Raw genomic sequence first — 106466 nt, 5'->3', positions numbered from 1 at the left:
AGCATCCAGAACGATGGTCAAAAGAAGAGCGAAACTGGCAGCCAATAGGTGCTGTGGAGTTAAATCCAGAGCAACACAAAGAAGCTGCTTAACCATTTAGGCGACAACTGTCTTGAAAAACACCGAAAGCTGTTATATAAATTTTTAGGCGATAATGGTTATGAAAAAAATAAAGCTAAAGAATTATTAACCGATACAAGATGTTTTGATCATTTGGCTGTCGTTGAATCATTATCCTACCTTTACCAAAACAATGTTCCTGTAGAAATAATAGCCCCTTTATTTAATAAAACGGTAGCAATGATTCGGTCAAAACTTGTGTTGATGCGTTTGTATAAAGCATCAACACACACAAGAGAAGATAGCAGTAGGCCCAAACGAAAATTAGACTATGTGGATGAAATATCTTATTTACTTAAAATTGGTAACCTTTCAACTTTTGAAAAAATGGACAAGCGGTTTTTATGCGTACTCACGGAAAGAGTTAATGATTGTATTAAAGGTTCTTTCAAACCGAATAAAAGTGAAATATATTTATTTCAACAGCAATATGAAAAGCCTGAAATAAGAAAGAAAACATTAATAGAAGTTATAGCAAAAATTCTAGGTATGGAAAATTCTGAACACTTATATACTATGGAAAAGGCAGAAAAATCACAGTTGTTAGATTTTTGTGATGCAATTACAACACACTTGAAATAAAAGATATTAGGAAAAAAATGAAATTTATTTATCCAGATAAAACTGAAAGAGAATTAAATAGCGATACCTTGATTGATATTACTGTTTCACATTTTATAAAAGGTGTAGAGCATAAACTTTCTTATCAGCGAGGTTTTGTTCAAAGAGTAAACTATGAATTATTACTTGCTGACATTGCTTATCAACTCGGTTTTAAGGGGGCTTTTTATATGATGGATCCCCCTTTTGTTAAACAAGAGCTGGGTGGTGTTGATTATTTTAAAGCACAAACAGAGAAAGACTTTTTAGTGTTGTACCAAGATGGACAATTTGAATTTTGTTTGTGTTTAGAGGATTGTGATCTACCCGTGGTAGGTGTAGAGCCAAAAAGTGTGGTTCAACTTGTTAACAATATTAGAAACGCTTACTACCCAATTTTTGACCCTGATTTTGAACCCATTCTATATAAGCGCCATATAACGCGAACTCAGCTTGCAAAAATGAAAGGTGCTTTAGAATCAGACCTAGAGAGCTATGCTGATGATCATTACCGTTACCAATGGGCATTAGACAATTTAAAAGTAGTTGAACAGCTTGAAGAATATGTTGGCCAAACTGTTTTGATATCACTGAACAGAGATTATGATGATGGGACTCTAGAAATAATGGGTACAGACAGCTTTGATGATATCAGTGAAGATGAATGGTTTTTAGATATGTGTATGTATATTGATTAATAGGGTAAGTTTTTAATTGTCAAATAAAACAGAACTAGTAACTGTGCTTATAGGACCACCTTGCACAGGTAAAACTACATATTTGAAAAATTTCAAATATGACTTTGTTATCTCATCTGACGCGATTGTGGACATTTTATGTAGAAGAGCAGGCATGAAATACCACGAGTACTTTCACTTACCATTGAGTAGTTCGATTAAAGCTAGTCATAATGAAATATTCAAGCAATTGATTATTGAGTCTAGCGATTTTTCTCATGTTGTTTGGGATCTGACCAACTTAACAAAGCAAGCCCGAAAGAAAATATTTGAGCATCACCCTAAAGCAACATTTGAAGCGGTGGTATTTGATTTTATTGGCTTAGAAAAAAGAGTGTTAAAGCTTAATAAACAACGATATCAACAACAGGGTAAGTGGGTTAATGAAGGGGTTATGCAAAACATGTTTGAAAGGTTTGAGCCAGTTCAGGCAAGTGAAGGTTTTAGTGATATAGAAATTGTTAAAATAAGCGAATGGCTAAAATGAAACTTCTTCTTGCTGTAAGTAATGCTTTAAACAAATGGCTTAAAAGTGATTTACCTAGGTTAGAGAGTGTCGCAGGTCAGCAAGTTGGTGTTAACCCACTAAGTAGTAATAAGCAGGTATTTAGCTGGCAACTTCACATTATAGATAATTATTATCGCTCTTTTGAAAAAACCATTATAGCGACCGAAGCCTATAGTCGTTTTACTTGTTTCATTCCGGTGACCTCTTTATTCACTCTCGAAGCGTTAGAGGATCGTTTGTTGTTGGAATGGCAAATGGTGCTAGCTGAAACAACAGAATGCACTGGAGGCTTAGCTAGTAGCGATATAGCATACTTATTATATGAGTTAGAGCAAATGAACTTTAACGTGGAGTGGGTTAAAAATACTAATTTAAGCATTAATGGCCACATAACCGACGCTGGCTTATGGGTAACACAAACGCTTAAAGACAAAAATATTGAATGCCTGCCTGAAGAATTAGCAATAGATGTGGCAGTATATTTAAACAGCCAAACCAAAAGAATAAATAGTAGAAAAGAAAAGTTTGTACCGATCGAACGCATGCTTACATATTGTCGTCAATTGCCCCCCGAGCAGGGTGGTGTTGATGATGAGTATTTGCAGCCTATTCCGAACAATGTCGTGCAATTTAAAAGAATAAATAGGTAACTTTAATTACTTGTTGGTAATTTTTGTTATGTTACTTAGTTTTTGTTTGTAGCTATTTTATTGAAAATAAAGAGTTATTTGTTTTGGCCTGTTTTTCGCTATAACTGGTGTGTATCCATTTTATTTTAAGGTGTCACACATGACTGAACTAATGCTCCAAACTCTACTCTTTTCTTCTATTACATTAATTGCAGGTGTAGTTTTTTTTAAGGTAATCAATAAGCAGCAAACATTAACACCAGTACCAGATCAAACAGAGCGCTGTGATGAACTACTTGAGAACGTTGCTCTCCTCGAAACACAAATTTATCAACATGTTGATGAAAAAACCTCTCTTAAAGAACAGCTTGCGGGCAAATCCGTAGCCATTGAACATTTAACAAAAGTAGCTGATGAACTTGATAGTCAAAAACAGAGTAATTCAACGCAAGCTCAAGTATTAACTGAATTAAAAACTGACCAAAGTAAACTTTCTACGCAAGTCGATGAAAAAAACATTCAATTACAACAGTTGAGGCAGTCGTTAAGTGCAGAGCAAAGCAAAACTGAACATAACCAAGTGACACTTCAAAAACTAAGTAATGCGAATGCCGAACAATTCGAAAAATTAAATCAACTTGAAGTGTTACGTAAAGAACTTGAAAACTATAAAACCGCTGTAGCAAGTAAAGATCTGCAGATCAGTGAATTAAAGGTAACCTTATCAGCAGATAAAGAGGCTAAAAAAGCACAACAAGAGAAGCTTGAATTACTTGAGCGCTCAGAACAGCGATTAGTAAAAGAGTTTGAGAATACGGCGAATAAAATTTTTAAAGAAAAAACAGGTGAGATGACTACCCAGAACAAAACATCTTTAGATGCCTTGTTAACACCGCTTAAAAATCAAATTGGTGATTTTAGCAAAAAAGTAACAGATGTTTACACTGAAGAAGCTAAAGAACGCCATGCCCTTAAGCAAGAAGTTCATAGCTTAAAAGCGTTAAATGAACAAATGGGTAAAGAGGCAACGGCATTAACCAAAGCTCTTAAAGGTGACAATAAAAAACAAGGAACTTGGGGGGAGGTAGTACTTGAGCGAGTTCTACAAAGTTCTGGTTTACGTAAAAATCATGAGTACGACACGCAAGTTGACTTAAAAGATATCGAAGGAGCCTCATTCAAGCCTGATGTGATCGTTCATCTTCCTGGCGATAAAGATGTTGTTATAGATTCTAAAATGGCGCTAACCGCTTATGAGCGTTATTACAATGAGGATGATGAAATTGCCTGCCAACAAGCATTGAAAGAACACATTAGTTCAATTAAAAATCATATCAAACAATTAACAAGTAAAAACTATCAAGATTTACATGGCATTAAAACATTGGATTACGTTCTGATGTTTATTCCGGTAGAGCCTGCATTTAATGCCGCTATTGAACATGATAGTGAGTTAATTCAGTTGGCGTTAGAAAACAATATTATGCTTGTTAGCCCAACCAACTTGATGGTGGCGTTGAAAACCATTAACAATATGTGGCGCGTAGAATATCAAAACCAAAATGCACAAGATATTGCCATTAAAGCAGGCGCAATTTACGACAAACTCGTCGGCTTTGTTGATGACATGAAAAAGCTTGGCAACCACCTTGAACGTGCAGAAGGAAGCTACGGTGATGCTATGAAAAAGCTTAGCGAAGGAAGAGGCAATTTAATTAGAAAAGCTGAAGACATGAAAGGATTAAGGATTTCAAATAATAAATCATTGCCTGTTGAGTTGGTTGAAAAGTCTGAGATTAAAAACCTTGTTGCTAACGGTTAAGGTTGATCTTAATTCGTATTTATCTTTAAAAGGTAACATTATGATTTTTAATTTGATATTAATTAATGTAGATTATGAAGCAGTACAAATAACCAATTTTTTTCAAGGTTATATTCGAATGAGGATTTGTTCGAATTTAAATTATCTGCATTTAATAAATGCATAAAAGGAAGTATGTGTTTATGAACTTTACAACCCCACTTCAATGGTTAATCCAGCTTTACCTATCCAATCAAGAAATCTAATTAATATTTGTTATGTAGAGGTAGTCTCTAGTCTTGAGCAAACATAACTTCACTGTTTGAAATAATAATAATTAAGATAAAATATTAGAAATGGAATTAATATGGAAATCAAAGAAAAAAAAGCAAAGGCAGCTATAGCAAACTCAAACTCCCCATATATTGGATTGATGGACCAAACTTTAAATGATGCAGAATACAAATTTCTAACCAATGCGCTATTCAAAGCTGGAGGTAAATTTAGTAACTTAGAACGGGGATTGAAGCAATACCCTGCTCTGTTTGTTAGCCATATAGTAAGAGCAGTTCAAAGTAATTTTGGTGGTTCAGGGAGTTCTGCTGTATATGGTTGTTTAAATTTAGCGATTGGAAAACCCACAGATACCGTTAGTAAAGGTCCAGATAGAGAAAAACTTTGGAAAGCATTTCGCCGAGCATGCAGTCGATTAGATTTACCTGTTTCAAATAGGCTTTTTGGCAGCAATTACATGGTAGATGCTTACTTAGAGCAAGTTGGTGTAGCTGACGCATTTAAAGATCAAGTAAGAGCTCGTATGGAGCGTTTTGCAACTCAAAATGGTTTACCTGATGAATATGATATTGATTCGCAAAAAGCTTGGTACTCACAGTTTTGTGCCAGTATTAACACCTCTTTATCCACAAGAGTAAAACGGGCATTAGAAAATGATATTGTTGGTTTTTACCTCAATGAATTTCTAAATGAAGTTGCTCAAGAAAACAACCTAACCTTAAATAGCATATATAAACAATCAATAATGCCATTGTTAAAATTTGATGGTGAGTGTCTACTTCTTTCTGTATTTCCAGAAAACTCTAAAGATCAACGATGGTCCATTAATTTAGATAATGAAAACCAACAAATCGATGTATATACAGAACAATGTGATATTTTCATTGATTCGTTTTCAATAAAAAACATATCAGCAGAATTAGTTGAACAATCTGAAAGTAAAATTAACTTTTCATTATGGAAAGATGATAAAAATAATCAGCTAGCCATTTTTGATGCCGAATCTAACCGATTTTTAAGTAGTCATTCTTTAGTTGAAGATGGCGTTGTTTTAAGTCCTGGTCGGTATTTTGTTTTAAGCAGATTTGAAATAAATGAAGAATGGCTTACGACAATGGAGACTTTGCAAGATGGCTTTTATTGTGGTGAATTAGTTTTAACTGCGGGTGCAAGTTATGTGCTGAAAAGAGGACCCATCAGTTTTAAAATAAATGTACACAGTCAGGCACTCATTGAATTTATTGGAAAAGTAAATATCCCTTATTCAGGACCTTCATTTTATAGTCCAATGGATCTTAGTATATCAGCAGATTTACCAAAAGAGTGGGACGCGGGTGATTATGAAGTTGAAATATCTTCAGCAGGCAAAGAGTATTCACACACTATCGAAGTGTCTTCTAGTAGCGATGTGAGAATTGAATTAAATATTTTTGAGATTATAAAAGATTGGGCTTCTGGGCTTTATCGAATTTCAGTAGTACTAAAAAGAAAGGGTCAAAATAGAATTTTAGCTAAAAATACTACTTTAGTTTGGTGTGGTTTACATAATATTAAAAACAACTATCAGCCTATTCTTCAAAGTCTGCCGTCAAATTTTATTAAAGATCGTTCTGAAAATGTTCGCTTTGATGAGAATGAAAACAGGGTAGTGATAAAAGATCATGGCATCCCTTTTGTAACACTAGCGTTTAAGTTATACGGAAATAGAGACGTTTTAATAAAGTTTGCTTTGCCTGGTACTTATATTTATATAGATGATTTGAGTGCTGAAATACGAAAGGAAACGTTATTAAAATCTGGAAGTACAATATCAGCGTCATTTAGTGATAAAAAAATAATTCGAATATACTCAACTGAATCTGGAACTTTACAGATTGGTAATAGGATGTTGCACGATGATTTTAAGAAAAAACCTTGGGTTAAATACAGTACGGCTGCACTTTTTGATCATATTGATAGTGTTAGTAATACGCTAAGTTTTCATACTGAAAATTATACTGAAGTTTTACTTAACTTAGTTTCTCCTCATTTTATTAAAGATTGGCAAGCTAGCTCAAAACAAGATTCAATTGAAGTTGATTTTACTTCATTTACACCATTATCATCCTTAGCTATTTCAGCTGTCGAACTTGTGAGTGATACGCAACAAAAAAAAGTATTTGATGTTAATGCTGGGCTGTTAACGCCAGTGTTAGGTGAGCTAGGTGGTATGTTAATAGTTGAAGATGGCTTAATTAAAAATAAACATAAACTACAGCTTCATACTGAAAATCTAACTGATGGTGCATGGGTATTGACATTAGACTGTAAAATGACAGGACGTTGGGGACGATTAACCAACGAAAGAGGAGATCAATTTGTAATAGGAGTTATTGTTGTAAATGGGCGTATTGAAGAATATGGATTTAATATTGAACGAAGGTTAAAGTATTTAAATCAACTTGAAAAAACTAAAATACTAAATAGAGTCAATAATCAACTATCTACTTGCTTTGAACTTAGTTGCTGGCAATCAGTATCTTGGCTTAAGACATTATGGTTGTCATTAATTAATGATGGCGAGTTAATGTCTAGTGATAATTTGAGTAATATATTGCCGTTGATTGAAAGAAAACTCGACGAAAACTCTGCTCTATCATGGGTTCCTCAACTACATATTGGTGGGTACAAACCAGATATCTATGCAAGACATACATCCGCGTATCGTCGAACAGATGCTAGCAGGAGTGTTAATTTACGCTGTTTTAAAGGGATGTATGAATCTCATAAAAGTTTAGTTGAAGCGGTCCAAAATGAATTGCTAGCAGATGCTTTGGTTGTTGGCTTTAGTAATACAAAAGCCATTATTAACAGTGATGAACGTCCTAAAAATTTAAATACTATTCAAGTTGCTGCAATGTTTCCATACACATTTACAACGGCAAATTGGGAAAAAATGCAACGGGAAGATAAAGAACCGGCTTTAGGCGATTTGCTGGGTTCATTTCATTTAGCATATGTGCAGCGTGAGTGCTTATACAATTGCAGAAGAACAGAAGTGGGCAATGACTTTTTAAGACCTGCAATGAATCGATTAGCTTTTAAATATCAAGATTCAACATTACATAAAATGCCAAATTTAATACCAGTTGATTTCTTTGTGAGTGAGCAAGAGCAAGAATTATTAATTAGTTTAGAAACGCTTGCCTCTGGAATTGCAAAAGCATGTAGAGCAGAAAGCCGTAATGAATACAAATTAGCCCCATTGATGGCGACATTAGAGACCGAATTATTACAAGGGTCAACTAACTTAGCACCAGTGCTAAGTTTCTTCTTTTCTATAGCTGGAGGTTTGTTTCATTATTACTTGCTGTTATGGGAATTATATTTCGAATCAAGAGAGTCATAATGTCTGAAGCTAATCCATTAAAGCTTGCGCAAACATTGCAAGAAACATTAACACGTTATATTACAACGACTGTGCCTATACACTCACGTTATCCAAAACTTAAAGAAGATTTTTGGAATATTTTAGAATCAGAACAGCTAGTTAAAGGTCCTTATATTGAATCAGTACCTGATTTTGAAAAAGGTAAAACTTTAAGATCATTATTGCAAAAAAATGGTGGTTTTATGCATGATGGCCTTGGCTTAATAGAACCTGATATTTTAGATAGAAAATTACACTTACACCAAGACATAGCAATAACTCAGGCTTGTAAAGAAGACAAGAATTTAGTTGTGGCAACGGGAACAGGTTCAGGTAAAACTGAAACGTTTCTTTATCCAATAGTAAATAAATTACTTAAAGATAAAGATTTTAACAAACCAGGTGTACGGATCATTCTGGTTTATCCAATGAATGCACTAGCTAATGATCAATTATATTATCGAATTGCACCATTATTAGGCCAAACGTTAAAAGAGTACGACATAACATTTGGTCGCTATACTGGACAAACTAAGCGAGGGGTTGAACGTAAACGTGTAGTTGAGGAAATGCTTGAGAATAGCAAGATATCTGATATTTTTTCAGATGACGGTATACCGAGTAATTGGTTAGTTACTCGGGAAGAAATGTTGGCTAATCCCCCAAAAGTGTTGGTAACCAATTATGCAATGTTAGAGCATTTATTGTTATTGCCTGCAAATTCAAGTTTGTTTTCAACAACGGCACTTCAAGCATTGGTTTTAGATGAAGTTCATACATATGCTGGAGCTCAAGCGACAGAAGTCGCATTTTTATTACGTAAGCTTAAAAATCGTTTAGGCGTAGATTATCCATTACAGTATTTTGCTACCAGTGCAAGTTTAGGTAATAGCCCTGAATCAGATGAAAAACTAAAAACTTTTGCTGCTAATCTTTTTGGTGAAAATAAACCTGTAGTTGTGCGTGGAAATAGAGAAGCACATGCTGAACTTTCTGTTGGTCAAAATGATAATTTTAACCTTACGGATAAAGAATGGATTGGTGTTGCCGATAGCTTTAAATTATTTCTTGATAGTAATCCTAATGAAAATGATCAAACTTATTGGAATTTAGAAGAATGTTTGGAAGCATCTGATTTAAACCTCAGATATTTTCAAGAACCTGATAAAGATAATTATAAAAAACTATCAGATAGTTTATTTGATGTATTTACTTCCAATAATGAAATAGCAAATGCTGCCAAAATTTTACAAGCAGGAATTATTGATTTTATTGAGTTAGCGATAAATATTTTTCCACTGAGTACTAAAGAAAATGCAGCTTTAGCCCTTACCGGCGTTATTCAACTTGGAATGTTTGCCAAGTCACCGATTAATGGTTTTCCTCTATTGCCATGTCGACATCATATTATAGCGGGTGCTATTGAAGGTTTATGTGTACTTCCCTCAAATATAAATGAAGGATACTCGGCTATAAAACTTGCTAAGAGTCATAGTGATGAAAGGGGTGTGTATTATCCAATGCTTACGTGTCGTCAATGTGGTCAACCCTATTTTGAAGGCTTTCAGCACAAGGGAAAACTATTAAATCAACGTCCTTCAGTTAAAACAGCTGTAAGGCGTCGAATATTCTGGTTAGGGCATACAGCTAATTCGACAACGTTTGATGAAGATGATGAAAGTGAACTTAAAGTAAATGATTGGAAAAAATTAAGGATTTCTCCTAATACAGGTGAGATAGTTTCTGATGATACAGGGATTTTACTTTATGAAGTTGCAACAGAAGAAGATCAACAAGAAAAAACTAATTATTTAACTAAATGTGTGTCTTGTAACGCTAAAGCTACTGGTGCAACAGCTGAAATAATTACACGTTTCTATCCAGGTAACGAATCCCTCTCAAGTGTTATTACACAAAAAGTGTTAGAAGCGTTACCACCCAAATCAACTGATAATTTACCAATGGCAGGTCGAAAGCTTTTAACTTTTTCGGATAACCGTCAAGATGCCGCTTTTTTTGCCCCATATTTTCAAAGAACAGCTAATGACTTTGCCCATCGTTCAGCCATTTTAAATGCGTTAAAGGATACAGACGAACCCATTAAATTTGATACTTTGGCAAGGATGGTAAGGGCATATTGGGATGATAATAACAGTTTTGCCTATCCAAATCGTGATGGTGGTTTTAGTAGTTATTTTGAAGATATAAAAGATATCTTAACAGGGCGTTTGGTTGCAGAATTTTGTACTCCTCCAGGGAGAAGAATATCTATAGAGTCATTAGGTCTTGTAGAAGTAAGTTATGAGAAAAGAACATTTTCGAAAATTGTAAACAAATTAACTGAAGAATTTAGTAAATTTGCTAATCACGAACAAATTAAAAATCTGGTATTGATATTTTTAGAACATATTCGTCGAAGTAAATCGATTACCAATATACCAAATAAACCGGATCTTGAAGATGGATTAATTTGGGGAGAGAATTACCGAGGGCAACGATGTTTTGAATTTGAAAGGACATCTAAAAGTGCAACTTTTGCTTGGATAAGTAAAATTGGGACTAAACGTTATAATCGACGCACTTGGTATTTGACTAAGCAATTAGGTTGGAAAGACGACGTTTCACATGACTTTTTGGTTAAGTTATGGGAGTACTTAGAGCAATCTAAGTTACTCATACGTGCTGGTACAGGTCGAGCACTTGATGCTTCGGCAATATATATTAGCAAGGCCAAACCTGATTCATTACATGAATGTCAAAGCTGTGGTTTGAAACAGTTTTATTTTGTAAATGATAAATGTACTGCTTTTGGATGTTTAGGAGATCTAATTAAATCTGATGATATTCAATTATCTATTGAACGTAATCATTATTTAAACTCATATATTCAAAGTAAGCCTTTGCTGGTATGTGCTAATGAGCATACAGCATCACTTTCAACCGAACTTAGAGAAAAAATAGAATCTAGGTTTCATGAGAAAAAAGTTAATGTATTAAGTTGTACTACTACAATGGAAGTGGGGGTTGATTTAGGGGAGCTTGAAGCAGTTGTAAATTTAAACGTTCCTCCTAGTGTCGCCAGCTACCAGCAACGCACCGGCCGTGCTGGTCGTAGAGCACAAGCTGCTCCATTTTGTGTGACAATTGCTCGGAATTCACATTACGATCGTGTTGTATTTGCTGACTTTGAAAGTTACCTTAAAAAGTCTCCTAGCGATCCTTTAGTTCATTTGACGAATGCGACAATTTTTCAGCGTCATCAACTCTCAATTTTATTGTCTAACTATTTGAATTCAAAGTTAGATCCTAAAGTTTTAAAAGCACCCACTTTAATTGATCTTTTTTCTGGTGATCTCGACGATGGTTATCAAAAATTTTTCCGTAAAAATATCTTATTATGGTTAGAATCACCACAAGGTATTCAAGCGGTTACTGAAGCTAATTTATTAATAGAATCAATCCCCGAAGAATTTCGCGGGACTTTGGTAGCAAGGCTAAAAAATGTATCAGTGTTACTTGTTGATGAATTGGAAAAATTTGCCGCAATAGTTTCTGATCGCTGGCAACGTTATGCGCAAAAAATAACAGAAGCAAAAAAACTAGTTGCTAAGGACGATGCATCTGGTGCAAGTCTGATTACAAGGTGGGATTCACAACGTAAAAAATTTATGGGTCAATATCTAGTTAATCAACTATCCGAAAAAGGATTGATACCAACTTATAGTTTTCCAGTTCATTCACTCACGCTGGAAGTAACAAAAGAAAAAAAGCATATGAAAATCAGTGGTTAAGTAGTGATATTTCACTGGTGCGTGATGCATCTATGGGGATAACTGAGTATGCACCAGGCGCTGAAGTTATAGCTAATGGTCGGATTTGGCGCAGTGCTGGTTTAGCTTATTCTCCCAAAGACTTTATGCCAACAGAGTATGTTGTTGTATGCCGTTATTGCTCACATTCAAATATTGAGGATGATCTTAACGATGTTCCAAAAAATTGTAAAAATTGTAATCAACCTATTAATGAAAGAGCACTACCTTTTGTTAAACCAAAAGGGTTCATAACTGCTTTAAAGGATTCAAAAGGGAAAGACCCTTATATGGTTCGTAAGAGAGCAAATCCAGCTGATGAAGCTAAGTTAATTGCTGTTCCTCCAAAAGAAAAATATGAAAAAACAGAACATGGTCTAATTAAAAAAGTGTTTATGGCCAGTTATTCTGAAAATGAACTTAGTGGACGGTTATTTGTATTAAATCGTGGTCTAGGGAAAAAAGGCTATTTCCGATGTAATTATTGTAATTTTATGGAGCCAGTTCCATCTGATAATCCTAAAACGCCTAAAACACATGAGAATCCAGAGACGGGACGAAAATGTAATTCTACTATAGGTAAACCGATAGCGTTAGCTCATGAGTTTTTTACTGATGTATTAATTTTTAAGATATCAAAGGATATCGAGATTCCTAATGAAATACCTAAGGATGAAGTTAATGATTATAAGGATGCTATAGGCGTTACATTAGCTGAATCATTCCGTATTGCCATCATATCATTACTAGAAATTCCGCCATCCGAAATACGTTGTATACATAGGTTTGATGGGGCTAATTTTGAAATAATTGCATTTGATGGTGTACCTGGTGGCGCAGGATACGTTCACAATATATATAAAAGTATAAATATTAAGCTGTTGATTGATAAGGCATTGAATGCATTACTTTGCCTTAAAGACTGTGACAAAGCATGCATACATTGTTTGCAAGATTATTCAAATCAGCGACATTGGATTGATTTTAATCGTAAACCTTCAATAATATTTTTAAATGAATTAATTAATGATATTTCAATTAAACACCCGATTCAAAAATTAGGTGGGGTATTAGATGTACAATCCAGTAATTCTTCTTTATTGGAAGATTGGCAAAAATTTGAAGAATTGATGTTTGTAGTTTCAAAATTATCGGAAGAGCACCTAAATATAGACGATATTTCTTGGTTGTTAAAACTCCTTACTAATAATAAGAAAGTAACAATTATTGTTACTAGTGCATTACCCGTTAAGTTTGACAATACCTCAACTGGAATGAGAGATTGTATAAGATATTTAACGGGCTATATAAATAGCGGCTTATTAACCATAGCAACAGTAAAAGATATTCCTGAATCGGAACGATGTAATGTTCCATTTGCTATAGGAAGGTCAGGAAAGTCAGGGCAATTGTGGTTTACCAACGAGGTATTATCATCAATAACCAATTTTGATATTTCAGGTGATATATTCACGCTTCCTGAAGTTGAGTATTTTACGGTAGTAAATACTTTAATATCAGAATCTGAAAAAAACATCTATTCAGAAGATTACTTTGAACAACGTCAACCTGTGAAAATCTTGAAATTTAAAGCTGGTGATAAAAGAGATTTAAATGATGTGTTTAGTGATTTGAAGGGGAAATTTATAAACAAATTACATGTGCGTGATCCATACTGCGCTTCATACAACTCCAAGCCACATCTTAAAAATATTGTCGACAGTATTAGCTTTCTGTCATCAGAAATAGAAACAGTTCAAATAGATTGTCGATTAGAGAATAAAGACGATGATTATCGAACTTATGAAGCAGACTTGAAAATATTACTACAAGGTTTTTCAAAGTGGATGTCCCCAAAAGTTTATGACTATATTAATAAACGTGACTTTCATGATAGACGAATTTTAGTCGAATACTTTGAGGATGATGGTAGTTCAGGATCTCTTGTTTACGAATTGAGTGGTGGGGTTTCTAATTTGGCAAATAATCAATATGAATCATTTGTAACTATATATAAACCAGATGATTTTAGTAAATAAGCTGGTCTCAATTAAAAAGTTAAGACTCATCATCTGCTCTGTTAGTTCGACAGTGAAATATGAATGATGATTTTTAGTTAGCCGTAGTTAGATCTATTTACTACAAAAAAAATAATGCCACAACGAAGTTTGATTTTTTGAACTGTTGTAAACACTTAATAATGTATGTAATTAAATTTACTAATTTGTTTTATAAATTACTGTTTTAAATTTTTGTAAAACAGTTTTTTATCTAAGTTGTTGTTTTTTAATTCTATATACTTATTGGCTTATGTTTTGCACTATTATGGTTATCTAATCATATGAGGAAAACGTTATGGCTTTTATTTTAAAATAAAATGATCGACTTTATGTAGTACCTGGTCTGACAATTAGTCAACATGCACAGATGAGAGAAGGGTAAAGAGGTATATCACAAAAACAAGTGATACTTGTTTTTCAATATGGCCGAGTAATTCATGCAAGATGGGCCATTTATCATGTGGTTGGAAATAAAGAAATTGAAAAATATGGTTCATTAGAACCAGAATTAAAAGTAATGAATGGAATTCAACTAATTACGTCATCACATGGAACTGTGTTAACCGCATTCCGTAATAAAGACCTAAGAAAAGTTCATCCATTCAAGCATAGTCACAAACACTTACATTAATTGAAGTTTGAGTGGCATAAAGTTAATCAAAAATTAAAGGATTAAAATGAGTTTAAAAAAATTTACTGTAGCAAAAGCAAGGGCATTACCCGTAATAATACTAGCCGATACCAGTGGAAGTATGTCAGTAGATGGAAAAATTTCATCTTTAAATGAAGCCATTCAGAATATGGTTGCTACTTTTAAGCAAGAATCTGCAAGACAAGCTGAAATTCAAGTTGGCTTAATTACATTTGGTGGTAATGAGGCTGAGATGCATTTTCCACTAGTAAGAGCGGCAGATATTGAAGCAATGCAGCCTCTTCAAGCCACAGGTAGAACGCCTATGGGACATGCTTTTGAGCTAGCTACTAAGGTGCTTGAAGATAAAGAACTAATCACTTCTCGTGATTATCGTCCCGTTGTTATTCTGTTATCTGATGGTATTCCAACAGATAACTGGAAATCTGGCCTTGAAAGCTTGTGTAATAGTGAACGAGGTCATAAAGCTAGCCGTTTTGCTATGGCTATTGGCGTGGAAGCTAATATTGATGTGTTAGAAGCGTTTAATAATGACCTTGAAGCACCAGTATTTAAAGCGCACGAAGCGAGGGATATTCACCGATTTTTTAGAGCGGTAACAATGAGTGTGACAGCACGTTCGCAAAGTCAAACACCTAATGATTTAACACCGATTAATTTTGATGACTTAGAAAATGGTGATGATGATTTAGGCCTAGATTTAGAAGGCCAATGGTAAACATTCAACAGACAAGTGTTTCTGTTATAGGGCCTGGGCATTTATTTAATGGTCAGCCTAATCAAGACGCAGTGCTGGTCAAATCTGTTCCTTCGGGTTGGCTCGCAGTCGTTTGTGATGGTATGGGATCAAAACCTCATGCTGATTTAGGCTCAAAAATCGCCTGTCGTTCGGTATTTAACATTATTAAGAATGTTCAGTTCACTGTTGAGAGTAAAGAGCTTATCACCTTAATTTATCAACAATGGTTGAGTTCACTCGGTAATGTAAAAGCCAATGATGCAGTAACTACCTGCTTGATTTGCTGGTTATCGCATCAAGGTGAATTACGGACGTTTCAATTAGGTGATGGTTTGATTATAAACTCAAAAAAAGAGCTAGAACATAGTGATTCAAATGACTTTGGCAATATAACTACGGGCTTAGGAAAGTCTAAAAAGTTCTCTGATTGGCAGGTTACACAACAACAGATGGGTAAAGGTGATGTTATTGCGCTAATGACAGACGGTATTAGTGAAGATATTAACCAAGGTGCTGAAATGGAGTTTGTAAATGCAATTGCTAAAAGTATTAAGGCAAAAAGCATTAGACAAGCAAAAACCTGGTTAAAAAATGAATTTAAGACTTGGGCTACGCCGAACCATACGGATGATAAAAGCCTCGCATTATTGGTTATAAATAAATGACAAATAAAAAAGTTAAAAAAAGAATCGTTACCGATGAGTTTGGTCAAGATTTTGAGTTAACTCAAAAGTTAGGACAAGGCGGGCAAGGCGTTGTCTGTGCAACCCAATTTGATAAAGTACTGGTAAAAATGAGTACCCAGCAAGATCCAGATAAAAAGAAAAGTTGGCTGGAACATATTCGTTGGTTAATGCGCCAACCACTGGAGCAGTTAAATATAGCTAAACCTTTTTCACGTATTGCGATGAAGGGCAACAATTTTGGCTACGCAATGGAATTGATGGATGATTTGATGCCATTACAAACTTTGATGGATAACACCGAGCAAGCCATAATTGATACCCAAGGCAGCCCAGAGAAATATCTAACTTCAGGGGGGATTAAACGTAGGTTGAACTTATTGGCAAATTTAGCTCGAAGCATGGCTGACTTGCATGCTAGAGGTTTAGCTTATGGTGATTTATCTCCGGCAAACATATTTATCTCTGAAAGTATTGAACATGCTCAAGTGTGGTTAATAGACTGCGATAATATTTGCATTAATCAGCGAGAGAGTTTTGATTCAACAGAAGTTGAAGGCAAAGCGGGTCGAGTTTTTAGTCCTGGTTATGGAGCACCTGAAGTTGTTAACGGTGATAAGTGTGTTTCTTCTTTAACCGATTCATGGAGTTTTGCTGTTATTGCAATGAGGCTACTAACCACCAATCATCCTTTTATCGGAGAGTTTGTTGACAATGGCACACCTGAAGATGAAGAAAAAGCATTTGCAGGTGAGCTTCCTTGGATCTACCACCCAAGTGACTCTTCAAATGAGGTATTTAAAGGCTTACCTTTAGAGTTAGTCGCCCTCAAGCCTTTAAAAACACTATTTGAACGTTGTTTTAATAGCGGAAAAGAAGAGCCTTTAAGCCGTCCCAGCTTAAGTGAGTGGGCAGAAGTATTAGAAAAACTGTCGCACTTGTTAGTTAGTTGTCAAAACCATGAATGTAATGCTTCGTTTAATTTTTTATTAGATGAAGGCAAACTTATTTGTCCTTTCTGTGAAAGTGAAATGAACAATAAACAGGTTTTATACATCCGTAATAACTTGCAAGACCTGTCAATTTTGGAACTCCCCAACACTAGTCTGAACGATACATATATTGATACAGGCTTTCATCAAACGCTAAACCTAGGTGAAAAAATAATCATTAAGAATTCACCACCAGGCTCGGTACATTGGGCTGAGTCAGAAGAGTTGCTTTCCATTTTTTTCACCAAGAAGGGGGTAGAAATAACACCTAGCAGTGCTAAATCTTTTGAAATGGGCATAGGTCAAAATAAATTAAAGCGCTTTAATTCAAAGACTGAATTATCTGTAGATACAAGAAAGAATAAGTGGTTGATTATAAAACCAGTTGTTGATTCACAAGAACCACAGATTGATAGCTTATATAGGTTGAGGTGGTAGGCTCATGAAGTTAAAAGATCTAAAGCACTTAACCCAAGAGCAGATTATTGAATTATCGTTTAATGATGAAATCATTGATTCAATAAGTTGTGATAAAGATATTTCAATTCACCAAGTTGATGGAGAATTACTTTTAAAGCAAGAACAGCTACTTTTTTCTGTTGATAACCCTGAAGCGTTGGATAACTACGGTGAAATTGAGCACTTTCTCTGGTTACCCATTGCTGTTAAGAAAAATACATTATTACTACAGACCATTCCATGTATGCCTAATGCTATGGACCTTGAAACGCTGCAAGCTTCAATTGATGAAAAGATAATTGAGCAGGTTTCAAAACAAGCAAACATTGCCAATGCTAACGTAGAGCAGGTAGCAAGTTGGTTGCAGGAAGAGTTCATCTTAAAGGTAAATAACACGGCTAAGCTATTATTTTCTACAAATAACAGTGACAAGCTTAGTGGGAATATATTTACCCTTGTTGGGAAAACTAGTTTATTACAAATTGAGTTTACGAAAGATGACAAAGTATGGGTAAAGTCTATACAAACTAGGCCTCGTAATAATAAGCTCAATTTAACCGTATTAGAAACAGATCTAACGTTTGTTGACTATACCGTTGCAGCAAGAATTCAAGATCCTTTAATGAGAGCAAAGCTGGAAGAGCTGAACAAAGACAACTCAACCTATATCAACCTTTGGAACCAATACAATTTAAAGGTGAAGGAGAAAGCAGTTGCCCTTGCTACAAAAGCAGGTTTTGTTCGTTATATAAAAGTTGATAAAGAGAACTCAGTTGATGGCATAAAGTGGAAGTTCTATTTTAAAGAAAAAGACCTTGAAAAAGTAAAGATGTTAAAAGCTGTATTACAAGAGGAAATCGGACAGGCTTTAGAGATTAATAAAATATTACCTAGTTGGTTAGAAAATAATATAGGTGATATATCGCTAGAAAAAGATGAAAAAGTTCCGAGTATTAGTGCACAACTTGTAAATAGTACTAGTCAGTTTATTACCTTGAATTTAACTTCTGAGGGCAGACCTGAAGATAAAGGGGTTATTTATTTATCGATAAGTGGTTCGATAGTTCAAATGCAGAGAAGAGAGCAGGCTAGGGATGCTATAACTAAACTCACCAACCCTATGAAGGATTTACGTTTTTTAATTGAAGATCGCGACATTACAATTTCTACACAACGACAAAACAATAAGACACTAACACCTTTAACAGCATCAGCTAGAAATTCTTTCAAAGGTAAGCCAACAGCTAAACAAGTTGAAGCTTTGGATGTTGCGCTAAATACACCTGATATTGCTTTAATTCTAGGGCCTCCTGGTACAGGTAAAACTCAAGTGATCAGTGCTTTGCAAAATCGCCTTGCGGAAGAGCATAAAAGCAATATGACAGGCCAAATATTATTAACTAGTTTTCAAAATGATGCTGTTGATAATGTGGTCGCTAGATCTGAAGCTTTTGGCATACCTGCTATTCGAGCTGATGACAATATCCGTGCACCATTTCTTTTAGAGCAATGGAGTAAGAAGCAATCTAGTCAGTTAAACGAGGTGGCTAGTAACTTATCTAAAACAGAAGGAAGCTATAAGATTGTTAAAAATCTTCGTCAGGACATTGCCGCGCTTCTTGATACTCGTGTAGCTAAAGAACAAAAAAAAGAAAGAGTTAAAAGCTTACTTGAAGATATTGAACACCTAAGAATTCATCATGGTTTTGATATACCTCAAGCACTTAAGATAAAAATTGAACAGCACTTTATTGGGCAACGTGCTGATACAAAAATTATTAGTAACGTTAGTTTAATTAAGCAAGTTAAGGGGTTAAGGGTAACACCAACGTCCTATTCTGATGATGGCTTTGAGCAGACATTTTCTTGTTTATCAGCACTTAAACGTACACAAAAGTACTTAGCTGATGTTGAATTTTTAGAGCGGGTTTCTAATCAAATAGAGCTTAGTAAAGCTGACTTTTCTAAATTGAAAGTATTAAAAAATAAATTGCTTGATGAGCTGATTCCAGACTATCGCCCTAAAATTTTACAGGTAGAACTTTCTAAAGAAGATATTTCAATTTTGCACCAGTTAGAGCAGGCAATATCAGCACATGCTTCTAAGTGTTTAGCCGGAATACCTGATGTCATTGAGGAATATCTAGATGTAATTAAGTATCAACCAGAATACCTGGCTCAAAGTGTTAAACAATATACTACGTCAGTAGGTGCATCATGCCAGCGCTCGGCAGGAGATAGGGTTGTAAGGTACAAATCTCAAGTCAATTCTGCGTTGAATGAGGTAACGAGCGAGTTTTCATTTGATACAGTGATCGTTGATGAAGCGGCGAGAGCAAATCCACTAGATTTGTTTATACCTATGGCACTAGCCTCAAAACGCATCGTACTGGTTGGAGATCATTTTCAGTTACCACAAATGTTAGAGCCTGATATTGAAAAGGAAATGATAGATGCCGGAGAGCTTGAGTTTGAAACATCAAATGCTATCAAAATGAGTTTATTTGAGCGTTTGTATACTCAGTTAAAAGAACGTGAGGCTAAGGATGGCATCCAAAGAACGGTAATGCTTGATACACAATTTAGGATGCATCAAGACATTGGTGACTTTATCAGTCGATCATTTTATGAATCTGAAGGTGAACCAAGACTAATGGCTGGCCTTGGAGATGAAAAATTTGATTTAGGTATTCCAAAATACAAAGGTAAAGTTGCTGAGTGGGTTGATTTACCTTTGTCTAGTGGACGAGAGAAGCGTTCAGGGACAAGTTGGAAGCGAGAGTGTGAGGCGCTAAAGGTTGTTGAAGAAGTGCGTTCTTTATTCGAAGAAAAGCCAAATCTGAGCATTGGTGTTATTACTTTCTTCGCTGCTCAAAGAGATTTGATTTTAGATAAGCTCTCACAAGTTGGGGCTTGTCATAAATCTAACGACGGTTGGGAGTATTTACCAGGTTATAAAACAACGGAAGAAGGTGAAGAGAAACTGCGGGTTGGCTCTGTTGATGCTTTCCAAGGTAAGGAGTTTGACGTAGTTGTATTGTCAACGGTTAGATCTAATGATCTCGGTTGCTCTGATGAAAACTCTTACCGGAAAAAATATGGCTTTATTCGAACACCAAACCGATTAAATGTTGCTTTTAGCCGAGCTAAAAGTTTAATAAAAGTTGTAGGCGACAAAAATATGTTTGCTGGAGAGCATGCTAAAAAAGCAATCCCGCAAGTTTGGTCTTTTATCCACGAATTATGTGAGGTGAAGTAAATGATTTCGCATAAAAACATCCAAAACGTATGTTATTTAAAAAGCAGTAGTAATAACCAGGCTTATTACGATATACAACGCCATATTTTTTGGCCGTTTCATTTGTGGCGTGTTACTGCGCCTAAAGAGAAAGCGCCTTTAAACATTTTTCAAATGTTATTACTCAAACTTGTTAAAGCTGGTTGTACAGCTAATGATAAATTATGTCTTTATAGCAATTTAGATAAGGAATTAGTTAAATATATTCTTGCGCAGTTAACCAGTAATGGATTTTTAGATAGTTGGACTATTACGGACAAAGCAGTATCACTGCTTGAAGGTAAACAGATAAAAAATCAAGAAATTAGCAGTTATTACCTCATTCAAGATGCGACCACTGGAAAATTAATGCCAAGAGTTCTATCTAGTTTACCTCATATAGAGAAAATGGACTTTAGTGCTAAGTTTCCTGCTTTTGTAGTGAGTAAAGGCTCAGGTAAGACTGTTAGTCCCTTAATGGTAAATAACATTCAGCGAGCAGTGCAACCTACAGCAGAGCAAATGAATGTATGTTTAAGAGAACACCGTAGGGTTTTAAATCAACTCAAACAAGCTGATTTGTATGTTGCTGATGCTGACTCTGAAGTTAATTACTCAATAGATTTCATTGAACAAGAGCCTATTGCAGCCTTTATGCATACTAGGTTGTTCTCAACGATTACAGGCGAGCGTTCATGGTATTTGTCAGATCCCGCAGGACTAACTGAAACATTACCAGAATTGAACGAAGTCGCTGAAAAAATCATCGAATCAAATAAGAATTTTGCTTCAAGAGTTAATGATGTCATGGGCATTGCTGAAAAAGAGCATATGACTAGTTATCAAGAGCAAATGCTTCAATTTGAAAAGCAAGCTAAAGTTGAGTTACTTTCAAAATACCCTTGGGTACAAAAATACTCTCTAATTGATAAACATTTACTCGGTATGCTACGCCTTAAAAAGCAAGTTGAATTTGAGTCAAACCCACGGTTCGAACTGCTTGATGGCTTATTAAGTGAATTACAAAGAGTATTAGAGGCTTGGTTGAAAGAAGCTATTGAGCCAAAAAAAACAAATATAGAATGGGAGGTTTTTGTTGTTGAGTGGGATGGTAGCTGGCCTAAATTCCAGATAGATAAAAGAATTAGGGAGCAAGTTTTTTATCGGGTTAATGGTGTTAGTAAAGACGTTAGCTACCAACTATCTACTGTACAGCCTAGTGCAATCCGAAGTGCTTTAACTTATGGCAATCAGTCTTTAAAGCCATTAGTGGCAGGTATGTTGTTAAAAAACCCTGAGATGGTTGAAGTGATAAATAGCCAGTACCCTACATGGTTAGACTTGATTATACCTTTGGCAAATGACCGAAATAAATTCGCCTCTCACGCTGGTGGTAAAAGCATATCAAAAGAAAATGTTATGGAGCACCTTAGCTCTGTAGATGAATTATTAATAGTTTTAGAAGAATTTCTAGGAAGTAAGTAATGGCAAAGCGAAATAAAGTAAAGAAAACACAAGTGGCTGTTTCTAATTCAGTTAAATCTACTCCGAGCGATAAAGTAAGCATTGCATTATCGGCGGTTGATAATTTAATCGACAATGAGAACACATCAATGCTTAGTGCGATGGCAGACAAGCTTAAGTCAGCTAAAAGCTCACATGATGCAGCAGATGAAGTACAAAAACAGAAAGTATCAGCTTCTCTAGAGGATGATATTCAAGCGCTTGTTGGTGAATTGAAGAAAAGCTTAGAGACGAACAAAAAGCTAGAATTAGAAAACAGGCAAAGCGTATTAAGAAGTAAACAGTTAGAAGATTCTGTTGAAGAACTAAAAAAGAAAACTGAAGCGGATAAGAAAGATCATGAGAAAAACTCGAAAGAATTAGCGGTAAGCCAAAAGAAACAATCAGATGAAAAAGCTGACATTGCTAACCGATTAACAAGCCTTAAAGAGCAAGAGTTAGATGCTGAAAATGGTTTCTCACAAAAGCATATAGAGCTGCTTGATAAATATGAAGATGACAAAGAAAAATTACTAGATGGTTATAATGATAGAAAGGCAAGCCTTGAAGTTCAGATTAAAGAGCTAAGAACTTCTAGAGAGTCTTTATCTGAAGAGGAGAGTAATCTGCTTGATGAGAAATTAAAAGAACTGTTAAAAAAAGAGGAAGTTCTAGCGGATAAAGAGTTTGAATTAAAACAAGAAAAGAGGCTCAATGATCGAAAGTTAAAGCAGTCTCAACTAACTAGTGAAGAAGCTGTTAGGTATAAAATAGCATTGCGTGATGAAGTTGAAACTGAATATGTTTATCAAGTATCTACGTTAGAGAACCAGAAGGAAAATCTTGAGCAGCAAATATCAAGCTATCAAGATAGTGAAAGCCAATTATTGTCTCAGCTAAGTTCATTTAGTGATATTAAACGACAGTTCGGTGATTCAACACCGGACCAAGTATTAGCTGAATTGAGTAGACTTAAAGCTGAGGTTAATGACTTGATCTTGCAGCTTGATAAAAAACCAAGTGAGCAAATAGAAGCTCAATTTAAAGGGCTAAAGAAAGCACATGAAGCGCTTGAACAAGAGTATAAAAACACTCAAAGTGAATTGCAAAAAAATAAAACACAGCTCAATAAAAATAGAATGTCTGTTATTGAGCTTGAGCAGGTAGAGAAACAAAAACAAGTGCTTAAGAAACATAATGAACTGTTGAAAGGTGCATTAGATCAACTAAGTGCGGATGTAGATGATTTAGTTAACAAACAGCAAAGTAAAACAGCATTCCCAGCTTTACTAGAGCTTGATAATAAATTACGTGCAACTGGATTGACAGAGAATGTACCTTTACTTAATGTTTTTGCTAAAGAGCTTCAACAGCGTATTGCATGGGACGCAAGAGAAAATAAGGCTTTGTATTACAGACTGGAAGATATCCAACTGTTTATTGCTGGTTTATCTATGAGCCGTCTGCATATTCTTCAAGGTATTAGTGGAACGGGTAAAACAAGTTTAGCTAAAGCTTTTGCTAGGGCTGTTGGTGGTGGTTGTATGACTATTTCTGTACAGGCTGGTTGGCGAGATAAAGGTGATTTGGTTGGGCATTTTAATGCGTTTGAAAAGAAATTTTATGAGCAAGAAACACTACAAGGGCTATATGAAGCACAGTGTCCAGCGTATTCAGACCGCCCATATATAGTTTTGCTAGATGAGATGAACCTTTCAAGGCCAGAGCAATACTTTGCTGAGTTCTTATCTGCTTTAGAGTTAGATCCAAAAGATAGAGTCTTACCTTTGATGACAACAGGGCAAATAAACGGCCCAGAATTATTGATAGATGGTAGGAAAATAAAAATACCAGAAAATGTATGGTTTATTGGTACTGCTAACCATGATGAAACTACATATGAGTTCGCTGATAAAACTTATGATCGCGCACATGTAATGGAGCTTCCTAGACATACAGATAAATTTGAAATTAATAAGAATTTAGATTCTGTTACTTATAGTTTCTCTTCTCTTGAAAAAGCTTTTGAGTCGGCTTCAATTAAGCATAAAGATAAAGTAAGTGAACTCATTAAAGCAATGGATGAGTCAATGTTCTCTGACTGCTTAGAGCAAGACTTTAACGTAAGCTGGGGTAATAGATTAGAAAGGCACTTAGTTAGGTTTATACCCGTAATGCTAGAGTGTGGCAGTGATGTAGGCTTCGCTTTAGATCATATGCTAGCTACAAAAGTTTTAAGGGCTGGTAAAGCTACAGGGCGCTATGACACTGAACACGAAGATATTTCGAATCTTATTGATGCCCTAGATGATTTTTGGGCTAGTCAAAACTTTCAAAGTAAGCCTGAGGCATGCATGAAGCTATTGAAAAATGAATTGAAGAAGAAGAGTAACATTTAATGGCTATGTGGTATGACAGAGTTACAGGGGAGCTTATTAAACAGCTTCCTGATACTGTTATTTCAGGAAGGTATATAGTAGATGATACCTACTCCTTTAATGGTCATACAACTATTGAAAAAGGAGGTTTACTTGTAAATGATGGTACAGATAAGTTTCATGTAGGTCATCAACTTGGCTCTTTTACTAAGGCAGTAAAAGCAGAACAAGACACAACAGAATTTGGCATTATTGAGAGTGCCATTCTAGCTTATCAAGAGGCTATTGATTCAGGAAATAAAGGCTCCTTTTTAATTCCTGATAAACTACTCGCACGTTGTGAGCTGTCGAAGTTTGAAGAGCTTCTTTTTGATGTGCTAAAAAAAGGGCATTTACAAGAAATAGCTAGACGCCCCAGAATGGAACTTATTTATCAAGAGTACTTAGTTCCAGTCTCTAGAGCTAAGAAAATAGCTGCTTCTGCGAATATTCACCTAGCATCTCATTCTGAATGTTGGCAAACAAGAACACTTACAGGCGTAATACCCAAACAAGTATTGGCTTTAGAAAGCGAAGATCAACTGAATATTTATGAAAATAGAGTATATGTAAAGCTACTATCATATATCGAAAGTTATTTACTGAAGAGAGTTTTAGAGGTACAAAGGCTCGAGGAGCTTTTTAAAGAAGCTATGGATTTTCAAGGTGCTGAAGATATTTATTTTGAATTGAGAGAAAGTATCTTTAAGTTATGGGGGGAAGGTTTTTCTGATAATCATCAGGCTGGTGACGCTGCCTCTAGTGGTGTTACAACACTCTATGAATTAGCTTTGATGTTAAAAAAAGTTCGAGTGTTAAAAAATTCTAAGTTATGCAGGTCTTTGGCTAAAAACTTACATGTTCCGCTTAAATTAAATATGACGAACGTTCTAGCACATGATCAGCACTATCGTCATGTTGCGAGGTTATGGAACGGTTGGTTAGAAACACAACAAGCAAATAATATAGCTCCTTCAAGTATATATAGTCGTAATCACAACCTTACAATTATATATGTTGATTATTGTGTAGATATTATTAAGAGGACTTTATTCGAATTAAACTTTATTGAACAAGAAAGTAATAACTTTGTGAGAAGCGGCTCAACTACTGTTAAAATATTAACTACAAAGCAATCAGAGATTATCCTATCTCTAAATGGTGAAAAATTATGCTTTGTACCTTGCTTTACTGACAGTGCAATAAAAACTGACATTAAAGAAAATCAAAGGATATTACTAACATCATGTCGGGAAAATAATATCGATAATAACGTGCTTTGTATTTCACCAACAAATTTCTATTCTTTGGAGCTCTTAGCTGCATTAATCTCAAAATGGTTAATTAAATCTGTCTATAAATCAAAAAATTATTCAGTGAATAATATTCCATCCCGATTTATAAAAGAATTAGAGAATATCAATAACAATCACTGGGTGGTTAAGAAAAATAGTCTTTTGATGTTAAAGCCATCAATGACATTACTTCCTAAAATTTATAATCTTCTAGAAATAAATGAAATAAATGAAATAAATTCGACGTTAGCTAATATAGGGAAAAATTTTGTAAAGGTAATTAAAAATTCTGAAAATTTGATATGTTGCCCTTGTTGTGGAGTGAAAGCTGACGAAAGTCAGTGGATACTAAGAGATAACAATTGTTTTTCGATAAGTCGCTCAAACTGTAATCATAACTGGGAAGTAAACCCTCAACCTGACGGTAATAGGGACTTTGTAATAAAACCAGCTAAACATCCTTCTAAGTTCCGCCATAATCAGTTTAAAGAATTCGGGCGATTTTTAATAACAGTAAAATTATAGTCAATCGTACTTTACGCTGATATTACTTAGCAAATTAATCATAGCCCCTATAAAAAAATTGGTTTCAGGGGCTTATTTTTAAATCTTAAGCGCTACTAAACACAAATATTTTAGTAACTTGCTGTATTTACGTTTGCTGAGCCTCCTTTATAATTGGAAAAAAACGAGTTATGTTCGGAGGTTTGATCCGCCGCTTTTATTAAATCTTCTTTCAAAGCAGATGAATAGCGGGTTGTGGTCCTAATGTCGGCATGGTGCAATGCTTCTTTAGTTGTTTGTAAATTTTTATAAACTTTAGTGATTAAGGTCGCAAATGTATGACGTGTTTCATACATAACCAAATCTAAGCCATATTCTTTTCTAAAAGTTGTGAATGTTGTTTTATAGGAAGTTAGATGGAGACTATTATTTTGCGGTGACGGGAAAACCCAATTTCCAGTTCTATTATGTATTGTGTGTTTTTTCCATTCAGCTAGCACCAATGCTAGTTCATTGGTCAATTTACATGCCTGGTGCTTCTTAATTTTTCCTTGTGTTGGTCGGATATTTATAATGTTTTCTTTAAAATCTATATCTGACCATTTAAGCGAGAGTGCGTACATTGGCCTTAGGCCGGTTTCTAAAAGTAATAGCATAAGTGGGGTTAGATAATCTGAAAACATACATTCAGTATTTTTGTTTTTCAGCTTCGAGTCGTCGCGTTTTTTTAAACTGATGATCAAGTGCGATAAAGTGTCGTCATTTATATATCTAGGTTTAATTTCACTACCTCTAAACTTTAACGCTTTACAGTATAACGTTTTGCATGGTGTAAATAAGTTTGCGTATACTGATGCGGCTTCAATAGCCACCCTGATTGTGCAAATCCATTCTTTCAATGTTGAGTGTTTAACTACAAATTGGCTCTCATTATTTTGTATTTCAATGGCGGTTCTACTGCGCTGCTGAGATGTAACAAAATCTATCAAATCTCCAGATGTTATTAGATCCATTCGATAGTCTAGAAAAGGTTCAAATTTTCCTTTTAATAAATTTATAATTTTATGAACAGTTTTAGGGTTTTTGTTACGAAGAATATTTTCATATATTGGTAAGAAATTCCTTAAAGTCGGGATCTCGCTCACGTCATTATATTTTTTGACTAATAGTTTGTGCATATTTAAATGTGAAATTAATGTCTTTTGTATGTTTTTATGTAAATAGCCCACAAGCACTTCTTTTGCGTGAGATCTACCAGGTAATCTCGCTCGGTGATAAATTGCAATTCCTTCAGGCGAATCACACTTAAGTTTCTGATCTTTAAAACAAAACTTTGCTCTATATATATTGATGTATAGCCCTCTAACACTTTTAACTTTAAATTTCAGCATTGGTATCATTGAATCTGACTCATCAAAAACAAAGTTCGACAGCAACGCTTTGACCTTTTCTATATCGTTATTATCAACTTTTAAAAGCTCTAAACTAGTCAGTGCTCCTAAGATTTCTTCGTCATTGGTTTTAAATTTTCCGAATGCTAGTTCAATAAGATTTGATGCTGTTTCGATTTCATGCATTATATTCATTTTTAATAGTACCTGCTGTTATGTAAATTACAGGCGAACTATATTCGAAAATTAAAAAATCAAAAAAAAGTGATTATGCTGAAATAATAATTTTTTTATAAAAATGTTAATATTTCAGCATAATCCTGAAAATCGATAATTTAGCTTTTCATTGTTTAATAGCCTCATATTCAATTTGAGAGCATTACAATGGAAAATCTTTTATACACAGAAACAGAAGCAGCGAAACTTTTAGCAATATCTACGAGTACTCTACAAAAAAGCCGTACAAAGACTTCAACAGCGATAGCAAACGGACTACTGCCGCCATTTGTAAAGCTCAAAGGGTCTGTTCGCTACACTAAACAGGATCTAATTGATTTTGTTAGCAATTTAGGTGATAAACCAACGCCAAAAAAATCAAAACACGTAGTAAATATTGTCGAGGAGCCAGAAATCCCTGCTGGTTTAAAAGGTTTGTGTGGTTTTCTTAATTAAAACTTTTAAACAAGGGGGCACTTGTGACCCGAGATATTAGCGTTGATGAGATATCTGCATCATACATCTCTTTAAACGTATCAACGATTTCTCTGGTTGTCATGCCTTTGGCATACAGGTACAAGATTTTACCGTCCATTAGCGTGAATCTTGTTTGATTTTTTTTAACTAGCTGCGGCTAAAAACTGCATTCTCTGTCGCGTCGCGTTTCAAGGTTAACTTGCCCGTCTTCGGTGCGAATAGATTTGAGGAGTAGCCATTTCGGCTGTTGTTGGTATTAAATTGCTGATGAAGTGCGTAACCAAGGTGTTCTTCAAGCTATGTGTCTAAGGTGGCTTCAACGGTTATCTTGGTTAATATTTTACGAAAATCAATTAAGTCTTGCTCTGACTTAATACCTTTACCCGTTTGCTTACCAAACGCTTAAAGTGCTTTCTTATTCATAGTCTGCCTATCCTTAACCTTACATGGGTATTAATAATTGGCAGTTACACAGGTTTTGTTACAGGGTCGGTGATGAATTTGCTTTTTAATATTACTATTGAGTTTATAGCATTAATTTTAATTAGGTGATCCGCAAAGTAGAATTAACTGCTACTTAGTATTACCCTCCAAATCCTATTACGTCAAATGGCCGATTTATTATCACTTATTATTTTCATATCTTTTCTATTATTTTTACTTTTAAAAGTAGGTTATGCGTTTACAAAAACGTAAAATTTATTAATAATATATTTGCTCATTTTTGCATATCTTTGCATGCATAAATGCGATATAGGTGCGATGGAATTGTTTTGGGTTGCAGGTTATAGGTCTGGTATAAAGTTAGGCAATAAAAAAGCCTTGTAAAAACAAGGCTTTAATTATTTATTGTGTGGTCGGAGTAGCAAGATTCGAACTTGCGACCTCACGTCCCCCAGACGCGCGCGCTACCAAGCTGCGCTATACCCCGATTGATAAGCTTAATGGGGATAAAAGCTTATGTGGGCTATCTTAATGATTTATCGCTCGAATGCAATTAAAAAACATCATCAATTGAGCTAAGCGTCTAATTATTGTACGTTATTCAATTATTTATCCACTTGTTCATCGAATTGTTTACTAAATTGCTTAATAAAGTGAACGCCATCAATCATTAATGGAAAATCAGGCTTTGCCGTAATAGGGGCGGCCAGTTGAAAAGAATAACTTTGAAAGTTTCCATTTTGGTCAACAAACATGGATTTATCTTTATTAAACACCACAATGCCGTTGTCCATGGTATTAGCAATAATACGGTCATTATTTAATTTTTTGATATCAGTACCGTTGCTATAGCGGGTTGCTTTAATATCGCAGTTTAGCCAGTTTTTAATCAGCGTAGGTTGCATATCCATATGACTAGTGAGTTTATTAATCGCTCTATTTTTACTTGCCGGTAAAACCAGTAGAGCAGGTTTAATCGATAAACTTGTTTCTGTTGTGCTATTACCAATAGAGCTGATCCAAAGGATATCCTTAAGTTGTTTATCGCCTGGTTGGTTGTTTTGCACCGACATTAACGCGTCTAAAAACAGTTCAAACTGATAGCTATTGTTACCTTTAAAATAAAATACGTGTAAACCTGGGGCGTAACTATTGAGTTTATCCGCAAATATCAAACTCGATATATCGGCTAGTTTTGTTACTGTTGGAAATAGTTTATCGGTCAGGCTTAACAAACCATGGGTATTAATGACTGAGGCTTCATTGTGATCTTCACCGACAATAGTCAGTGATGTGGCTAAATTTTTCTGAGCCATAATTTGAAATAGTAGCGGTTGTGCTTGCTGTTCGAACAAGGCTTTTTGGTAAATACTTGGCAAGCTATAAAACAAGTTAAACCAAGCTTCTTTTGGTGACGCGTTATCAATATGATTGTCTAGCGATAGTACACCTTGCTTAGTTCTTTGTTTTATTTTATCTCGTTGTTGAGTTTGCAATATTTGGTCTGTAATCACCATGAAAACCGATTGTTTTAATTCGGTGTCATTGAGACATTGGCCTTGATAAAGCGGGTACTGAGGTACGGCATCTGTAAAGGCAAGCGGGCTAGTGCGACGGGCAATATAATCGACTTGATCGAACATACCATATTTGGTTAATAAGGTTTTGGCGGTTGATGGATAAGACAAGGGCAATACTGTGTCTTGGCGTAATACGTCATATTCAAGGTTGGCATCAGCCCAAATATGAATAATATGACTAAAAAAGAAAAAGCTCACCAGAGGAATAACGATAAAGCGCGCAAAAATAGTTTTTTGTAATTCTTTTAGGTGTTTCCAAGCATAATTTGACGCTATCAGTTCAAATGATAATATCACCATGGTCAATACTAGACTAACAAACCAGAACGCTCGGCTATTTTGTTGTATTTCGTTATTAATAAGGTCAAGTATGGGCGCACTTGATGAAATATTTAAATGATAGCCTAAGCGGGTATAGATAAATGCGTCGAGCAGCAAAAGCAATAACTGGGCACTAAAAATGATAGAAGCGACCACCCGAATAAATCGGGTTCGAGGAAACAACAGGGTGATTGGAAACAAAATGAGCACAAAACTCATAAAAGTTAAGAAAGCTATATGGCTTAACCAAGTGGTGACTAAGTAGGTTTGCCCTAACAAAGTGTCAGGCATTGCTTCACTAAATACATAAATTGACGATAATAAGATCGCCGCAATAATATTAAAAAAAGTGAACCAGTGACTCCAGCTAATTAACTGTAATAGGCGCTTACTATAGGGTTTTGATTCAAATGAAACCATTGCGTCGTTTAATTCTCTTATTATTGTTTATGAATGTCGCTGATTATTTATACGTTTTATTTAGAATTTTGTATAGATTGTTTTAATGCCTGGGTAAAATTGTTTACTATTGCCTCTCGTTCCTTTTTCGGCACATTATTTGTAATAATTTCTGTTAGGGTATTTCCTAGGCACATTAGCGCTAGATCAGGGGTTGCAGACTCGTTAACGAGTACATCAAGCAAATCTTTAATAATTTTTTCTACACGTTCGTTGGAATACTTGGATACAATGGGCATCTTATACACTTAATGGTAATTTAATAAACAGACATAAGTTTATCAAATGCCCGAACAATATAATACTGACCTTTATCTATGAGCTTAATAATTTCGAATATTGCACTGCATTTTTTAACAAAAAAAGAAGAAACTGGCGAAGTTGTACTCAGGTTAGGTCCTGAGAATGTTGCAGCTAGCAGCAAAATTGAAAGTTTTGTTGATGCACTACATAAAATTTACAACAGCAAGGGCAGTAAGGCCTACGGACATTTTTCTGCTATGCCAGCCCAAGGCGACAAAGCCCGATTTGTTGATATTATGGAAAGCTATTTAGGTGATTCACAAAGTTTTCATCAATTTAGTAGCCAAGCGGGAAATTTACTTAAAAATGAATTAGAAAAATATGACCTGGCAGAAACCGGTTATTTAATTGTTTGTCATTACGAGTATATGGGCGGACGCTACTTACTGGCGGCGATAATTCCTATTTCTGAACATTATTCCGTTGACGGTGATTTACATATTTCAGCTGATCAACACCTTGATACCAATAAGCTTCAGTTAGCGGCTCGCATCGATTTATTCGATTATCAGAATAATGCCCAAGGTAACCGTTATATTTCTTTTATTAAAGGTCGTGCGGGCAGAAAAGTGTCTGACTTTTTCTTAGATTTTTTAAGCTGTGAAGAAGGCTTAAACTCAAAAGAGCAAACCCAAACATTAGTGCAAGCGGTTGAAGATTATGTTGCGGTTAATCAATTTGACGCCAATGAAAAACAACACAGTCGTAAAGAACTCTTAAGTTACTGCAAAGAGCAAAAAGAGTCGGCGCAAGATGTTTCATTGCAAGAAATAAGTGATGTGATTAAAACTGAAGAGAGCGGGCAAGACTTTTATAAATTTTGCCAAGAGCAATCATACCCCATTGAGGAATCGTTTCCTCATGATCAAACCGTAGTGAATAAAGTCACTAAGTATGCGGGTTATGGTAACGGTATCAGTTTAAGCTTCGAGCGTAGTCATTTTGGCCAAGATGTGGTTTATAATCTAGCCAATGAAAGTATTACCATATATAAAGTACCGCCAAATTTAAAAGATCAACTACTAGCCTTAATAGAAAGTAATGCTAACCAGAGCGCGAGCCAAGGCATAACGTCAGGGCTAAGCACAGAAAGTTCAGAAAGCTCAGAAGACGAATACTAGTATTAGCTCAAGCTAAGCTAATAAGTGATAAAACATATTGCCTACACACGGCAGTAGCAGATGAATAGATGACATTAGGAAAGAAAATGACCACATTAACCATTACTCGACCAGACGACTGGCATGTACATTTGCGCGATGGCGCCAGCTTAAATAACACAGTTGCTGATATTAGCCGCTATTTTGGCCGCGCTATTATTATGCCAAACCTAGTACCACCGGTAACCAATGCTGAATTAGCGCGTCAATATCATCAGCGTATTATGGCGGCAAAGCCGAGTGCACAGTTCCAACCGCTAATGGTGTTGTATTTAACCGATCAAACCAGCGCAGAAGATATTAAAGCGGCAAAAGCCTCAGGTATTGTTTATGCGGCCAAGCTTTACCCCGCAGGAGCCACAACAAATTCTTCATCTGGCGTAACTAACATCGACAATCTTGCCCCCGTATTTGCGGCGATGGAAGCCGAGAACATGCCGTTGTTGGTGCATGGCGAAGTCACCAGTCACGATATTGATATTTTTGACCGTGAAGCGGTCTTTATCGATACTATATTGCGGCCACTAGTGGCAAAGCATCCGACATTAAAAATAGTGTTAGAGCATATCACCACCAAAAATGCGGTTGATTTTGTTAAAGCCGCGGGTGACAACGTAGCCGCCACCATTACCGTTCATCATTTATTATTTAATCGTAACCACATGTTAGTGGGCGGTATTCGTCCACATTATTATTGTTTGCCAATATTAAAACGTAATATTCATCAAGACGCCTTAGTTGCCGCGGCGACCAGTGGCAGTGATAAATTTTTCCTTGGTACAGATTCTGCGCCGCATTCACAACATGCAAAAGAGAATGCCTGTGGTTGTGCCGGTGCTTACACCGCACATGCTGCTATCGAGTTATATGCTGAAGCATTTGAACAAGCCGGTGCGCTTGATAAGCTTGAAGGTTTTGCTAGTTTACATGGTCCTAAATTTTATAACTTACCGGTAAACACGGACAAAATAACCCTAGTTAAAGCCGCATGGACTGTACCGGCCACCATGGCTTTTGGTAACGACGAAGTGGTGCCTATTCGTGCGAATGAAACCATTGCTTGGCAAGTTAAGTTGTAGGAGAGTTATTAAATGCAGTTATTTGTAAATGATTTAACCGTTATCGACTTCTCGTACTGTTGTGCTGAACGTGGCATTGTGGGCGAAAGTTGGATTGTTGATGTTTTGCTTGAGGGTAGTTTAAATGAAATGAGTATGGTGCTTGATTTTGCTGTGGTTAAAAAGCAAATTAAGGCCATTATAGATGATGCGGTTGATCATAAGTTATTATTGCCCATGCAAAATAACGCCGTTAGTATGGAAGTTTCCTCCTATCGAGCAGGTCATGAATTTGTCAACTTCAGTGCTAAGCAGAGTAGCTACTATTTACAATCACCGAGCTGTGCATTTGCCAAAATAGATACTAAGCAAATAGACATCGCGGCGGTGACTCATTACTTAACCGATATAATTTTGAGTCATTTACCAAAAAATGTCCAAGGTTTGACATTAAATCTACGGCCAGAAAATATTGATGGTGCGTATTATCACTATACCCATGGTTTGAAATTGCATGACGGTAATTGTCAGCGTATCGCCCATGGTCATCGTTCAAAAATTCATATCTATAAAAATGGTCAACGCTCAGCAGCGCTTGAAGCGGCTTGGAGTTCACGTTGGCAAGATATATATCTTGCGAGTGAAGCTGACCGCATGGCGTTAAGTGAGATAGAATTGTCAGCTACAGCTATGGCTAATTTGACGCCCGATCACCAATTGTTTTCTTACTTTGCGCCACAAGGTCGATTTGATATTGCCGTGACAAGTAACATTTTAGATGTGGTTGATTGCGACTCAACGGTTGAGCTATTGGCTGACTTTATTGTCCGCCAACTTAAAAAGCAAGCACCGAACGATGAATTTAAAGTGGTTGCTTTTGAAGGTGTTGCTAAAGGAGCTATTGCTGATGGCTAAACAGTATTCATTATTATTAACACTGACCTTTATCGCTAGCTTAGTTGCCACACAAGCAGTGTCAGCAAAAACATCAACTCAAACACAGCTGAGTGAGCAGTTTTTTCAAGGGGCGTTAATTGTGGGTAAAACAGCGCCAGAAAATAAAGTTATGCTTAATGGTAAAGTGATTAAAGTCTCTTTAAACGGCGACTATGCCTTAGGTTTCAGTCGAGATGAAAAAAATAATAGTGAACTCATCATCACTAGCCCAAGTGGCGTAATTGAAAAGCAGATATTAAAACCGCTAAAACGTGAATACAATATTCAACGGGTTGAAGGTATTGCTAAAAGCATTATGAACCCTAACAAAAAGGCCAATATCCGTGTTAAGGAAGATAATAAAAAGATTAAAGCCGCTCGAAAAATTGACAGTAACTTAATCGCGTTTGCTCAGGGATTTATTGCCCCTATTGAAGGGGTAATTACTGGTGTTTATGGTAGTCAACGTTATTATAACGGTGTGCCTAAATGGCCACATTATGGTTTAGATTATGCAGGTGATACAGGCGACGCTGTTAAAGCGCCTGCCGATGGTACTGTGCTTATGTTTGTCTCTGATATGTTTTACTCAGGTGGCACAATGATCATAGATCATGGTCATGGTGTTAGCTCAACATTTTTGCATTTAAGCGCTTCATATGTCAGTGTTGGCGAGAAAGTAAGCAAAGGGCAACTAGTCGCTGCTGTTGGCGCGAGTGGTCGAGCGACAGGCCCACACTTAGATTGGCGCATAAATTGGTTTAATATGCGCTTAGACCCAGCATTAGTCTTAAAGCTCAAGCCGTTGAAATAAAAATAAAAATAAAAATAATTTAGCTAAGGTTATAAATCAGGTTGCTATGAAAAAATTCCTTCTCTTAGTTTGTTTAATGGTAAATTTTACTAGTGATGCCAAAAATTTCTATGTTGGCTGGGAGCTTTGGTTTCCTTACCAATATCGTAATAGCCAGCAAGAGCTTGTAGGTTTAGATTTTGAAATTTTCAACACAATATTTGCCAAAGTTGGTTATACAACAGAATATACTGAATTACCCTGGAAGCGACATTTACACTATATAAAAACCGGTGATATGGATGTTGCTATGGGCGCGTCATTAAGCGAAGAAAGACAGCGTTATGCTATTTTTAGTGAAGCTTATAGGCAAGAGACCGTGAATTTATTTGTTAGAAATGGCCAAGCTAATAGTATTAAGTTAGGTGGTTTATCAGACTTAACCAACAGCAATTATATGATTGGTATCGAAAGCGGTTATTATTACGGTGATGAATATCAAGCATTAATGAAAACGGTTGAATTTCAAGAACATATTGTTGAAGTCGTTGATATTGAAGAGAATGTAACATTACTATTAGCTGGGCACATTGATGGTTTTTTGGTTGATCCGGCCACCATGAAAGCCTTCTCTGACAAGTACAAAATGGCTGGAGAGTTTGAAAAGCATGCTTTAAGTATTTACCAGGCAGACATTCATATTATTTTCAGCAAAAAATCGGTTAAACCTGACGTGGTTACAGCGATTAATCAGGCCATTGGTGATTTAAAAAAATCTGGTGAGTTAGATAAAATAATTAATAAATGGAGTCATCCTAATTAAGGGTAAAATGACTTTTCAATACTGAGTTTCAATACTGATGAATAAATGTAAAGCCACACTTGTTGGCTGTTAAGTTAGACCGAATCCAGTAAAAATAATATAAACATCTTATCTGAGCTTTAAAGCTGACTTCTCCGAGTCGGTGTTAACTGCTTTAAATCTAGTCTGTCTTAGGCCAACTAACCCAATAGATTAAATTTCAATATTAACATTAATGTTAATATTATTTTTCTTGTTAATACCAATTTCACTAATTATCTGATCATTTTTGCTGGTTAAAATAACTCACTACTGCGTTATTTAATAATTAGAACAACTCGTTATTAAATAAATGCCTTGTGTTTGGTCATTTTTCCTGCGTATAAAGTAGACCACCTAATTAATGAAATGGGTATAAGTTCATTGCCGCGATTGTTTTCGGTAAAGTGTTTTCAGTTAAGTGTTTTCGATTAAGTAGTTTGGTCATTAAGGGTTGAACTTGTCGATGTAGTTTGAATAATTTGATTTCTTAACCATTTATTGGCAGGGTCAAAATCGACATTACTGTGCCAATATAAATGCACGTCAATATCGTGCAAACTCACGGGCAAGGCAAATACCCGCAAATCAAGCAGCTGGCTGTACATTTTCGCTGTTGTTTCGGTCAGTGTAAGCAACATGTTGTTGTCAGCAATGACTTGGCAGGCAGAAAAGGCATGCTGACACCTCAAGCCAATTTTTCGTTGTAGTCCTAATCGTCCTAACTCAAAATCTTCAATACTTAATCCTACTGTGCGAGATGAAACCAGTACATGTTCTTGTGAGAGGTAGGTCGCTAAATCAAGTGTCGATTTTACAATAGGGTGGTTTTCGCGTGCCAGTACCACCAATTTGCTTTGATCTAATTGGGTATGCAAAATATTGTCACTAACCGGCAATAAGGTGTCTATCGCTAAATCAATATCACCACTGGCCAATTTGTTTTCCAATTCATGGCGATTGACTCGGCGACTACTTTGTAAATTAATTAAAGGCGCTTCTTTTCTGATGCGTTGCATTAAAGGGGGTAAGTATGAGGCTTCTAAAGCGCCATGTAACGAGACATTGAAGTTATTACGCGAGACTAAAGGTTCAAACTGTCTAGACTGCGCCAAGCAAACTTTTAATTGCTGTAAGGCTTCACGCACATCGGCAATAACATTATTGGCAACCGGTGTTGGCCGCATCTGATTACCTTGACGAATAAATAAAGCATCATCAAAATTATGCCGAAGTTTACTTAATGAATGACTCACGGCAGGTTGCGATAAGTTAAGGGCTGAAGCCGCTTTGGTAATATTTCCTTCACAGTAAATCGCTTCAAACACCACAAATAGATTTAAATCTACTTTCATACTTTCTCCATTTAATTTAGCAATCATTAAGCCACTATGGGTCATGTTATTATTTTAATATCAGTTCATTTTTGGCTACTAGTTAGCTAGATTACAAGTAATCCTACTTATTATCTATTCATAATTTGAATAGTAAGTCATAAGAACTATTCATTTGCATAATTTTATGTAGGCACTTAGCATAGATTAATCGCGTTAAGCTGATATTTTAATCATGACAATGGTGAGCAATAAAATGGCAAGTAATAAAGTGGTGAGCAATAAGATGATCATAAAAGAATATTTCAATCTAATGCAAAACCAATACGTTATGGCAGTAGCCTAGTTTTATGGCCGCTATTTATCTTATTCGCCATGGCCAAGCCTCATTTGGTAAAGCTGATTATGATCAGTTATCTAAAAAAGGGGCAATGCAATCTCAGTTATTGGGTAAGTATTGGCAGTCATTACCGGCACCCGAGCACATTTTTTCGGGCGATTTACTGCGCCATGAACAAACCCTTGAAAATTTTTTATTAGGGTATCAGGGTGGTAAACCCACAAGGATTTTACATTCAGGTTTTAATGAATTTAACCATGTAGAAGTGCTAACAGGTTACGACGGCCAATGGAGAAATTTTGCTGATAAGGTAGAAAAAACCAATCAGTTAGCCAACGCCAATCAGGTTTTTCAAGCAGAATTTTCACTGGCCATTAAACGCTGGGTTGGTGGCGCATACGACAGTGATTATATTGAGAGCTGGCCACAATTTAAAAAACGTTGTATCACAGCTTTGCAAGACGTTATTAACCAAGCATTAATGATTAAAAAATCCTTAATTAATACCGAGCGGTCAAACGATATATGTATTTTTACCTCGGGCGGTACAATCTCTGTGCTTGTTCAACATATATTAGGTTTATCAGATCAAAATACACTGGCAATCATTCAACAGTTACGTAATACCGGTGTGACCAAATTACTCTTTTCAAAAAAAAACTTAAGCATTGATTATGTTAATAATTATAGTCATCTAACCCAAGCGGGTGCTGACTGGGTCACGTTTAGGTGAGATAAGCGTTAAGAGACAAGTGAAAATAAAGACAAAATTTATAACAAGGAATGAAGATATGAGTACCAATTTGTTTGATTTAACAGGAAAAATTGCTTTAGTTACCGGTGCAAGCAGAGGCATTGGCGAGCATATCGCTAAACTGCTCGCAGAAAACGGCGCTCATGTTATTGTCTCGAGTCGTAAAATAGCTGGTTGCCAAGCCGTTGTTGAGCAAATTATTGCCGCGGGTGGCAGTGCACAAGCCATTGCTTGTCATATTGGTGAAATGGAGCAGATAGAAGCCATATTTGCTCAAATTTCAGCAGAGCACGGTAAGCTAGATATATTAGTGAACAATGCCGCGACAAATCCATACTTTGGCCATGTATTAGATACTGATTTAGCGGTGTTTCAAAAAACAGTTGACGTTAATATTCGGGGCTATTTTTTCATGTCAACGATTGGCGCTAAATTGATGAAAGAAAATAACGGTGGGGCGATTGTTAACGTGGCCTCTATTAATGGTGTTATACCGGGTGATTATCAAGGTATATATTCTATTACTAAAGCCGCGGTTATTTCGATGACCAAAACGTTCGCGAAAGAATGTGCTCAATTTAACATTCGTGTTAATGCCATATTACCCGGCGGCACAGACACTAAGTTTGCCTCTACCTTAGTTAATAATCCAAAAATATTAGCACAAATGTTGCATCACGTGCCGATGAAGCGAGTGGCTCAGCCTGAAGAAATGGCGGGTACTGTCTTGTACTTGGTTTCCAACGCTTCAAGCTACACCACAGGTACGGCGATTAATGTTGATGGTGGCTATTTGATTGGCTAGGTAATAGCCTTTAAAATTTATATAACAAGCGTAAATTAGTGGTGGCTCAGGCTTTTAGACTTATTGTCGCCGCTTTAGTTAATTTACTCAGAGCAAATAAAAAATGAAAAAGTTTAGGGAATAAGATGAGTAGCATTGACGCAGAAACAAGTGCAGAGAAAAAATCTGAAAATAAGGGCGAAACTAACACCTTAACTAAAGCCGTAACTAACACGGTAACTAGTGCCGCTAAACTATTTCAATCCTTCTCTATTGGTGGTTTAACCTTAAAAAATCGTACTGTCATGGCACCGATGACCCGGACATTTTCGCCAAACTATATCCCAACCGACGAGGTAGCTCAATATTATCGTCGCAGAGCCGAAGGTAACGTTGGCTTAATTATTACCGAAGGCACTTTTATCTCACATAAAGCCGCCAACGGTTATGAGCGTGTGCCGGCTATTTTTGGTAAAGAAGCCTTAGCGGGCTGGAAACATGTGGTTGATGAAGTTCATGCCGCCGGCGGAAAAATTGCCCCGCAGTTATGGCATGTCGGCTCAGTACGTAAAGAAGGCATAGGCCCAGATAAAACCATACCGGCTTATAGCCCCTCAGGTTTGTATAAGCCGGGCACACCCAACGGTATTGCCATGAGCCAAGCAGATATTGATGAAGTGGTTAGCGCATTTGCTCAAGCGGCTGCTGATGCTAAGGCTATTGGTTTTGACGCGATTGAAGTGCATGGCGCGCATGGTTATTTAGTTGACCAATTTTTTTGGCAAGGCACCAATCAACGCAACGATAAGTATGGCGGCACATTAGAAAATAGAGCACGTTTCGCTGTTGAAATAGTGCAAGCCATTCGCCTTGCTGTTGGTGAAGACTTTCCAATAATTTTTAGATTTTCTCAATGGAAGCAACAAGATTACAAGGCTAAGCTTTGTCAAACACCTGAAGAGTTAACAAGATTTCTATTGTTACTCAGCAATGCCAGTGTTGATATTTTTCACGCTAGCACGCGTCGCTTTTGGCTACCTGAATTTGAAGGTTCAGCCCTTAATCTTGCCGGTTGGACAAAAAAAATCACTAATAAACCGGTTATCACTGTCGGTAGTGTGGGTTTAGATAGTGATTTTACCGGTGAAGGCAGTGTCGACCTTGGGGGGACATCAAACCCAACCAGTATCGATGGTTTGTTGGCGCGTTTAAATAATGATGAATTTGATCTGGTCGCTATCGGCCGAGCATTGCTAGTTGATCCACAGTGGGTCAATAAAATTAAAGACAATAAAGCCGATGAAATCGCACCATTTAATAAAGCCGCGCTGATGAAATTAAGTTAATCGCCATCGCAGAAGTGTTCGCGAGAATGTGAATTTAAGACTGCAGAGGGTTAATGGCGCTAAAACGACATAAATAACAGCCAGATATTACAAAATAATAAGGATCACCCATGGATTTTGAATACAGCGACAAAGTTAAAGCATTAATGGTACGTGTCAGCACATTTATGGACAGCCATGTTTATCCTGTTGAAGCACAAATGCATGAGCAAGTAGCTCAGGATCAATGGTCAACCCCGCCCTTAATGGAAGCACTTAAAGCCAAGGCGAAAGCCCAAGGCTTATGGAATTTATTTTTACCGGTAAGTTACGGTAAATATAGTGCCGGGCTAACTAACTTAGAATATGCTCCCCTTGCCGAAATTATGGGCAAAGTGATGTGGGCACCAGAAGTGTTTAACTGTGCGGCACCTGATACTGGCAATATGGAAGTATTGGCTAAATATGGTAATGAAGCGCAGAAAAAACAATGGTTAGAGCCGCTACTTGAAGGAAAAATTCGTTCAGCATTTGCTATGACCGAGCCAGAAGTTGCCTCAAGTGATGCGACCAACATTGCACTTCGCATAGAACGTGAAGGTGATGAATATGTTATCAATGGTCGCAAATTTTATATCAGTGGCGCCTGTCGCAAACAATGTGAAATTATGATCGTGATGGGAAAAACGGATCCTGACAATAGCAACCGCTATATTCAGCAGTCTCAAGTGCTAGTGCCGATGAAAACACCGGGCGTCACTATGGTACGTCCAATGCAAGTGTTCGGTTATAACGACGCCCCCGAAGGGCATGCTGAAATCACCTTTGACAATGTCCGCGTACCGGTTGAAAACATTATTGTGGGTGAAGGCAAAGGTTTTGAAATTGCCCAGGGTCGTTTAGGCCCAGGTCGCATTCATCATTGCATGCGCTCTATTGGCGTAGCACAACGTGCGCTTGATTTAATGTGTCATCGGGTTAACGAGCGCATTGTTTTTGGTCGCCCCATGATCAAACAGCAATCAGTGCGTGAAGACATTGCTATTTCTGCTTGTCAGATTGAACAAGCACGCTTGATGACCTTAAAAGCGGCGCAAAAAATGGACACTGACGGCAATAAAGCCGCTAAAGATATTATCGCTATGATTAAAATTGTCGCGCCAAGTATGGCACTTGATGTACTTGACCGTGCTATTCAATGCCATGGCGCCGTTGGTGTCAGCCAAGATACCTTTTTGGCCCATGCCTTTGCTGGCCAAAGAACTTTGCGTTTAGCGGATGGACCAGATCAAGTGCACATGATGCAACTTGGCCGCGATTTAGTGAAAAAGACAACCTCAGGCCAATTGCTGTAAACATTGAGCAGGTTAAATCAATAAAAGAGATAAACAGATGACAGCAAGCTTTGCTTTTGATCTAGAAAAATTAACTCAATACCTTGAGTCTCATGTCGCAGGTTTTATTGGCCCTATCACATTAAGCAAGTTTAGCGGTGGGCAGTCAAATCCTACTTTTAAAGTCACGGCTGAATCGGGTTTGTATGTATTGCGCAGCCAACCACCGGGCAAATTGTTAAAATCTGCCCATGCCGTTGATCGAGAATTTGAAGTACTTAATGCCCTTAAAGATACAGACGTACCTGTTGCTCAGGTTTATCACCTTTGTCGCGATACCAGTATTATTGGCGCTATGTTTTACTTGATGGAGTTTTGTGATGGTAGCGTTTACTGGAGTCCGGCATTAGCTGAAATTTCAACCAATGCTTATCGCAGCCAACTATATGATGCGATGAATAAAACCTTAGTCGCTCTACACAGCGTTGATATTGACCTAGTAGGTTTAGCTGATTATGGCAAAGCAGGTAACTACTTTGAACGACAATTTGCTCGTTGGTCTTCGCAATATCGTACGACAGAATTACAGCAAATTTTGGCTATGGACCAGCTGATACTTTGGCTTGAAAAACACCTGCCTGAAGACGATGGCCGAGTTTGCTTAGTACATGGTGATTTTCGCTTAGACAATATGATGTTTGCCAAAGACAAGCCTGAAGTCATGGCTGTACTGGATTGGGAATTATCGACGTTAGGACATCCTTTTTCTGATTTAGCTTATCAATGTATGCAGCTGCGTATGCCACAAGGGATGGGCTCAATCGATGGCCTGCAAGGTGTTGATAGGGTGAGTTTAGGCATACCCACAGAAGCCGAATATGTTGCAAGTTACTGTCAACGTATGGGCATTGACCGTATCGACAATTGGACCTTCTACTTAGCATTTAGCTTTTTTAGATTAGCGGCAATAGTGCAAGGCGTGGCAAAACGCGCGTCAGAGGGCAACGCATCAAATAAACAGGCCGATAAAGTGGGGGCCTTTGTTGAACCTTTAGCGCAAATGGCTTTAAGTATTATCGAGCAGGAAGGCGAACAGGCAGCCGAAAAAACAGACGAACAAACAACAGATAAGTAATGTCAAAGGTAAGTTTTGAATAAAATATAGCCATGTAAATTGAGTGATAACGGCGCGTTATAACAAAAAATTCATCAACAATATTTGAAATGTAAGGGAAATACCATGGATGCACTATTAGATTTTACAGGAAAAGTAGCTGTTATTACCGGCGCAGCGCAAGGCTTTGGTCAGCTGTTAGCACAAGAGTTGGCTAAGCGTGGTGCCAAGTTAGTGATCAGTGATATTAACGAGTCTGGTGTGTTAAAAGTGGCTGAAGATATAGCATCAACCGGCGCTGAGGTTATTGCACTGGCCTGTGATGTTTCAAAAAATGATGACTGTAAAGCTATGGTCGACACCGCGATTAAACACTTTGGCCGTGTTGATATAGGGGTAAATAATGCCGGTGTCGCCCACGAATTTATGCCACTACATGAGATAGACGAAGCCATAATGGACAGTCAATTTGCCATTAATGTTAAAGGTGTTCAATTTGGCATGCGCCATCAAATACAACAAATGTTGCAACAAGGTGAAGGTAGCATTCTCAATGTGAGTTCTATGGCTGGCCTAAGTGGTGCCGCCAGAGGTAGTGCTTATGCGATGGCTAAACATGCGGTGATTGGTTTAACCAAATCGGGTGCGGTTGAATATGGTCGCCACAATATTCGTATCAATGCCATTTGTCCCTTTTTTACCTTAACGCCTATGGTGACTAATTTTGCAGACCAAGAACAACAACAGAAAATGGCTAGAGGCGCTCCGATGAATCGCTTAGGCGAACCTAAAGAAATTGTTGCCATGATGCTGATGATGTTATCTCCAGCGAATACCTACATGACAGGGCAATGTATCGCCATAGATGGCGGTGTTTCAGCGCAATAAGTTAATAACCATGTAATCACTTGCACTAACTCGCTGTTATTTAGCTAAGTCAAAAGATGAGAAGATAATTTTATGTCGGCAACATTAATGAATGAACGTGATCTTGAATTTATGCTTTATGAGCTTTTTGATAGTGAATCACTGATCAAACGAGCACGCTATCAAGACCATGACCGTCAAACTTTCAATGAGGTCATCAATACGGCTAAAGCCATAGCTGAGAAATACTTCTTACCTATTCGACAAAAACTTGATACGCATCAGCCTACTTTTGACGGTAAAAACGTCAGCCTTATCCCTGAGTTAAAACCGGCTATTGAAGCGGTAATAGCCTCGGGTATTGCTTCAGCTAGTGCAGATTTCGCCTCAAATGGCATGCAATTACCGGCCATTATTGCAAGCGCGGCTAACACCTATCTAACCGCCGCAGGGGGTGTTGGCTTAGGTTACAACATGTTGACCACGGCTAATGCAAATTTACTGCAAGCCCATGGTAGCAAAGCCCTGATTGAAAAATGGGTTAAACCCATGCGCTCAGGACGATTCATGGGCACCATGGCGATGACCGAGCCAGGCAGCGGCTCAGGGCTTGGCGATTTAATCACCAAGGCGGTTAAGTCAGCAGATGATACTTATCGCATTAGCGGTAATAAAATCTATATTTCTGGTGGCGATCATGACTTAAGTGAAAATATTGTCCATCTAGTACTTGCGCGAGTAAAAGGCGCAGTGAAAGGTATTAAAGGTATTTCATTATTTGTCGTGCCAAAATTTTTAGTGAACCATGACGGCACTTTGGGTGAGGATAATGAGGTGGCGCTAGCGGGTTTGTTTCACAAAATGGGTGGTCGCGCTCACACCTCAACAGCCTTAAGCTTTGGTGAAAAAAATGGCTCAGTGGGCTACTTAGTGGGTGAAGAGAATCAAGGGCTTAAGTACATGTTTCATATGATGAATGAGGCACGTATTATGGTAGGTACTAGCGCTGCAACACTCGCGGTTGCCGGTTATCAATATTCACTTGATTACGCAAAAAACCGTCCACAAGGGCGCTTGCCATCATGCAAAGATCCACTTTCCCCCATGGTTAATATTATTGAACACGCCGATGTTCGCCGTATGTTACTTGCGCAAAAAGCCTATGCTGAAGGCGCACTTGCACTGGTGCTTTATGGCTCACAACTGAGTGACGACGAAAAAACAGCGCCCACAATTGAAGCACGACAAGATGCACAAGTGTTATTAGACTTTTTAACGCCAATTATAAAAACCTGGCCGTCAGAATACGGTACTAAAGCTAACGACTTAGCTATTCAAGTATTGGGTGGACATGGTTATATTAACGAGCATCCTGTTGAATTGTTTTATCGTGACAATCGTTTAAATGCTATTCATGAAGGCACCACAGGTATTCAGTCGTTAGATTTATTAACCCGAAAAGTACCGATGAATAAAATGGCCGGCTACACAGCAACCCTAGCCGAAATTTATAAAACCATTGAACAAGCAAAATCCTATAAAAATTTAGCTGAATTTTCTAGCCAACTCAGTGCCGCTGTTGAAACCTTAAAACAAACCACTCAAGTGCTATTAGGTGCAATGTCGACCCGTAATATCGATTTGGCTTTAGCTAACTCAGTAAAATACCTTGAATTTTTTGGTCAGGTTATTGTCGCCTGGTTATGGTTAAAACAAGGCATAGTGGCTAGCGAAGCACTGAGCAAACAACCGCATCAAAGCGATGAGGATTTTTATCACGGAAAGCTGCAAGCATTACAGTATTTTTATCGCTTTGAGTTACCAAAAATAGCGCTATGGTCGAGTATTTTAGTTAATGCAGACAGTACAACCTATGACATGAAAGTAGACTGGTTTTAAAGCTTAACTGGCCTTAAATAACTATGTACTTAAATAACCAGGGTCTTAAATAATCATGCGCTTAAAAGGAAATTTACTATGCCAACCATAATAACAAAAGATCAATTAGCCAACTACATTGGTTTTGAAGCTGAGCCAACCCCTTGGCACCAAATAACGCAGGCGCAAATTAATCAATTTGCGGATTGCACCCTAGATCATCAATTTATTCATATTGATGAAGAAAAGGCAAAAGCAACGCCATTTGGCGCAACCATAGCCCATGGCTTTTTATCTTTATCAATGCTTTCTCATTTTGCGGAAGACTTCAGTGTCATTATTGAGGGTTGCTATATGGGCTTAAACGCGGGCTTTGACAAAGTCAGGTTCTTGCAGCCGGTTAAGGTAAATAGTCGTGTTAGAGCACATGCTAAAACGCTAGCGATTGAAGAGAAAAAACCAGGACAATATCGTTTATCTACACAAGTGACGGTTGAAATTGAAGGTTGCGACACGCCGGCATTAGTGGCGGAATGGCTTTCAGTGCAAATGGTGAAATAACGCTATCTATCGTCTAAATGTGGATTATCTAAATGTGGGTAATTAATAAACAACTAATTAAAGCCTGTTAAGGAAGTATTATGCCAATAAGTTTTGAAGGTAAGGTCGCCATTGTTACGGGCGCGGGTAATGGTTTAGGCCGTTCACACGCCTTAGCACTTGCCGCACTTGGTGCAAAAGTGGTGGTTAATGACTTAGGTGGTGCGCGCGATGGTAGCGGTGCATCGTCACAAGCCTCCGAAGAAGTGGTGCGTTTAATTACAGAAAATGGCGGTGAAGCTATCAGTCACGGTGCTAACGTTGCCAATTTTGATCAAGTACAAGACATGGTGAATCAAGCCATGGAAAAATGGGGTCGTGTTGATATCTTGATTAATAATGCCGGTATTTTACGTGATAAATCTTTTGCTAAAATGAGCTTAGATGACTTCAAACTAGTGATGGATGTTCATGTTATGGGCTCAGTTAATTGCACTAAAGCGGTTTGGGACATCATGCGCGAACAAAACTATGGCCGTATCGTGATGACCACCTCTTCAAGCGGTATGTACGGTAATTTCGGTCAAGCAAATTACGGCGCGGCAAAAATGGCGGTGTTAGGTTTAATGAATACCTTAGTGCTTGAAGGTGCAAAAAATAACATTCGCGTCAATGCCCTAGCGCCAACTGCAGGCACACGTATGACGGAAGATTTAATGCCGGCAGAAATTGTCCAAGCTTTTGCACCTGAAGCGGTGACGGCCGGCCTGTTAACACTGTGTGATGACGATGCCCCTAATCGCTTTATTTTATGTGCTGGCGCAGGCGGCTATTCAAGTGCCAGTATCTTTGAAACCCAGGGTTGTTTTATTGCCGGGAAAAACCAAAATCCTGAAACTGTGCGTGAACAATGGCCTGAGTTAACTAATCAAACTGGCCAAGCGGCATTAGCCTCAGGAGCCAAACAAGGTGAAAAGTTTGTTTTAAAAGCCATGGCTTTTATGAAAGCACAACAAAACAGTCACGCGTAACTATTTGGCTAAAGAATTCGCGAATAATTTTGATGATGAAATTGTGCCGGTTACAGCAACAAAATTAGTGATGGACAAAGCAACAGATGCTATTAGTAAAGTAGAAGTTTTATATTGTGCTCAAAAGCTGGGTATTCCAGAAGATCGTCTGAATGTAAATGGTGGTGCTATTTCAATTGGTCATCCATACGGCATGATTGGCACACGTATGGTTATGCATGGGTTAATTGAAGGGTACCGACGCGGTGTGAAATATGTGGTGATCAGCATGTGCATTGGTGGGCAGGGTGCAGCAGGTTTATTTGAAGTACCTTAAACATTAAGGCAATGTAGCACGGCAGCAAAAATAATATTAAGATCACTTATTAAATGCCACTTTTTAAATATCAGATAGTAAGTGCCGCTGATTAAAAGTCTCTTAGTAAAGTTACTTAAAAAATGAATAATTGGGGAGAGAATAAAATGGAAAGAATTTGGCTTGAAAAAAGTTACCCAAAGGGTCTAGCATTTGAAATAGATCCAGACAAATATAACTCTTTGGCAGATTTATTTTTAAAATACACCAAACTTTATAAAAACAATACCGCATTTATTAATATGGGTGCTAGCATTTCTTATCAAGAACTTGCACAACAAGCTAACGACTTTGCTGCTTATTTGCAACAAGATTTAGGATTAGTTAAAGGCGATAAATTTGCCATTATGATCCCAAATACCCTGCAATATCCTATCGCATTATTTGGCGCATTGATTGCGGGACTAACCGTGGTTAATGTCAACCCGCTTTATACCGCGCGTGAATTACAACACCAATTAAAAGACTCGGGCGCAAAAGGCATTCTTATTCTCGAAAACTTTGCTCATGTACTTGCCGCCGTTATTGATAAAACTGACGTAGAGCAGGTTATTATTACCGGTGTTGGTGACAGGTTGAGTAAAATTAAAGGCGCTATCATTAATGGCGTACTAAAGTATGTTAAGAAACAAGTACCTGCGTACCATTTACCTCAAGCAGTAAAATTTAATCGGGCAATGGCAAAAGGCGCGGCGCTTAATTTTATGCCGGTTGAGGTGGTGGGAACTGATTTAGCTTTCTTACAATATACTGGCGGCACAACCGGACCTTCAAAAGGCGCAATGTTAACCCACCGTAATATGGTTGCTAACCTCGAGCAATCTAATGCCGCGACTAAAAATGTTTACGAGGTTGGCAAAGAAATTATGGTTACCGCGTTACCGCTTTATCATGTTTATGCCTTAACCTCTAACTGTCTGTGTTTTATCCCCTTTGGTGGCACTAATCTATTAATTACTAATCCTAGAGATATGGCCGGTTTTGTTAAAGAATTAGCTAAATATCCTTTTACCGTCATAACCGGTGTAAACACTTTATTTAATGGTTTATTACATACCCCAGGTTTTGACAAACTTGACTTTAGTCCACTGAAACTTGGTTTTGGTGGTGGTATGTCTGTGCAACGTCCTGTCGCAGAACTTTGGGAAAAGATCACTGGCACACGTTTATTAGAAGGTTACGGCTTAACTGAGTGCGCGCCCTTAGTGACTATGAGCCCCTATAACCAAGAAAATTACAATGGCTCTATCGGTATTCCTGTTTCTTCAACAGATATTCGTTTAGTCGATGATGATGGAGCTGATGTTGCGCTAGGACAGCCGGGTGAAATGTGGGTAAAAGGTCCACAAGTGATGAAAGGTTATTTTAATCGTCAAGCCGCCACTGATGAAGTATTAAAAGACGGTTGGTTAGCAACAGGTGATATCGCCACCATGGACGAGAATGGCTTTTTTAAGATTGTCGATCGTAAAAAAGACATGATTATTGTCTCTGGTTTTAACGTTTTCCCCAATGAAATAGAAGAAGTTCTCGTGATGCACCAAGGGGTACTTGAAGCGGCAGCCGTTGGTGTTAAAAACGATGCTAGCGGTGAAGCAGTAAAAGTATTTATTGTTAAAAAAGATCCTAACTTAACCGAACAAGACATTTTTGATCACTGTCATGAAATGCTAACCAATTATAAACGTCCTAAGTTTGTAGAATTTATCGATGAATTACCCAAGAGCAATGTCGGCAAAGTGCTGCGAAAAGAATTACGCAGCTAAACCGTTAAATCGACACTATTTGCCACTATCGGCTTAATAAAAATTAACCACTGCTTTATCTGTTTATCAGGCTTTATTAATCTGGCTCTGTATATTCAGTAAAGAAGATAACTAGGAGAAATATAATGACTACTTATACCGCAATTAATTTAATCGCTCGTCCAGGTACTGGCCCTATTGGCCCAGAACTATTTGACGTTGTGCAAGTCGCCATGCCAACCGTTGGAGAAGGGCAATTCTTAGTAAAACAAAACCATATGTCGCTTGATCCCGCTATGTTTGGTTGGATGAGTGCTGACACCGAAAGTTATATTCCGCCGGTGGCATTAGGCGATGTGATGCGCAGTTCAGGCATTGGCGAAGTCGTCGAAAGTCAACATGCTGACTTTAAAGTGGGCGACCGCGTTATGGGCATGATGGGCTGGAAAGAATATCACTTAAGTGACGGTGCAGGCTTGAACAAAGTTGCTGCGCCACTGCCAGATGAAGCGATTTTATCGGTATTTGCTTTACCGGGCTTAACCGCCACACAAGGTTTGTACAGCATAGGTAAGCCAAAAAGTGGTGAAACACTGGTGGTTTCTGGTGCGGCAGGCTCGGTTGGTTCAATTGTCGGGCAGTTAGCGAAAGCGGATGGCCTTAGGGTTATTGGCGTAGTGGGTAGTGATGAAAAAGCCGATTGGATTGTTAACGAATTAGGCTTTGACGGTGCTATTAATTATAAAACAGATAATTTAGCTGAAAAATTAGCCGAACTTACCCCAAAGGGTGTTGACGTTTACTTTGAAAATACGGGTGGCCCAATACAGCACCATGTCTTTGAAAGAATGAATGCGCATGGTCGTATTGTCGTTTGTGGCTTAATTGCCGATTATCCAAAACAAAATCCTGACTTAGCGCCAAATTGGATCCCGATCATCAAAAAGCGTTTAACGATACAAGGTTTTACCATGCCAGATCATTTTGGTGAAATTCCAGCCTTATTAACCAAGCTGACACCTTACGTGATGCAAGGGAAAATCAAACATCGTGCGCACGTGTTAGAGGGGCTTGAGTCGGCAATCACAGGCTTGAACTTATTCTTCACGGGTAAAAACAAAGGCAAACTAATCGTTAAGCTTTAATCCGGAAAACGAACAGTATCTGCAGATAAAATATGAGGTTATACCCTTTGTGCAGATAACCTTCGCGCAGAAAAAATACGCTATAGCCAAGCAAAGATGTGCCTAGTCTATAGCGTTAAATTTATATAGAAATGAGAAGGTAGCAAAAATTGTTGATTAATTTGAGCCCTAGCTTAGTGATACTCGCTGCTTTGACCGCATTATCTGTTAAAGCAGAAACGCCACAAGCAAGCGCAGTAAGGGCTGAAGCAGTGGTTGCTAGAAGCGTTTTAGATACAAAGGCTGTTAAGGTCGATGAAACAAGTTTTAGTTGTATAAGAGAAATGACACCCGTAAGGCACTTTTATATCGATAACCTTTTAGGTGACATAAAAAGTACCTTAGCCGCGGCAAACGCTCCGGAAGGCGCAGTCTATCCTCCAGGCTCGGTAGTACAACTGGTGCCTACAGAAGTGATGGTTAAGCGCGAGTCAGGAACATCTCCAGCGACGGGCGACTGGGAATTTTTTGAACTTGAAGTTAATGAAAATGGCTCTACAATCGCCAAACGTGGCTTTGTTGATGTGGTAAACCGTTTTGACGGCAACTGTTTTGCTTGTCATGTACCGGCTCGTGACCCTTGGGACTTTATCTGTGAATCAGGTCATGGTTGTGAGCCAATTCCAATCGACCATAAAATGACGGGAGCACTGCAGCGTTCAGACCCACGTTGTGGCAACGCAGTACCTGAAGACGGTGATTGGATGGCACTTTTTAAACTTAAAAGCATGGTGACCATAGGCTTAACTAAAAAATGGTTTGAAGAGAAGTTTTAACCTAAATCTAAGGAAACTAAAGTGAGTATATCTGTGTGCAAGCAGTACTAACCGATTTGCTCATTATTAAGTTAGGCAATATTTATGAGTGAAATTAAAAGCCTTGTAGGAGGATACTAAAAAATAAACTCACTGAGTGTTTGCTCTTATTTAGCTTAAGACGATATCATTAATCTTAAACGTTTTGTGAATATAAAAGCAATCAGCAGACACGCCAGACCTTTTTCCGGTCTGAGTAATTATTGAGTCAGATAGTTATATTAATCCATCAATTTTTAATGGCGCCTAAAATTATAGGGCATCATATTTATAGGTAAAATCATGTTTAACAGTACAGAAAATTATATTGCATCAGACGAACTTCGCTTAGCGGTAAACGCAGCAATTACTTTAGAAAAACCCTTATTGATCAAAGGTGAACCGGGTACGGGTAAAACTCAGCTAGCAGAAGAATTAGCAAAGTCACTTAATTGTAAGTTATATCAATGGCATATTAAATCGACCACTAAGGCACAGCAGGGCTTGTATGAATATGACGCCGTGTCGCGTTTACGAGATAGCCAATTAGGTGATGAACGGGTTAATGATATTTCAAATTATATTATTAAAGGCAAGCTTTGGCAGGCGTTTGAAGAAGAACAACGACCGATATTATTAATTGATGAAATAGACAAAGCCGATATAGAATTTCCCAATGATTTATTGCAAGAGCTTGATAAAATGGAGTTTTTTGTTTATGAAACTCAACAAGTGATTAAAGCAAAACAACGGCCGATTATCATTATTACCTCCAATAATGAAAAAGAGCTACCCGATGCATTTTTGCGCCGCTGCTTCTTTCATTACATTAAATTTCCAACCAAAGTAGAGATGGAACAAATTATTGCCGTCCATCATCCGCATGTAAAACAAGACTTGTTAGCGCATACTTTAGAGGTGTTTTTTGATCTAAGAGACGTGCAAGGTATTAAGAAAAAACCGTCAACGTCTGAGTTAATTGACTGGTTAAAACTGCTAGTTGCCGACGATGTTGCTCAAGATGTATTGATTAATAAAAAGTCAGACATCATTCCTTTATTTGGCGCTTTACTTAAAAATGAGCAAGATGTGTCATTACTCGAAAAGCTCGCTTTTATTAGTCGCAGAAACAGGCAATAAACGTGTTTATAGATTTATTTTTAACCCTTAGAAAGCACAGAGTACCGGTGAGTTTGCGAGAGCTCTTAGATCTTATTGCGTTACTAAAAAAAGGCGTAGTTTTTGCCGATGTTGAAGCCTTTTATCATTTAGCTAAAATCGTGATGGTTAAAGACGAGATCCATTATGACAAGTTTGATGGGGCATTCGCTGAATATTTTGACGGTGTGCAAAAGATCGATATTTTCGACAAGGTTGTACCGGATGAATGGCTAAGAAAAAAATTTGAAAGCCAACTCAGTCAAGAAGAGAAAGACAAGTTAAAGGCCTTGGGTGGTCTTGACGAATTAATGAAAACCTTAAAAGAGCGCCTTGCAGAGCAAGAGAAACGACACGAAGGTGGTAACAAATGGGTTGGTACCGGCGGTAAATCACCGTTTGGCGCCTATGGTTATCACCCAGAAGGTATTCGTGTGGGTCAAGACGGTAATCGTAATAACCGAGCGGTAAAAGTGTGGGATAAGCGCGAGTTTAGAAACTTTGACCAAGATAAAGAACTCGGTACGCGCAATATCAAACTTGCGCTTAAAAAACTGAGAAAATTTGCTCGTACTGGCGCCAGTGAAAAGCTTGATATTAATACCACTATACGCTCTACTGCAAAAAATGGTGGCTTACTCGACGTGCATATGGAGCCTGAGCGCCATAATTCGGTAAAAGTATTAATGTTTTTTGATATTGGCGGCTCTATGGATGAATACATTCATACCTGTGAGGAGCTATTCTCAGCGGCGCATACTGAGTTTAAACACCTTGAGTTTTTCTATTTTCATAATTGTGTTTACGAAAGTTTATGGAAAGACAACAGCCGTCGTCGTACGAACACCGTTGATCTAGAAGAGATAATAAGAACCTTTGGTAGTGACTATAAGGTACTTTTTGTCGGTGACGCTACCATGGGGCCTTATGAAATAATAGCCCCAGGTGGCAGTGTTGAACATTGGAATAAAAAAGCCGGCATTGATTATATGCAACGAATTTTGGGGCATTTTAATAAGGTGGCATGGTTAAACCCACAACCAGAAAATCAATGGGATTATCATCAGTCAATTTCAATTATCAAAGGGTTAATTGACGATAAAATGTTTCCACTAACGGTTGACGGTATCGGTCGTGCTATTAAAGAAGTGAGCTAAAGACTCATGTAAGTATAAATAAAAAGTCCAATTTATATAGGGCCTACAGAGAAGCTACGGGTGATAATCTAGCCTTGGGAAATTTTTTTGTAGGTCGGACTTTAGTCCGCCAACCGTTAAGCGGGTAACAATGTAAATTTAGACGACTGTTTTGTAGGGCGGACTTTAGTCCGCCACCGTTAAGCAAGTGATTAATGCTATCGGCCAACAAACATTGGCAGCCGGTATTGTTTTTTCTTTATCAGTCTTAATACTAAAAGCCGTTAAATTTCATTTAACTCGATGGACTGAAGTCCATCCTACATAGAGCCTACGGGTGACAATGTGAATTTAGACGACTGTTTTGTAGGGCGGACTTTAGTCCGCCACCGTTAAGCGGGTGATTAATGCTATGGGCCAAAAAACATCGGCAGCTAGTATTGTTTTTGTTATCAGTCTTAAGGCCAAAAGCAGTTAAATGTCATTTAACTAGATGCTGCCTGTATAGAACTTACTATAGATGATGATTATGCACTTAAACTAACGTTCTGATTTAAGTGCATAGGCAGGTATATCAAGCGGTTTTAAAAAATTTCTATAAAGCGATAACCATAGCTGAATCAAGGGCAATGGCCGCATCTAACGTCGCTAAAATATCTTTTCTTGTTTTTAACTTAGTACCGTGATGCGCATCCATATTCAAGGTCAGCATCTGAGTAGCAGCTACCTTCGCTGTTGCCATTAACTGTTCTGGCTCTACTAGGGTATCTAAAAACCCAGCTAAAACTGCTGTTTCTGGCGAGAATAATTCGGCATTAATCACTGAGCGGGTTAAATAGTTAGTGGGTATGCGATTGCGGGCTATTTCAATGCCGGCCTGGTGCATAGTCATACCAATAGTGACTTCGTTTAAGCCGATTTTAAATTTACCTAAACTGCCGATACGATAATCACAACTCAGTAATAGAAATGCCCCCTTAGCAATAGCATGACCAGAACATGCACCGATAATTGGCAAAGGAAATGACAACATACGACGAGACAAAGTAGAACCCGCGGTAACTAAGGCCACCGCTGACTCTGAACTTTCTTTCATGGTTTTTAAGTCAAATCCAGCAGAGAATATACCGGGTTCAGCGGTTAAAATAACCACAGCACCTGCGGATTCAGCTTGATCTAAAGCGTCATTTATTTCGGCTATCACTTGGTGAGAAATAGCGTTAACTTTGCCATTTTTTAAAGTGATTGTTGCAATTTTTTCATTAATGTCTAAATCGATTAATTCCACGGTTCTTCCTAAAGTTATCTAATTTGAATGAAATGGCCTTACCAAGCAAAACTTGTTACTTTTTGGTCGGCTGCCTTTTGTTAATGTTAACAAGATAAGCTTGGGTTATGGTGCGACTTGCTCATAACCCAAGATTTTCAGCCATTGCTAATATAATTGCCATCATAGTATCAGCGGCATTGAAACAATCGCCAGCAAAAACTGTACGTTTGCTTAAAAATTTTAAATAGATTAAAAATAGCGTTATATTTCATTGGCAATATAGCCATTAAATGTTGCTCTGCTTTTTAAGATTAGCTAAAAAAGGTCACCGCATTGGCCATATCTTCACGCTCAGTTCGGGTATTATTTACGGCAGCGCTTTCATCAGCATAACCAAATGACATACCAAATAAAATGCCACGCTGTTCTGGTAAGTTAAGTGCTGCTTTTATCGGATCGGGGAATTGGCCCAGTGCGCCTTGCATACAAGATGACAAGCCATGCTCTGCGAGTATTAATGAAAGCGTTTGGGCATAAATACCCAGGTCAACGGCTCCCATAATATCTAAATATTTATCCATGGTAAAAAAAGCAACGTGAGGAGCATCAAAAAAGCTCCAGTTTCGTATCATCGCACGCTGTCGGCCTGGCTTATCTTCTCGGGTTACGCCAATAGCACTATAAAGAGCATTTGCTGAACCAAATTGGCGATCTCGATGAACGCCTTCATATTTAGGTAGCCAGTTAAAATCAGGATTGGGTGCAGCACCTTTCATGACGGTTGAGATCAGAGCGTTTTTTAATTGTTCTTTCTTCTCACCTGACACTACACAGGTTTGCCAAGGTTGCACATTACAGTTTGAAGGCGCTTGTTGTGCTTGTGTAAAAATGGATTCAAGTAATGGTTGTGGTATGGGTTTATCCAAATAAGCACGGGTAGAATAGCGTTTTTCTAACAGGGCAATCACTGACATAGCAGGTCCTTTATAATGATTTAAAATAGCGGATGATTAATTTGCTGTTTGAAGCTAAGTTTAATTTAAATCTAAGCTTAATAATAACCTACAGCATAAAATCATGCTTGTAGTGTTACTTATGTTAAAGCCGATGTTTTTATAACACCAATGAATAATTTTAATCATACGGTATTATAAAAACATATAGTAGTGATGATATATAAGATAAAACGGCACTAAACTAGACGTTAGTTAAGTAAGTTACAAGCTATCTTGACACTAGTCAAATTATAACTATATTTGGTGACTTCTTGTATACGAAAATATAATAGTAGGTAATAAAAAATATTCATTTGTTTTATAACTGTCTTGTGATTAGCATAAATTATAAGACGACTAATGATGGCCAGCAGACTCTTGATTGTTCGAGGTTAAGGTTACAGAAATTAAGTGTGACACGCTTTTTCATGGTTATTTTATTTAAAAGTAATCTAAAAAACTTAATTGCTCGTACTGGTACTACCACTGTGCTATTTTCAACGGTAGTAAAGTTAATTTCTATTAAAAAAAGACTGTATCTAAAAATAACTGGAGAATAAATAAATGCCTGAGTATAAAGCCCCGATTAGAGATATAAAGTTTGTGATGCAAGAGTTGTTAGACTGCAACAAGCATTACCAAGAACTTGGTTATTCTGATGCCAGTGAAGATATGGTTGATGCTATTCTTAGCGAAGCTGCCAAATTTACTGAGCAGGTTATTGCACCCATTAATCAAATAGGTGATCAACAAGGTTGTACATGGACAGATGGCGTAGTAACTACACCAGACGGCTTTAAAGATGCTTATAAGCAATATGTCGACGGTGGTTGGCCAACATTATCTCAAAGCGTAGAGTTTGGCGGTCAAGGCTTACCACATTCATTGAATGGCGCGATCAGCGAAATGATGTCAGCAGCGAATCATAGTTTTGCTATGTATCCTGGTTTAAGTCATGGTGCAATGGCGACCATTGAAGCGCATGGTACTGATAAACAAAAGCAACAATTTATGCCAAAGCTAGTTGAAGGCAGCTGGACCGGCACTATGTGTTTAACTGAAGCACATTGTGGTACCGACTTAGGCATGTTGCGCACCAAAGCAGAATTAACAGACGATGGTAGCTATTCATTAACCGGCTCAAAAATATTTATTTCAGCGGGTGAGCATGATTTGTCTGACAACATTGTGCATATCGTTATTGCCCGTATTCCAGGTTCGCCTGAAGGTAGTAAAGGTATTTCTCTTTTCATTGTACCAAAATTCAACATTAATGATGATGGCACAATAGCGGACAAAAACGCGGTAAGTTGTGGTTCTATTGAACACAAAATGGGTATCAACGCTAACGCTACTTGTGTGATTAATTTTGATAGTGCTAAAGGCTATTTAATTGGTGAAGTTAACCGCGGTTTAAACTGTATGTTTACCTTTATGAATGCAGCGCGCTTGGGTGTAGCACTTGAAGGTACGGCAGCAACAGAAGCGTCTTTTCAAGGGGCATTAGCTTATGCTAAAGACCGTTTGCAAATGCGATCTATTAGTGGTGTTAAAAACCCAAATGGCCCGGCAGACCCGATTATTGTCCATCCAGATGTGCGTAGAATGTTGTTAACGCAAAAATCTATTGCTGAAGGCGGCCGAGCGTTATTGGGTTATTTGTCACAGTTAGTTGATGTAACACATGCCGAAAAAGATGCAGCCAAAGTAGCAGACGCTGAAACAAGACTCGCCTTGTTAACGCCGATAGCTAAAGCCTTGTTGAGTGAATTAGGCTTTGAGTGTACCAGTCATGGTATACAAATATTAGGTGGCCACGGCTTTATCAAAGAATGGGGCATGGAACAATTAGTGCGCGATACTAAAATAAGTTGCATATATGAAGGCACTACCGGTATTCAAGCCTTAGATTTACTTGCGCGTAAAATTTTAGGCAGCAAAGGCGCCATTTTAAAACCTTTTATGACTGATATTGGCGCATTCTGCCAACAGCATGCAGGTAATCCAGAAATGGCAGAGCATATTCAAGCACTAGGGGCTTATTCTCAGCAATGGCAAGAATTAACCGCTGACGTAGGTAAAAAAGCCATGAGCAACGCAGATGAAATTGGCGGCGCATCAGTCGACTATTTGATGTTTGCTGGCTATGTTACCTTAGCTTATTTCTGGGCAAGAATGGCGGCAGTGGCTGAGGATAAATTAAAAAATAGCGATGAAGATAAAGCGTTTTACCAAGCAAAAATTAAAACAGCAAACTTTTACTTTAAACGCATATTGCCACGCGCAAAAGGACACGCCGCTTGTATTGAGGGTGGTGTTGATTCAATGATGGCATTAGCGAGTGAAGACTTCGCTTTTTAATTGCTTTTAATAACCTTTAGCGGCATTTAATAACAAAAGCAGCTGACATTATTTTACGCTTGAAAAGGTGATGTTTTACTAAAAAATATAACAGTAACACTTAGCGTTGAAAGCCTCTTTTTTCGCTAAGTCATTCATGGTTATGTCTTGTTTAAATAGCAATACATAACCATTTTCACCTTATATCAGGTGTTAATCTTCAGTGCGCATGGCTATCAACTCATACCCTGCATTAAAAATAAGCTAGCTTAACAGTGGCTGATGAACTAACTCTCTAACCTTCGACATTGATTTTCCGTCAAAGATAAACTCAAAGTGTTTAGTTTGAATAGCGCTAGTGACATGAATAGGTGAAAATAATCCCCAACAGGTGGCACCTTGATTTCTTACCGAGTAATATTGAAAACCTTGCTGAGCATTCTTTTTAAGCTCTGCGCCAAGCCGCCTTGGTAGCGAGTAATCCTCTGGTTCATAAATACCTTTAACCTGAAATAAATCAACAACACTTGCACTAAAGGTTACTTTTAAACAACGCATATCCACAGTGTCATAATGTAAACCCTGCAGGTTTTGAAAGTATTTGTCTTGATGGTAAAGGGTTTCTTTAATGGCGGTATCAATCGTGTCGGCAAGATAAAGTACACCAAAGTCACCCTTGCTAAAGCGTGAGCCTTCAGGATTAATATGGGTAAAAGGCGCGGTTACATAATTTACACCATCAATGCCAAAAGGAATTTCATTACTTGATAGTAGTGATAAGTCGCCAAGCTCATTTAATATTCTTGGGTTGGTGAGCGCTTGAATAGCGTAAACCGTTGCAAAGTCTTCTTGACTGACAACATCATCAAAAAGCGTCATAGGAGGAAATTTTGAGTTCACTAACCTAAAGGCAATTTTGTTCAGCAAGTTTACTTTTTTAGTGTTCGGCTTCACCTTACCACTGCCCGTTACGCATGGCGTCTATCCGCTTGAAAACTTCGTATAAGGTGCCAAAATTTCCACTTGAAATCAGCGATAGTGGCGAATGGCCATTAAAGTAAGGATTATCATTTTTCATCGCCATAAAGCCATAAACATTGTCAGGATTAGAAAAAACCATTTTTAATGCTTGATGAATATTAGCAATGTAACTAATACGCTCTAATTGGTCTTTAGAAAGGCTAGCGCTTTCATTATGGTTAAAACGATAATAGCTACTTTTGCTCAAACCTAGAATAGCTTGCTTGTCGCTGGCACTGCATTGCCACTTCTCTAATATATTACTACCGAGTTTAAAGGCCACGGCGCTGTTAATTTTCGGTGTTTGATTTTGCTTATTTGCAGCCTTCATTTAGATCCCCTGATAAAACCGATGTGCCATAAAAGTCGCTAACCTAATTATTGCCAACTTAAGTGTAGTTTCAAATGGTACTTTTATCAATTATTTGCCTCAAATGATGCGGTTTTTTTAAATGAGCCGGTAATTAATAAGCTAGTTATACTTGGGTACTGTGCTTTTTTTTGATAATTATTTTAAAGGTCTTTTCTGATAACAGTAAAAATATTATCGCAGAAAGTATGGCGGAGGCGAAAATCATACACATGACAATAATTTGATATCTTACGGCAATCAAAGGAGAAATACCGGACAGAATTTGCCCTGTCATCATGCCGGGTAATGAGACTAACCCCACAGCGAATAATGAATTAATGACGGGTATTGTCGCCGCATTAAGTGCCTGCTTACGTGCTATTGGATAGGGGGTTTTATTGTCCAGTTCTGAAAATATTCGTTCTGCAGACAAACTAATGCTGTTCATCGCGGTGGCGAATATCATACCCGCCAGTGGAATAATAACTTGTGCTTGATACCATGGACTTAAAGACAATGCGCCTTGGCTGATCACCAATAAAGTAAAACCACCGCCACATAATATGGCAATAAAACCTTGTTTAAACAGCACTAGTCGATATGCAGGTAAGGTGCGTAAGGCAATCCAGCAAGAAATACTGACCATAGCTAATAAAATTGCAGTGATTAACCAGACATTGTCGGAATAAAATATGTAGCTTAGTGCGTAGCCGATAAATAATAGCTGTACCAGCATACGTGAAAGGGCATAGCTCGCTTGTTTTACATTGAGTGACCATAAATATAAAAAAGCCAGCGCAATAACAACGGGGATAAAAGCAATAGATAGATCAACTAAGCTGATCATTTGCAGGGTATCATTTATGGGCATTAAAAGTAGTTAACCTAAGGTTTGCATAAGCTTTTTGTCAACAGTAACAGGCGTTAAAATAGTGCTATTAGGAAAATTCGCTTATGGGTTGATCAAATTATTTATAAAGGTGAAACTATTATTTAGTATATTACCTTTAGATACAAATTTAGTGTATAACACGGCGATAAAATATTTAATAAAAACGCTAGTAACAAGCTCTAGTAATAAGGAATACTCAGTGAATGACACCCGTAAAAATTTTATACTTTTACTCTTAATAACGACAGGACTTTTTTCGTCATTTTCACTGTTGGCTCACGGCGTAGACGATGTTACAAAACAGTTTTTAGAAGCGAATAAAGGGGGCGCAATATTCCCGTTTATTTATATTGGCGCAAAACACATGCTAACAGGTTATGACCATTTATTATTTCTAGTTGGTGTGGTGTTCTTTTTGTTTCGCAGCAAAGACGTGTTGCTTTATGTCAGCTTATTCACGCTAGGCCATAGTTTAACTTTGCTCTATGGCGTATTTAGCCAGATTGAAATTAATGCCTATATTATCGATGCCATTATCGGGCTATCTGTGGTCTATAAAGGTTTTGATAACTTAGGCGGCTTTCAACGGCTATTTAACTACCAACCCAACACTAAAATTGCTGTAACAGTATTTGGTTTATTTCATGGTTTTGGTTTAGCTACTAAAATACAAGAATTTCAGTTACCCAGTAATGGCTTAGTGAGCAATATTATTTCATTCAATCTAGGGGTCGAAATAGGTCAGCTTTTAGCACTTGCCATGGTGTTAATCGTATTAAGTTTTTGGCGAAAACATAGTAGCTACTTAAGCTTTGCAACCTTCACCAATACCGCCCTAATAAGCGCTGGCTTTATGCTGATAGGTTTACAACTCACAGGCTATTTTATCAGTTAGCGTTAGTGATTTACGCTCATTAAAGTACCATCAACTTAGGGCTATTTTAACGAGTTGTTACCGTATCAAGTAAATCAATAAAACAAATAAAAAGATATTTAGGATATAACATGCATAAATTTAATATACCTGTACATAGCACGACAACTTTAGTTAAAGCCACTGCTATCGCGCTTCTAGTGGCAATAACGCTACTAATTACCTGCATTTTACCCGCAGAATATAATATTGACCCAACGGGTAGTGGCAAAGCATTAGGGCTAACGGCAATAGCCGAAGCGTCAGAAAAGTCGCCAACCTTGATAGTAGCGCGAGGTAAACAAAATGATCTATTACGCAGTGATAACGTTGAGATTATTATCCCTGCAGGCAAAGGCTTAGAATATAAATTATATATGGATAAATATGCCCATGTGGAGTACGAGTGGACATCGGGTGTTACAGCACTTTATTTTGATTTTCACGGTGAGCCAGCAGGGGATACAACGGGATATTTTGAAAGCTTTTCAATTGCCACCACAAACAATATGCAAGGTTCACTAACTACCCCCTTTAAAGGCTCTCACGGTTGGTATTGGAAAAATACCACGCAACAACCGGTAACAGTTTCGTTATCTATTAAGGGTTATTATACGATTAAAGGCTAAGGGACTTTGTGATAAAAATTGGTTGTTAGTGGCTTTATGAACTGATTTATTGACAAGTTTTTTATTTAGGTTTCAATGCTTTATACGTTTTTTTGTCTTCATTCCTTAATGAGATTTTTAAAGCAGTCAGGAGTGTCTAGACCCTATATTCGCTATATTAAGTGTCTTATCACTCTATTATTTAGGCACTCTATTATTTAGACACTCACTTTGTCAGTAAGGAAACGACTTTGCTTTCACGTTTATATAACTTTATGCCTGGCTTGAACGTTTTGTTCAATTATCAGCGTCAATGGCTAGCTGATGATGCTAAAGCGGCATTGTCGGTTGCAGCCGTTGCTTTACCGGTTGCTATCGCTTATGCACAGTTAACCGGTGTTAATGCAGTTGTTGGCTTATATTCCTGTGTTTTACCCATGATCATATATGCACTATTTGGCACCTCCAAACAATTAATTGTTGGCCCCGACGCCGCGACCTGTGCGGTTATTGCCGCTGTGGTAACGCCTTTAGCCGCAGGTGACATTGTTAAGCATTGGCAATTAGTGATCACCATGACGGCGATGACAGGTTTTTGGTGCATAATTGCCAGTCGTTTTAAGCTTGGCGTATTGGCGGACTTTTTATCCAAACCTATTTTGATGGGACTATTAAATGGTGTCGCCATTACCATTATTGTGGGTCAGTTTTCTAAAGTTTTTGGTTTTACATTTGACGAAAGGCACCTGGTTGAGCGTTTAGGGGGTGTACCTGAATATCTCTCGCAAGCGCATGTGCCAACGCTATTAATGGCCTTATTTACTGTCAGCATTTATTTTTTTATCAAACGCTTAAAACCCACTTTTCCCGCTTCTATGTTCGCCATCGCTTTTGCAGCTACGTTAGTATGGTTTTTTAATTTAGAGCAGTTTGAGATAAAAACCATTGGTATTGTTGAAGGTGGTTTACCCTTATTTAAAGCGCCTGATTTTGATCTTGGTATTCTTCGTGGGCTAGTTATGCCAGCACTTAACCTAGCGATAGTCAGCTTTGTGAGTATGATGCTAACCGCACGCAGTTTTGCTGAAAAAAATAGCTACGATATTGACTCAGATAAAGAGTTTATGGCCTTGGGCATGGCAAATTTTGCGTCTGCTTTATCACAAGGCTTCGCAGTGAGCGGCGCAGACTCTCGCACGGCAGTGAATGATGCCAATGGTGGTAAAACACAATTAGTCTCTATTATAGCGGCGATTATTATTGCCATTATTGCGATTTTTTTAACGGCGCCACTTGAGTTTATTCCTAGCGCTGCATTGGGTGTTGTATTGATCATTGCGTCAATACATCTTTTAGATTTAAAAGCGGTATGGCGATTAAGATTAAAAGACCGGCAAGCATTTTACTTAACCTTAATCACATTATTTGCGGTGCTGTTTATTGGTGTTATTCCTGGTATTACGCTGGCGGTATTACTGGGTTTATTTCAATTTATTCGCACCGTAATGCGCCCGACAGACAATATACTTGGTGTTGATATCAATGGTGTGGTGCGAAGTTTAGATACCAGCGATAAAGCCAAAGCGATAGACGGTGTTTTCATCTATCGTTTTAATTCGCCGTTAACCTACTTTAATTCTAGTTTTTTTAAACGTAGGTTATTAGAGCAATATGCCCGACAAAAAGATGGTATTGAGTGTGTCATTATTGACGCGGTTCCGTGCTTCACCCATTTAGATTTAAGTGTTATGGCCATGCTGGCAGATTTGAATACTATCTTTAAAAAGCGCGGGGTACGCCTTGAGCTTGCCGGTAGAAAACGCCAACTTCTGGCGTGGTTTAAAAACGCAGATATTAAATCAGGTAGCGATGGCATTTATGTTCATTCTGACTTGTATTTAGCGTTGAGAATAAATAAAAGTAAACAAATCGGAGATGAAGAGGCGCAAGGTTAAGGGCTTTATGCGCTCAATGTCCCACTAAATATTAGTTTTCACACCGTTATATTCTAGTAAAATTAGGCTAACTTGTTGGACACGCCGTACGAAACTCTTTTTACATGCTCGCTCTTCTTTTGTATGGTCGTGTTCCCCAAAGGGACCAAAACCGTCAAGTGTTACTACGCCCGCGGCTGAAACAATATTGGCATCACTGACTCCGCCTCTTGTTTCTGTCGGTAATTTTTCACCTAAAATAGACTCTAGCTTGGCGAGAAATTGAGCCTGCTTATCATTAGCTTGCATAACGTCGCGTTGAATACCACCAGACAATTTTGCGGTGACACCTTTTACCTGCTCGGTTGCGACGATACGATTGATTGCAGTGAGTAAACGATCCCGTTCGTTGTGTTTGCTGTAACGAATTTCCACTAGCAAATGTGCATTGGGTGAAATCGTATTGGCACCGATTCCGCCGCTAATTTTTCCAACATTTACTGTTGTGCCTTTTGCAAGATTTGTCAGTTGATTTAGTTTGATAAGCATTTCTGCGGCCGCTAAATTAGCATCAGCACCCTGTAGATAATTATTACCGGCATGTGCGGCTTTACCGCTAAGATCAATAGCAAAAGTGCCAACACCTTTGCGTCCAACCACCACTTCACCGTTTTTACCTGCAGCTTCAAATACCAGACAGGCCTGATAGCTTTTTGCTAATACAGCTGTGATCTGGCGGCTATCATCACTGCCTGTTTCTTCATCGCTTACTAGCAGTACGTCAATATCAGCAATACTGCCATATCTTTTCGCTACTTCCCTTAGGGCGCAAATGGCGACATGAATTCCGCCTTTCATATCGCAGACTCCTTGTCCATAGATCCAATCTTTATCTTCACTAAACAGGTTAGGGACTTCTGGCGGTAAAACAGTATCTAGGTGACCCAGCAGTAAAAGTTTATTGCCGCTCTTAGTTTGGGAACTAAATAGCAGATGATCACCAATATCTTTTCTGGGGTATCGTTTGGTGTGATACCCCAGTATTTCAAATAGGCTTTGATAGCGCTTACCTAAAAGATCGACCCCTTTTTTGTTGTGGGTATTTGAGTTCATTTTTATGAGTTCAGCGAGCTCTGAAAAATCATAATTTGATCCATCAGGTTTCATTGGATCAGTATCAGCTTTTAAATCTAAATTAATCTTCATGTGGCTCCTTACTGGTTAATAATATAGGGGATAAAAATACGGATGACGGCTTAAGATAAAGGTTAAAAAATTTAATAATCCCTCACCCTGACAATTGTCAAATTAGTTGCAGCTTAATTAATTTATAATTATTTAGATAAGGTTAATAACTGTTCGAACTCCGCTGATATTTAATAACTATATCAGCGTTTATTTTTAAATTAACTTTGCTGAGTGGCAATATATGACTGATTACACTATTGGGATGTGGATGTACCGAAATGGCGGTGGGGAAGTAATACAGCAACGTATTATTGAGCAACTAAATCAAAACGGGATCGCAGTGATTAATAATTTGAGCTTGAAAAATGGCTATGCAAATAATGGCCATATATTTTCTGGCGAGGTGGAAATGGCAAACCTAGATCTCTACTTTTCCTATAACGCTAGTGAGCAGAGTGATTATCAGGTTTATCTCTATCAAGCGCTCAATATGACGGTGCCTTGTATTAATAGCTTTGAAGCTTTTTGTGTGTCGGAAGACAAGTTTAAAACCTCTCATTTACTTAATCAAAATGGTGTCCCAACCGCTAATTATCAATTATGTCATCACCAAGAGTTGGAAAGGGCCAGAGAGATATTACGTAACTGGGGGGGGAAGGCACTGTTTAAACCCACTAATGGTTGGGGCGGCAAAGGGATTATTAAAATTGAAAGTGCAGCCGAGTTCGAACGATTATTACCGTTATTGAATGAGACTAAGCCTGGTTATTTTTATCTCGAAAGATGGATAGACAATGACTTTACAGATTTTCGAGTAGACGTGGTTGACGGGACGATTGTGGGTTGCTACGGACGCAAAGCAGCCCAAGGCGACTGGCGTACAAATATTTCTTGCGGTGGTTCGATAATTTTACGCGAGCTAAACGATCAAATTGCCGCTCTTTCGCTACGCGCAGCTAGGTTAACAGGCTTAGATATTGCAGGGGTTGACCTGATTTATGACCGAGAACGCGAACAATTTGTGGTATTGGAAGTCAACGGTATTCCTGCCTTTGCCACACCGGAACAAGAAAAATTCGGACTGGATTTTAATGCGCTAAAAATTGAGAAAATCGTCAACTTAATCGAACGCAAAGTTAAACTTAATGCTATAGGAAATATTCATGAGCAAGCACTTGCCAAATACATTGCCTAAAATTGCCTTTTTATATCTCGACCATGTACAACGTTTTTTTGATTACTCTAATTTTAAAGGCTGGCCTGATAAAATAGAAAAGGTGGTTTATCATTGGGGTAAAGACAAAGAACGCTTTATTGATGCGGTAAAAAGTAAAAAAATTGACGTATTGATCGGTAATATTCCGGCGACCGCTTATGAAACTTTTCGTGAGATTTCGCGCGCATTACCAACAGTACAATTTATCCCATCCCTAGATAGCCAATTCTCAAATAAATCGAAGGAAAATGTGACTCGGTTTTGTAAAAAATATGCACTGCCGATCCCTAATACGCATATTTTTTATCAACCACAAAAGGCCTTTGATTTTCTGTCTAAGGCCGAGTACCCACTAATAATCAAAAAATCTTATGGTCCTTCTAACTATGGCGGTTATTTCGTCCACAAAGTAGATTCATTTGCGCAGGCCTGTGAACTTTTAGAGTGCAAAAAATATTACCCCGTATACGTACAAGACTTTATCCCGATGGCAGCAGATATTCGGGTGATGTTAATTGGTCACAAACCAGTATGTGCCTTTTGGCGCAGACCCCTGCTAGGCAAATGGCTAACCAACACGAGCCAAGGTGGCTCCATGGATTATAAAGCAGTACCCCGAAAAGTTTTGCAATTATCTGTTAAGGCATCAAAAGCAGCAAACGCTGAATTTTGGGCATGTGATATTGCCGTAGGAAAAGATGGTCAATACCGCATTTTAGAATGCGCCACGGCTTTTGCCGCATTTTCTTATATCAGAGACTGGATAGGTCAGTACCTGATGTGGAGTTTGTCTTCAGGCCAATTTTCTAAGCCTTATATCCCGCTTTATAACTGGGAAGAGTTAGGGAAAATAAATTCTGCCTTGCTTCGCACTATGCGTCACATCAGTTTTTCAAAACAATGTCACCAGAGCGTCAACGATAGTGGTGAAACCTTCGACAAAATAAGTGCAGACGGTTCTCCATTACTTAATACTGAGCCAAATCAGTACGAAGAATGGCCGAGTGATATTTGGAATTATCAAGATAATTATGCGCGTTATCAACCAAGCCTTGATAAAACCTCTGCAGTGGCTGTTCAATCAGTTGGTGCACAGGAGAGTGATATACCTGCTTTTGAAAATGTAGGCAGAGAAGACATACAAGTAACAGAGCAATTGCCCCTGGTACTGCCTGTTATAAGTGAATAACAGTAATATTATTCGATTGAAAAATAAAATGGCCTTCTATTATGAAAAAACAATATTCAACTTATCAGCAAACCTGTGAATTTTTGGCCAATGCGATGCGTGAATACCCTGATCTGATTCAGGTTAATAGCATTGGTGAAACGTGGGAAAAACGGCCCATCATGATGGCAACAATTTCCAATGATGTGAGTAACGCGGGCAATAAACCGGCTTTGCTTTATACCGGTTCAATTCATGCACGTGAGTGGATTGGCAATGAGTTGGCGATCAAGTTTATTCAATATATTATTGATAACCATCAACATCATCCGATGTTAGCATCGGCACTCAATAGTAGTAGTCTTTATATTGTGCCTTGTCTTAACCCTGACGGTTTTGAATATTCGCATACCCATTTTTCATTTTGGCGCAAAAATAGGAGGGACAACGGCGACAATACCTTCGGTGTTGACCTTAATCGTAACTTTGGTGTGCGCTTTAAAAAAGGAACAGATACCAGTTCGGCGATATATTCAGGTCCAGCCGCATTTTCTGAACCTGAAACTCAAGCCATCAAAGTGTTTGTTGAGACTCACCCCAATATTCGTGTTGCTCTTGATTATCATTCACAAGGTAATGTTTTTTTCCCCGCGCATAAATTCAATCATGAAAAAGAAATTGAAGGCACTGATTTGAATGTGTTGTGTGCCAACATGAACAATGAAATCAGGAAAGTTACCGGACGAGAATACGGTATTCATCGAGGGAAACCTCCGTTTAATTTGATCCACGGTAGCGGCCGTGAGTATTATTATGATAGGGGAATAATGAGCATAGTGGTTGAAGTGGGTAGCCGAAATATTCCCGATTATTTGCAATATATGGCGCAATCGATTGATGAAAATATTCCCGCCTTGTTGTTTGCTTTCAGAACAGTGAGAAATTACGTTAAAGAGGCTCCACCGCGTATTACAAATTTCAATGTGACCGATATCACTACTGATAGCGTTAGTTTGAGTTGGGACGGTCTGGAAAATAAAGCGATATATTTTGAAATATTTCGCAGCGACACTTCTAAATCAGCTTGTTCAAGAGAGAATTTGATTGCCATCACTCATAGTTGCGAGTTTACCGATATTCAATTGAAGAGCGGTCAAATGTATTATTATAATCTTCACGCGATTGATCCCAGCAATATGCTGAACTCACCGTTTAGTCCCGAAATCAGGTTAAAAACAAAGTTAGCACCGGATGAATTTTCTCGTGCCTTACTCCCGGCCAAAAGCGATATTGGTTACCTTGGCGAATATAGTCTTGATGCCAATAAAAAACATTTTGGTCGAAATTCTATGTTTATTGGCGTTTCTAGTAAAAAAGGGATCTGTTTTGGCTTAATTGCTTTTTCACTGAAAAACTTATCTCCTGAGCTAACCATCAAATCGGCCATTTTTTCTTTATATCCGATGAATAGAGTGGGTGCCAAAATTGAAACTTATGGTGAATGGAGTATTTCGATCCTTGACGCTAATACGCTGGAAGACATCTCTGATTTTAATCAGGTTCAAAATGCTGTGCCTCTACTTACCTTAGGGCAAACCATTGAGTCTGATCATCTCAGACAAGGTATATGGAAAGAATGGCACTTTAACGGCGTTGAGCGTGCGTTATTACAAAATCAAATTACTAGTGGTCGTATTTTGTTTAGAATACAGGGGCCAAACAAATTGCCCTTAGGGCAAAAATCTCAACTTATGCAGTTTGATATTGGTTATGGCCCATTTGGTGGTGGGGTCCATTATCGACCTTTTCTTGATATTATTTATCGCGCTAAACCCACAGAGCTAAGATTAACGCCGGTAGCGTTAAACACCATTTCAATGCACAAGATAGACGAAGATTGTCTGAGCTGCGGGTTTGACCGTGAAGGGGGGGTTGTTTATGGTCAAATGGCTTTTTCATTGGATCAGTTACCAGACCCCGAGGAAACGGTGATCACTGATGCCTATCTGGTTATGCAGAATAAAAACAGTATTAATACAAACAAAGATATTCGCTTTACGATTGAACTGGCAGAGCTTAAAGATCTGGATTATGTTAGCGTCAAAAATCGACAGAAAATCGAATTTATCGGTTATGAAATCAGTAACACACAACTTAAAAAAAGTGCCCAGCACCATCTGATTTTTGACAGCTATTGTCGTCAAGACCTGGAACGGCTTCACTCTGAAGGAAAGCCAGTCTACTTCATCATCAGACCGACGGCGATCTCCCAAGAACGTGACGCTATTATTGACTGGTCATGCAATGACAAGAATAACGAACCGAGTTTAATGATTAATTATGTCACACGTCGTAAAAATGCCGTGTCACCACCCACTAATTTAACGCTAACAATTGAAGATTCATTGGTGAAATTGAGTTGGGAAAGCCCAGAAGATAAAGATTATATTGGTTGTTATGTGGTGAGAAATTGTTTTCATCCACCCATGTCACCTTTCGATGGGGTTAAGCTCTATGCGGGAAAAGACCAGTATACCTACGATAAATATGGCAACGCCAATATAGCCAAATACTATTCTGTTTTTAGTTATGATGTGGTGCCAAACTATTCGAAGCCCGCAAGTATCTGTTATAACGTGACTGATACCCTTGTTGTAAATGAAGATTTCACCGACTTCGATCATTTTGATGAAATGTTGAGCGAGTACGAGAATGATGACGGCGATATTGAATAGCCTGCTTGTTAAGTGTCATTGCACTCGCTCTAATTAAGACAATAATGGGCTTTGTTACCAATATATGAAAACCATTAATAATGATACTGGCTTTTTTTATCAAGTATCTCATCAAGTTTTTGATGCTTGATCATAGTGTTGTTGTGTTATCTCCTGATTAATAACTTCTGGGGCATCAGTACGCTTATTAATACTCAGTGGTGCAGGTATCTCGGCAACATATATGCCTTTGCTGCGCCATATTCCTGTATTCCAACGCTTTAAGGCTATAATGCCGCGAATACATTCATCTAAACTGGTTGCCAGCCAAATACCCACTAAACCATAGCCGAAATGTAGCCCTAACAGCCAAGCTAAGGGTAAGGCCATAAACCACATAATAATAAAGCCAACCATTGACACATAACGTGCATCGCCAGACGCTCGCAATGATGCGCCAACGATCAGATTAAAACTTCGGCCAAACTCACCTATGATGGCAATAATCAATATCATCTTGCCTAACGCCCAAATTTCAATATTGCTGGTAAATATTGCAAACAACGGGTCAGAAAATGCCAATAAGGTGAAAACAAAAAACATCGCCCCGGCAATACCCAGCTTAAGTCCCAACATCAGTTGTTGATCAGCCTCTTCAAAACGCTTGGCACCGATATAATGGGCGACCTTAATTTGTACGCCTGAACTGATAGCAAAGCCATATAAAATAGCGGTAAAAAGTAAATTAAAGCTATAAATACGCGTGGCTAAAGCAAGCTCACCCATAGTGACGATCATAACTGTCATCAATATTTGGGTTAGATGCCACGACATGGGCTCTAACACCGATGGCAGTGCTATTTTTAAGATGGGCGCACTATCTGTTTTAAATAATTGCCAGCGCTTGGGTAAAGTAATCTTGATATGTAAATGTTTAATAATGATCACAAGGGTAAAGCATAAACTGACAACCCAAGCGATGACTGAGGCATAGGCAACACCTTGTACTCCTAAATCAGGGAAGCCGTGTTTTCCGTCAATCAATAGATAGTTAAATAATATATTGACTATGGTCATGACGAAAGTCGACCACATATTCCAATGTGTTTTACCTTGAGAGGTTAAAACAGCAGCGGCAGCAAAGCGTACGGCTAATATCGCAGTGCCCATACCTATGGTGCTTAAGTATATGCTCGCCATACCTGCCATATCATCGGTTAAACCCATCCATTGCGCGAATACAGGTGCAAAAGCCATCATGACAATGCTTAATAAAATACCGATAAAGAGCAAAATGGCAAACAGCACACCATAAGTTGCGGCTAACTTGTTATGATCTCCAGCGCCAATACGCTGTGATGCAATACTACTACCGCCTTGATGCATAGTACTATAAAGCGCAAAGGCAATGCCTAAAATAGGCATAACAGCACCTATTGACGCAGCTGCAGAATCAGATATACGGCTTAAAAACCAGGCGTCAGTAACATTGATCATGAAAATGAAAAATAGATCAATAAAAATGGGCCAGGTTAAACTTAAAAGACTACGGTCAGCAACTGATTGACTTGATTTAGGCACAATATCTCCGGGAAACTCGCAATAGCACAGTATACCAGTTGCCGCGGTAATTACTGATGAATACGATTGTTACAAATCGTACTTGTGCGGTGAAAGTTAAGTGCACTGCAAAAATGAGATAAACACGAAAAAAGCGCGAGTAAAAATCACCATTTGATGCTTTATTAAGCACTTAACAATAAAAATCAAACAAAATGCCTAATAAGCTAAATTAGCACTTTACAAACCAGTGAACAGTATCTATTATTCGCCCCGTTCTCAAGCAGCAATGCTTTTGAACATTGGAGAGATGGCTGAGTGGTCGAAAGCACTGGTCTTGAAAACCAGCAAGGGTTTATAGCCCTTCTAGGGTTCAAATCCCTATCTCTCCGCCAAATTATAAAAAACCGCTAATCGAAAAATTAGCGGTTTTTTTTCGTCTAGAATTTAGTGAATTACGACAAGGTAGGGTTTATAGCGCCAATTCTTCGAGTAGGGTTCAAATCCTTATCTCACTGCTACACAGTGACGAAAGAGGGGACTTCTAACGGAGTACTCTCTTTTGCTTTAGAAGTTAAGTCAACTAATTGATACTTTTAACCTTTAACCTTTAATCTGCACTTCACCTTCAAATACCTTTATCTCTTTCACAACGGCTAAAAGTAATGATTTAATAATTTTATTCAACGACCAAGCATATTAGGATTAACCCCTAAGTTTCTTGAGGCTTCTGCCTGGTTATAATTTTGCTCAACGACTAAAGCGATAGCATCAACTTTGAAGTCTTTTGAATATTTTTTACGTTTTGTCATTTTCGATCGCTAATTAAGATTATTATCTCTTAACTAGGTAGTCCAATCCATTAGACCACGTCAACTTTTCCCTACAACGCCTTTCAATGAAACAAACAATGCTCTCATCTTTCATTGTCCTCAAATTAAATTTATGCACATATGAACGGCTTAAGAAAATTTCAGGTTACCTAATAAAACTATGCACTTATTATTTGAATCCATTATTGATGTAATACATATTTAATGGCATAAAGCATAACCACCTTTTAAATGGCCTACATTTTTAAAGCCTAAGCGTGATAATGCTTGTGCTGCTATATGAGAGCGACTGCCACTGCGACACACCAAGACTAATTTTTGCGCCTTATCTTGATGTGTTGAAATAAAATCAACTAGACGGGTTAATGGTACATTTAAATTAAATTGCTGATCATGATTGAGTATATACTCATGTGGTTCTCTTATATCGATCAGCTTAATATGATTAGTTTTTTGCATTGCATCCGCTAATGATTGTGTATCATATTCTATAACTGCGTTTTTCTGACACGAATCGATAAAAGCACCACAGAGTATTTCGTTACCCACTTCATCTGCAATATGGTTATCTAACTGTGTTTTTTTCTGTACAAATTGCATCTCGGTCAATGTTTGATTAATTACATCAGCCAGTAAATTATTACGTGATATTTCAACCCCAATAGTAGTTACAAATTCATTGTTATAATCATGACTGGTACATAATAAGCTGCTATTACCAACAATACTGTGTAGTAATTGTAAGCTTTGATACATTTTTTGAGCACTACTGGTCGAAAAATTAGTGCGCCCTAAACTGCCAATCAAAATTATATCTCCACTAAACACATAATCAATAACCAACTGATCTGATTGCTCTTGAGTAGAACATAATAATAAGCTAATACTATCGTCAGTATGACCAGGTGTTGCCACCTTGACTAAATATTTAGTGCCAACATTGATCATTGGATAGCTTTGGCCATTGAGAATGTAATATTCATGTTCTGTAGGCCAACCTAATGAATCGGTGGATTTATTAGGTTGATTTTTTTTAACAAGTTGTCCTCGTGCTGAAACATGATCTGCATGGCCATGGGTATCTATTGCTGCGGTTAATGTTAATTTTTGGCAACTTAATATTGTCATTAAACGTGTCGTAATTTCAGCTAGGGGATCAATAACAATTGCTGACTGTGTTGTTTTATCAACATATAACCAAGTAGAGCTGCCACCGACTTTAAATTGTACTAGACCATCTAATTTTGTTTGTGGGTCAAGTGAATTGGCATCTAGTGTTAAGCAACTTTGCCCTAAAGCATCAGCTGAGTGTTCAATACGTTCACAGGCTTCATCAACTTCTATTTGTGTCATCGCAGGTCCAAACGACATCCGAATCGCTGACTCACTTTGCCATTTAGGTAATCCCATAGCATCAAGCACAAAACTACGGGTCACTTTTGAACTACAAGCAGAACCAGAACTCACTCGAATGTTAGCTGCATCAAATAAATCCATCATTTCTTTAGAACTAAATCCTGGAATTGAAAAATTCAATGTCGTTGGTACACTATTATCAAAGCTATGATTGAATACTACCGTAGGAAATGCGCGTTTTAAGGTCTTTACAAATTGTGTTCTAAATTGATTTAATTGAGTTATATCGCTAAAACTATCATCTTGAGTTGATAGCAACATATCAAAAATAACATTTAATGCAGCAAGACCTGGTAAATTTTCAGTACCTGAGCGTAAACCTCCTTCTTGTCCTCCTCCTGCAATAAAAGGGGTGAAAGGGGCATTTTCTCGAATATAAACAAAACCAATCCCTTTTGGTCCATATAACTTATGGCCACTAAAAGGGGCATAATCAATGCTGGTGTCAGCTAATGCTAATGATGTTTTACCAAGCGCTTGCACACAATCAACCATCCAAAATACAGATCTACTATGTTGTCGGATCACTTCTTCCAATCGCGCTAAATCCTGATATACACCCGTTTCATTATTAACAGCCATTGTACAAATCATTAAAGCACTTGGTACTTCTTTCGCAATAAAATCTAAGTCAAGATCGCCTTTATGGTCTACAGGTATTGCTTTAATTTTTGCATTAACTTCAAGAATTTTGTTCCAGTGTTTTAATGATTCAGGGACGGCTTTATGCTCTGTTTCACCATATAAAATAGTATATACCTCACCTGGTAGCATCTTTGATTTAGCATAATATAGCCCCGATAAAATACCGGTTTGAATACCCTCAGTTGCACCACTGGTAAAAATAACCTGTCCATTACCTGAACCCAAAACTCGCTTCGCTTTGGTACGCGCTTGATCCATTACTTGCTTTGCTCGTAACCCTGAAATATGGCTACTACTTGGATTACCAAACAGTATTTCCATTGTTGTTAATGCAGCTGCCGCAGCTTTGGGTAAAACAGGCGTTGTTGCGTTAGCATCAAGATAAATTTGGCTCAAAGGTTTTTGTTGGGTCATGTATAGTCTCTTTTATAACTAAATGCTATATGTAATTTCATTTAGCTATATTAACAATTTAATTTTGTGATACAACCTTTAAGCTTAAATTATTTAAACCAACAATAATAGTCACTATTAGTTAGCGTAACTTTCGGTTAAGAATCTAAAATATATTTGGACTAAGTAACTGCAAATAATGGGTTAGACGGGCTAATATCTTTTAAATACCAACTGACGTTATAGGTATTTTTTGGGTAATAGTTTAACCTAACTATTTTCCCAGTTACTCTTAGGGGTAATACCTAATAATTCAGCCATAATAGGAAAAAATATGACCAGTCAAAAAGAATTCAAAGTGGCGGCCGAGAAGGCGCTTGAACATGCCGTAGCATGGCGTGAAGATGGACCAAAACTACCTGCTTTTCCATCAGCAACAACCGCGGAACTTAGAGCGAAGTTTGACAGTGAACTATCGGTTAATGGCTTGAACGGCGAGGCTGTTATTGAAAATTTAGTTAGAGCCGCCGAGCACGGTTTAGTCAGCAATACACATTCAAATTTTTATGCCTGGGTCCAGGGCGCTTCTCATCCCATCGGCGTTGCTGCCGATATTCTTACCTCAGCCTGGGGACAGAATGCCGCAATTCATCAAACCGCTCCAGCTGCAGCTATTGCAGAAGAAGTATCTGCAAAGTGGGTACTAGAACTACTGGATTTGGCACCAGATTGTTCGTTTGCCTTCGCAACAGGGGCCACAATGGCAAGTTTTATTTGTCTCAGTGTTGCTCGCAGCGAAGTGTTACATCGTCAGGGATATGATCTCGAATTTGAAGGTCTAACTGGGGCACCCAACATTCAAGTGTTTTTGGGCGAAGAGGCGCATGCCACCATTATTTCAGATTTGAGGTATCTGGGTTTTGGGCGCAAGAATCTTGTTTTTATAGACGTTGATAATCAAGGTCGTATGCTGCCGGCTGATCTTGAACACAAACTCGGACAGATTGATGGGCCTAAAATTGTGATAGTCCAGGCTGGACATATCAATTCCGGTGCCTTCGACCCCTTCACTGAAATTATACCCCTGTGTAAAGCCTATAACGCCTGGGTACATGTTGACGGGGCGTTTGGTCTATGGGCTAGGGCAGCACCGTCACTTGCACATCTTTGTGATGGGTTGGAACACGCAGATTCATGGACTGTGGATGGGCATAAGTGGTTACAAGTGCCCTATGATTCTGGTTATGCTATTGTCAAACATCCTCGGGCCCATCGCCGAGCCATGGATATTTCTGCCAGCTATCTGGTCAGTGATCCCGATGATGGACGTAACCCTACACAATTTGGTCCTGAGCTTTCGCGGCGCGCAAGGGGATTCTCTCTGTGGGCTGTTTTGCAAGCTTTAGGTCGAGAGGGGGTAGCGGAAATGATCAGTCGTCATCATAATTGCGCTAAATTGCTACAACAACTATTGGCAGATACACCAGGGATCAGAATTTTAAACCAGGTAGTATTGAATCAGCTGGCCATTGCATTTGGCGACGAAAGTGATTCACTTGAAAAACGTAATCAAATGACTGCCTCGGTTATCCAGAAAATTCGTGAAGAAAATAAAAATTTTGTCTTAGGCGCAAAGTGGAAAAATCAATCAATCTTGCGGATTTCCATCATTTCTCAGCTTACCAATAAAGGTGATATTGAGGTGCTAGCAGATTCTTTGTTAAATGCATGGAATGCCGTTAGGTCTAAATAAATTAAAAATCCGAGTCTATTTTTTTCTGATATTCCAAGGTGCGCACGAAGGTCTATGCTGTGGTATAATTTTGTGTGCATTAACGCTATTAATTTTGTCACTATTCAGTCTCACCTTCAATAAATATATCAGGCAGCTGATATTTGAATAGCAATTCAAGGGCGAAGCTAGCAGATACAAATTGTTTTCTGCAAGTCGATAGATAGCTTCCAAGCAAGCAGAACATCTCTGCACCTTGCTCACTCCTAAAACATCCTGATATTTTTTGATGAACCTTGGTCATCCTAATATCATTCTCGTCCTGATTGTTAGTGAATGGTTCTCCCGTACTCATCATGAAGCGTAATACAGCATCTTGATAGTCGCTCCAACAATGCTCTGGATTTTGTTCGCTTAATCGGCCACGCTGGCCTTTAACGCGGCTACTTTTATCTGGTGGTGGGTATTTAGCGTCACCTTAAGCCAATAATTTTGATATTGCTCACTATATTTGTGTTTAGCCTCTTTATCTACATCAGGATTATCTATTTGCGGTTTATTTATTGCTTTAAGTAAGTTTTGCATATCCTTCGCCCATTGCATGCCGTCTTACTCCCACGCCCTTTCTAATTCTCGGATATGATGAGCATTACATAATGCATGTTGGTATTGGGTATATTGATAATACGGCTTCCAATGGTCATGACATAGCACGCCTGTAAAGTACGGTAAAATACTCGATTGATCCATCGCTATTTTTCCTCTTTATTCATGAGGATAAAAATAAGTCCACCACGTTGTGGATGCACCATGAAGCCACCGCTGTTTACCACAAATATAATCCCGGTTTCATCATGTAAAGTTTAGTGGGGGCTTTGTAATGCCGCTTTATGATGCCTTCTGCGCCTGATGACTTTACCAATGCCGCAGCTTGTTCATTAAAGTTAAATAAACTGCCAGCACTGATCGGAATACCTCGTTGATCACTAAAGTATTCTTCAATACGGTTATAAGGGAGTAATTGATATTGAGATAGATAAAAGATGAAATAGGGCCTGAATGCCCGCGTTTTCTAATGTTAGTTTCACCTAAAATTCCAACGTAATTTTCATCTACCCAACAGTAAACCCAGATGATAAACTCTTCTAATAGCATGTTCTAAATCGCTTTATAATTTTTTTTGGCGATTACTATATAAAGTTAGAACATGCCTTTTTCAACCTTGATAACGAAACTTTTAAGTCGCGCACGGCGTTAAGCTAATAACTTCTAGTGATAATATTAGCTTAAAAGGCTCGAGGCATAGTTTTAGTAATGCACCTGATAAAGTAGAAATTTTATTTATTAATCGCACTAACAATAAATAAATCATCTGTTATCGATGTAGCTTACATTAGCAACTAAACCTATAAGGCGTTTAAGAACGGACTGCTAAAAGTTGGCTGTCGTTCAATGGTATCTTCACCTTTGTCCTAAATAGGCTAAGGTGAAGATACCAATCAAAACGGAGCCTATACTATGCAAAAATCTACCACTATCAGTATCGATTTAGCTAAAACTGTTTTCCAAGTTGCCTTATTTAATAAATATGGCGTAATGAAATCTAATAACAAAATGAGCCAATCTAAAATAGTTCAATTCATTGCTCAACACCCTGAAGCAATCATTTGTATGGAAGCTTGCGGAACCGCACATTATTGGAGGCGTCGTTTCCAACAAAGCGGCCATAAAGTCTGACTTTTCCCCGCACATATTGCAGCTAAGTACCGAACAGGTAATAAAACGATGCTTTAGCTATTTATGAGTCTATCAAACGACCTAAGACTTATTTTGTTCAAGTAAAAAATCTTGACCAGCCAGTCTTAACGAGTTTTCTTGAAGATGCAGAGAATGAATTAACGACGTCTAGCCGATTTATTTTAAGGGATTTACTAAACCAACTTTTGTTGTTAAATATTCAGGTTGAAGAAGCAACAAATAGGTTAGTTGCTAGGGCTAAGGAAGTGCCTGTCTGTAGTAAATTAACTGCATTACCAGGCGTGGCTTGGATAATAGCGAGTACACTTTATGCAAGATTGGGTGATGGCTCAGCCTATAAGTGTGGGCGAGATGCTAGCGCAAGTGTTGGTGTGGTTCCTGCGCATTCAAGAACAGGGGGAAATAATAAGTTATTAGGGATAACGAAAAGAAGTGATAGGTGTTTACGATCATTACTTGATCAGGTCAGACTCCTGTGGCTACTAATAACCTCACACCACGGAGCGCTTGTATCGCTTTAACAACAGGATAAAACCGCCAGTTTTTCACTTGATGTGTTAATTCATTATCCAGCCTTTTTAAGCGTTTTAGTCGCTCAGTAATGGTCGAAACCGCTTCTTGTAAAACAATTTGCTGACAAGGATGCGGTAGCACTAATTCAGCGAGCCAACGCAAATACTGTAATGACCAGTTATCTTTTATTTTGCTGTTAATGTTGTTACGTAACAGCAAAGCTTTTAGTTGGTATTTGGCGTCTTTTAAATCTTTCATGCCGGTTTCACGGGCGCGTGATAAATTACGTACGGCGTCATCTTCGGGCTCAGGGACATAGAGAGGCGTTAAATCTTCAGACTTGAGCAGCTTTGCAAGTTTGAGCGCATCACGCTTATCTGTTTTGATTTTCTCTCCTGGTTTTTTAGGGATAAGCGAAGGTGCGATGACATAGCAGCAATGATTAAGGCTGGTGAGCAAGCGGTAAATCCAATAGCCACAAGAGCCAGCTTCGTACACAAAATTAAGTGTGGCATCTGGGTATTTTGATTGTCGCGCTAGTTTTTTAAAGGCGGCTTTATTACTGAGTATTTTACCTAGATGCGTTGATTTAGCGCCACGTTGGCCTTCAATATAAGCGACTTCAGTAAATGTTTTATGAGTATCTAAGCCAATGAAAAATATGTTATGTTTTATCATGCTAGCCTCTGTTTTATATTGTTGACACATATATTATGGCTCTGGTTTGTAAAACTAACCCACGTTCAGAGGCTAGCACTTCGTGGGGAGTCATTGTGTCTATATGGCAAAAGGAGCTAGCCGAAATGTTTGGTTCATTCCAAGATTAAAACACTATAGAAAAGATTGTTACGTCAATCCCACGTCAGCTTTTAAGTAAATTCGATATGAAAAATTCTTTCTCACCAGAGGAAGTGAAACGTGTTTTTGTGGACGCTTTAGGTAACGATATAAATATTAAATATGCTTTCGCTATGTTTTGTTCCCAAGTAGACTTTAATGAATTATCTGAAACACATCAATTCGGCTCTACTTTTTCAGAGTTACGATTAGAAGTATCAAAAAAGTGTTTTGAGGGTTGGCCACGATTTAACTTTGAGTCACTTTTAAGTTATTCTAAACAATCGACAATGTCTGGTTTAGTTAATGAAGTTACAGATATTGGTCTTGATTTTGGCTGTGGTGATTAGCCATATATAAGCCATTCAAGCAGGACTTTTAATGGGGCGTTAGTAGTATTAAGTATTTCTCTAATCATATAAGGATATAAATTATGAATAGTTTCACAAAATGGGTGATTTTAGCCGCTTTAATTTTAGCTGCCCTTACTTGTTATTCTTATGGTAGTTCGACTGGCTTATTTGTTTTTATTCTTATTGGTGCACTATTTGAATTGGCATTTTGGTTTGGTATTTTTTCAAAAAAAGACAAGCATTCCAGCTCGTAAAAATACTACTAACAAGGCGTTCAAACGGACAAAAAACAGTTGGCTGTTTTCACTTCGTTCAATATTTTAGCCAACAATTTTTTGCCCGTTAATTGGGAGCCAGCTGTATAGGTACACTCACACTATTTCGTGCATGCAATCATTTTAAAATTAATAGAGGAAGAAAATGAAATACAAGGCATATTGGTTTTTAATTTTTATATCGGCTTTATTGTTATCATTAATATTGGGACTAGCTCCTTACATTATCTATCATCTAGGGCTTATAACTCCAACAGAGCAAGATGTTATTAAAGTTGTTGCACCTGTTGGCGGAATGTTTGGTCCAGCTAGTGCTTTTTTTTCTGGTTTCGCATTAATTGCTGTAATAATTAGTATTCAACAGCAACGCGAAGCATTAAGGATACAAGCAGAGGAATTGGAATTAACAAGGAAAGAAATAAGTGCGTCAACAGCTGCCCAGCAAGAGATGGCTACACATCAAAAAAACGCGATTAGCCTTGAAGTCATTATGCCTTTCATGAATGAAATTTCTTCTTCAGAAATGAGAAATGCAATTATCACTTTATCAAAGTTTGGTAGAAAGGAAAATTTTGACAAAATGTACTTTGATCTAGTCCAGAAGAATAAATCTGATTTACTTCAAAATAGTGAATTAGAAGAATTTGAGTTAATTGATAATTCTAGAAGGAAGTTTGTAGGGCTATTTCACAAAATGCAGAGGTTATCAGCTACAGGCGTTGTTGATAATGAAATCGTTAGAGTTGTTTTAGGCCCCGATAGTTGTTGGATTTTATTAAATATAGTAGAGCCACTCGATGCTAAAATTCGGCCAAACTATTCTACTTTATCATTTGATTTTGCTAGGAGTCTCTACAGTCCTGAAATTATAGAATCCGAAGGGAAGCATGACTAAAACACAGCTAACAACACGTTCAAGCAGGACAAATTACAGTTGGCTCTTAATGGGGCGTTGGTCATAAGGAGATTATATGAGCATCCGAGAAGAATTAAAGGAAGAGTATTTATTTCTACAACAAACATATGAAGACTTTGATAATCGGGCACTATTAATCAAAAGTTGGTGCATCACTATTTCATTAGGTGCTTTAGCACTAGGTTTTGATTCCTCGAAAGGGGGATTTTCAACATCTTTATTTCTATTTGTCGCTGGTTCTGCATTATTATTTTGGCTAATTGAGGCAAAATGGAAGACATTCCAATATGCTAATGCCTATCGAATTCGTATTATCGAGGCTTATTTTCGAGGAGATGAAAACTATCAAAATATTGTGCCATTTCAAATTTATAATTCTTGGTTCAAAGCTTATTCTGAGGATCCACCAATACATAAATATGAAGCTACAAAAATTAGTAAAACTCCTTTGGCTCAAACGTTTAGTAATGCAATGATCCCCTTAGTTTTTACACCATATTTATTTTTTTGGGTGGAGTTATAGGCGCAATTATTACCTATAAGTAAATAAACAGGGACAAAATACAGTTGGCTTTTGCTCCTTCGTTCACTTATTTTAGCCAACAATATTTGTCTTTTATTTGGGTGTTGGCGTTTTATCTAGTTTAGTGTTTTCTAATAGTTTGGAGGAATTATGTGGATTTCAATTGTTCTCGTTTCAATCTTGGCCTTACTAATGTTTCGCTCAGGTGTTGCTGAATATAAATATTATCAATCGGTCAAAACACTTGAACCTAAAATTTGGGAGCAGCTTGGGTCACCTAAATTTTTAAAAATTCCAATAGTATTTGTATCATCAAAAGGTTCAAAATTATTACGTGGCATTTCCAATAAAATAGTATGTGAGTTTGCAAATAAACATAGGCAAGCTGGCATTCAATTTTTGGCGTATGTTGTGTTAGTTTTAGTTGCAAGTATAGTGTATTTTAAAATCGCCTAACAGCTGTTTAACAGGGACAAAAAACAGTTGGCTTTTGCTCCTTCGTCGCTATTCTAGCCAACTATATTTTACCTATTAACAGGGCGTTGGTCCTTCTGGTTTTGGAGATAATCATGGATATTGATGAAGATAAAATCGATGAAGCAGCCTTAGCTTTAATGTATCTCACATTGCATGATCACTTTCGAGCATGGAAACAAATTGATTGGGAAGTAACTAATCGGTTATATGAAAAAGGCTTAATATGTGATCCCGTTGGCAAAGCTAAATCTGTTGTATTAACTGACGAAGGGCTCAAAAAATCTGAAGAGTTGTTTCATAAGCTTTTTGCTAAAAATTAAGCGGTAGTAGGGCATATAACAATAAAATTAACAGGGCTAAAACAGCAGCTGGTTCGCTTCGCTTCATGTTGGCCCATTATTTAGGCGTGATGATGAGTCGATATTATTGGTGTTAAATTATAAGTACTCCTCAATATTCGGGGCTGTTGGTGTTGCAATTGGACTATGTTCTTTTTTATTTAATTACTACATGGTTCCAGTGTCATTACCTGGATATAAAGTAGTGGTTGCTCCAGCAATGCTCATTCTCCTTTTTTTCAGTGAAGAAACTGATTTTGCACTTAAAATGATACTTTTTCTTTCAGGTCAATTTTTAGGATATTTTTTAATTGGTTGTATTGTTCAAATAATTAAAAAGCATGGTTGGGAACATACTCAGTCATAACAAGAACAATTAAACGGGGGATGATATTTCCCCCGATAAAACGGAACAATACCTAATAATGAAAATATTTTTACTTACCCATGAGCGTGAATTACATAGGGCAACTAATACCGGCTCTCTGGCACTAGAAAGTGCTAATGAAATTGTTGAACGTATACTTTGGGAAAGAGTAAACCCTAATAAAAATCTTACTCGACTGATAGAAAATAATGAGGCGGTATTATTATATTCGAAGGCAGAGTCATCATCTGCAGTATCAAGGCTAACAATTGAAGAGTATGAAAACATTATTATTATTGATGGCACATGGCAGGAAGCAAATAAAATTTTCAACCAGAGCTCGTACTTAAAAAATGCGCCACAATCTACTTTGAAAACGGCAAATTCTTCGTTATATAACCTTAGGGCCAATCAACCTAAAGGTGGCTTATGTACCATCGAATGCATAATCGAAGTATTAAGGCTTAAAGGACAACATAAAATGGCAGCAGAATTATCATTAAAATTTGAGCAGTTTAATGGCTAAAAAATAACAAAAAAATAACAAAAAAATTAAACTAAAGATTAGGGTTGATTGCGTTTACGCTATCTTTTATCCAATGAACAAGCTAAAAAATACTTTTAAATATCTAGCTAAAGTCCTATAAGTCATCATGGTTATTCTAACTATAGCCAGGTCGGCTTAACCCTTGTTGTTCATTTTTCAAATAGCGTGCGTGTTCGAGTTACATTGGTACGCTAAACTTCTGGCAGCGAAACAAGATCAATTTCAACGTTATAGTGACAAATCAAATGAAAATTCGGTTGAATCTGATGCTTTGCATGGTAACGGTAATAAGAAGTGTTTAAGATACCCCCATCATCATTCAAATTGCTTGTTTTATTCGCTTTAAAAAGCTAGTTATCCTGTTGCATTCAATCCTAATAGCCGGCTATTAGTTAATCATGCGCTATTAGTTAACATTTTTAACCCGACTAAAACCTACGCACTTTGCATGCTCATAACATTTGGCATTTGCCACTCATCATTGATTATTTAACGCGGAATTTACATGAATTTAGAACAAGCTTTATTAGTAATAGGTAATGCACATGACAACGAACTGCCTGTTGCCGCGCTCGACGTAGCTAAAACGAATTGGCCAGCATTTTATGCTGAATTAGAGCAGATAATAGATCAATTTGTCGCAGATGATAGTTCGCTAACCGATGAGCAGAATGCCATTTTATTTTTTGGCACCTTATTATTAGCCGAATTAAAGTATTCTCCGGCGCTGTCAAAGTGCTTACAGCTTTTTTCGTGCAGTGACTCGTTTTTAACGCCTATTGAAGGGGTGTTTGGTGATGCGATTACTGAATTAACATCAACCTTATTTTATAATGTCGCCAATGGTAATACACAAGCTTTGTCTGACTATATTGTTGCTGGTCATCAAGCCATGTATGGCAAAGCATCTGCTATGGAAGCGGTATTTGCTCAATACGAAGTGGGCACTATTGATCAGGCTGAATTGAGTGAACATATCACGCTATGGTTAGCCGCATTTTTGGCTTTACCCAGTTCAATCAGTAGTTTTTTAATTAGCGCATTAGCTGATTCTTGTATCGAATATCAACTTGATGATCTTAAAAGTCAGTTTATTGGCTTATGTGATAAAGACGTATTTGATGAATACCGCTTTAAACAAGATGAAGTAAAAGCATGGCAGAGCCTTGATGGGCGTAAGTTGATTGAGTCTGGCATTATTCAAACAGAGTTTAATCTTGTTGACACCTTAAACTCTTGGGCTGAAGGTGATAGCTCAGATGATGAAGTATTAGACAATCCTTCAAGTGATAGCCTTTCAAACGACGACCTTGATGTATTTGATTCGTTAATGGGCGAGGGCGGTTTGTTGTCTAATATCTTGTACGACGAAAATACCATTTTAGAGAACAGTGTGCCCGTGAGTTCATTAGCAACAGCTGGCCGCAATGATCCTTGCCCGTGTGGCAGCAACAAGAAATATAAGAAGTGTTGTCTGCAGTAAAACAGTCAGCTGGAATAGCCAAAATAAGATTGCTGAATAACATCAGCAATCACAGTATAATTGCACATTATCATCAGGTATTTAATCAAAGGTATTTAAAAAGTAGTATGGCAGAACAATTAAATTATCCCGAACTAACCGTTACCCAGCTTGATCTAACTGAAGCACATACCTCAGATGCCATAAAACCCGATGCCATAAAAAAGTGTACACAGGTTGCTGAGATAAACAGTGATGATATTGATAAAGTTGTGCCTAAAATTGTGCTTGCTACCCTCAACGCTAAATACTTTCACACCAGTTTTGGTTTACGTTATCTTTACGCTAATTTAAAAGAATTACAGGATTATTGTGAAATAAAAGAGTTTATTATTCAAACGCGTGCCATTGATATTGTTGAACAAATTCTTGCATCAAAACCTGATATTATCGGTTTTGGGGTTTATATATGGAATATCGTTGAAACCACCGATGTGGTTAGCTTATTAAAAGTTATCGCGCCTGACATTCAGATTATTTTAGGTGGGCCAGAAGTAAGTTATGAAACTGAGCAGCAAGCCATTGTTGCCAATGCCGATTATGTCTTGACGGGTCCGGCGGATTTAAGTTTTTATCAACTGTGTAAAGACATTATAAATAACACGCCACCCGATAAAAAAATAGTTCATTCAAAACCCGTTGAATTAAATGAGTTAGCATCACCTTACCAGTATTATACCGATGAAGATTTAACCCACCGTTTGCTTTATGTTGAAGCCTCGCGTGGTTGCCCGTTTAAGTGTGAGTTTTGTTTATCGTCGTTAGATAAAACCTCTGTGCCATTTGAGATAGTCATATTTCTGGAGCAAATGGAAATTTTATATAACCGTGGCGCGCGTAATTTTAAATTTATTGATAGAACCTTTAATTTAAATATTAATACCACGATGAAAATTATGCAGTTTTTCTTAGACCGAATGACTAACGATCTTTATCTGCATTTTGAAGTAGTACCTGATCATCTGCCTAGAAAGTTAAAAGAGGTGTTAGCGCAATTTCCAGAGGGCAGTTTGCAATTTGAAATTGGTATACAAACTTTTAATACACAAGTGCAAAAAAATATTAGCCGTAAGCAAAACAACGCTAAGTCGAAAGACAATTTAATCTGGTTAAAAGATCATACCCATGCACATATTCATGCTGATCTTATTTTTGGTTTACCCGGCGAAACCTTTGACACTTTTAAAGACAGCTTCAACCAACTTTATCATTGTCGTCCGCATGAAATTCAAATGGGTATATTGAAACGTTTGAAAGGTAGCCCGATTATTCGACATACCGAAGCATTTGATTTGCGTTTTAATCCCTTGCCACCTTTTAATATCTTAAGTACCGACCGGGTGAGTTTTACCACCATGCAACGTATTAATCGCTTTGCTCGCTATTGGGACATGATAGGTAATTCAGGGCGTTTTAAATACGCTTTACCCCATATGTTGTCGGATGAACCGTTTGATGATTTTATGGCGATTACCGAGTGGATTTTTAATAAAACTGGGCAAATTCATAAAATTAACCTGAAAAAGTTATTTGAGCTAATTTCACAAGCGGTTGAAGCTTTGTATCCTGAAAAACATGAAGTGGTTATCGAAAAGATAGAGCAAGATTACGAAGCAGCTAAATTGAAAAGCTTGTTTAGCAGCTTGAGCCTTTATGCGGTTCCACAAGCAGCAACCATAGTGAAAAATAAATCACTGCAGCGACAACAAAGGCATATGAGTTAATGGCTAAAAGTTAGAGGTTTAATCTATACTTTCAATCCTGGGCTTAATTTGAGAGCACAAATGAAAAACCTGCCTCTTTACTTGCCGACAATGTCAATAATGTGTAGCAGCACATAATTTATTAAAAACACGCTGATTTTTATACTGTACAAGTCATTAATAAAATCGAGCCACTTGAATTAAAACCGGCAAAAGCCCATATCAGGACTTTATTTGCTATTTTTAAACGAATGCTAAAACACTTTTACTGAGGTTTACTATGTCTGATTCACCTATTCAAATAGTTTGCGCAAGTTGCAGTACAAAAAATCGCCTAGCCAAAGACAAGCTCAATAATAAACCTGTTTGTGGCAAGTGTGGAAAACCTGTGCTTTCCACTAAACCTGTTGTGGGTAGCGATAAAAACTTTAGCCGCTTTGTTACAGACAATGGTTTACCTGTGGTCGTCGACTTCTGGGCTGAATGGTGTGGACCATGTAAACAGTTTGCCCCTACCTTTGAACAAGTGGCAGGCGAGATGTCTACCCAGGCTTGTTTTGTCAAGTTAGACACTGAACATAATCAAAATACCGCGGGCGGTTATAGTATTCGTTCAATTCCTACTTTAATGATATTTCATCAGGGTAAAGAAATTGCGCGTATGTCAGGGGCTTTACCGAAAGCACAATTTACCCAATGGCTGGCTCAAAACTTACCTGCTGTTTGAATATCTGACATTTAGCGTTAAGAAGTTAAATAAGCTTATTAAGGGCAACTGCTAAGGTGAAATATTAAGGGAAGTGATGACAGATTCACTTGCTATATTGCCTTTTGCTACTGAGATATTGTCGGTGGACAGCAAGTAGTCGTTGGGACGCATTCGCTTGATAAAAAACGTCTTTTTTGTGCTAGTTGTGATCATGCATTGGGCAGGGGGTATTGTTATTCACAAGTGAAAAATCCCACTTATGAATAACAAGGTCAACGACTTACTTTACTAACTCTACTTTGTTAACTTTATTCTCCTTAAATCTCATTACCAGCTTCTGGTAGTAAGGAGATAAAAAAGCTCATCTCCAAGGCGCTTTCTTTTAAACGTTTAAAACGTCCTGATGCACCGCCATGGCCCGCGTCCATATCTGTTTTAAATAGCAGTAGGTTGTCATCTGTTTTAAACTCTCGCAGTTTTGCTACCCACTTCATGGGTTCAAAGTACTGTACTTGTGAGTCGTGCAAGCCGGTGGTTACCAGTATATTGGGGTAGTGCTGCGCGCTGATATTGTCAATAGGAGAATAAGCTAAAATATCCTGGTAGGCTTGTGCTTCGTTTGGATTACCCCATTCGTCATATTCATTGGTGGTTAGCGGTATGGTTTCATCGAGCATAGTCGTTAACACGTCTAAAAAGGGTACATGGGCACCAATACCTAAATACAACTCAGGTGCTTGGTTTGCTATAGCGCCCATTAATAAGCCGCCGGCGCTACCGCCTGAGGCAAATATTTTATCTTTAGCGCCATAACCTTGTGCCACCAATGCTTGGGTAACGTCAATAAAGTCATTAAAGGTATTTTGTTTATGTGCCATTTTACCGGTTTCGTACCATGCTCTTCCTAGCATCTCTGAGCCACGAACATGGGCGATAACGTACACAAAACCTCGGTCGAGTAAGCTTAAGGTTTGACTAGAAAAATTAGGGTCTATCGTAATACCATATGCACCATAACCATATTGTAGCAGTGGGTTAGTGCCGTCTTTTTTAAAGCTACTGCTGCGATATACAAGCGATACGGGTACTTGTGTGCCATCACGTGCACTAATAAATAAGCGCTCTGACTGGTAATCTTCTTTGTTAAAGTCGCCTAATACTTTTTGCTGTTTAATTAGCTTTCGCTCACCAGTGGCTAAGTCAAAATCATATAAAGAGCCGGGTGTGGTTAAACTTGAATAATAGAGTCTTGCCGTGGTACTTTCTGGCTCAGGGTTATCACCTAAGCAAGCAAAATAGCACGGGTCGTCAAACGACAGGGGATATTGATGACCTGAATTTTCACCCTGTGTGGTGTGAACGATAAAACGAATTTGGCCATTTTCTCGTTCGGTAACCACAATAAAGTGATGAAATAATTCAATGCCTTCTAACAGCACATTTTCTCTATGTGGAATAACTTCTTGCCAGTTATTGATATCATTAACTTGATCAACCGCCACCTTCATTAATCTAAAGTTTTTCGCCTGATAGTTAGTGACAATGTAAAAGTGTTCAGCCATTTTATCAGCGTGGTATTCGTGTTGCTCTTGATATGGAAACAGAGCGACAAACTTGCCATCAGGCTCGTCAGCACTTAGCGCTAAACAATGTGTTGATTCAGTGGCGTGTAAACAAATATAAATTTGACTGTCATCTCTGCTCTTATCTAAACTCATGTAAAAGCTGTGATCTTTTTCTTCATAAACGAGCACATCATCAGATTGTGCCGTGCCTAATTTGTGACGATAAACTTGCGTACCTAACAAGGTTTCTAGATCTTTTTTGACATAGAATAGGGTTTTATTGTCGTTAGCCCAAACCACTTCGCCTTCAGTTTCGACGAGAATATCTGTTAAATAAATATCTGCTGAGTCGACAGCTTGGTTTAAGTCTTTAAAGATGACGGTGTAAATACGGCGACTGTCTGTGTCTTCAGAGATTGACATTAATTGATCATTAGGACTTATCGAGACATCACCTAAATCATAAAACTCATGGTCTTTGGCGCGTTCATTAACATCTAATAACAGGGTTTTGTTTTCACCAGTAAAGCTAGTTGCTCGATAAAAATTTGAAAATTCTTGTTCGCCACTAATTTCGCTGTGATACCAATACTTACCGTCTTTTGCTGGCACGGTATTATCGTCTTTTACCACTCGGGCTTTAAGCTCTTGAAAAAGTAATGCCTGTAAAGGCTTTTGCTCGGCTAACATAGCATCAGCATAATCATTTTCATCATTAAGGTGGGCCAATACCTCTTCGTCAATTCGCTGGTCATCACGCATCCAATAATAATTATCCACCCGTTGATGATGGTGAATGGCCATTTTATGTGGAATTTTTTTAGCTATTGGCGCGGTAACTTTTTTGTTTGACCTAGCTGATATAAGTGAAGATGTTGGCACTAAGTGCTCCTATTTAAGAGATATTGTATAAAGTTGTGCTTGAAATTTTGATTGATGATGAGATCTTTTATCTCTGGTATTTAGCCATTTTTGGCGATGAAAAAATAGCACACTTAATGAATCAAATGTATTTAACTAAAGAAAATATTTAATGGACAAGTCTAGCGAGCTTTTATACATGAGATTAGTTAATGGTTTAATCATTTTTTATTAAACTTTCTCATTATTAAACCTTCTCATTAAAAATTTCATTAAGATAAGCGCCTTAACTGTTTGCATAAGGTTTAATGTCGCTTTAAATGCTTAGTCGCTTTTCAATCACCCTCTAACTGTCAATTATAGCAAAGCTGTTAATCGTAAGGTTAGCGGTTTTCATATAAAAATTCAGTTAAAAGAGTTGCTAGTATATTTTTCCAAAAGCGTTCAAATATTTATTCTACCGCCAAATTCAATAGAAAACGTTAACACACAGCAGAACGTAGAATAAAGACTGAGTCTTAAGCTAATTTTGCCCTTGATTGCGGTCGTTAATATCATCAGAGTAATGCGTAGGAACAAGGGTAATTATTACTGGTCAATTTTACGTCTAACTGTATGTTTTTTAGTCGTAATTGCCTGTTCATCTTCGCTGTTGATAATTGTTACATAAATTAAGTCAATAATTACGCTAAACAGTAGCATTTTGCCTCACTTTAGATTAAGTTTGCCGCCTTTATTTACTACAGTTAACCAGAGCGCCTTATGATAGAAAATACTCTTCCTCAACTCGAACAACTGATTGAACAGATCATTGCAAAAAATAAGCTATTAAAAAGCCAAGTGGCAGAATTAGAGTTACAAAAATCAACACTAGTCGATGAAAACGAAATGTTACAACTAGAAGCACTCGAAGGTGAAGAAAAACAAAAGCAAACAAATAGTGTATTAACCAGCCTATTAGGTAAATTACAAAGTGTAGAAGAGCTTAGTTAATGTTGGTTGAAGACTCCAAAAAGATCAGCATTGAAATTATGGGCAAACAACACCAATTTTTTTGTCCGGCTGAACAAGTCGAGGATTTAAAGCAAGCCGCGAGTAATCTTGCTGCTATGTGTGATGACATTAAGAAACAAAAAGGTACGGCGAGCAGTGAGCGTGCTTTATTGGTGGCATCAGTTAATTTAAGTTATTCACTACTCATGGCAAATAATAAAATTAAGCTGTCTCAACACGAGCAAGAGACTTTGATTTTAAAACTGAAAAGTGCGTTATAGTACTTTAATTTTCTAGTATTACTGCTATCTATTGGTAAGATAACAGTAATACGGGTTATTTTATGTCAAGTTGCATTATTAGTTGCATTATGTTTAGTTGCATTTATCAGGTAAATTGCATCCAAGTACCTTGAGTTTTTATTTAGGAACACCTTCATTATGGCTGCTGCAAGCATTGAATTTAAAGGGTCAAGCTTTACCCTTTCTGTTTTACATTTAAGAACCTCAACATTAGCGGATATTCGTGCTGATTTAATAAAAAAAGTTGCTCAAGCCCCCGATTTTTTTTACCTAGTGCCTGTTGTGGTCAGTATCGAAAAACTTGTGGGCGGCATTGAATATCAAGCGCTAAAAACATTAATCGAAGAATTCAACTTTACTTTTGTTGGTTTTACTGGTGATGTTGCGACAGAGCAACGCAAACTTATTCGTGAACTTGGTTTTTCTTTCGTTAACACCACAAAAGTGAGTACCGCAACAAAAACGGCGATTGCACAAGAAAGTATGACAAAAATAGCCACTAGTGCTGAATGTCACCTATACACTGACAAAGTCCACCGTGGCCAAGTTCGCTCTGGTCAGCAACTTTACGCTAAAGATCAAAATTTAGTGGTTATTGGCTCAGTTTCAGCCGGTGCTGAAGTGATTGCCGATGGTAATATTCATGTCTATGGTTCGTTACGTGGTCGAGCAATTGCTGGCGCAAAAGGTCATCATAAAGCGCAAATATATTGCCAAAATCTTGAAGCTGAATTGGTCTCCATTAATGGTAACTATTGGCTCAGTGAGTCAATGCAGCAACATTGGGGCTCACCCGCATTTATACACTTGACTGACAGTGAATTAACGTCATCAAAACTTATTTAATTTATAACTCATAAAGGAAATTCGCTCTATGGCACGCATAATAGTAGTTACATCAGGCAAAGGTGGTGTGGGTAAAACAACATCAAGTGCTGCCATTGGTATTGGTTTGGCATTAAAAGGTCATAAAGTTGTTTTAATTGATTTTGATATTGGTTTACGAAATCTTGACTTAATTATGGGCTGTGAACGTCGTGTTGTTTATGATTTTGTTAATGTGATTAACGGTGAAGCGAGCTTAAACCAGGCACTTATTAAAGATAAACGCGTTAGCAGCTTATCTATATTACCGGCTTCACAAACGCGCGATAAAGACGCATTAACTAAAGAAAACGTTGGTAAAGTATTGGAAGAGCTGGCAAAAACTTTTGATTATATTATCTGTGATTCACCTGCAGGCATTGAAGCAGGCGCGATGATGGCGCTTTATTATGCGGATGAAGCTATAGTGACAACCAACCCTGAAGTTTCATCGGTACGTGATTCTGACCGCATTTTAGGTATGTTAGCGAGTCGCTCACGCAGAGCAGAGCTTGGTTTAGAACCAATAAAAGAGCATTTATTATTAACACGTTACTCACCTAAACGAGTGGAAGAAGGTGAAATGCTCAGTGTTGAAGATGTTGTCGATATTCTCTCAATACCCTTGTTAGGCGTTATTCCAGAATCACAAGCTGTACTCAAAGCATCAAATGCCGGCGAGCCAGTAATTTTAGATGTTGAAAGTGATGCAGGTAAAGCTTATCAGGATGTTATAGACCGTTTATTAGGTGAGACGGTTGAATTTAGATTTTTAGTTGCCGAGAAAAAAGGCATTTTCACTCGTATGTTTGGAGGAGGATAATAACGTGGCCCTATTAGATTATTTTTTACAGAAAAAAGGAAAACAGGTAACAACAGCTTCAAAAGCCAAAGAGCGTTTGCAAATTATTGTTGCCCACGAGCGTAATAGCCGACATAAACAGCCTGATTACTTACCGCAACTTACTGAGGATATTCTTAACGTTTTGCGTAAATATATTAAAGTATCAGATGAAAGTTTTTCAATAAATCTTGATAAAAAAGAGGGTAATTTAAATGTTTTAGAACTCAACATTGAATTACATGATGAAAAGAGTACAGACTAAAGGTTATTATTTTTTGGCTCCGCCGCTTAGTAAATGATTATTAGCGTATTAATAGGCTAGTAGTCTAAAAGCAGCAGATAAATAGCGATAAAAACTAAAAACGACAATGCACTATGGTGATCATAAAGTAGAGTTCTGTTTGGTAAAGTTATCAAACCGGCGCTAAATCTGTTTTTTGATATGAAAATTTCAAGTATTAGATCCAATTATTCATATTTTAATGATTAAGATGAACAAAAAAAATAACTAAACCGGTCTTAATTATTATGATGTTAATTTTTGGAAGTTACTCTTTTGTTGCGTAGTTTATTAATACAGGTACTGGTTTTTTTAGTTATTTTTAATGCTACCTCGATGTGGCGAGAAACTAGCATGCTGTCTACTACTGCAGATATTGTGCCAGTTAAACATCAACTAAAAACGCTGATGCATAATGATATAATGCTTGAAGCTAAGGGTAAAAAGACCATAGTTTATTTTTTTGCCCCTTGGTGCCAGGTATGTAATTTTAGTATCGATAATTTGCAAAATGTTTATCAAAAAAATCCTGAAATAGATGTCATCGCTGTCGCGTTAGATTTTGTCGATCTTGAGGAAGTTAAAAAATTTACTAATAATCATCAATTAACCTTTCCGGTTGCTTTGGGTAATGAGTCAGTAAAAGCTGACTTTCAAGTGCAGGGTTATCCAAGTTATTATGTGTTAAATCGAGAAAATGCCATTATTGGTCGTTCTCTAGGCTATTCTTCTGAAATTGGTCTGTATTTAAGGAGTCTTTAGGCTTCTGATCTTTTACAGGTTTGTGTACACTAAGGCCATCAAAACAATCATGAGCAAAAGGCCTTATGCAAATTTCCGCAAACTTTGACTCAGGTAATATCGATGTTATCTCAGCAAAAGACCCAAGTAATATTCAACTAGCCATTAAAAAAGATAATCAATCAGAATTCTACCAATGGTTTCACTTCAAACTTCATAATACCGAATACGCTGAACATGTCATGCATTTAACTAATGCAGGCAAGTCGGCTTATGTTGACGGTTGGAAAGATTATCAAGCGGTTGCATCTTATGACCGCCAACATTGGTTTCGTGTACCAACAGAATTTGATGGTGAAAATCTTACTATTACTTTCACACCAGAATATGACGCGACTTATTTTGCCTACTTTGCACCTTACAGTTACGAACGTCATCAAGACCTAATTCACGGTGCACAATTAGATATTGATTGTCAGTTACAGGTATTGGGGCAAACACTCGATGGTCGTGATATGTCGGTATTGAAAGTGGGTGAAGAGGGCGAAGGTAAAAAAGTTATTTGGATAACTGCACGTCAGCATCCGGGTGAATCTATGGCCGAATGGTTTATGGAAGGCTTTATTGATCGCTTATTAGATGAAGACGATGGGGTTGCGCGGTCATTGTTAAACAGTGCGGTATTTTATTTAGTACCCAACATGAATCCTGACGGCTCAGCTCGTGGCCATCTGCGTACCAATGCTAAGGGTGTTAACTTAAATCGTGAATGGCAAACACCCACGATGGAAAATAGCCCTGAGGTGTATCTTGTACGTGAAAAAATGCTTGCGACAGGCGTAGATATGCATCTAGATATTCATGGTGATGAAGCTTTACCTTTTAATTTTGTTGCTGGTAGTGAAGGTGTTCCTTCATATAACGTGCGTATTAAAGGCCTTGAAGATAAATTCAAAAATGTGCTTTTAGCTATAACACCAGAGTTTCAAGATGACAAAGGTTACGATAAAGACGAGCCTGGCCAAGCTAACTTAACGGTTGCGGCTAATTGGGTGGGCGAACAATTTAAATGTTTAGCCTACACAGTTGAAATGCCATTTAAAGACAACAATTTATTACCCGACTACAGTGTCGGTTGGTCAGATGAGCGCAGTAGTTTATTTGGTCGAGACTTTTTAACCGCTATTTACCACGTGGTGGATGACTTACGTTAGTGGTTAGTTATAACATAGGTCTATCACTGTGCCACATTTAAGTATAATTTCAGCGGTAAACTAGGTAAGCCGATTAAAGCGTCATTTGAGGATAAGGGTTATGCCCTTATCCGTTATTGTACAGATTTTGTCTTAGACAAAAGCTAAGTACATATATGCGGTAATCTTGCTTCTCTAGTTTTGCTGGCTAAAGGCAAGTGGTTCGGGTATATATTACAACGCAAAATAACTTTAAAAAAATAATAATTATCAGGAGTCTAGGATGCAAGAAATTGTTAATAACATTAATGGCTATATTTGGAGCCCATATTTAATCTATCTTTGTTTGGGGACAGGGGTTTTCTTCTCTATTTTAACGCGTTTTGTACAAATACGTCATTTCCGTGAAATGTTCCGTTTATTACTGTCAGGTAAAAGCTCAGAAAAAGGCATATCCTCATTTCAAGCACTCGCTGTTTCGTTATCTGGTCGTGTGGGTACGGGTAATATTGCCGGTGTTGCCGCGGCTATTGGTTTTGGTGGCCCCGGTGCTGTATTTTGGATGTGGGTGGTGGCATTTTTAGGTGCGGCGACTGCTTATATTGAATCAACCAATGCACAAATATACAAAGAAGAAGAAGATGGTCAATACCGTGGTGGTCCAGCGTATTATATAGAAAAAGCGTTAGGTCAAAAATGGTATGCGTGGATCTTTGCGTTAGCGACAATTCTAGCTTGTGGTGTACTTTTACCGGTTGTGCAATCAAATGGTATTGGTGATGCTATGGTCAATGTTTTTGGCAGTGGCGGCACAGTTAACTCTTTCATGGGTGAATTACCTTTGACGAAAGTTTATAGTGCGGTATTTATTGTTTTATTACTCGGTTTTATTATTTTTGGTGGCGTTAAACGTATAGCCAACTTTACCCAAGTTGTCGTCCCTTTTATGGCGTTAGCCTATATTATAATTGCCTGTTCAATTATTGCTTTGCATATTGATCAACTACCAGACATTTTTATGTTGATTATCACTGATGCATTCACTCCTATGGCGGGCTTTGGTGCGGCGATTGGTTGGGGCGTAAAACGTGGTGTTTATTCCAATGAAGCGGGTCAGGGTACTGGCCCTCATGCGGCGGCGGCGGCTGAAGTTGATCATCCCGCCCAACAAGGCTTAGTTCAAGCCTTCTCTGTTTACATTGATACACTATTTGTTTGTTCTGCAACGGCATTTATGATTTTAATCACTAATTCCTATAATGTCATGCCTGAAGGGTCAACCAGCTTTATTGTTAACAATTTAGCTAATGATGTGGTTATTAATGGTCCTGCTTTTACACAGATTGCCGTGGACAGTGTATTAACCGGATTTGGTAAACCGTTTATTGCAATAGCTTTATTTTTCTTTGCCTTTACGACTGTACTGGCTTATTACTTTATTGCAGAAAATAACGTTTCTTACATTAATAAAACTGTCAAAATGCCGATACTTAGGTTTGTCCTTAAATTGGTACTTATGTCAGCTGTATTTTACGGTACAGTGGCAAAGCCAAGTGCTGCTTGGGGATTAGGCGACATTGGTGTTGGTTTAATGGCTTGGTTGAATATTGTCGGTATTATTGCCATTTTCTTTATGGCTAAACCGGCGATTAAAGCCTTAAGAGATTATGAACGACAGCAAAAAGCCGGTGTTAAAACTTACACTTTTGACCCAAAAAGCCTAGAAATTAAAAATGCTGACTTCTGGGAACAGCGTTTGGAAGAACAAAATAAAAAATAAATGTTATTTAGTGTAAATAAACGCCCGCAAGGGCGTTTTTTTTAGGTAAAATAAAGTATCGAAAAAGAGGTGTATATATGGCCGTTATAAATTGCCCAAAATGTAAGAAGAAAATTTCCGATAAAGCAAAATCGTGCGAACATTGTCAGTTAGATTTAACCGTGTTGGACGCAGATAAAATAGCGAGTTTTAAGCGTGTAAGTGTCGTGGCAAAATCGCAACAATTGATGAATCATTCTTTTATCGCCATGTTGTTATTTTGTGGTGGTTTCTTATTTCTTTATTCGCAAGATGCTCAACCGGGTAGTTGGCAATATGTTGTGGCTATCGGCAGTGCAGTTTTAGGCTTTATTCTGTATCTTATCACCCGAGTCAGACTTATATTAACAAAGCGTAACCGATCATAATCAACATTACCTAAAAGAGAAATTCATGGATATAATTCAGTTAGTCGACAATATGTCAGAAGAAATGTATTTGCGTTTAAAGTGTGCCGCTGAAACCGGTAAATGGCCAGAAGGGACTCCGGTTGATAAAGAGCAGCAATTAAGTGCAGTACAAATTACTATGGCTTATCAATCCAAGCATCTAAACTCAGATCAAACGCTGTCTATTGGTCCTAAAGGTGAGATGATCATTAAAACAAAACATGAACTGCGTGCAGATTTCCCGTCATCGTTAGATAGCAATGATATTGCTAGGTTTTCAAATCTATGATTTTCTCTAAATTTTTAAAAAAGAAATGGCAACATAAAAACAGTGTAGTGCGTGTTGAAGCGATTAATAGTAGTTTATCCGTTGATGATCCAGCGCAACGAGACATTATCATAGCGCTGGTCAAAAACGACGATAATGAAAATGTTCGACGTGCAGGCTTGATAAAACTTGCTAGCTTTCAATCTTGGTTAACTCATAGCCAAGAAAATACCATGGCGAAAGTAAAGCAATATGCGAGTAACAAAGTAGCCGCTATTTTAATGGATCAAGATGCCATTAAAGTTTCTCAGCAAGAAAAACTCAGTTATATTGCTGAACACAAGCATTATGCCTTGTATGAAAACTGGTTGAAAACTACCGAAGATGCTGATTTGATCATTGCGTTATTTGAAAAAATGGCCAATAAAAATCAAGTGAACGAGCAAAGCAATAAGCTAGCATTAAAGCCTCAGTTATTGCTTAACCTCTTCACTCAAAAGCAAAATGCACAGGTTCAACACTATATCATTGAAAAAGTAGCTGACTTAGAGACTTTAGAAAAGCTAAAGAAAAAATCACAGCAGGCTGAGATCACACAGCAGTTGACGGAAAAAATTGCTCAAATGCAGTTTGCCATTGAACAACCGATAGCATTACGCAAAAAAGTAAATTTAGTCTTAGCTAAGCTCCAAGCACTCAAAGATCAATACGAGTACCAAGCTTATCTTAATAAACGTGAACTATTAAGTGATGAATGGCAGGTATTAGCGACAGAGTTTAGTTGTTTTGACGCCGCTGAAATAACAAGGTTTAAAGATAAAAAATCAGCCATCTTAGCGCAACTCGATAAATTGTTTATCGCCAAAGCTGAGCAACATGTGCAAGCTGAAATTATTCGTCAGCTTAATGAACAAAAACAGCAAGCGCGTATCCACTTTGATAAAACACTAGCGGTTATTGACCAAACGTTAACCACGAGTATTTTTGAAAATGATAAAATTGAAGAGCAACAATATCAAACGCTATTTGACAAATTAACCAGCGAAATTATTGTTTCAGTGTTAGCTAAAAATGAACAGAACGAATTTATTGCTAAAATCTGTCAACAACAAAAAAAATTACAGCAATTACCAGAAATTGCAAAATCGGTTAGTGAGGCAACGCATTTAATTTCAAAAATATCACAGTTAGCCCTACCAACAACAGCTGAAGAAATGGGTGAACGACTGCCGGTTTATCAAACATGGCTAAGTGATTGGAAGCATGCTGAGAAAAATGCCTCAGGTGCTTTACCTGATTCAATTAAAATTTCGGTAAATGAAATTCAGCAAAACTGGCGCCAAGCATTAAAACCTTTGCAACAAGCACAAAAACAAGAATTTTCTATAACACAGAAAAAACTTCACGATGTTAGAAGATTAATCTCTGCTGGAAAGTACAATGCAGCGTTTGGTGTTTTCAAAAAGGCTAAGCAATTATTTAATGCTTTAGCTGAACAGCAACAACACCGTATTCAAAAAGATTATGATTCACTCAGTGAAAAAATTGCCGAGTTAGCTGATTGGGAACGCTACATTGCCACACCACGCAAGCAACAACTATTAGCGGACATTAAGGCGATTGTTGAAACGCCACTCGATAATCCCAACGAACAGGCAGAGAAGGTTAAGCAATATCGTAAGATTTGGAATAGTTTAGGTCATGCCGATGATGACGCAGAAAAAAGTTTAAATAATGAATTTAATCAACTATGTGAAACAGCGTTCACCCCTTGTCGCTTATTTTTTGCCGAGCAAGAAAAGTTAAGAGCGCAGCACTTGATCACTCGCGAATCATTTGTCGAACAGGCAAAATTACTTAACGAGCAACTCAGTGGTGGTAAAAACACTAACGATGAGAGTCCGACGGTTGATTATAAAACCTTAGAAGTCGCATTAAATCAACTGATAAAACAATGGCAAAGTGCCGGCCAGGTTGATCGAGATGTTTATCAAGAGATTAATAACCAATTTAATCTCACGTTACAGCCAATAAAATCTGCAATTAAAGTCTTTCACCAAGAAAATAAAGCCTTAAAGCAGCAACTCATTACTGAGGCTGAAAAATTATTGGCGACAGAAGATGTTGTTAGCGCAGTTACGCAAGTTAAAACCTTGCAAACACAATGGCGCAACACGGGTTATGCCGGACCAAAAGTAGAAAATAAACTATGGCAAAATTTTAGAAAAATTAATGATGATATTTTTGCTAAACGAGCACAACAAAATGTACTTGAAAAGTCAGCCACTTCAGCTAGGGCCTCAGAACTCGAAGGTGTTTTAAAAACACTTGAAGAACAATTTGCTCAAGTAACACAATTAAACGATCTGCAGATGTTTGAGCAAGCGCTGCAAGTGTTAAATAAAGATGTTGCGCAACAAAAGCCAAAAATGTTGAATCTCGAAAAACAAATTAGCGCTAAAGAAAAAACCATTGCCCAGAGAATTGTTGATTGTAAACTTGCTGATGAAAAACGCCAATGGGGTTATTTATTTTTGACCCTTGAAGAAAGTATCAGTAATGAAGAAAGTTTTACTGAGCATAAAGAATATCTACAGCTAACAGCTTCTTGGCAGAAAAAGTTAAAAGAATTAGCGAATAACACCACACATTTTAATCGAGAAGATGCAACGTTAGAGCTTGAAATTTTATCAGGTAATCCTTCGCCAAGTAATTTACAACAACAGCGCATGACAGTGCAAGTCAGTTTAATGCAAGCGCAAATGTCGTCAGGTACAGCGATTGATTTACCTGCTAAGTTTTCTCAGTGGTTAATGTTAGGAAAATTGACTCAACAAGACCTTGGGTTACTAGAAAGGATAAAACCTATTTTTCAATAAGATAGTTTTATAGTCCGACTACAAAAAATCAGCAATTAATTGCTGATTTTTTTTTGGTTCCACACATACTGATGTTAGGTTATCAAGTTTGCTACTTAAAGGGTTAGAGAGAAAATAACTCTGTTAGCCAAAATTGCTTTTACGGGGAGTAATATAGCGTTTGGCATTTTTGTTAATAACAGTTTAATTGCATTTAATTTGTTGTACTGAAGTGCCACTTTAATCCATCAAACGTTAAGCGTGTGATGGATAGGAGGGCGAAAAAGCATTTGCAGCCAATATTACTTTTTCACGAGGTATTGTGTCGACAACAATTAACGATAACAGAGCCGATTTTTTATCCTTGATAGTTAATCGCTGCCAGTGATTAACTTAATTCGCCGCGTAAACTCACTTCCAATAATTGGCAAATTTTTTCTTGGCTGTACCCTTTACTCAATAAGTAATGCAACTTAGTTAATGTCGCTTCTAAAGTCATATCATGACCACTAATAACGCCTATTTCACTCAAGGCATTACCGGTTGCATAGCCTTTCATATTGACTGTGCCTTTAATACACTGACTACAATTAACAATAACAATTCCATCATCATTGGCTTGCTTTAAACAATCTAACATCGCCTGATTTTGTGGCGCATTACCGACACCATAGCTACGAATTATTAACGCTTTGACCGGTTGTTTAATGATATTTTTAATCAGCTCTACTGATATACCAGGATATAAATGTACAACACCAATAGGTTGAGGCGTAATTTGCGCTAGTGTTAAGGGTTGAGATACTGGCGTTGAAATTTTCCCTTCGATTAACTTAATGTTAATACCCGCTTCTAGCAAAGGGGGTAAGTTTGGCGAATCAAAGGCATTAAAGCCATCGGCATAAGCTTTTATACTGCGATTACCTCGAAAAAGCCTATTATTAAAATATAGGCCTACTTCATTAATAGGAAAGTTAGCGGCAATATATAATGAATTTAGTAGGTTTTCTTGGCCGTCTGAACGTAATTGGCTAAAAGGTATTTGCGAGCCCGTAACAATGACAGGCTTAGCTAAATTCTCCAACATAAATGAAAGCGCAGAACTCGTGTAAGCCATGGTGTCTGTGCCATGCAATACGACAAAACCGTCATATTCATTATAATTTTTTTTGATATCATCAGCAATATGTTGCCAATCTGAGGGTGACATATTTGATGAGTCAATCAATGGGTCATATTCATTAATGGTAAATTCTGGCATTTCTTCACGATGAAAATCAGGCGCTTTCATTATCGCGTCGGTTAAATGCTGCTTCTGTGGAATGTAACCATTTTCGCTCGGCTTCATACCTATGGTACCACCGGTATAAGCGATATATATGCGTTTTCTCATAGCTTAAGTCTTAATATAGAAATTGGCATAAAGTAATAGTGCCAACAAAGTGATGAAATTGCTCGAGATTGTAACACAAAGCACACCAGTAAAACGGCTAGCTAGCGATAAAAAAAGCCCCGAGAATTCGAGGCTTATATAGCTTGATTAAGTTAAATAATTATTCAACTTCACAGGCAAGGCAAAATGAATAAATACCTTGAGGATCATTTAATTGTGCTAGTTGCTTAAGTTCAAGTGACAGTGTGCTAATAAGACTAGTGAGCTTATTTTCACTGTAATGGTTCTCTGTTGGTTGGCCAAAAAATATTGACACTTGTCCAAGTAAGCTTTGTAAGAACAGCGTACGGGGGCTTTTTTCTTTTTCAATTAAAAGCCTATCGTAATCTTCTAAATTTGCTAGTTGGGCTGCTGCTTCAATAGCGTTTTCAAGATCGCCCAGGGCATCAACTAAACCTAGTTCTAACGCTTTCGATCCTGACCATACGCGGCCTTGAGCAATAGCATCAACTTGCGCTGTTGTCATCTGTCTATTATTGGCCACTAATTCAACAAAGTCGCGATAACCCCGTTCGATATTTAATTGTATAATATTAGCCATACCTGGAGTTAACTCACGTGTGATGCCAAAACCAGCAATATCTGTGGTGCCAACACCATCGGTATAAATACCTAATTTACTTAAGGTATTTTCAAAGGTCATAAAAAAGCCAAATATGCCAATTGAACCAGTAATAGTGGTAGGTGATGCATAAATTTTATCAGCAGGGGCAGATATCCAATAACCCCCTGAAGCGGCATAAGTCCCCATTGAAGCCACCACAGGTTTGCCGGCCGCTTTTAATAATTCGACTTCTTGGCGGATAATTTCTGAAGCGTATGCGCTACCACCTGGGCTATCAACACGAAGTACCACGGCTTTAACATTTTCATTGTCACGGGCTTGGCGTAATAAAGCGGCGGTACTTGTGCCACCAATGGTACCGGGTTTTTGGTTACCTGTTAAAATTGTGCCTTTGGCTACGATAACGGCAACCTTATTGGTGCTGGTACTTTCCATTAAGGTATTTGAGTTAAACAGCGTTAAATAATCATCAAATGCTATATTTTTATAACCTTTATCGCCGTTACTGCCAACCAGCTTGATCAAATCTTGCTTCATCTGTTCTCGTGTTTTTAATGCATCAACCCAGTTGTTGGCTAAAGCATACTCGGCAATGTTGCCATTAGCTGCTTTTAGCTTGGTGACTAACACATCAATGTTTTCATCAAAATTACTGACTGCAAAATTGCGCTGTTGGGCGACATCAATTTTATATTGCTGCCATAGATCGGTTAACCACAATTGGTTAGCTTCTTTAGCTGCAGCTGACATACTGTCGCGAATATAAGGTTCAACCGCAGATTTATAAGTGCCAACACGAAAAATATGCTGGCTAATGGAAAGCTTTTCCAAAGCAGATTTAAAGTAAAGTTGATAACGTCCATAACCGTCTAATAACATCCAACCTTTGGGATTAAGCCAAATATCATCTGCATAACTGGCCAAGTAATACTGGTCTTGGCTGTATTGCTCACCAATAGCGATTATTTGTTTACCCTGACTTTTAAATTCTGTTAATGCTTTGGCTATATCACTGAGTTTAGTAATGCCAGAGCCTTGCATATTTTCTAGATCTAGCACTATCATACTAATACGCTCATCAGTGGCTGCCTGTTTGATAACAGATAATATATCAGTTAACAGTACTTCATTGGCGGTATTAGGTTGTTCAAGTGCTTCGCTAATAAAAGCGTCCATTGGGTCAATATAATGTTTTTGCTCAACAATATCACCACGTATATTTAATATCAGCGCTGATCCTGGTTCTACGGTAATATTTTTTTCATCACGGCTAATAGCGATAATAAAAATCAATAACAGAGTAAAAAACACTAAATTAATAATGATTTTTCGTGAGGTATTGAGCAAGCTAAATAGCCCTAAGGTTATTCTTGCTATCGTACTCTTTTTTTCTTTCATAAAACGCTGTCTATAGTTTGCTTTAGTATTAGATAGCCATATGCTACTGAAAATTGTCTCGCTTAAGTAGTCGTAATTGTAAATATTTTTGTTTTTTAGATAATTGAAATAAATTATCGCTGATCACGTTCTCCTATAAGTATTGCTGATCCGATTTATAAGTTATTTCGTATACAGATTTTAATAAAAGTATTAACTTGTATTATTTCAATGACAAATTAATGTTAATATATAATTACAAGGAGATAGCGTTTAAATGTACTGAACTTGATTGCGGTATTGAACAAGCCATTAGTCATTAAACCCTAAAGAACGAAACAACAGGAATTTACAGTTTTATGAACGTTTTGGAATTTTTACATACTCGTCAGTCTAATCCTTATTTACATGGAAATAGTCCTGATGAGCACGGCATTAGTAATATTCTTAAGGCCGGCATGCGCGTCCCTGACCATGCAGGTTTAACACCATGGCGGTTCACTATTGTAAAAGATGAGGGCCTAACAAAGCTTAGTAAAGCGTTCAAATCAGCGGCGATCAGTGACGGCGGCGATGAGCTTAAAGTAGAAAAAGCAGCTAAAATGCCTTTTCGTGCGCCTTTAATTATTGTGATTAGTACTAAGTTTCATCAACACGTTAAAGTGCCAAAACAAGAACAGTTAATAGCGGCAGGGTGTACAGTGCATGCAATGCAGATGGCAGCAAGCGCCTTAAATCTAGGTGCTGTGTGGCGCACGGGTGAAATGAGTTACCATCCTTTAGTCAAAGAGCGTTTAAACATTGAGCTACATGAGGAAATTGTTGGTTTTCTCTATATCGGTGAAAAGTCGAAAGAATTACCCGTGAAAAAAGCTAGAGAATTCGACGATTATGTGAACTATTTTTAATTCTGCTTGTTACTTTCGCAGCAGTGAATAGTTATCGAGCTATCTCCTAGTCAAGTGCCTAATTAACAGTCTTATTGCTATGCTAATACAATAAGGCTGACTATTTTCAAAGGTTTTTATTTCTAGCAATAAAGTGTCAATATCTTTTAATACCTTGATAATTTACTCTTTACTCCTTACAAGACCTGCATTAATGTCATCTTTAGCTTTTCATCCAATGATATAAATATCACTAGTTTTCGCTCCTGCGATATCCTGGGATAATTGCATCAAGTAACCAGTTTATTATCATCTTCATATCATAGTTTCAGGTATCTTGTGCTCTTAGATTGTTTACCGTCTAATTTAATGATCATAAACCAAGCGCTAAGTTTCTTATAGCAGATAATGACCACTGCTCCAAAAGGTTAAAACAGCATCTAATACAGCGCAGATTTTAGCCATAGTGCAAAGCCAAACTCAATATTCTCTGCTCGCGCCATGGTATCAATGAGCCAGTCGTATTACACTAATCACCAGCAGATCAAAGCATAAATAATACCGTCAATAGGAAGATAAATGACCTTGAAAGTTGCACCAAGTAGCAAACTATTACGCATAATTTTGATTGATAGCTACTTTAAGGGGAAAAGGGTTGAGGTTGACGTTAGTGGCCATACTAATCTCAGTGGCACTAATGCGGCGGGCAAAACGACCTTTTTAAAACTGGTCAGAATATTCTTTGCTGATGCTCCCGGTGATGTTGTTAAAGTACGGGGTAAAATCAGAGAGTCTTTTGTAAACTATTACCTACCTAGACTGACCAGCTATATTGTTTTTGAATATCAAACGCACTCAGGTATTAAGCAAGCCGTGTGTTTTAGTAAGAACGAAAGTATAAACTACCTATTTGTAGATAAGCCGTTTGAACTTGCCGATTACACGGCCGAGCCTTCGCCAGATGGCACACTAAATTTAATTCCCTGTACAAACATATATCGTCATTTCCATTTAAAGCAGGTGCCTGTTAAAGCAGTATC

General features: G+C 37.7%; 87 protein-coding genes, 2 tRNA genes and 4 pseudogenes (1 of these 93 running past the window's edge). 71 read left to right on the top strand and 22 right to left on the bottom strand.

Going from position 1 to position 106466, the window contains the following annotated elements:
• The first annotated feature begins 213 nt into the window (after positions 1–213).
• From H4J54_RS03855 to H4J54_RS03785, 15 genes are all read left to right on the top strand, one after another.
• Positions 214–702, top strand: a complete 489-nt coding sequence (locus tag H4J54_RS03855; protein ID WP_182189625.1) for a hypothetical protein — start codon at positions 214–216, stop codon at positions 700–702.
• A 17-nt stretch (positions 703–719) separates the two neighbouring features.
• Complete coding sequence (locus tag H4J54_RS03850; RefSeq protein ID WP_182189624.1) at positions 720–1418, top strand: hypothetical protein; 699 nt, start codon at positions 720–722, stop codon at positions 1416–1418.
• Positions 1419–1461: 43 nt separating this feature from the next.
• Positions 1462–1944: an AAA family ATPase gene (locus tag H4J54_RS03845; protein WP_310650084.1), complete on the top strand. Its 483-nt coding sequence runs from the start codon at positions 1462–1464 to the stop codon at positions 1942–1944.
• Positions 1941–2615 (top strand): amino acid adenylation, encoded by a 675-nt coding sequence (locus H4J54_RS03840; RefSeq protein WP_182189622.1) that lies wholly within the window; start codon positions 1941–1943, stop codon positions 2613–2615. Before H4J54_RS03845 ends, H4J54_RS03840 begins: the two co-directional genes overlap by 4 nt.
• Before the next feature lie 139 nt (positions 2616–2754).
• Positions 2755–4416, top strand: coding sequence for a DNA recombination protein RmuC (gene rmuC, locus H4J54_RS03835; RefSeq protein ID WP_259366946.1), 1662 nt, complete (start codon positions 2755–2757; stop codon positions 4414–4416).
• A 346-nt stretch (positions 4417–4762) separates the two neighbouring features.
• Entirely contained in the window at positions 4763–8077 is a 3315-nt protein-coding gene (locus H4J54_RS03830; protein ID WP_182189621.1) for a hypothetical protein, read from the top strand.
• Entirely contained in the window at positions 8077–11889 is a 3813-nt protein-coding gene (locus H4J54_RS03825; protein ID WP_182189620.1) for a DEAD/DEAH box helicase, read from the top strand. The genes H4J54_RS03830 and H4J54_RS03825 overlap by 1 nt, the downstream gene beginning before the upstream one ends.
• A 17-nt stretch (positions 11890–11906) precedes the next feature.
• Positions 11907–13946 carry a DUF1998 domain-containing protein gene (locus H4J54_RS03820; RefSeq protein WP_182189619.1) on the top strand — a complete coding sequence of 680 codons (2040 nt, stop codon included), beginning with the start codon at positions 11907–11909 and terminating at the stop codon, positions 13944–13946.
• Between the two features lie 698 nt (positions 13947–14644).
• Complete coding sequence (locus H4J54_RS03815) at positions 14645–15337, top strand: VWA domain-containing protein (RefSeq protein WP_182189618.1); 693 nt, start codon at positions 14645–14647, stop codon at positions 15335–15337.
• A complete protein-coding gene (locus H4J54_RS03810; protein WP_182189617.1) occupies positions 15331–16023 on the top strand; it encodes a protein phosphatase 2C domain-containing protein in 693 nt (230 codons plus the stop codon). Before H4J54_RS03815 ends, H4J54_RS03810 begins: the two co-directional genes overlap by 7 nt.
• On the top strand, positions 16020–17471 hold the full coding sequence (locus tag H4J54_RS03805) for a serine/threonine-protein kinase (RefSeq protein ID WP_182189616.1): 1452 nt from the start codon (positions 16020–16022) through the stop codon (positions 17469–17471). Before H4J54_RS03810 ends, H4J54_RS03805 begins: the two co-directional genes overlap by 4 nt.
• Before the next feature lie 4 nt (positions 17472–17475).
• Positions 17476–20751 (top strand): AAA domain-containing protein, encoded by a 3276-nt coding sequence (locus H4J54_RS03800; RefSeq protein ID WP_182189615.1) that lies wholly within the window; start codon positions 17476–17478, stop codon positions 20749–20751.
• Positions 20752–22254, top strand: a complete 1503-nt coding sequence (locus H4J54_RS03795; RefSeq protein ID WP_182189614.1) for a hypothetical protein — start codon at positions 20752–20754, stop codon at positions 22252–22254. It abuts the gene before it with no gap.
• Positions 22254–24671: an AAA family ATPase gene (locus H4J54_RS03790; protein ID WP_182189613.1), complete on the top strand. Its 2418-nt coding sequence runs from the start codon at positions 22254–22256 to the stop codon at positions 24669–24671. The genes H4J54_RS03795 and H4J54_RS03790 overlap by 1 nt, the downstream gene beginning before the upstream one ends.
• Positions 24671–26509, top strand: coding sequence for a hypothetical protein (locus tag H4J54_RS03785; RefSeq protein WP_182189612.1), 1839 nt, complete (start codon positions 24671–24673; stop codon positions 26507–26509). Before H4J54_RS03790 ends, H4J54_RS03785 begins: the two co-directional genes overlap by 1 nt.
• Positions 26510–26619: 110 nt before the next feature.
• On the opposite strand, the gene H4J54_RS03780 is transcribed toward H4J54_RS03785, so the two are convergent.
• Complete coding sequence (locus H4J54_RS03780) at positions 26620–28074, bottom strand: site-specific integrase (protein ID WP_182189611.1); 1455 nt, start codon at positions 28072–28074, stop codon at positions 26620–26622.
• Positions 28075–28263: 189 nt separating this feature from the next.
• Here H4J54_RS03780 and H4J54_RS03775 point away from each other — a divergent pair, with 189 nt between their 5' ends.
• Positions 28264–28551, top strand: coding sequence for a helix-turn-helix domain-containing protein (locus tag H4J54_RS03775; protein WP_182189610.1), 288 nt, complete (start codon positions 28264–28266; stop codon positions 28549–28551).
• Here the strand turns inward: H4J54_RS03775 and H4J54_RS19745 are convergent.
• The 4 genes from H4J54_RS19745 to H4J54_RS03755 all read right to left on the bottom strand — a co-directional run bounded on the left by H4J54_RS19745 (position 28544) and on the right by H4J54_RS03755 (position 31615).
• Positions 28544–28690, bottom strand: a complete 147-nt coding sequence (locus H4J54_RS19745) for a transposase (protein ID WP_182189609.1) — start codon at positions 28688–28690, stop codon at positions 28544–28546. The two genes, H4J54_RS03775 and H4J54_RS19745, sit on opposite strands and share 8 nt — an antisense overlap.
• 736 nt (positions 28691–29426) lie before the next feature.
• Positions 29427–29503: transfer RNA gene (locus H4J54_RS03765), tRNA-Pro, on the bottom strand.
• A 118-nt stretch (positions 29504–29621) separates the two neighbouring features.
• Positions 29622–31337, bottom strand: coding sequence for a DUF3413 domain-containing protein (locus tag H4J54_RS03760; protein WP_182189608.1), 1716 nt, complete (start codon positions 31335–31337; stop codon positions 29622–29624).
• A 56-nt stretch (positions 31338–31393) separates the two neighbouring features.
• Positions 31394–31615, bottom strand: coding sequence for a DUF1414 domain-containing protein (locus tag H4J54_RS03755; protein ID WP_182189607.1), 222 nt, complete (start codon positions 31613–31615; stop codon positions 31394–31396).
• A gap of 78 nt (positions 31616–31693) precedes the next feature.
• On the opposite strand from H4J54_RS03755, the gene yejK reads away from it, so the two are divergent.
• From yejK to H4J54_RS03730, 5 genes are all read left to right on the top strand, one after another.
• A complete protein-coding gene (gene yejK / locus H4J54_RS03750) occupies positions 31694–32800 on the top strand; it encodes a nucleoid-associated protein YejK (RefSeq protein WP_182189606.1) in 1107 nt (368 codons plus the stop codon).
• Between the two features lie 86 nt (positions 32801–32886).
• Positions 32887–33918, top strand: a complete 1032-nt coding sequence (gene pyrC, locus H4J54_RS03745; protein WP_182189605.1) for a dihydroorotase — start codon at positions 32887–32889, stop codon at positions 33916–33918.
• Positions 33919–33930: 12 nt separating this feature from the next.
• On the top strand, positions 33931–34812 hold the full coding sequence (locus tag H4J54_RS03740; RefSeq protein WP_182189604.1) for a 6-carboxytetrahydropterin synthase: 882 nt from the start codon (positions 33931–33933) through the stop codon (positions 34810–34812).
• The gene (locus H4J54_RS03735) at positions 34805–35647 is read left to right on the top strand and encodes a M23 family metallopeptidase (protein WP_182189603.1); all 843 of its coding nucleotides are present in this window, start codon (positions 34805–34807) and stop codon (positions 35645–35647) included. Before H4J54_RS03740 ends, H4J54_RS03735 begins: the two co-directional genes overlap by 8 nt.
• 76 nt (positions 35648–35723) lie before the next feature.
• Positions 35724–36449 carry an ABC transporter substrate-binding protein gene (locus H4J54_RS03730; RefSeq protein ID WP_182189602.1) on the top strand — a complete coding sequence of 242 codons (726 nt, stop codon included), beginning with the start codon at positions 35724–35726 and terminating at the stop codon, positions 36447–36449.
• A gap of 449 nt (positions 36450–36898) precedes the next feature.
• Here H4J54_RS03730 and H4J54_RS03725 read toward each other — a convergent pair whose 3' ends face one another.
• Positions 36899–37822 (bottom strand): LysR family transcriptional regulator, encoded by a 924-nt coding sequence (locus H4J54_RS03725; RefSeq protein ID WP_182189601.1) that lies wholly within the window; start codon positions 37820–37822, stop codon positions 36899–36901.
• A 329-nt stretch (positions 37823–38151) separates the two neighbouring features.
• On the opposite strand from H4J54_RS03725, the gene H4J54_RS03720 reads away from it, so the two are divergent.
• The 15 genes and pseudogenes from H4J54_RS03720 (at position 38152) to H4J54_RS03650 (ending at position 54161) form a co-directional block, all read left to right on the top strand.
• Positions 38152–38874 (top strand): histidine phosphatase family protein, encoded by a 723-nt coding sequence (locus H4J54_RS03720; RefSeq protein ID WP_182189600.1) that lies wholly within the window; start codon positions 38152–38154, stop codon positions 38872–38874.
• 58 nt (positions 38875–38932) lie between these two features.
• The gene (locus H4J54_RS03715; protein ID WP_182189599.1) at positions 38933–39700 is read left to right on the top strand and encodes an SDR family oxidoreductase; all 768 of its coding nucleotides are present in this window, start codon (positions 38933–38935) and stop codon (positions 39698–39700) included.
• A gap of 125 nt (positions 39701–39825) precedes the next feature.
• The gene (locus H4J54_RS03710) at positions 39826–41025 is read left to right on the top strand and encodes an NADH:flavin oxidoreductase (RefSeq protein ID WP_182189598.1); all 1200 of its coding nucleotides are present in this window, start codon (positions 39826–39828) and stop codon (positions 41023–41025) included.
• A 110-nt stretch (positions 41026–41135) separates the two neighbouring features.
• Positions 41136–42359, top strand: a complete 1224-nt coding sequence (locus H4J54_RS03705) for an acyl-CoA dehydrogenase family protein (protein ID WP_182189597.1) — start codon at positions 41136–41138, stop codon at positions 42357–42359.
• 37 nt (positions 42360–42396) lie between these two features.
• The gene (locus tag H4J54_RS03700; RefSeq protein WP_182189596.1) at positions 42397–43473 is read left to right on the top strand and encodes a phosphotransferase family protein; all 1077 of its coding nucleotides are present in this window, start codon (positions 42397–42399) and stop codon (positions 43471–43473) included.
• A gap of 105 nt (positions 43474–43578) precedes the next feature.
• Positions 43579–44340 carry an SDR family NAD(P)-dependent oxidoreductase gene (locus tag H4J54_RS03695; protein WP_182189595.1) on the top strand — a complete coding sequence of 254 codons (762 nt, stop codon included), beginning with the start codon at positions 43579–43581 and terminating at the stop codon, positions 44338–44340.
• A gap of 72 nt (positions 44341–44412) precedes the next feature.
• A complete protein-coding gene (locus H4J54_RS03690) occupies positions 44413–46218 on the top strand; it encodes an acyl-CoA dehydrogenase (protein WP_182189594.1) in 1806 nt (601 codons plus the stop codon).
• Positions 46219–46296: 78 nt separating this feature from the next.
• Positions 46297–46758: a MaoC family dehydratase gene (locus H4J54_RS03685; RefSeq protein ID WP_182189593.1), complete on the top strand. Its 462-nt coding sequence runs from the start codon at positions 46297–46299 to the stop codon at positions 46756–46758.
• Positions 46759–46838: 80 nt separating this feature from the next.
• A complete protein-coding gene (locus tag H4J54_RS03680) occupies positions 46839–47768 on the top strand; it encodes an SDR family NAD(P)-dependent oxidoreductase (RefSeq protein ID WP_182189592.1) in 930 nt (309 codons plus the stop codon).
• 100 nt (positions 47769–47868) lie between these two features.
• Positions 47869–48084: pseudogene (locus H4J54_RS03675) on the top strand (acetyl-CoA C-acyltransferase); the annotation flags it as partial.
• A gap of 146 nt (positions 48085–48230) precedes the next feature.
• Positions 48231–49889: an AMP-binding protein gene (locus H4J54_RS03670; RefSeq protein ID WP_182189642.1), complete on the top strand. Its 1659-nt coding sequence runs from the start codon at positions 48231–48233 to the stop codon at positions 49887–49889.
• A gap of 125 nt (positions 49890–50014) precedes the next feature.
• Positions 50015–51013 carry an NADP-dependent oxidoreductase gene (locus tag H4J54_RS03665; protein WP_182189591.1) on the top strand — a complete coding sequence of 333 codons (999 nt, stop codon included), beginning with the start codon at positions 50015–50017 and terminating at the stop codon, positions 51011–51013.
• A 149-nt stretch (positions 51014–51162) separates the two neighbouring features.
• The gene (locus H4J54_RS03660) at positions 51163–51828 is read left to right on the top strand and encodes a hypothetical protein (RefSeq protein WP_259366945.1); all 666 of its coding nucleotides are present in this window, start codon (positions 51163–51165) and stop codon (positions 51826–51828) included.
• Positions 51829–52146: 318 nt separating this feature from the next.
• Positions 52147–52986: a MoxR family ATPase gene (locus H4J54_RS03655; protein WP_182189641.1), complete on the top strand. Its 840-nt coding sequence runs from the start codon at positions 52147–52149 to the stop codon at positions 52984–52986.
• Between the two features lie 2 nt (positions 52987–52988).
• Positions 52989–54161, top strand: a complete 1173-nt coding sequence (locus H4J54_RS03650) for a VWA domain-containing protein (RefSeq protein WP_182189590.1) — start codon at positions 52989–52991, stop codon at positions 54159–54161.
• Positions 54162–54735: 574 nt separating this feature from the next.
• Here the strand turns inward: H4J54_RS03650 and H4J54_RS03645 are convergent.
• Complete coding sequence (locus tag H4J54_RS03645) at positions 54736–55428, bottom strand: crotonase/enoyl-CoA hydratase family protein (protein WP_182189589.1); 693 nt, start codon at positions 55426–55428, stop codon at positions 54736–54738.
• 293 nt (positions 55429–55721) lie between these two features.
• Positions 55722–56384, bottom strand: a complete 663-nt coding sequence (locus tag H4J54_RS03640) for a nitroreductase family protein (RefSeq protein ID WP_182189588.1) — start codon at positions 56382–56384, stop codon at positions 55722–55724.
• Positions 56385–56969: 585 nt separating this feature from the next.
• Here H4J54_RS03640 and H4J54_RS03635 point away from each other — a divergent pair.
• Positions 56970–58766, top strand: a complete 1797-nt coding sequence (locus H4J54_RS03635; RefSeq protein ID WP_182189587.1) for an acyl-CoA dehydrogenase C-terminal domain-containing protein — start codon at positions 56970–56972, stop codon at positions 58764–58766.
• Positions 58767–59009: 243 nt separating this feature from the next.
• Here H4J54_RS03635 and H4J54_RS03630 read toward each other — a convergent pair whose 3' ends face one another.
• From H4J54_RS03630 to H4J54_RS03620, 3 genes are all read right to left on the bottom strand, one after another.
• Positions 59010–59672, bottom strand: a complete 663-nt coding sequence (locus H4J54_RS03630; protein ID WP_259366944.1) for an RES family NAD+ phosphorylase — start codon at positions 59670–59672, stop codon at positions 59010–59012.
• A gap of 28 nt (positions 59673–59700) precedes the next feature.
• Entirely contained in the window at positions 59701–60096 is a 396-nt protein-coding gene (locus H4J54_RS03625; RefSeq protein WP_182189586.1) for an antitoxin Xre-like helix-turn-helix domain-containing protein, read from the bottom strand.
• 145 nt (positions 60097–60241) lie between these two features.
• Positions 60242–60988 carry an ABC transporter permease gene (locus tag H4J54_RS03620; RefSeq protein ID WP_220464124.1) on the bottom strand — a complete coding sequence of 249 codons (747 nt, stop codon included), beginning with the start codon at positions 60986–60988 and terminating at the stop codon, positions 60242–60244.
• A 220-nt stretch (positions 60989–61208) separates the two neighbouring features.
• Here H4J54_RS03620 and H4J54_RS03615 point away from each other — a divergent pair, with 220 nt between their 5' ends.
• From H4J54_RS03615 to H4J54_RS03605, 3 genes are all read left to right on the top strand, one after another.
• The gene (locus tag H4J54_RS03615; protein ID WP_182189585.1) at positions 61209–61904 is read left to right on the top strand and encodes a HupE/UreJ family protein; all 696 of its coding nucleotides are present in this window, start codon (positions 61209–61211) and stop codon (positions 61902–61904) included.
• A 110-nt stretch (positions 61905–62014) separates the two neighbouring features.
• The gene (locus H4J54_RS03610) at positions 62015–62551 is read left to right on the top strand and encodes a hypothetical protein (protein ID WP_182189584.1); all 537 of its coding nucleotides are present in this window, start codon (positions 62015–62017) and stop codon (positions 62549–62551) included.
• 230 nt (positions 62552–62781) lie between these two features.
• A complete protein-coding gene (locus tag H4J54_RS03605) occupies positions 62782–64485 on the top strand; it encodes a SulP family inorganic anion transporter (protein WP_182189583.1) in 1704 nt (567 codons plus the stop codon).
• 24 nt (positions 64486–64509) lie between these two features.
• On the opposite strand, the gene H4J54_RS03600 is transcribed toward H4J54_RS03605, so the two are convergent.
• Complete coding sequence (locus H4J54_RS03600; RefSeq protein ID WP_259366943.1) at positions 64510–65670, bottom strand: M20 family metallopeptidase; 1161 nt, start codon at positions 65668–65670, stop codon at positions 64510–64512.
• 223 nt (positions 65671–65893) lie between these two features.
• Between H4J54_RS03600 and H4J54_RS03595 the strand changes: the two genes are divergently transcribed.
• Genes H4J54_RS03595 through H4J54_RS03585 form a run of 3 tightly spaced genes read left to right on the top strand, consistent with a single transcriptional unit; the run spans position 65894 to position 70771 of the window.
• Positions 65894–66847: a RimK family alpha-L-glutamate ligase gene (locus H4J54_RS03595; protein WP_182189582.1), complete on the top strand. Its 954-nt coding sequence runs from the start codon at positions 65894–65896 to the stop codon at positions 66845–66847.
• Positions 66816–68057 (top strand): RimK family alpha-L-glutamate ligase, encoded by a 1242-nt coding sequence (locus tag H4J54_RS03590; RefSeq protein WP_182189581.1) that lies wholly within the window; start codon positions 66816–66818, stop codon positions 68055–68057. Before H4J54_RS03595 ends, H4J54_RS03590 begins: the two co-directional genes overlap by 32 nt.
• 41 nt (positions 68058–68098) lie before the next feature.
• A complete protein-coding gene (locus tag H4J54_RS03585) occupies positions 68099–70771 on the top strand; it encodes a M14 family zinc carboxypeptidase (RefSeq protein WP_182189580.1) in 2673 nt (890 codons plus the stop codon).
• Between the two features lie 111 nt (positions 70772–70882).
• Here H4J54_RS03585 and H4J54_RS03580 read toward each other — a convergent pair whose 3' ends face one another.
• The gene (locus tag H4J54_RS03580; RefSeq protein ID WP_182189579.1) at positions 70883–72331 is read right to left on the bottom strand and encodes an MATE family efflux transporter; all 1449 of its coding nucleotides are present in this window, start codon (positions 72329–72331) and stop codon (positions 70883–70885) included.
• A gap of 283 nt (positions 72332–72614) precedes the next feature.
• Here H4J54_RS03580 and H4J54_RS03575 point away from each other — a divergent pair.
• Positions 72615–72705: transfer RNA gene (locus H4J54_RS03575), tRNA-Ser, on the top strand.
• Positions 72706–72996: 291 nt separating this feature from the next.
• Here the strand turns inward: H4J54_RS03575 and H4J54_RS03570 are convergent.
• Together H4J54_RS03570 and H4J54_RS03565 are read right to left on the bottom strand one after the other, a co-directional pair.
• Positions 72997–73122, bottom strand: a pseudogene (locus H4J54_RS03570) (transposase); the annotation flags it as partial.
• Between the two features lie 222 nt (positions 73123–73344).
• Positions 73345–75618 (bottom strand): aminotransferase class V-fold PLP-dependent enzyme, encoded by a 2274-nt coding sequence (locus H4J54_RS03565; protein WP_182189578.1) that lies wholly within the window; start codon positions 75616–75618, stop codon positions 73345–73347.
• Between the two features lie 313 nt (positions 75619–75931).
• Here H4J54_RS03565 and H4J54_RS03560 point away from each other — a divergent pair, with 313 nt between their 5' ends.
• Positions 75932–77350 carry an aminotransferase class V-fold PLP-dependent enzyme gene (locus H4J54_RS03560; protein WP_182189577.1) on the top strand — a complete coding sequence of 473 codons (1419 nt, stop codon included), beginning with the start codon at positions 75932–75934 and terminating at the stop codon, positions 77348–77350.
• Positions 77351–77450: 100 nt separating this feature from the next.
• On the opposite strand, the pseudogene H4J54_RS19350 reads toward H4J54_RS03560, so the two are convergent.
• The 3 genes and pseudogenes from H4J54_RS19350 to H4J54_RS03545 all read right to left on the bottom strand — a co-directional run.
• Positions 77451–77696: pseudogene (locus H4J54_RS19350) on the bottom strand (transposase); the annotation flags it as partial.
• Positions 77697–77743: 47 nt separating this feature from the next.
• Complete coding sequence (locus tag H4J54_RS03550; protein WP_182189575.1) at positions 77744–77914, bottom strand: hypothetical protein; 171 nt, start codon at positions 77912–77914, stop codon at positions 77744–77746.
• Between the two features lie 24 nt (positions 77915–77938).
• A complete protein-coding gene (locus H4J54_RS03545) occupies positions 77939–78079 on the bottom strand; it encodes a transposase (protein WP_182189574.1) in 141 nt (46 codons plus the stop codon).
• 768 nt (positions 78080–78847) lie between these two features.
• On the opposite strand from H4J54_RS03545, the gene H4J54_RS03540 reads away from it, so the two are divergent.
• Both H4J54_RS03540 and H4J54_RS19740 read left to right on the top strand, forming a co-directional pair.
• Entirely contained in the window at positions 78848–79066 is a 219-nt protein-coding gene (locus H4J54_RS03540) for a transposase (protein ID WP_182189573.1), read from the top strand.
• A 266-nt stretch (positions 79067–79332) separates the two neighbouring features.
• The gene (locus H4J54_RS19740) at positions 79333–79608 is read left to right on the top strand and encodes a transposase (RefSeq protein ID WP_182207966.1); all 276 of its coding nucleotides are present in this window, start codon (positions 79333–79335) and stop codon (positions 79606–79608) included.
• Here the strand turns inward: H4J54_RS19740 and H4J54_RS03530 are convergent.
• Positions 79556–80278, bottom strand: a pseudogene (locus H4J54_RS03530) (transposase); the annotation flags it as partial. The gene H4J54_RS19740 and the pseudogene H4J54_RS03530 sit on opposite strands and share 53 nt — an antisense overlap.
• 155 nt (positions 80279–80433) lie before the next feature.
• Between H4J54_RS03530 and H4J54_RS03525 the strand changes: the two are divergent.
• The 11 genes from H4J54_RS03525 to trxC all read left to right on the top strand — a co-directional run bounded on the left by H4J54_RS03525 (position 80434) and on the right by trxC (position 88185).
• A complete protein-coding gene (locus tag H4J54_RS03525; protein ID WP_310650766.1) occupies positions 80434–80787 on the top strand; it encodes a DUF6559 family protein in 354 nt (117 codons plus the stop codon).
• A gap of 83 nt (positions 80788–80870) precedes the next feature.
• Positions 80871–81044 carry a hypothetical protein gene (locus H4J54_RS03520; protein WP_182189570.1) on the top strand — a complete coding sequence of 58 codons (174 nt, stop codon included), beginning with the start codon at positions 80871–80873 and terminating at the stop codon, positions 81042–81044.
• A 166-nt stretch (positions 81045–81210) separates the two neighbouring features.
• Complete coding sequence (locus tag H4J54_RS03515) at positions 81211–81960, top strand: hypothetical protein (protein ID WP_182189569.1); 750 nt, start codon at positions 81211–81213, stop codon at positions 81958–81960.
• Positions 81961–82036: 76 nt separating this feature from the next.
• Entirely contained in the window at positions 82037–82504 is a 468-nt protein-coding gene (locus tag H4J54_RS03510) for a hypothetical protein (protein WP_182189568.1), read from the top strand.
• A gap of 150 nt (positions 82505–82654) precedes the next feature.
• Positions 82655–82960, top strand: a complete 306-nt coding sequence (locus tag H4J54_RS03505) for a hypothetical protein (RefSeq protein WP_182189567.1) — start codon at positions 82655–82657, stop codon at positions 82958–82960.
• Between the two features lie 113 nt (positions 82961–83073).
• A complete protein-coding gene (locus tag H4J54_RS03500; RefSeq protein WP_182189566.1) occupies positions 83074–83301 on the top strand; it encodes a DUF6429 family protein in 228 nt (75 codons plus the stop codon).
• Between the two features lie 109 nt (positions 83302–83410).
• Positions 83411–83686 carry a hypothetical protein gene (locus tag H4J54_RS03495; protein WP_182189565.1) on the top strand — a complete coding sequence of 92 codons (276 nt, stop codon included), beginning with the start codon at positions 83411–83413 and terminating at the stop codon, positions 83684–83686.
• A gap of 58 nt (positions 83687–83744) precedes the next feature.
• Positions 83745–84212 carry a tRNA-uridine aminocarboxypropyltransferase gene (locus H4J54_RS03490; protein WP_182189564.1) on the top strand — a complete coding sequence of 156 codons (468 nt, stop codon included), beginning with the start codon at positions 83745–83747 and terminating at the stop codon, positions 84210–84212.
• A 526-nt stretch (positions 84213–84738) separates the two neighbouring features.
• Complete coding sequence (locus tag H4J54_RS03485) at positions 84739–85716, top strand: DUF1186 domain-containing protein (RefSeq protein WP_182189563.1); 978 nt, start codon at positions 84739–84741, stop codon at positions 85714–85716.
• Between the two features lie 107 nt (positions 85717–85823).
• Complete coding sequence (locus tag H4J54_RS03480; RefSeq protein ID WP_182189562.1) at positions 85824–87479, top strand: B12-binding domain-containing radical SAM protein; 1656 nt, start codon at positions 85824–85826, stop codon at positions 87477–87479.
• Positions 87480–87738: 259 nt separating this feature from the next.
• Positions 87739–88185 (top strand): thioredoxin TrxC, encoded by a 447-nt coding sequence (gene trxC / locus H4J54_RS03475; protein ID WP_182189561.1) that lies wholly within the window; start codon positions 87739–87741, stop codon positions 88183–88185.
• 299 nt (positions 88186–88484) lie between these two features.
• On the opposite strand, the gene H4J54_RS03470 is transcribed toward trxC, so the two are convergent.
• The gene (locus H4J54_RS03470) at positions 88485–90614 is read right to left on the bottom strand and encodes a S9 family peptidase (protein WP_182189560.1); all 2130 of its coding nucleotides are present in this window, start codon (positions 90612–90614) and stop codon (positions 88485–88487) included.
• Positions 90615–91355: 741 nt separating this feature from the next.
• Between H4J54_RS03470 and H4J54_RS03465 the strand changes: the two genes are divergently transcribed.
• The 11 genes from H4J54_RS03465 to H4J54_RS03415 all read left to right on the top strand — a co-directional run bounded on the left by H4J54_RS03465 (position 91356) and on the right by H4J54_RS03415 (position 101165).
• A complete protein-coding gene (locus tag H4J54_RS03465; RefSeq protein WP_182189559.1) occupies positions 91356–91586 on the top strand; it encodes a DUF904 domain-containing protein in 231 nt (76 codons plus the stop codon).
• Positions 91586–91867 carry a cell division protein ZapA gene (locus H4J54_RS03460; RefSeq protein WP_182189558.1) on the top strand — a complete coding sequence of 94 codons (282 nt, stop codon included), beginning with the start codon at positions 91586–91588 and terminating at the stop codon, positions 91865–91867. Before H4J54_RS03465 ends, H4J54_RS03460 begins: the two co-directional genes overlap by 1 nt.
• Positions 91868–92026: 159 nt before the next feature.
• Positions 92027–92734, top strand: a complete 708-nt coding sequence (gene minC, locus H4J54_RS03455) for a septum site-determining protein MinC (RefSeq protein ID WP_182189557.1) — start codon at positions 92027–92029, stop codon at positions 92732–92734.
• A 28-nt stretch (positions 92735–92762) separates the two neighbouring features.
• Positions 92763–93575: a septum site-determining protein MinD gene (gene minD / locus H4J54_RS03450; protein ID WP_182189556.1), complete on the top strand. Its 813-nt coding sequence runs from the start codon at positions 92763–92765 to the stop codon at positions 93573–93575.
• Between the two features lie 4 nt (positions 93576–93579).
• Positions 93580–93858, top strand: a complete 279-nt coding sequence (gene minE / locus H4J54_RS03445; RefSeq protein ID WP_182189555.1) for a cell division topological specificity factor MinE — start codon at positions 93580–93582, stop codon at positions 93856–93858.
• A 279-nt stretch (positions 93859–94137) separates the two neighbouring features.
• A complete protein-coding gene (locus H4J54_RS03440) occupies positions 94138–94638 on the top strand; it encodes a TlpA disulfide reductase family protein (protein WP_259367392.1) in 501 nt (166 codons plus the stop codon).
• Positions 94639–94703: 65 nt separating this feature from the next.
• On the top strand, positions 94704–95831 hold the full coding sequence (locus H4J54_RS03435) for a carboxypeptidase family protein (RefSeq protein ID WP_182189554.1): 1128 nt from the start codon (positions 94704–94706) through the stop codon (positions 95829–95831).
• A gap of 262 nt (positions 95832–96093) precedes the next feature.
• Positions 96094–97590 carry a sodium:alanine symporter family protein gene (locus tag H4J54_RS03430; protein WP_182189553.1) on the top strand — a complete coding sequence of 499 codons (1497 nt, stop codon included), beginning with the start codon at positions 96094–96096 and terminating at the stop codon, positions 97588–97590.
• A gap of 77 nt (positions 97591–97667) precedes the next feature.
• Positions 97668–97997 carry a zinc ribbon domain-containing protein gene (locus H4J54_RS03425; protein WP_182189552.1) on the top strand — a complete coding sequence of 110 codons (330 nt, stop codon included), beginning with the start codon at positions 97668–97670 and terminating at the stop codon, positions 97995–97997.
• Positions 97998–98022: 25 nt separating this feature from the next.
• Positions 98023–98307, top strand: coding sequence for a YeaC family protein (locus H4J54_RS03420; protein WP_182189551.1), 285 nt, complete (start codon positions 98023–98025; stop codon positions 98305–98307).
• Positions 98304–101165 carry a DUF349 domain-containing protein gene (locus H4J54_RS03415; protein ID WP_182189550.1) on the top strand — a complete coding sequence of 954 codons (2862 nt, stop codon included), beginning with the start codon at positions 98304–98306 and terminating at the stop codon, positions 101163–101165. Before H4J54_RS03420 ends, H4J54_RS03415 begins: the two co-directional genes overlap by 4 nt.
• Before the next feature lie 367 nt (positions 101166–101532).
• Here the strand turns inward: H4J54_RS03415 and ansA are convergent, their stop codons facing one another.
• Positions 101533–102537 carry an asparaginase gene (gene ansA / locus H4J54_RS03410; RefSeq protein WP_182189549.1) on the bottom strand — a complete coding sequence of 335 codons (1005 nt, stop codon included), beginning with the start codon at positions 102535–102537 and terminating at the stop codon, positions 101533–101535.
• 160 nt (positions 102538–102697) lie between these two features.
• A complete protein-coding gene (sppA, locus tag H4J54_RS03405) occupies positions 102698–104560 on the bottom strand; it encodes a signal peptide peptidase SppA (protein WP_182189548.1) in 1863 nt (620 codons plus the stop codon).
• 338 nt (positions 104561–104898) lie between these two features.
• Here sppA and H4J54_RS03400 point away from each other — a divergent pair, with 338 nt between their 5' ends.
• Together H4J54_RS03400 and H4J54_RS03395 are read left to right on the top strand one after the other, a co-directional pair.
• Positions 104899–105447, top strand: a complete 549-nt coding sequence (locus tag H4J54_RS03400) for a nitroreductase family protein (RefSeq protein WP_182189547.1) — start codon at positions 104899–104901, stop codon at positions 105445–105447.
• Between the two features lie 558 nt (positions 105448–106005).
• A protein-coding gene (locus H4J54_RS03395) for an ATP-binding protein (protein WP_182189546.1) crosses the window boundary here: on the top strand, positions 106006–106466 show its start. It continues 3211 nt past the right edge of the window; only the first 461 of its 3672 coding nucleotides appear in the window; the start codon lies at positions 106006–106008; the stop codon falls past the right edge of the window.

The sequence above is a fragment of the Colwellia sp. MB3u-8 genome (assembly GCF_014076985.1).
Lineage (GTDB): Bacteria > Pseudomonadota > Gammaproteobacteria > Enterobacterales > Alteromonadaceae > Cognaticolwellia.
Note: the sequence above shows the minus strand (reverse complement) of the source record. Positions and strands in the feature narration are given on the sequence as shown.

Excerpts from the sequence above, each read along its gene's own strand:
- H4J54_RS03850 (WP_182189624.1), top strand. The coding sequence starts at position 720 with ATGAAATTTATTTATCCAGATAAAACTGAAAGAGAATTAAATAGCGAT.
- H4J54_RS03840 (WP_182189622.1), top strand. The coding sequence starts at position 1,941 with ATGAAACTTCTTCTTGCTGTAAGTAATGCTTTAAACAAATGGCTTAAA.
- rmuC (WP_259366946.1), top strand. The coding sequence starts at position 2,755 with ATGACTGAACTAATGCTCCAAACTCTACTCTTTTCTTCTATTACATTA.
- H4J54_RS03830 (WP_182189621.1), top strand. The coding sequence starts at position 4,763 with ATGGAAATCAAAGAAAAAAAAGCAAAGGCAGCTATAGCAAACTCAAAC.
- H4J54_RS03825 (WP_182189620.1), top strand. The coding sequence starts at position 8,077 with ATGTCTGAAGCTAATCCATTAAAGCTTGCGCAAACATTGCAAGAAACA.
- H4J54_RS03815 (WP_182189618.1), top strand. The coding sequence starts at position 14,645 with ATGAGTTTAAAAAAATTTACTGTAGCAAAAGCAAGGGCATTACCCGTA.
- H4J54_RS03810 (WP_182189617.1), top strand. The coding sequence starts at position 15,331 with ATGGTAAACATTCAACAGACAAGTGTTTCTGTTATAGGGCCTGGGCAT.
- H4J54_RS03805 (WP_182189616.1), top strand. The coding sequence starts at position 16,020 with ATGACAAATAAAAAAGTTAAAAAAAGAATCGTTACCGATGAGTTTGGT.
- H4J54_RS03800 (WP_182189615.1), top strand. The coding sequence starts at position 17,476 with ATGAAGTTAAAAGATCTAAAGCACTTAACCCAAGAGCAGATTATTGAA.
- H4J54_RS03795 (WP_182189614.1), top strand. The coding sequence starts at position 20,752 with ATGATTTCGCATAAAAACATCCAAAACGTATGTTATTTAAAAAGCAGT.
- H4J54_RS03790 (WP_182189613.1), top strand. The coding sequence starts at position 22,254 with ATGGCAAAGCGAAATAAAGTAAAGAAAACACAAGTGGCTGTTTCTAAT.
- H4J54_RS03785 (WP_182189612.1), top strand. The coding sequence starts at position 24,671 with ATGGCTATGTGGTATGACAGAGTTACAGGGGAGCTTATTAAACAGCTT.
- H4J54_RS03780 (WP_182189611.1), bottom strand. The coding sequence starts at position 28,074 with ATGAATATAATGCATGAAATCGAAACAGCATCAAATCTTATTGAACTA.
- H4J54_RS03775 (WP_182189610.1), top strand. The coding sequence starts at position 28,264 with ATGGAAAATCTTTTATACACAGAAACAGAAGCAGCGAAACTTTTAGCA.
- H4J54_RS19745 (WP_182189609.1), bottom strand. The coding sequence starts at position 28,690 with ATGGACGGTAAAATCTTGTACCTGTATGCCAAAGGCATGACAACCAGA.
- H4J54_RS03760 (WP_182189608.1), bottom strand. The coding sequence starts at position 31,337 with ATGGTTTCATTTGAATCAAAACCCTATAGTAAGCGCCTATTACAGTTA.
- H4J54_RS03755 (WP_182189607.1), bottom strand. The coding sequence starts at position 31,615 with ATGCCCATTGTATCCAAGTATTCCAACGAACGTGTAGAAAAAATTATT.
- yejK (WP_182189606.1), top strand. The coding sequence starts at position 31,694 with ATGAGCTTAATAATTTCGAATATTGCACTGCATTTTTTAACAAAAAAA.
- pyrC (WP_182189605.1), top strand. The coding sequence starts at position 32,887 with ATGACCACATTAACCATTACTCGACCAGACGACTGGCATGTACATTTG.
- H4J54_RS03740 (WP_182189604.1), top strand. The coding sequence starts at position 33,931 with ATGCAGTTATTTGTAAATGATTTAACCGTTATCGACTTCTCGTACTGT.
- H4J54_RS03735 (WP_182189603.1), top strand. The coding sequence starts at position 34,805 with ATGGCTAAACAGTATTCATTATTATTAACACTGACCTTTATCGCTAGC.
- H4J54_RS03730 (WP_182189602.1), top strand. The coding sequence starts at position 35,724 with ATGGTAAATTTTACTAGTGATGCCAAAAATTTCTATGTTGGCTGGGAG.
- H4J54_RS03725 (WP_182189601.1), bottom strand. The coding sequence starts at position 37,822 with ATGAAAGTAGATTTAAATCTATTTGTGGTGTTTGAAGCGATTTACTGT.
- H4J54_RS03720 (WP_182189600.1), top strand. The coding sequence starts at position 38,152 with ATGGCCGCTATTTATCTTATTCGCCATGGCCAAGCCTCATTTGGTAAA.
- H4J54_RS03715 (WP_182189599.1), top strand. The coding sequence starts at position 38,933 with ATGAGTACCAATTTGTTTGATTTAACAGGAAAAATTGCTTTAGTTACC.
- H4J54_RS03710 (WP_182189598.1), top strand. The coding sequence starts at position 39,826 with ATGAGTAGCATTGACGCAGAAACAAGTGCAGAGAAAAAATCTGAAAAT.
- H4J54_RS03705 (WP_182189597.1), top strand. The coding sequence starts at position 41,136 with ATGGATTTTGAATACAGCGACAAAGTTAAAGCATTAATGGTACGTGTC.
- H4J54_RS03700 (WP_182189596.1), top strand. The coding sequence starts at position 42,397 with ATGACAGCAAGCTTTGCTTTTGATCTAGAAAAATTAACTCAATACCTT.
- H4J54_RS03695 (WP_182189595.1), top strand. The coding sequence starts at position 43,579 with ATGGATGCACTATTAGATTTTACAGGAAAAGTAGCTGTTATTACCGGC.
- H4J54_RS03690 (WP_182189594.1), top strand. The coding sequence starts at position 44,413 with ATGTCGGCAACATTAATGAATGAACGTGATCTTGAATTTATGCTTTAT.
- H4J54_RS03685 (WP_182189593.1), top strand. The coding sequence starts at position 46,297 with ATGCCAACCATAATAACAAAAGATCAATTAGCCAACTACATTGGTTTT.
- H4J54_RS03680 (WP_182189592.1), top strand. The coding sequence starts at position 46,839 with ATGCCAATAAGTTTTGAAGGTAAGGTCGCCATTGTTACGGGCGCGGGT.
- H4J54_RS03670 (WP_182189642.1), top strand. The coding sequence starts at position 48,231 with ATGGAAAGAATTTGGCTTGAAAAAAGTTACCCAAAGGGTCTAGCATTT.
- H4J54_RS03665 (WP_182189591.1), top strand. The coding sequence starts at position 50,015 with ATGACTACTTATACCGCAATTAATTTAATCGCTCGTCCAGGTACTGGC.
- H4J54_RS03640 (WP_182189588.1), bottom strand. The coding sequence starts at position 56,384 with ATGTCAGTGATTGCCCTGTTAGAAAAACGCTATTCTACCCGTGCTTAT.
- H4J54_RS03635 (WP_182189587.1), top strand. The coding sequence starts at position 56,970 with ATGCCTGAGTATAAAGCCCCGATTAGAGATATAAAGTTTGTGATGCAA.
- H4J54_RS03625 (WP_182189586.1), bottom strand. The coding sequence starts at position 60,096 with ATGAAGGCTGCAAATAAGCAAAATCAAACACCGAAAATTAACAGCGCC.
- H4J54_RS03620 (WP_220464124.1), bottom strand. The coding sequence starts at position 60,988 with ATGCCCATAAATGATACCCTGCAAATGATCAGCTTAGTTGATCTATCT.
- H4J54_RS03610 (WP_182189584.1), top strand. The coding sequence starts at position 62,015 with ATGCATAAATTTAATATACCTGTACATAGCACGACAACTTTAGTTAAA.
- H4J54_RS03600 (WP_259366943.1), bottom strand. The coding sequence starts at position 65,670 with ATGAAGATTAATTTAGATTTAAAAGCTGATACTGATCCAATGAAACCT.
- H4J54_RS03595 (WP_182189582.1), top strand. The coding sequence starts at position 65,894 with ATGACTGATTACACTATTGGGATGTGGATGTACCGAAATGGCGGTGGG.
- H4J54_RS03590 (WP_182189581.1), top strand. The coding sequence starts at position 66,816 with ATGAGCAAGCACTTGCCAAATACATTGCCTAAAATTGCCTTTTTATAT.
- H4J54_RS03585 (WP_182189580.1), top strand. The coding sequence starts at position 68,099 with ATGAAAAAACAATATTCAACTTATCAGCAAACCTGTGAATTTTTGGCC.
- H4J54_RS03565 (WP_182189578.1), bottom strand. The coding sequence starts at position 75,618 with ATGACCCAACAAAAACCTTTGAGCCAAATTTATCTTGATGCTAACGCA.
- H4J54_RS03560 (WP_182189577.1), top strand. The coding sequence starts at position 75,932 with ATGACCAGTCAAAAAGAATTCAAAGTGGCGGCCGAGAAGGCGCTTGAA.
- H4J54_RS03550 (WP_182189575.1), bottom strand. The coding sequence starts at position 77,914 with ATGCAAAACTTACTTAAAGCAATAAATAAACCGCAAATAGATAATCCT.
- H4J54_RS03545 (WP_182189574.1), bottom strand. The coding sequence starts at position 78,079 with ATGGATCAATCGAGTATTTTACCGTACTTTACAGGCGTGCTATGTCAT.
- H4J54_RS03540 (WP_182189573.1), top strand. The coding sequence starts at position 78,848 with ATGCAAAAATCTACCACTATCAGTATCGATTTAGCTAAAACTGTTTTC.
- H4J54_RS03520 (WP_182189570.1), top strand. The coding sequence starts at position 80,871 with ATGAATAGTTTCACAAAATGGGTGATTTTAGCCGCTTTAATTTTAGCT.
- H4J54_RS03515 (WP_182189569.1), top strand. The coding sequence starts at position 81,211 with ATGAAATACAAGGCATATTGGTTTTTAATTTTTATATCGGCTTTATTG.
- H4J54_RS03510 (WP_182189568.1), top strand. The coding sequence starts at position 82,037 with ATGAGCATCCGAGAAGAATTAAAGGAAGAGTATTTATTTCTACAACAA.
- H4J54_RS03505 (WP_182189567.1), top strand. The coding sequence starts at position 82,655 with ATGTGGATTTCAATTGTTCTCGTTTCAATCTTGGCCTTACTAATGTTT.
- H4J54_RS03500 (WP_182189566.1), top strand. The coding sequence starts at position 83,074 with ATGGATATTGATGAAGATAAAATCGATGAAGCAGCCTTAGCTTTAATG.
- H4J54_RS03490 (WP_182189564.1), top strand. The coding sequence starts at position 83,745 with ATGAAAATATTTTTACTTACCCATGAGCGTGAATTACATAGGGCAACT.
- H4J54_RS03485 (WP_182189563.1), top strand. The coding sequence starts at position 84,739 with ATGAATTTAGAACAAGCTTTATTAGTAATAGGTAATGCACATGACAAC.
- H4J54_RS03480 (WP_182189562.1), top strand. The coding sequence starts at position 85,824 with ATGGCAGAACAATTAAATTATCCCGAACTAACCGTTACCCAGCTTGAT.
- trxC (WP_182189561.1), top strand. The coding sequence starts at position 87,739 with ATGTCTGATTCACCTATTCAAATAGTTTGCGCAAGTTGCAGTACAAAA.
- H4J54_RS03465 (WP_182189559.1), top strand. The coding sequence starts at position 91,356 with ATGATAGAAAATACTCTTCCTCAACTCGAACAACTGATTGAACAGATC.
- H4J54_RS03460 (WP_182189558.1), top strand. The coding sequence starts at position 91,586 with ATGTTGGTTGAAGACTCCAAAAAGATCAGCATTGAAATTATGGGCAAA.
- minC (WP_182189557.1), top strand. The coding sequence starts at position 92,027 with ATGGCTGCTGCAAGCATTGAATTTAAAGGGTCAAGCTTTACCCTTTCT.
- minD (WP_182189556.1), top strand. The coding sequence starts at position 92,763 with ATGGCACGCATAATAGTAGTTACATCAGGCAAAGGTGGTGTGGGTAAA.
- H4J54_RS03435 (WP_182189554.1), top strand. The coding sequence starts at position 94,704 with ATGCAAATTTCCGCAAACTTTGACTCAGGTAATATCGATGTTATCTCA.
- H4J54_RS03430 (WP_182189553.1), top strand. The coding sequence starts at position 96,094 with ATGCAAGAAATTGTTAATAACATTAATGGCTATATTTGGAGCCCATAT.
- H4J54_RS03425 (WP_182189552.1), top strand. The coding sequence starts at position 97,668 with ATGGCCGTTATAAATTGCCCAAAATGTAAGAAGAAAATTTCCGATAAA.
- H4J54_RS03420 (WP_182189551.1), top strand. The coding sequence starts at position 98,023 with ATGGATATAATTCAGTTAGTCGACAATATGTCAGAAGAAATGTATTTG.
- H4J54_RS03415 (WP_182189550.1), top strand. The coding sequence starts at position 98,304 with ATGATTTTCTCTAAATTTTTAAAAAAGAAATGGCAACATAAAAACAGT.
- ansA (WP_182189549.1), bottom strand. The coding sequence starts at position 102,537 with ATGAGAAAACGCATATATATCGCTTATACCGGTGGTACCATAGGTATG.
- sppA (WP_182189548.1), bottom strand. The coding sequence starts at position 104,560 with ATGAAAGAAAAAAAGAGTACGATAGCAAGAATAACCTTAGGGCTATTT.
- H4J54_RS03400 (WP_182189547.1), top strand. The coding sequence starts at position 104,899 with ATGAACGTTTTGGAATTTTTACATACTCGTCAGTCTAATCCTTATTTA.